Source organism: Blastopirellula marina (genome assembly GCF_002967765.1).
In the GTDB taxonomy this organism is placed as follows: Bacteria; Planctomycetota; Planctomycetia; order Pirellulales; family Pirellulaceae; genus Bremerella; species Bremerella marina_A.
Map to the genome: position 1 here is coordinate 1 of NZ_PUHY01000015.1, position 115,343 is coordinate 115,343.

The 115,343-nt window shown below is 53.7% G+C and carries 94 protein-coding genes and 2 tRNA genes (1 of these 96 running past the window's edge); 42 read left to right on the forward strand and 54 right to left on the reverse strand.

All coding sequences use genetic code 11. The features are described from left to right. Window positions 1-240: 240 nt before the first annotated feature. Window positions 241-882 (forward strand): suppressor of fused domain protein, encoded by a 642-nt coding sequence (locus C5Y83_RS24525; protein WP_105332454.1) that lies wholly within the window; start codon window positions 241-243, stop codon window positions 880-882. Here the strand turns inward: C5Y83_RS24525 and C5Y83_RS24530 are convergent. Next, window positions 843-1,118 (reverse strand): hypothetical protein, encoded by a 276-nt coding sequence (locus C5Y83_RS24530; RefSeq protein WP_146117912.1) that lies wholly within the window; start codon window positions 1,116-1,118, stop codon window positions 843-845. The genes C5Y83_RS24525 and C5Y83_RS24530 overlap by 40 nt on opposite strands. Window positions 1,119-1,237: 119 nt before the next feature. Between C5Y83_RS24530 and C5Y83_RS24535 the strand changes: the two genes are divergently transcribed. Then, on the forward strand, window positions 1,238-1,531 hold the full coding sequence (locus C5Y83_RS24535; RefSeq protein WP_105332456.1) for a hypothetical protein: 294 nt from the start codon (window positions 1,238-1,240) through the stop codon (window positions 1,529-1,531). Window positions 1,532-1,600: 69 nt separating this feature from the next. Here the strand turns inward: C5Y83_RS24535 and C5Y83_RS24540 are convergent. Both C5Y83_RS24540 and C5Y83_RS24545 read right to left on the reverse strand, forming a co-directional pair. Further along, window positions 1,601-1,686: transfer RNA gene (locus C5Y83_RS24540), tRNA-Leu, on the reverse strand. Between the two features lie 94 nt (window positions 1,687-1,780). Next, complete coding sequence (locus tag C5Y83_RS24545; RefSeq protein ID WP_158262503.1) at window positions 1,781-3,370, reverse strand: PP2C family protein-serine/threonine phosphatase; 1,590 nt, start codon at window positions 3,368-3,370, stop codon at window positions 1,781-1,783. 344 nt (window positions 3,371-3,714) lie between these two features. Here C5Y83_RS24545 and C5Y83_RS29500 point away from each other — a divergent pair, with 344 nt between their 5' ends. Then, entirely contained in the window at window positions 3,715-4,215 is a 501-nt protein-coding gene (locus tag C5Y83_RS29500; RefSeq protein ID WP_105332458.1) for a hypothetical protein, read from the forward strand. Window positions 4,216-4,240: 25 nt separating this feature from the next. Here the strand turns inward: C5Y83_RS29500 and C5Y83_RS24555 are convergent, their stop codons facing one another. The 3 genes from C5Y83_RS24555 to C5Y83_RS24565 form a co-directional block, all read right to left on the reverse strand. Further along, window positions 4,241-5,647 (reverse strand): NAD(P)(+) transhydrogenase (Re/Si-specific) subunit beta, encoded by a 1,407-nt coding sequence (locus tag C5Y83_RS24555; RefSeq protein ID WP_105332459.1) that lies wholly within the window; start codon window positions 5,645-5,647, stop codon window positions 4,241-4,243. A gap of 82 nt (window positions 5,648-5,729) precedes the next feature. Then, window positions 5,730-6,047, reverse strand: coding sequence for an NAD(P) transhydrogenase subunit alpha (locus C5Y83_RS30210; RefSeq protein ID WP_105333039.1), 318 nt, complete (start codon window positions 6,045-6,047; stop codon window positions 5,730-5,732). A gap of 181 nt (window positions 6,048-6,228) precedes the next feature. Next, complete coding sequence (locus C5Y83_RS24565) at window positions 6,229-7,446, reverse strand: NAD(P) transhydrogenase subunit alpha (RefSeq protein WP_105332460.1); 1,218 nt, start codon at window positions 7,444-7,446, stop codon at window positions 6,229-6,231. 537 nt (window positions 7,447-7,983) lie between these two features. Here C5Y83_RS24565 and rplM point away from each other — a divergent pair. The 3 genes from rplM to C5Y83_RS24580 all read left to right on the forward strand — a co-directional run bounded on the left by rplM (window position 7,984) and on the right by C5Y83_RS24580 (window position 9,639). Continuing rightward, window positions 7,984-8,445, forward strand: coding sequence for a 50S ribosomal protein L13 (gene rplM, locus C5Y83_RS24570; protein WP_105332461.1), 462 nt, complete (start codon window positions 7,984-7,986; stop codon window positions 8,443-8,445). Window positions 8,446-8,542: 97 nt separating this feature from the next. Continuing rightward, window positions 8,543-9,049 carry a 30S ribosomal protein S9 gene (gene rpsI, locus C5Y83_RS24575; protein ID WP_105332462.1) on the forward strand — a complete coding sequence of 169 codons (507 nt, stop codon included), beginning with the start codon at window positions 8,543-8,545 and terminating at the stop codon, window positions 9,047-9,049. A gap of 137 nt (window positions 9,050-9,186) precedes the next feature. Further along, window positions 9,187-9,639 (forward strand): hypothetical protein, encoded by a 453-nt coding sequence (locus C5Y83_RS24580; RefSeq protein ID WP_146117915.1) that lies wholly within the window; start codon window positions 9,187-9,189, stop codon window positions 9,637-9,639. A 22-nt stretch (window positions 9,640-9,661) separates the two neighbouring features. On the opposite strand, the gene C5Y83_RS24585 is transcribed toward C5Y83_RS24580, so the two are convergent. From C5Y83_RS24585 to C5Y83_RS24600, 4 genes are all read right to left on the reverse strand, one after another. After that, the gene (locus tag C5Y83_RS24585; RefSeq protein ID WP_105332464.1) at window positions 9,662-10,729 is read right to left on the reverse strand and encodes an ATP-binding protein; all 1,068 of its coding nucleotides are present in this window, start codon (window positions 10,727-10,729) and stop codon (window positions 9,662-9,664) included. Then, window positions 10,726-11,367, reverse strand: a complete 642-nt coding sequence (gene tmk / locus C5Y83_RS24590; protein ID WP_105332465.1) for a dTMP kinase — start codon at window positions 11,365-11,367, stop codon at window positions 10,726-10,728. Before tmk ends, C5Y83_RS24585 begins: the two co-directional genes overlap by 4 nt. A gap of 99 nt (window positions 11,368-11,466) precedes the next feature. Next, the gene (locus C5Y83_RS24595; RefSeq protein WP_105332466.1) at window positions 11,467-12,438 is read right to left on the reverse strand and encodes a helix-turn-helix transcriptional regulator; all 972 of its coding nucleotides are present in this window, start codon (window positions 12,436-12,438) and stop codon (window positions 11,467-11,469) included. Continuing rightward, entirely contained in the window at window positions 12,365-14,656 is a 2,292-nt protein-coding gene (locus C5Y83_RS24600; protein WP_158262504.1) for a TolC family protein, read from the reverse strand. Before C5Y83_RS24600 ends, C5Y83_RS24595 begins: the two co-directional genes overlap by 74 nt. 416 nt (window positions 14,657-15,072) lie before the next feature. Between C5Y83_RS24600 and C5Y83_RS24605 the strand changes: the two genes are divergently transcribed. Continuing rightward, on the forward strand, window positions 15,073-15,357 hold the full coding sequence (locus tag C5Y83_RS24605; protein WP_105332468.1) for a hypothetical protein: 285 nt from the start codon (window positions 15,073-15,075) through the stop codon (window positions 15,355-15,357). A gap of 75 nt (window positions 15,358-15,432) precedes the next feature. Here the strand turns inward: C5Y83_RS24605 and C5Y83_RS24610 are convergent, their stop codons facing one another. Both C5Y83_RS24610 and C5Y83_RS24615 read right to left on the reverse strand, forming a co-directional pair. Continuing rightward, complete coding sequence (locus tag C5Y83_RS24610; RefSeq protein WP_105332469.1) at window positions 15,433-15,921, reverse strand: ferritin-like domain-containing protein; 489 nt, start codon at window positions 15,919-15,921, stop codon at window positions 15,433-15,435. A gap of 185 nt (window positions 15,922-16,106) precedes the next feature. After that, the gene (locus C5Y83_RS24615) at window positions 16,107-18,920 is read right to left on the reverse strand and encodes a hypothetical protein (RefSeq protein ID WP_105332470.1); all 2,814 of its coding nucleotides are present in this window, start codon (window positions 18,918-18,920) and stop codon (window positions 16,107-16,109) included. 482 nt (window positions 18,921-19,402) lie between these two features. Between C5Y83_RS24615 and pilM the strand changes: the two genes are divergently transcribed. From pilM to C5Y83_RS24650, 6 genes are all read left to right on the forward strand, one after another. After that, window positions 19,403-21,751: a pilus assembly protein PilM gene (pilM, locus tag C5Y83_RS24620; RefSeq protein ID WP_105332471.1), complete on the forward strand. Its 2,349-nt coding sequence runs from the start codon at window positions 19,403-19,405 to the stop codon at window positions 21,749-21,751. Between the two features lie 3 nt (window positions 21,752-21,754). Further along, a complete protein-coding gene (locus C5Y83_RS29670; protein ID WP_199195161.1) occupies window positions 21,755-23,482 on the forward strand; it encodes a hypothetical protein in 1,728 nt (575 codons plus the stop codon). 62 nt (window positions 23,483-23,544) lie between these two features. Continuing rightward, the gene (locus C5Y83_RS29675; RefSeq protein ID WP_199195128.1) at window positions 23,545-25,836 is read left to right on the forward strand and encodes a hypothetical protein; all 2,292 of its coding nucleotides are present in this window, start codon (window positions 23,545-23,547) and stop codon (window positions 25,834-25,836) included. Between the two features lie 385 nt (window positions 25,837-26,221). Then, the gene (locus C5Y83_RS24640; RefSeq protein WP_105332472.1) at window positions 26,222-30,337 is read left to right on the forward strand and encodes a general secretion pathway protein GspD; all 4,116 of its coding nucleotides are present in this window, start codon (window positions 26,222-26,224) and stop codon (window positions 30,335-30,337) included. 189 nt (window positions 30,338-30,526) lie between these two features. Further along, entirely contained in the window at window positions 30,527-31,003 is a 477-nt protein-coding gene (locus C5Y83_RS24645) for a DUF423 domain-containing protein (RefSeq protein ID WP_105332473.1), read from the forward strand. Window positions 31,004-31,078: 75 nt separating this feature from the next. Further along, on the forward strand, window positions 31,079-32,365 hold the full coding sequence (locus C5Y83_RS24650; RefSeq protein ID WP_105332474.1) for an AI-2E family transporter: 1,287 nt from the start codon (window positions 31,079-31,081) through the stop codon (window positions 32,363-32,365). Window positions 32,366-32,519: 154 nt separating this feature from the next. On the opposite strand, the gene C5Y83_RS24655 is transcribed toward C5Y83_RS24650, so the two are convergent. The 3 genes from C5Y83_RS24655 to C5Y83_RS24665 all read right to left on the reverse strand — a co-directional run bounded on the left by C5Y83_RS24655 (window position 32,520) and on the right by C5Y83_RS24665 (window position 34,583). Further along, window positions 32,520-32,714 (reverse strand): hypothetical protein, encoded by a 195-nt coding sequence (locus tag C5Y83_RS24655; RefSeq protein WP_105332475.1) that lies wholly within the window; start codon window positions 32,712-32,714, stop codon window positions 32,520-32,522. Between the two features lie 439 nt (window positions 32,715-33,153). Continuing rightward, window positions 33,154-34,296 carry a cysteine desulfurase family protein gene (locus tag C5Y83_RS24660; RefSeq protein ID WP_105332476.1) on the reverse strand — a complete coding sequence of 381 codons (1,143 nt, stop codon included), beginning with the start codon at window positions 34,294-34,296 and terminating at the stop codon, window positions 33,154-33,156. Then, window positions 34,296-34,583 (reverse strand): hypothetical protein, encoded by a 288-nt coding sequence (locus C5Y83_RS24665; RefSeq protein ID WP_146117916.1) that lies wholly within the window; start codon window positions 34,581-34,583, stop codon window positions 34,296-34,298. Before C5Y83_RS24665 ends, C5Y83_RS24660 begins: the two co-directional genes overlap by 1 nt. A 273-nt stretch (window positions 34,584-34,856) precedes the next feature. Here C5Y83_RS24665 and C5Y83_RS29680 point away from each other — a divergent pair, with 273 nt between their 5' ends. After that, window positions 34,857-35,858 carry a DUF1559 domain-containing protein gene (locus C5Y83_RS29680; protein WP_105332478.1) on the forward strand — a complete coding sequence of 334 codons (1,002 nt, stop codon included), beginning with the start codon at window positions 34,857-34,859 and terminating at the stop codon, window positions 35,856-35,858. A gap of 166 nt (window positions 35,859-36,024) precedes the next feature. Further along, window positions 36,025-36,468, forward strand: a complete 444-nt coding sequence (gene tadA / locus C5Y83_RS24675) for a tRNA adenosine(34) deaminase TadA (RefSeq protein ID WP_105333040.1) — start codon at window positions 36,025-36,027, stop codon at window positions 36,466-36,468. A gap of 20 nt (window positions 36,469-36,488) precedes the next feature. Here tadA and C5Y83_RS24680 read toward each other — a convergent pair whose 3' ends face one another. From C5Y83_RS24680 to C5Y83_RS24690, 3 genes are all read right to left on the reverse strand, one after another. Beyond that, window positions 36,489-37,976: an FHA domain-containing protein gene (locus C5Y83_RS24680; RefSeq protein ID WP_105332479.1), complete on the reverse strand. Its 1,488-nt coding sequence runs from the start codon at window positions 37,974-37,976 to the stop codon at window positions 36,489-36,491. A gap of 171 nt (window positions 37,977-38,147) precedes the next feature. Next, window positions 38,148-39,599, reverse strand: coding sequence for an NADH:flavin oxidoreductase (locus tag C5Y83_RS24685; RefSeq protein ID WP_105332480.1), 1,452 nt, complete (start codon window positions 39,597-39,599; stop codon window positions 38,148-38,150). Between the two features lie 6 nt (window positions 39,600-39,605). Further along, complete coding sequence (locus C5Y83_RS24690) at window positions 39,606-41,906, reverse strand: ATP-dependent helicase (RefSeq protein WP_105332481.1); 2,301 nt, start codon at window positions 41,904-41,906, stop codon at window positions 39,606-39,608. A 256-nt stretch (window positions 41,907-42,162) separates the two neighbouring features. Between C5Y83_RS24690 and C5Y83_RS24695 the strand changes: the two genes are divergently transcribed. Beyond that, entirely contained in the window at window positions 42,163-42,447 is a 285-nt protein-coding gene (locus C5Y83_RS24695) for a DNA-directed RNA polymerase subunit alpha C-terminal domain-containing protein (protein WP_105332482.1), read from the forward strand. A gap of 41 nt (window positions 42,448-42,488) precedes the next feature. Here the strand turns inward: C5Y83_RS24695 and C5Y83_RS24700 are convergent, their stop codons facing one another. Next, complete coding sequence (locus C5Y83_RS24700; protein ID WP_105332483.1) at window positions 42,489-43,748, reverse strand: PQQ-binding-like beta-propeller repeat protein; 1,260 nt, start codon at window positions 43,746-43,748, stop codon at window positions 42,489-42,491. Window positions 43,749-43,919: 171 nt separating this feature from the next. On the opposite strand from C5Y83_RS24700, the gene C5Y83_RS24705 reads away from it, so the two are divergent. The 5 genes from C5Y83_RS24705 (at window position 43,920) to polX (ending at window position 49,528) form a co-directional block, all read left to right on the forward strand. Further along, window positions 43,920-45,233: a hypothetical protein gene (locus tag C5Y83_RS24705; protein ID WP_105332484.1), complete on the forward strand. Its 1,314-nt coding sequence runs from the start codon at window positions 43,920-43,922 to the stop codon at window positions 45,231-45,233. Beyond that, a complete protein-coding gene (locus C5Y83_RS24710; RefSeq protein WP_105332485.1) occupies window positions 45,230-45,670 on the forward strand; it encodes a hypothetical protein in 441 nt (146 codons plus the stop codon). Before C5Y83_RS24705 ends, C5Y83_RS24710 begins: the two co-directional genes overlap by 4 nt. Next, window positions 45,657-46,274: a hypothetical protein gene (locus C5Y83_RS24715; protein WP_105332486.1), complete on the forward strand. Its 618-nt coding sequence runs from the start codon at window positions 45,657-45,659 to the stop codon at window positions 46,272-46,274. The genes C5Y83_RS24710 and C5Y83_RS24715 overlap by 14 nt, the downstream gene beginning before the upstream one ends. Before the next feature lie 233 nt (window positions 46,275-46,507). Further along, complete coding sequence (locus tag C5Y83_RS24720) at window positions 46,508-47,653, forward strand: hypothetical protein (RefSeq protein WP_105332487.1); 1,146 nt, start codon at window positions 46,508-46,510, stop codon at window positions 47,651-47,653. Between the two features lie 144 nt (window positions 47,654-47,797). Beyond that, a complete protein-coding gene (gene polX, locus C5Y83_RS24725; RefSeq protein ID WP_105332488.1) occupies window positions 47,798-49,528 on the forward strand; it encodes a DNA polymerase/3'-5' exonuclease PolX in 1,731 nt (576 codons plus the stop codon). A gap of 10 nt (window positions 49,529-49,538) precedes the next feature. On the opposite strand, the gene C5Y83_RS24730 is transcribed toward polX, so the two are convergent. The 7 genes from C5Y83_RS24730 to C5Y83_RS24765 all read right to left on the reverse strand — a co-directional run bounded on the left by C5Y83_RS24730 (window position 49,539) and on the right by C5Y83_RS24765 (window position 56,392). Continuing rightward, window positions 49,539-50,447: a sugar phosphate isomerase/epimerase family protein gene (locus C5Y83_RS24730; RefSeq protein WP_105332489.1), complete on the reverse strand. Its 909-nt coding sequence runs from the start codon at window positions 50,445-50,447 to the stop codon at window positions 49,539-49,541. Window positions 50,448-50,490: 43 nt separating this feature from the next. Continuing rightward, window positions 50,491-51,483, reverse strand: coding sequence for an HTTM domain-containing protein (locus C5Y83_RS24735; protein ID WP_105332490.1), 993 nt, complete (start codon window positions 51,481-51,483; stop codon window positions 50,491-50,493). Window positions 51,484-51,500: 17 nt separating this feature from the next. Next, window positions 51,501-52,169 (reverse strand): hypothetical protein, encoded by a 669-nt coding sequence (locus C5Y83_RS24740; RefSeq protein WP_105332491.1) that lies wholly within the window; start codon window positions 52,167-52,169, stop codon window positions 51,501-51,503. A gap of 269 nt (window positions 52,170-52,438) precedes the next feature. Next, on the reverse strand, window positions 52,439-52,900 hold the full coding sequence (locus C5Y83_RS24750) for a hypothetical protein (protein ID WP_105332493.1): 462 nt from the start codon (window positions 52,898-52,900) through the stop codon (window positions 52,439-52,441). A 441-nt stretch (window positions 52,901-53,341) separates the two neighbouring features. Next, window positions 53,342-53,983: a hypothetical protein gene (locus C5Y83_RS24755; RefSeq protein ID WP_105332494.1), complete on the reverse strand. Its 642-nt coding sequence runs from the start codon at window positions 53,981-53,983 to the stop codon at window positions 53,342-53,344. A 130-nt stretch (window positions 53,984-54,113) separates the two neighbouring features. Continuing rightward, a complete protein-coding gene (locus tag C5Y83_RS24760; protein ID WP_105333041.1) occupies window positions 54,114-55,613 on the reverse strand; it encodes a hypothetical protein in 1,500 nt (499 codons plus the stop codon). A 236-nt stretch (window positions 55,614-55,849) separates the two neighbouring features. Continuing rightward, entirely contained in the window at window positions 55,850-56,392 is a 543-nt protein-coding gene (locus C5Y83_RS24765) for a hypothetical protein (RefSeq protein ID WP_105332495.1), read from the reverse strand. A 259-nt stretch (window positions 56,393-56,651) separates the two neighbouring features. Here C5Y83_RS24765 and C5Y83_RS24770 point away from each other — a divergent pair, with 259 nt between their 5' ends. Beyond that, window positions 56,652-57,197 (forward strand): ATP-dependent Clp protease proteolytic subunit, encoded by a 546-nt coding sequence (locus tag C5Y83_RS24770; protein ID WP_105332496.1) that lies wholly within the window; start codon window positions 56,652-56,654, stop codon window positions 57,195-57,197. Window positions 57,198-57,260: 63 nt separating this feature from the next. After that, window positions 57,261-58,580: a hypothetical protein gene (locus C5Y83_RS24775; RefSeq protein WP_146117917.1), complete on the forward strand. Its 1,320-nt coding sequence runs from the start codon at window positions 57,261-57,263 to the stop codon at window positions 58,578-58,580. Here the strand turns inward: C5Y83_RS24775 and C5Y83_RS24780 are convergent. Beyond that, window positions 58,577-59,551, reverse strand: coding sequence for a cytochrome c (locus C5Y83_RS24780; RefSeq protein WP_105332498.1), 975 nt, complete (start codon window positions 59,549-59,551; stop codon window positions 58,577-58,579). The genes C5Y83_RS24775 and C5Y83_RS24780 overlap by 4 nt on opposite strands. A 110-nt stretch (window positions 59,552-59,661) precedes the next feature. Between C5Y83_RS24780 and C5Y83_RS24785 the strand changes: the two genes are divergently transcribed. After that, entirely contained in the window at window positions 59,662-60,753 is a 1,092-nt protein-coding gene (locus C5Y83_RS24785) for an FAD:protein FMN transferase (protein WP_105332499.1), read from the forward strand. On the opposite strand, the gene C5Y83_RS24790 is transcribed toward C5Y83_RS24785, so the two are convergent. Together C5Y83_RS24790 and C5Y83_RS29210 are read right to left on the reverse strand one after the other, a co-directional pair. After that, window positions 60,750-62,501: a DUF1598 domain-containing protein gene (locus C5Y83_RS24790; RefSeq protein ID WP_105332500.1), complete on the reverse strand. Its 1,752-nt coding sequence runs from the start codon at window positions 62,499-62,501 to the stop codon at window positions 60,750-60,752. The two genes, C5Y83_RS24785 and C5Y83_RS24790, sit on opposite strands and share 4 nt — an antisense overlap. A gap of 227 nt (window positions 62,502-62,728) precedes the next feature. Continuing rightward, window positions 62,729-63,208, reverse strand: a complete 480-nt coding sequence (locus tag C5Y83_RS29210) for a hypothetical protein (RefSeq protein WP_146117918.1) — start codon at window positions 63,206-63,208, stop codon at window positions 62,729-62,731. Window positions 63,209-63,633: 425 nt separating this feature from the next. Here C5Y83_RS29210 and C5Y83_RS24800 point away from each other — a divergent pair, with 425 nt between their 5' ends. The 3 genes from C5Y83_RS24800 to C5Y83_RS24810 all read left to right on the forward strand — a co-directional run bounded on the left by C5Y83_RS24800 (window position 63,634) and on the right by C5Y83_RS24810 (window position 66,231). Then, window positions 63,634-63,963, forward strand: a complete 330-nt coding sequence (locus C5Y83_RS24800) for an Hpt domain-containing protein (protein ID WP_105332502.1) — start codon at window positions 63,634-63,636, stop codon at window positions 63,961-63,963. 95 nt (window positions 63,964-64,058) lie between these two features. Beyond that, window positions 64,059-65,291 carry a lactate racemase domain-containing protein gene (locus tag C5Y83_RS24805; RefSeq protein WP_105332503.1) on the forward strand — a complete coding sequence of 411 codons (1,233 nt, stop codon included), beginning with the start codon at window positions 64,059-64,061 and terminating at the stop codon, window positions 65,289-65,291. A gap of 22 nt (window positions 65,292-65,313) precedes the next feature. Further along, window positions 65,314-66,231, forward strand: a complete 918-nt coding sequence (locus tag C5Y83_RS24810) for a YgfZ/GcvT domain-containing protein (RefSeq protein WP_158262505.1) — start codon at window positions 65,314-65,316, stop codon at window positions 66,229-66,231. A 5-nt stretch (window positions 66,232-66,236) separates the two neighbouring features. Here the strand turns inward: C5Y83_RS24810 and C5Y83_RS24815 are convergent, their stop codons facing one another. Then, window positions 66,237-67,910 carry an HD domain-containing phosphohydrolase gene (locus C5Y83_RS24815; protein ID WP_233207355.1) on the reverse strand — a complete coding sequence of 558 codons (1,674 nt, stop codon included), beginning with the start codon at window positions 67,908-67,910 and terminating at the stop codon, window positions 66,237-66,239. A 371-nt stretch (window positions 67,911-68,281) separates the two neighbouring features. Between C5Y83_RS24815 and C5Y83_RS24820 the strand changes: the two genes are divergently transcribed. Next, window positions 68,282-69,298: an SDR family oxidoreductase gene (locus C5Y83_RS24820; RefSeq protein WP_105332505.1), complete on the forward strand. Its 1,017-nt coding sequence runs from the start codon at window positions 68,282-68,284 to the stop codon at window positions 69,296-69,298. A gap of 47 nt (window positions 69,299-69,345) precedes the next feature. Here C5Y83_RS24820 and C5Y83_RS24825 read toward each other — a convergent pair whose 3' ends face one another. The 3 genes from C5Y83_RS24825 to C5Y83_RS24835 form a co-directional block, all read right to left on the reverse strand. Beyond that, the gene (locus C5Y83_RS24825) at window positions 69,346-70,473 is read right to left on the reverse strand and encodes an aminopeptidase (protein ID WP_105332506.1); all 1,128 of its coding nucleotides are present in this window, start codon (window positions 70,471-70,473) and stop codon (window positions 69,346-69,348) included. Window positions 70,474-70,555: 82 nt separating this feature from the next. Then, window positions 70,556-70,936 (reverse strand): hypothetical protein, encoded by a 381-nt coding sequence (locus tag C5Y83_RS24830; protein WP_105332507.1) that lies wholly within the window; start codon window positions 70,934-70,936, stop codon window positions 70,556-70,558. Between the two features lie 141 nt (window positions 70,937-71,077). Continuing rightward, window positions 71,078-71,500, reverse strand: coding sequence for a hypothetical protein (locus C5Y83_RS24835; protein WP_146117919.1), 423 nt, complete (start codon window positions 71,498-71,500; stop codon window positions 71,078-71,080). 412 nt (window positions 71,501-71,912) lie between these two features. Between C5Y83_RS24835 and C5Y83_RS24840 the strand changes: the two genes are divergently transcribed. The 4 genes from C5Y83_RS24840 (at window position 71,913) to C5Y83_RS24855 (ending at window position 76,240) form a co-directional block, all read left to right on the forward strand. Then, complete coding sequence (locus C5Y83_RS24840; RefSeq protein ID WP_146117920.1) at window positions 71,913-72,806, forward strand: hypothetical protein; 894 nt, start codon at window positions 71,913-71,915, stop codon at window positions 72,804-72,806. Window positions 72,807-72,844: 38 nt separating this feature from the next. Beyond that, window positions 72,845-74,071 (forward strand): formylglycine-generating enzyme family protein, encoded by a 1,227-nt coding sequence (locus C5Y83_RS24845; RefSeq protein WP_105332510.1) that lies wholly within the window; start codon window positions 72,845-72,847, stop codon window positions 74,069-74,071. Next, complete coding sequence (locus tag C5Y83_RS24850; protein WP_105332511.1) at window positions 74,068-74,976, forward strand: TRAFAC clade GTPase domain-containing protein; 909 nt, start codon at window positions 74,068-74,070, stop codon at window positions 74,974-74,976. The genes C5Y83_RS24845 and C5Y83_RS24850 overlap by 4 nt, the downstream gene beginning before the upstream one ends. A gap of 64 nt (window positions 74,977-75,040) precedes the next feature. Continuing rightward, window positions 75,041-76,240: a hypothetical protein gene (locus C5Y83_RS24855; RefSeq protein ID WP_105332512.1), complete on the forward strand. Its 1,200-nt coding sequence runs from the start codon at window positions 75,041-75,043 to the stop codon at window positions 76,238-76,240. Between the two features lie 20 nt (window positions 76,241-76,260). On the opposite strand, the gene fliM is transcribed toward C5Y83_RS24855, so the two are convergent. The 14 genes from fliM to C5Y83_RS24925 form a co-directional block, all read right to left on the reverse strand. After that, on the reverse strand, window positions 76,261-77,295 hold the full coding sequence (fliM, locus tag C5Y83_RS24860; protein ID WP_105332513.1) for a flagellar motor switch protein FliM: 1,035 nt from the start codon (window positions 77,293-77,295) through the stop codon (window positions 76,261-76,263). A 51-nt stretch (window positions 77,296-77,346) separates the two neighbouring features. After that, a complete protein-coding gene (locus C5Y83_RS24865; protein WP_105332514.1) occupies window positions 77,347-78,621 on the reverse strand; it encodes a glutamate-5-semialdehyde dehydrogenase in 1,275 nt (424 codons plus the stop codon). Between the two features lie 220 nt (window positions 78,622-78,841). Beyond that, the gene (locus C5Y83_RS24870) at window positions 78,842-79,399 is read right to left on the reverse strand and encodes a hypothetical protein (protein ID WP_146117921.1); all 558 of its coding nucleotides are present in this window, start codon (window positions 79,397-79,399) and stop codon (window positions 78,842-78,844) included. An 11-nt stretch (window positions 79,400-79,410) separates the two neighbouring features. Further along, window positions 79,411-80,337: a dihydropteroate synthase gene (folP, locus tag C5Y83_RS24875; RefSeq protein ID WP_105332516.1), complete on the reverse strand. Its 927-nt coding sequence runs from the start codon at window positions 80,335-80,337 to the stop codon at window positions 79,411-79,413. Window positions 80,338-80,379: 42 nt separating this feature from the next. After that, window positions 80,380-80,931: an LPS assembly lipoprotein LptE gene (gene lptE, locus C5Y83_RS24880; protein WP_105332517.1), complete on the reverse strand. Its 552-nt coding sequence runs from the start codon at window positions 80,929-80,931 to the stop codon at window positions 80,380-80,382. Between the two features lie 24 nt (window positions 80,932-80,955). Beyond that, the gene (locus tag C5Y83_RS24885; RefSeq protein WP_105332518.1) at window positions 80,956-82,230 is read right to left on the reverse strand and encodes a tetratricopeptide repeat protein; all 1,275 of its coding nucleotides are present in this window, start codon (window positions 82,228-82,230) and stop codon (window positions 80,956-80,958) included. A gap of 38 nt (window positions 82,231-82,268) precedes the next feature. Next, the gene (gene recO / locus C5Y83_RS24890) at window positions 82,269-83,021 is read right to left on the reverse strand and encodes a DNA repair protein RecO (protein WP_105332519.1); all 753 of its coding nucleotides are present in this window, start codon (window positions 83,019-83,021) and stop codon (window positions 82,269-82,271) included. Between the two features lie 88 nt (window positions 83,022-83,109). Then, window positions 83,110-84,405 carry a hemolysin family protein gene (locus C5Y83_RS24895; protein WP_105332520.1) on the reverse strand — a complete coding sequence of 432 codons (1,296 nt, stop codon included), beginning with the start codon at window positions 84,403-84,405 and terminating at the stop codon, window positions 83,110-83,112. A 3-nt stretch (window positions 84,406-84,408) separates the two neighbouring features. Then, window positions 84,409-84,891, reverse strand: a complete 483-nt coding sequence (gene ybeY / locus C5Y83_RS24900; protein WP_105332521.1) for an rRNA maturation RNase YbeY — start codon at window positions 84,889-84,891, stop codon at window positions 84,409-84,411. A gap of 10 nt (window positions 84,892-84,901) precedes the next feature. Beyond that, on the reverse strand, window positions 84,902-87,007 hold the full coding sequence (locus tag C5Y83_RS24905; protein WP_158262506.1) for an HD family phosphohydrolase: 2,106 nt from the start codon (window positions 87,005-87,007) through the stop codon (window positions 84,902-84,904). A gap of 183 nt (window positions 87,008-87,190) precedes the next feature. Beyond that, on the reverse strand, window positions 87,191-88,156 hold the full coding sequence (locus C5Y83_RS24910; protein ID WP_105332523.1) for a PhoH family protein: 966 nt from the start codon (window positions 88,154-88,156) through the stop codon (window positions 87,191-87,193). Window positions 88,157-88,328: 172 nt separating this feature from the next. After that, window positions 88,329-89,246, reverse strand: a complete 918-nt coding sequence (locus tag C5Y83_RS24915) for a phosphatidate cytidylyltransferase (protein WP_105332524.1) — start codon at window positions 89,244-89,246, stop codon at window positions 88,329-88,331. Beyond that, the gene (locus C5Y83_RS24920) at window positions 89,228-90,022 is read right to left on the reverse strand and encodes an isoprenyl transferase (RefSeq protein WP_105333043.1); all 795 of its coding nucleotides are present in this window, start codon (window positions 90,020-90,022) and stop codon (window positions 89,228-89,230) included. The genes C5Y83_RS24915 and C5Y83_RS24920 overlap by 19 nt, the downstream gene beginning before the upstream one ends. A 166-nt stretch (window positions 90,023-90,188) precedes the next feature. After that, on the reverse strand, window positions 90,189-91,499 hold the full coding sequence (locus tag C5Y83_RS24925; RefSeq protein WP_199195129.1) for an adenylosuccinate synthase: 1,311 nt from the start codon (window positions 91,497-91,499) through the stop codon (window positions 90,189-90,191). Between the two features lie 227 nt (window positions 91,500-91,726). Here C5Y83_RS24925 and C5Y83_RS24930 point away from each other — a divergent pair, with 227 nt between their 5' ends. The 3 genes from C5Y83_RS24930 (at window position 91,727) to C5Y83_RS24940 (ending at window position 98,183) form a co-directional block, all read left to right on the forward strand. Continuing rightward, window positions 91,727-93,331, forward strand: a complete 1,605-nt coding sequence (locus tag C5Y83_RS24930; protein ID WP_105332525.1) for a C25 family cysteine peptidase — start codon at window positions 91,727-91,729, stop codon at window positions 93,329-93,331. Window positions 93,332-93,563: 232 nt separating this feature from the next. Next, entirely contained in the window at window positions 93,564-96,656 is a 3,093-nt protein-coding gene (locus C5Y83_RS24935; protein WP_105332526.1) for a PSD1 and planctomycete cytochrome C domain-containing protein, read from the forward strand. 63 nt (window positions 96,657-96,719) lie between these two features. Next, window positions 96,720-98,183 (forward strand): DUF1501 domain-containing protein, encoded by a 1,464-nt coding sequence (locus C5Y83_RS24940; RefSeq protein ID WP_105332527.1) that lies wholly within the window; start codon window positions 96,720-96,722, stop codon window positions 98,181-98,183. A gap of 174 nt (window positions 98,184-98,357) precedes the next feature. On the opposite strand, the gene C5Y83_RS24945 is transcribed toward C5Y83_RS24940, so the two are convergent. After that, window positions 98,358-99,638 (reverse strand): hypothetical protein, encoded by a 1,281-nt coding sequence (locus C5Y83_RS24945; protein WP_105332528.1) that lies wholly within the window; start codon window positions 99,636-99,638, stop codon window positions 98,358-98,360. Window positions 99,639-100,012: 374 nt separating this feature from the next. Between C5Y83_RS24945 and C5Y83_RS24950 the strand changes: the two genes are divergently transcribed. Beyond that, window positions 100,013-100,753 (forward strand): alpha/beta hydrolase family esterase, encoded by a 741-nt coding sequence (locus tag C5Y83_RS24950; RefSeq protein ID WP_158262507.1) that lies wholly within the window; start codon window positions 100,013-100,015, stop codon window positions 100,751-100,753. Here C5Y83_RS24950 and C5Y83_RS24955 read toward each other — a convergent pair. Beyond that, window positions 100,731-101,507: a VOC family protein gene (locus tag C5Y83_RS24955; RefSeq protein ID WP_105332530.1), complete on the reverse strand. Its 777-nt coding sequence runs from the start codon at window positions 101,505-101,507 to the stop codon at window positions 100,731-100,733. The two genes, C5Y83_RS24950 and C5Y83_RS24955, sit on opposite strands and share 23 nt — an antisense overlap. A gap of 142 nt (window positions 101,508-101,649) precedes the next feature. Between C5Y83_RS24955 and C5Y83_RS24960 the strand changes: the two genes are divergently transcribed. Both C5Y83_RS24960 and C5Y83_RS24965 read left to right on the forward strand, forming a co-directional pair. Beyond that, on the forward strand, window positions 101,650-102,141 hold the full coding sequence (locus tag C5Y83_RS24960; protein WP_105332531.1) for a peptidylprolyl isomerase: 492 nt from the start codon (window positions 101,650-101,652) through the stop codon (window positions 102,139-102,141). A 151-nt stretch (window positions 102,142-102,292) separates the two neighbouring features. Then, complete coding sequence (locus C5Y83_RS24965) at window positions 102,293-104,134, forward strand: UbiD family decarboxylase (RefSeq protein WP_105332532.1); 1,842 nt, start codon at window positions 102,293-102,295, stop codon at window positions 104,132-104,134. 87 nt (window positions 104,135-104,221) lie between these two features. On the opposite strand, the gene C5Y83_RS24970 is transcribed toward C5Y83_RS24965, so the two are convergent. Next, entirely contained in the window at window positions 104,222-105,373 is a 1,152-nt protein-coding gene (locus C5Y83_RS24970) for an FG-GAP repeat domain-containing protein (RefSeq protein ID WP_105332533.1), read from the reverse strand. A gap of 52 nt (window positions 105,374-105,425) precedes the next feature. Further along, window positions 105,426-105,689 (reverse strand): MoaD/ThiS family protein, encoded by a 264-nt coding sequence (locus tag C5Y83_RS24975; RefSeq protein ID WP_105332534.1) that lies wholly within the window; start codon window positions 105,687-105,689, stop codon window positions 105,426-105,428. Between the two features lie 139 nt (window positions 105,690-105,828). Here C5Y83_RS24975 and C5Y83_RS24980 point away from each other — a divergent pair, with 139 nt between their 5' ends. The 4 genes from C5Y83_RS24980 (at window position 105,829) to C5Y83_RS24995 (ending at window position 112,566) form a co-directional block, all read left to right on the forward strand. After that, window positions 105,829-107,238 (forward strand): sensor histidine kinase, encoded by a 1,410-nt coding sequence (locus tag C5Y83_RS24980; RefSeq protein WP_105332535.1) that lies wholly within the window; start codon window positions 105,829-105,831, stop codon window positions 107,236-107,238. Between the two features lie 6 nt (window positions 107,239-107,244). Then, window positions 107,245-108,666, forward strand: a complete 1,422-nt coding sequence (locus C5Y83_RS24985; RefSeq protein ID WP_105332536.1) for a sigma-54-dependent transcriptional regulator — start codon at window positions 107,245-107,247, stop codon at window positions 108,664-108,666. Between the two features lie 127 nt (window positions 108,667-108,793). Then, window positions 108,794-111,442, forward strand: a complete 2,649-nt coding sequence (locus C5Y83_RS24990; RefSeq protein WP_158262508.1) for a M1 family aminopeptidase — start codon at window positions 108,794-108,796, stop codon at window positions 111,440-111,442. 62 nt (window positions 111,443-111,504) lie between these two features. Then, complete coding sequence (locus C5Y83_RS24995) at window positions 111,505-112,566, forward strand: isoaspartyl peptidase/L-asparaginase family protein (protein WP_105332538.1); 1,062 nt, start codon at window positions 111,505-111,507, stop codon at window positions 112,564-112,566. Between the two features lie 80 nt (window positions 112,567-112,646). On the opposite strand, the gene C5Y83_RS25000 is transcribed toward C5Y83_RS24995, so the two are convergent. From C5Y83_RS25000 to C5Y83_RS25010, 3 genes are all read right to left on the reverse strand, one after another. Then, complete coding sequence (locus C5Y83_RS25000) at window positions 112,647-113,744, reverse strand: transporter (protein WP_233207356.1); 1,098 nt, start codon at window positions 113,742-113,744, stop codon at window positions 112,647-112,649. A gap of 513 nt (window positions 113,745-114,257) precedes the next feature. Continuing rightward, window positions 114,258-114,330 (reverse strand) — tRNA-Ala (locus tag C5Y83_RS25005). Window positions 114,331-114,409: 79 nt separating this feature from the next. After that, a protein-coding gene (locus C5Y83_RS25010; RefSeq protein WP_105332539.1) for an ABC transporter substrate-binding protein crosses the window boundary here: on the reverse strand, window positions 114,410-115,343 show its 3' portion. 491 nt of this gene lie beyond the right edge of the window; only the last 934 of its 1,425 coding nucleotides appear in the window; its start codon lies off the right edge, out of view; it ends in the stop codon at window positions 114,410-114,412.

The window sequence follows — 115,343 nt, forward strand, 5'->3', positions numbered from 1 at the left end:
ACTTTAGGTTCAAGTGGTTTTCACGAACCCAAGAACCCAAAGTGGGACATCCACCAATCACTCAAGCAAGTCACTACCTTATTTATATAAAAGCCTCTCAGGTCTTATGATCTGAGAGGCTTTTTTTTATGCGCGTGTCAGTGTCATGAACGGACGATTGTTGCTTGCGTCCATCGCTCAGCTCACTTAACCTTTCGACATTCGTAAATAGACAGGCAAGCAAATGTTCTGGGGTGTCACATGGCGGAAAGTGATGGCGAAGCAGTTGAAGAGTGGGATGAAAAAAAGTCCGCAATTATGCAGGAGCTTCTCGGTCCTGAGCATGACATGGTCATGCATTCGATGATCCCGTATGCAATTGGTGGATCGCTCGATCTTTACTATTATCCCAGTGGCATTCCAGGAACGGCGATCGCCACGAAGGAATGCTGCGAACTGCCGGGAAAAGGATCGAAAAACGCGGTGTTCGATTCATACGAACTGGTCATGTTCACCAAGCAAGTGCTAGCTATCGAACAGGCCCAAGACGAAAGCACACCGTTTGGGAAAGTCCATTCAAAGATTAATGCTGTCCTCAATTGCATGGCCCCCTATAGCGCCGAGGCATGCCTAAATCCTGGCGAAACTTGTGAGTTTCCTGCAGACATGGAAGTGGTTGGGGGTAAGTGTTTGATATTCGATAGCTATGGAAATCCCCCAAAGCGAAAAAAGTTGTTCGGGTTGCTTGGGGAAGTAGCGCCATTCGGATTGTTGGTTGTGATTGAAGTGTTTCGCTCAGAAATGGAGTTTGCTCGCCGAAAAGGTGGGGCTGTGTTGCTTGAAAAACTTAAAGAAGCCGGCCACTACCCGTACTCCGATCTAAATCGCCAGCCGGTGGCATGACCGCCGAGCAGGGCATACACACGAGTAAGTTGCCAATAGCCAACCGATCGATGCTGATTGGTGACATCATCCCGTTGTGTCCGATGCCAAAGGGAGGCTGCGGCGGAAGAGAGCATCTGAATTTCTTCTTCCGGCGTCCGATCCGGTTTGTCGATCAGCTCCCAGGCCAGGTTGAACGCGCTCGTGGAAAACTGGCGATGGGTAAGTTGCATGTCGAGCGAAGGAGACTCGTTCATAACGATCAGGCCAACAGATGGGAAGGTGAAGGGATAAAGTCTTTTTCCTGTTCTCCGTCCGATTCGCCTGTAACTATTTGATGGCTGAATTTTAGGATTCACCGTGTTAGAATGAGATCTTGTTTCTCGACGTTCCTGTTTTCTGCTCGGCACAACCAATCATGGCTGACTTCAAGCTTCCACCGCTTAAAAAAACGAAGAAGGGGCAGGCTCCGAAGTTTTCCGATTCCGGTCCGTTGACCAAGAGTATGGTGAAACAGGTCGAGTCCTACCTGCCCATCATTCTGACCCGCTTGAAAGCAGGCCAAGACTTCGAGAAGATCGCTCGCGACATTGCTTCCCATGCTGGAGTTCAGCCAGATCAGATCGCGAAATATGTGCAAGCGGTAATTCGAGCCGGAGCATCGGCTTAAGAAGGATCTCGCCGCCAGCGCATGAAAAAGGGTTTACGACTTAATAAGTACGCAAACCCTTATCAAAAGTGGGCCCGACTGGAGTCGAACCAGCACGTCCTAAAGCGGACACTAGGCCCTCAACCTAGCGCGTCTGCCAATTCCGCCACGAGCCCACAATATTGGCATCTGATCAAGCAAAACAGTCTACGTGAAACCCTTGAAAGGTCAAGTGGGGGACACTGCATCCCCCAGGGAAGTTCGCGCTGCTCAGTGATCGTTTTTCCGTTTCACGAGAACGAGTGTTTTGTCCGCATGAATCCCGCTCGTTACCGAATTTAGGCGTTCCTGCACGGCCCGCATGATCCGGTCGGTTGGCAAATCCATGTGCCGAACCACCAGATCGCAGAATTTGGCCTGCCAGTTCTGGCCGTCCAGTTCCTGTAGCGTTTCTGAAAGGCCTGACGAGAATAAAGCCAACGTTTCCCCAGGTTGTAGCATCGCCGTGGCCAGCTGCGGTTCTATCTCAGGGCCACTTCCTAGCGGCCACGAAGGATTCCAAAGCGGTTTCACCGAATTGTGTTTGAAGGCGAAGCCTTGCACGTGACCACACGATCCGGCTTCCATTGTGCCGAGCATCGGATCGAAAATTGCGTAGGCTAACGAGGCAAAGTGATCGCCTGCCGAGGCTTCCCAGAAGGTGCGGTTCACGCGGTCGAGCATCATCTCGGCGGTATGTGCGATCCGGCAGTTGGCTTTGACGGCGGTAGCCAGGCTCGTCGATGTCATCACGGCATCGAAGTTATCGTCCATGGCATCGCCCACGAAAATCGCCAACTTGCCATCTTCGATCACCGCCCAGTCATGGAAGTCTCCTCCCATTTCGTTACCTTGCTGAGTCCAGGCCGAAACATCCCAGCCGTCGACCAGCGGCTTCACATTCGGAAGCTGAGCCTTTTGACGATCGGCAATCTGGTTCTTTTGGCGAACCAACTTCTGCGTCGTACGGCGTTCGGAGATGAGTTGATCTCGTTCGAGGTCGACTGCAATTTTGCCAGCGATGATTTCCAGCAGGTTGGTTTCGCGTTGGGTGAAGTCACGCGAAGTCTGGGAAAAAACCCACATCGTGCCCAGCGGTGTTGTTGAGGTGGAAATCGGAATGCATACGGCCGATGGGGCATCTTCTGGACAAGGCCAGTGCGGTAGCAGCTTGGTATCTTCCAGTACAACGGCGTTGCCCGACAACGCTTCCAGGTCTGCTAAGCTACCTTCCAAGGGACGTGGAGGATCGAGTAAACGTCCTTCTGGCAGGTTGTGCGTCGCCCGAAGTTTTAATTGGCTGGTTGCGTCGTCCAGGACATAAAGCCCCGCGGCGTCAGCACCAGTGACTTCGACGGCCGAGGCCAGGGCGGTCTCGAGACGATCGGCCACATGCTCTACGGATGGATTCGCAATGACTGGAATGTGCGTGGCCAGTTCCGCTTCTTGCTTGCGGAGCGTGACTCGTAAACGGTCGATTTCGGCCAACAGAAATTCAAGCCCACCGGCGACACCACCAAGGCTTTCCAGTACGACGGCATCGTCTTTGTCTTTAGCTTTCGGTGCCTGTTCGGCGGCCGCGTGCAATTCGATGCGTGCGGTTTTGCCGCCCCGTGTCACGTGATGCTGTGACATCCGCTTCCCCTTGTTCGATGAACGTTCTTCGCGAAGCGCCAAGCGAAAGCCCGTTAAGTCGGCCATGGCCTGGGAGATTTGTGTCAGCCCAGGATAGGCTTCCTGCTTCTCGGTTTCGCTAACAGGGGACTCTTCGCGATGGACTCGCAAATAATCGGGAATCTGTCGGGGCATAGATTTGGCCACGTACTGAAGTTTTCTTGAGCTATGCTTCGTCCGTGACCATCGACTACGAAAGGCTCTCGGCAAATCCAATTGCCAGAACATCTCGTCGGAGCGGCATCCTTCGCCGCCTGTAGTTGGAATCGTCACGCTAGCCGTTACACATTAGCTAGTCTTGCTAGTTTCTCGGACTCCCGTTCCGATCATGCCTCCTGCGCAGGCGATGCGGCTTACGCGGTCAAAAGGTATACAGCCGTTTTTCTGATCTTTTTCGGAAAGGCGTAAATCGCGGTGACCTAACGTGTCCTTTCGGTAGCTGAACATCAGAACAGTGCTCTTGCGAATTCCTCTTTTTTGGGAGATAAGCCATGTTCTGGCATTACACAACCGGACGTCATATCGATGCCATTTTCAACCAAGGTGTTCTTCAATCGCATGTTGCCTCTTGGGCTCAAGGTGGCTTGCCGGCAGTTTGGTTTTCGACGAACGATGCCTGGGAGCCATCGGCCAATTGTGCGGTTCACCGTGCCACCACGCGGCACCGCTTGCTTGGGACGCGTGAGATGACCGAGCTCCTATGCGACGGCCTATTCCGTATCTCGGTGAAGCCGAGTGTAGGCGTTGTGACGTGGGGACAGTACTGCGAAGAAAGCCGCCTCACCAATCGCTGTGTTGAAGCTTGTCGGCGTGTTGCGGCGATTGAAGGATCGCATCCTGGACGTTGGTTGGCCTGCATGGGGGAAGTCCCCGCTGACGAGTGGCTAAGCGTCGAACGCTGGTACGGCAATCAATGGGGTGTGATTGAAGGAATGGAAGAGATCTTGCCACTTTGGGAAGAAGAAGATTTCTTGTTATCTGCCGCTGGATAACAAGATGGTTTGGTCCCGATCGAGACTACATCTCTTTCACGGCGTTCACAATATCGAGTACCGCTTTCTTGCCATCAGAGAAGAACATCAGTGTATTCTCGGCAGCGAATAGCGGGTTAGGTATTTTCGCGAAACCTGGACTAAGGCTCCGTTTGATCACGATCACGGTGCGTGCCTTATCGACTTCGATGATTGGCATGCCCGAGATGGGGCTGTTGGGATCGGTGTTAGCCAATGGGTTTACCACATCATTGGCACCAATCACGATGGCCACATCGACTTGGCCCATGGTTGGGTTGATTTCATCCATTTCCTTGAGCTGATCGTACGGAACATCCGCTTCGGCCAGCAACACGTTCATATGCCCCGGCATTCGTCCAGCAACCGGGTGAATGGCGTACTCGATTTCAATTCCTTTATCTCGCAGAAGGTTGGCCAAGTCACGTACGGCGTGCTGGGCCTGAGCGACAGCAAGTCCATAGCCAGGAACAAAGACAACACGTTGCGCCGTATCGAGAATCATTGCGATGTCTTCTGCCGATGTGGACCGGACATTCGCGTAGATTTCCTCGTCGGAACCGGCTGGGCCGCTGCTTGCCTGCATGGTGCCGAACAAAACGTTGACCAGCGAGCGATTCATCGCTTTGCACATGATTTGCGTCAGGATGACTCCCGAGGCCCCCACCAGCGAGCCAGAAATAATCAGCACGTTGTTGTCGATCACAAAACCGGTTGCGGCTGCCGCGAGACCGGAATAGCTGTTAAGCAGGGCAATCACCACCGGCATATCCGCCCCACCGATTGGCATTACCAGGGTAAATCCAAGGATTGTGGCCAGCACAAAGATCGCCAGATAGGGCCAGCCAACCCCGGCCGTGGTCATTACGATCAACATGAGGATCGCAGCGACCGCGATCAGGCCATTGATCGCTTGAGGATAAGCAATGGGCAATGGCCGCTCGAAGAGGTCGATTTCCTGTAGCTTTCCAAACGCAACCAACGATCCCCAGAAGGTAACGGTGCCGATCAAGCCAGAGAGCCCCGTCGCCAGCTTCACATCAGGTGTTGCAGTCGCATCGGTCATGCCTACCAGTTCCGCTCCGGCAACGAATACAGACGCACCACCCCCGAGACCATTAAACAAGGCAACCAGTTGCGGCATTTGCGTCATCTCGACTTTGATTGCCATGGTGGCGCCGATCGCACCTCCGATCGCCAGGCCGATGCCGATCATGAGCCAGCCAGGCCAACTTGCGTTGCCGTTGGCGATAATCAAATAGGCAGTGACCAAAACGGACAGCAACATGGCGACGCTGCTGATCAAGTTACCGCGCACGGCACTACGCGGATGGGCCATCATCTTGAGGCCGACAATGAACAGAACCGCAGCGACTAGATACGCAAGGTTGACGATGATATGGGAGTCGAGCACGATTGCTCCTTCTTGTTGCTTACTTTCGTCCTCGGTGGCACGGCTTTGCCCTTGAGCCGCGGTACTCGATCTCGCAAATCTCTTACCGCTTCGGTTTAAACATCGACAGCATCCGATTGGTGACCATGTAACCTCCGACCACGTTGACGGTGGCAAGGATAATCGCGAGAAAACCTAACATCGAAGCGAACCAGTTTTCCCCCAATGCAGTCGCCAACAATGCCCCGACGATCGAGATCCCTGAGATCGCATTCGAGCCAGACATCAGTGGCGTATGCAGCGTCGGGGGGACTTTGGTGATGATTTCAAATCCGACGAAAACTGCCAGGACGAAGATCGTGAGACTTGCTACTAACGCGGTCCACTTGGTGTATTTCTGTGGCGCAGAGTCACTTGCCATCGATTGAGCTGCGTCCTTAGAATCAGTGGGTTCGATTTCTTCCGGTTGGTTCACTTCGGCCTTAATTTTAGGAGTTTTTGAGTCGTCGACTGCGGTTTTCTCCTCTTTCGTTTCCTGAGCCGACACGAGGTCGACACCCAAACTTCCCACGCAAGAGACGCACAGCAACAGTATCAATAGGTTACGCATCCGTCGATTTCTCCTGTTTGTCTTCGCTGGGGTTATCGCCTGGGGAAGGGGAGAGGGGAGGCAAGTCCATCATGCTGCGGAGTCGAGCATTGACAATTTCACCTCCCTGGGCGGCGATGGTGCCAGCCACGATTTCGTCGTCCATGTTCACGTGAAGCTGCTTATCTTTCACCATGTTCAACAGAAACTTTGTGATGTTGTTGGAGAACATCTGACTGGCGTGATTAGGGATTTCGGCCGGAAGATTCGTCGGACCAAAAATCGTGATGCCGTCTAAGTCGACCCGTTCGTCCGCCAAGCTGGGTTCGATATTTCCACCTCGTTCGGCAGCGAGATCGATAGCGATACTTCCCGGGGCCATCCGTTTGATGCCTTCGGTAGTGATCAGCAGAGGTGACTTACGCCCAGGAATCGCAGCCGTGGTAATGACGACGTCATTTTCAGAGCAGACTTCGCCCATGTATTCGCGTTGTTTCTGGTAGAACTCTTCGCCGAGATCTTTGGCGTAGCCCCCTTTGTCCTGCGCCTCGGTTGCCGCGAGCTGAAATTGAGCCGATTTGGCCCCGAGGCTTTCAATTTGCTCCGTCGCTTCCGGGCGAACATCATATGCGGTGACCACGGCGCCTAGCCGCTTGGCAGTCGCAATCGCTTGCAGACCAGCAACCCCAGCTCCAATCACAAAGACTTTGGCCGGCGAAAGCGTTCCCGCAGCGGTCATCAACAGCGGGTACATCTTTGGCAAATTCACCGCGGCTAGAAGGACCGAGCGATAGCCGGCGATTGTTGCTTGAGATGATAGGACGTCCATGCTTTGGGCACGCGTGATTCGCGGGATCATCTCTAACGCAAAGAGGTTCACCTTCCGATCGGCTACTTCCTGCAAGGCTGCTAGGTTACCGAGCGGATCCCACATCCCTACCACAATTTGGTCCGGCTTCATCCATTGGAGATCTTGCTTGCCTGCCTCCGGATTGGTTCCGTAGCCGCGAACTTGAAATAAGATGTCGGATCTCTCGAACGCTTCCTGACGAGACTCGACCAATTGAGCCCCTTTTTCAAGGTAGAACTGGTCAGGGAAGCCCGCAGCGGTCCCTGCTCCCTTCTCAATGAGAACGGTCGCTCCAACCTTGGCCAAGTTCGGAATTGAGGCGGGCACCAAGGCAACCCGTTTTTCGCCGGGGAAGTTTTCGCGCACGACGCCAACAATCATGATTGGCCTTTCCTGGGAGAACTCGGAGGGTGTCTATCGTAGGATCCGTCTGCTTTCACGACGATTGGTTCCCTTTCGGTAACTGATCGACGTGTGGCTTTCCGCGAGGCGCGAATGTCAAGGAAAATTGTCCCATACGTAATATTCCTTGTGAAGACGCGTCGTCGGATCGTTTGGCCAATTGGTAATCTGCTCAGGAAGACTTTGCGGAGTAAGTCGTTACCTGCGCGAAGTGATAAGGAAGCGGACTGCTTGTCGGGACACGGCGTTTCGCTTTAAATCAATCCGGTTTGGCTGGAGGGAATCAAGTAAGTTCGCATTCCCCCGGACATGGCTCCAATTTCTAGGATTGGACCCTTGTGAGGTTTCCACCCTCGCGGTAAGATACGTGTTTCTAATTTCCCCCAGCATGCCGACAGGGTATGTAAAACCTTGCGGGGACTTAGGTTACGAAAGCCACGCGGTTTTTGTGGTTCAAGCTTCTTCAGCGGTAAGCAGGAGGCCGGCTTGAGCCCCAGCAGTGAAATTAACAGAACGATGACGACCAAAACTTTCTCAGCCAAACCTGGACAAGTCGAGCAGAAATGGTGGCTCGTCGACGGCGAAGATCAAATCGTCGGGCGTTTGGCCAGCGACATCGCCGTGCGTCTGATGGGCAAGCATCGCCCCACCTACACCCCGCACGTCGACACCGGCGACTTCGTCATTGTCGTCAACGCCGAAAAGGTGAAGTTCAGCGGCACGAAATGGGAACAGAAGCGTTACACCTGGTACACCGGTTATACGCGTCAGCGGAGCGAATCGGCCGCGGAACGTTTGGAATCGCATCCAGACGAAATTCTGCGTGAAGCCGTTCGCCGCATGCTTCCTAAAAACAAGCTTGCCACGAAGATGCTTAATAAGCTGAAGATCTTCGTTGGTCCCGATCACACTCATCAGGCCCAAAATCCAGAAAAGCTGGAAGGCCTGGGACAGGTTCGCCAGAAGAAACGTGACTAGTTCTGCTAGTTGCGATCGTGGCGGTCGCGATTGGATGAATCGCGATCCTGTTTCTGATTTCTCCCCGAACATTTCTGGTCAATAGAGTTAGCAAGTTATGTCGACTGCGGATCCTCAAAGCGAAGACGTGCAAGAAGAAGTTGCCGTAGAAACTACCACTACCACGGAAGTGGCTGAGCCGGCGCCGGTTAAGCACGTTAAGAAGACCGACCCTAAAACGGGTGAACATCTGGGCACTGGACGCCGTAAGTCGAGCGTCGCTCGTGTCCGAATCAAGCCAGGTTCCGGTAAGATTGCGATCAACGATCGTGAACTGAGCGAGTACTTTCCGCACGAGCAGGACCAGAACGCTGTCATGGCTCCGCTTCGCGATAGCGGATACGACAGCAAGGTCGATGTCCGTATTCTGGTCACCGGTGGTGGTCCAACCGGACAGTCGGGTGCCTGCCGGATGGGCTTGGGTCGTGCCTTGCTGAGCATGGATCCTGAAGTTGGTCACCAGTTGAAAGACAACGGTCACCTGACCCGCGATAGCCGTATGAAGGAACGTAAGAAGTACGGTCTGCACGGTGCCCGTCGCGGTACACAGTTCTCGAAGCGTTAATCGCCGAGACGACAATTCGATCATCGAAAAGAGCCTGGTCTACGGACGAGGCTCTTTTTGCGTGCGCAGTGTTTATTCGTTGCTCTTATTCGGGAGGTGCTGCACAGATGGCCAGTTGGGTATGCGACGACTCTTCTATGGATTTACGTGTAGGCAGAGACCAGCGGCAGCCAAGTTGGTATGCGTTTACTTTGTTGGAGCTGCCTTACACGCATCCTGGTGAGTTGTTTGATTATCGAATTGTTACGCCTCCGATCCCTCCCTATGTGGCAGATGACGAAGAGGAATCAACGCTTCAAACCTGTCCGCAGTGTCAGCGTCTTATTCGTGTTTGTGACGCTGGCTTGTCTTACTGCACGAATTGTTTTGGCTTGCTTTGTGTGACCGATGCCTGGGAGATTTTGCAGGTGAAGCCTCATCCGCTCCAATGTCCTGGATGTTTTGGGGAATTGGAGGAAGGGGATTACGAGACCTGGGATGACGGTTACTTGTGCTGCCACCTTTGTGGCGGTCTCTTTGCGGGAAGCGATGCCGAGCCTGATGGCGTTCAGATGGTCGTGCCTGGTAAGGAAGAGTTTTGGCCGGCTTAAGGAGTCAGAATTTGCCGAAGGGTTAGAAGGTCTCGATATAGCCAAGTCGAGCAGCCATGGCCAAGTCATCCAACCAGCTTTCGACCAGGGTGGCGATATTCGCGTTGGCGTCCAGCTGGATTTCGGCTTCCGCACATCGTTGCAGACAAGCAGCGGCTCCATCGAGGCCGGCAGGAATTGCCATGACGGCTGCACGGAGGGCGGGGTCTTGCGAGGCGTCCAGTGTGGCGGCCTGCGCCAAAGGAACCAACTGATTTCGATAGTAGTCGGCGGCCAGCTCGATCAGGTGAGATAATGCCTCGCGTTTCTTCGGGGCATCGTCTCCCATTTTTTGAAGATAGTCTGCGACGTCTTTGGCGAGCTGAACACTATGAAAGTCGCGTTTGGCCAGGCTGCTTAGTACGACCTCCGCGATACCCTGCAGGCCTTCATCGCGAAGTTGATCGGCACGAGCCAGACTTCCTTTGCTTTGCTTGGCCAGTTTTTCCGCTGCTGCTTCATCAGCGACCCATTCCAGTTCGAGGAGTAGCTTCTTCACGATATCGTCCGACAGCGGGGCGAATCGTAGGATCTGGCAGCGAGAGCGAATGGTTGGAAGCTGTCGCTGTTCGCTCTGGCTAATCAAGATGATCACGCTGTCCGCGGGTGGTTCTTCCAGCGTTTTCAGCAGGCAGTTCGCCCCTTCCTGATTTAGGTCGTCCGCATCATCCAGGATGGCGACCTTACGCTGACCACGGAACGGACGCATCGCAATATCGTGGCAGAGACCTGCCTCCATGCGATGTTGTCCATCGCCAATCAGCAGTTCGACAGGAATTCGGGTTTTATCTTTGGGGCGAGAAACGGTGAGCAAGTCGGGGTGCGTCAGGGCGTCGACCTGTTTGCAATCTTCACAGTTACCGCAAGGACGCATGTGATACGGCGGGACGTTTTGGCAAAGAAGCGTTTTGGCCAGCATGAGGGCGAATTTTCGTTTGCCGATCGAAGCGGGGCCAACAAACAAAAACGTACTCGCCAGACGATTCTTGCTGAGGGCGGTAGCGAACATTTCACGGATTCGATCGTGCCCCAGAATGTCGTCCCAATTCATCGAGCCATCTCCTCCAGTCGTTGGATCACCGCCTCGCGGATGGCCGTTTGGATCGTTTCAATTGGCTGTGCTGCATCGACTACCGCAACGTGCGGATAGACCTCGGCTTCCTTCAGAAAACCTTCCCGAACCCGATGCATGAACGCTACCCCTTTGGCTTCCATGCGATCAAGGTTTTTACCTAATCGGGGGAACGCCACGTCTTCGGGCAAATCGAGAAGGATGGTCAAATCAGGCATCACGTGATCGACTGCGACCTTGCCCACGCCGCGGACATCTTCCAAATCGAGCCCAGACGCATAGCCCTGGTAAGCAATATTCGCCAGTAAGTAACGATCGCAGAGCACGGTCTTTCCGGCTGCAATTGCCGGACGAACGACGTCGTCCACTAGTTGTGCTCGAGCTGCCATATACAGCAGCATTTCGGTGCGTGGATGAAGATCGAGTTCTTTACGATGCAGTAGCAAATCTCGCACGCGTTCTCCGGCTTCGGTGGTGCCAGGGTCGCGACATAAGACCACATCGTGCCCTTGCTCGCTGAGCCATTCGGTCAGCAAGTCACGTTGCGTCGATTTACCAGCCCCATCGATTCCATCGAACGAAAGGAATAATGGGCGAACTGCGTTGGAATTGGTCATGCCTCGGATTGTAAGGGAGGCAGGACGACCGGCAAAGGATAGTACAGAAGAATCGGATGCAGGGCCCCATAATGGCGGAAGCAACCTACGCCAAGGAATCTAGGCACCGTAGTTCTCAAGGATCTTGCGGGCATGATCGGCGATCAGCTGTCTTAACGATTGTGGCTGTATGACTTTGGCTCGACTTCCGTAACCAAGAATCCACCAGCTGATTTCTCGAATGCCCGAGACAGTCACTTCGTAGTCGATACTGCCGTCATCATTCCAATGGATTTGTTGTGTCTTGTGCCACTGTACTTCGGCCACGTTCTGAGCGACCAGCGGATCGAATCGCACGATGATTTGTTGATCGGGGCCTGGCTCAGGAATCATATGCCAGGCGTTGCGCAGGAATCGATCAACCTGGAAGTTTTGCGGGATTTCAAACGTGTCGTCGAGGGTGGTGATCTGCTCGATGCGATTGACTTTAAATGTCCGCACAGCACGATGAATCGAACTCCGACCGATCACGTACCAACTGTGTCGACTGAACAGCAGTTTGTACGGCGATAGCTTCGTCTGAATCACGTCCCCATCGAAGATGCTGCGATATTGGATTCGCACATTGTGGCGATGGCCTGAGGCGTCGACGAGCGTTTGATAAGCGGACTGGGCTTCTTCCGGTTGATTGACGGGATTGAGTTTAATCTCGACGGAGTTCGAGATTTCTCGCAGTTGCCGCTTCATATGTTCTGGCAAGCTGTTCTCGAGCTTGGTGGCTGCCCGTCGAGCGGAAGAATAATACGGCAAGCCAGTGCCGTCTCCCAGTTCATGACAAAGCACCATGACCGAGAGTGCTTCCTCTGAACTCAAGTTCGTGGGAGCCAGGAAATAGGTTTCTGGAATATGGAACCTGCCCCCTTCTGCATCGAAAGCGAGCGGCACGCCGGCCGCTCGCAATGTTTCTAGATCTCGAAAGATGGTGCGCCGGCTAACACCGCACGCATCGGCCATTGAATTAACGTTTTGCGGCCTGCCACCCTGAAGCAGTTGCAGCAGTTTTAGCAGGCGTTGGATTTTGGCCAGATTCATGCGATGCCGACTCGATGACGCGTCGCGAAGCAGGTTTGGCAGCCGATAGCGGCTGCGGCGTGCTCTTCGATCCGCGGACTTCAGAAACCAATTTGGTTAGCCCTAGTTTATTCCAATCGAGTTCCGATTTCGATTGGGGCGAACTGCTGGCCATTTGGGTCTTGGCTGGCGGCTCTAGGCTTACAGCGTCGAGTGAGGTTGGCATCTTGGCGGGCGTAGGGATTTCTTCCCCGTCTTCCGAGATAGTGCCTTCTTCGATGATCGTACCTTCGTCCGTGTAACCGTAGCCGGTCGAACCTTGAGGGACGGCTCCTCGGCTGATGACGGCAGGGCGAGTGTAACCGTAGTCCATGTAGTGGCTGGCCGAGCGACGTCGGGCATGGCCTTGAGCGTCGAAGTAAGCCTTTTCTGGCCATGGTCCTTCTGCCAGGAATACTCCGTTGTAGTCGAGCAGCGTACCCTTTCGCATATGAACGTCTTTGATTGCGATGTTATACCCAACCAAAGATTGGAAGTAAGCGATCTGGGCGTCACTGCGGCGGCGTTGAGCGTCCAGCAGCAAGTCGAGTGTGACGGTACCGGTGTCGTAGGCGGCCTGAACCGAGTCGACTTCGCGGTCGGCGGCAATCAAACGGTTAAGGTTCGATTGGACCAGGCTGTAGTTCGAGTCGAGGTCACGGATGGTATCGGTCAGAAGATGTGAGACTTCCAACTCCATATCTTCCATCACGGCTTTGGCTCTGGCGATTTGGAGTTGAACATTACGTACACCGGCCAGTTCCTGGCGGAAGCCAATCGGCATCGAGAACTGAGCACCCAAGGTATATTCCTGGTAGTCGCCCTCGGTTAACACGTCCCAGGCCTTGCTACCGACTTGGTTAAAGTTCCGGCCTGATCGATTCCCACTGATCAACTCGTCACCCAAGCCGAGGAAGCGGTACAAGCCCACCACGTCCAACTGGGGGAGCAACTGATTACGAGCGGTGATCAACTCGACTTCACGTTGCTTGATTCGCCAGCTTTGACGACGAAGTTCCGGACTGCGGGCCATTGCTTCATTGTGAATCTCGAACCAATCAAATTGCACCCAAGCATCGGTTGGTTCAGAAGCAGGTCGAACCAAACGTCCATCGGTCGCTGCCAAGCCCATGAAGTAACGCAGGCTACCTTCCGCTTTGTATAGATCTCGCAGAGCACTTTCGGTACGGCTGCGGAATTCGAAGTATTGCTGTCTAGCTTGAGCTTCCTTTTCCGCTTCACCCCCTTCGGCACCGTTGGTCATCAGCGAGTGAACGCGACGCCAGGTAACCAGGGCACTATCACGACCGGTCTTGGCTGCTTCCAAGTTGTGGTAAGCAAAGTAGAGTTGCCAGTAAGCTTCTTCTACGTCGCTGACCAGGTTGCGGATATTGGTCTCGAAGTCAGCCAAGCTAACGTCTTCGCGGATTCGAGCAAGCATCACATTCACGCGATTGACCTGGACGCCGCTGCCTCGCAACAGAGGATGGCGAGCTTCCATTTCCACGTTGGCCAACCACGAGCTTGGATAGATCAAGCTGGTTCGGTTGTTGTAGTCGTAGGTATTGTTTTGTCGCAACGACCACTGAGTACCGGTGGCGGCCTTCTTGGTCAATTCAACGTTGCCGGTGAACAGGTTCTGGCCAAACTGAGCGACGAAGAACGGGTTGCCCGTTTGAAAGTTTTGTGGGCGGTCGACTCGGTCCCAGTTGAAGTTGGCGTTCAACTGAGCATCGAACTCGGACAAGGCTGCTTCGACACCGAACTGTGGGTCGGTCGAGACCAACGCCGGATCGTAGATTGTTGGAACAGCGTCGTTACGCGTCGTCAGCGAAGTAGGGATCGCATCCGAGGTAAGCGTAGTGCCGGGGATCACACGGAATACGGCATTACCACCCGCGGTACGAATCGCTTTGCTGTTCTTGAGAGAATTGGCGACCGCTTCCTCGAGGGTTAGGTTCCAAATCTTCGATTCATCCATCTCGAATGGATCGGAGATCGTGAACGGAGCCTCTGCGTTCTCTACCTCGGAAAGGCGATGGTGATCGACATCGGCGTATTCGATATCGGTCGCCTTATCCAGATAGAGGCTCAAATCACCCGACTCTTTGAAGTAAAACGGCTGAGTCGGTTGGCAACCCGTAAAGATCGTGGTGCCAATGAGCACAAGCATCCAGGCTTGATGGAACTGGGTTTTCATGGGATACCGAGTCCTGATTTGTTCCATGCGCGTCCGTGCGCACTTCACTTCGGAGGAAGTAAGTCTCTGCTAGTAAACATGACGGCTATTTCAACCGTGCCATGTCGTATCGAATGTTTCTCGGCCCCCCCGAGGCTGAATCTTCTCACCCCGGCACGCAGGCGCACCGACATGAGAAAACTCAGCACTACTGGTATCGTCGAGCTAATCGTCAAACTTTGAGAAAACTGTGTGATCCGCAAAGTTTTACTTCTTGATGGCAGCAGTGCTGGCGGTTTCTTCTCGGTTGAGGGCTTTCGCTGTTCATGGATTGCGGCAAGATAGATGTTGCAAACGCTGCAGAAACAACGAGTTGTGTCGCGAGTATGCGATCGGAAGAGAATACCAGCGTACATGCTCGGTCGATGGGGTGATTAATGGAAACCGCCGAACAATTAGTCCAGCACGCCAGCGAGCTGTTGGAGATCTTGGAGACCGGGGCGCCATTTTCTCCGGACGATCTCGCTGATTTGGTTCAACACGTCGAGCTGTTTTGCGACCACTTCCCCCCGGGTGAGGAGGTTCCGCGTAAGGTATCGCGCTTGCTCACGGAGTTGGTGCCAGCACTCGATGCGGTGAGCCAAAACTACGAAGGGGAACCAGCCGAGCGGATTCAAGAGACTGCTTCAACGCTGTTTGTCATCATGCTCGAGAAGTTGTAAAGAAATAAAATGCCCACGGACTTTCCAACGAAAATCCGTGGGCAAGCATGATGGTCAGATTGATTTGCCGTCCGATTAGGCCATCGCGGTGACATTAATCTTACGCGAGAGCTTCGTCAGCTTCTTATCGGCAGACTCTTCGTCGTTGAGGTTTTGGCCGAGTAGATCTTTCGCCTTGCTGTAGCCAAGCGCCTTGGCCCAAGTGCAGAGCGTCCCGTATGTGGCGATTTCGTAATGCTCGACCTTTTGAGCCAGGGCAATAAGGAAGGCGTCCATCACCTCGGGATCGGCTTCTTCCTTCATGGTCTCTTGAGCTTCTTCGATCAGTCCTGCCATCGCCTCACATTTCTTGGCACGGGCTGCCTTGCCAGTTTCCTCGAAGGCTTGTTCAGCTCGTTTGACATGCTCTTCCGTTTCTGCCAAATGGTCGCGGAATGCTTGGGCGAGATCTTCCTTGGAGGCCTTTTTTGCCATCTTGGGCAAAGCCTTCAACAGTTGCTTTTCAGCATGATAGATATCACGAAGTTCGTCGTAGAATGCGTCGGCTAGGTCTCGCATGGCCATGGTGGTTTCCTCCTTGGCGTTGAGTGATGGGACTAAGTATCTCTTTTTCTCCATCACCCAATGAATGCAAGCACTATGCCAATTACGCATTGCCGGCGGAACGACCGATTATGGCTTAGCAAGTTGATAGCACGACATCCAACGCGCTAGCACGACTGCCAACTTCCGCCTCGCGTAACAGGCTATTAAGCCCACTCAACATCCAGCGGATACCACTGTCCTGGGGCGAGCTGGAAATGGATGCGATCCTTATCGACTTCGCAGCGGCTGATCCGCTTGCCATTGAAGTCGCAGAGGTGTGCTTCCTTCACGCGGTGTAGACAACGGATAGAACCCTTGGCTGGGCGGCCTTCAGTTTCCAGGATTTTGGTCGTAAAACCGGTCACTTCACCGTTGTCGTTCGTACGGGATGCGAGCGAAGTAAACATGACATTCTTGGCATCGACATGAAACAGCCACGACGATTTGCCAGCTGCTGGCATCGGGGCCATCTCGAAGGTTGGCTGCGGCTGATAGAGAAAGTCACGGGCAGCCGGCAATGAATAGGGAAGATCGAGGCCAATACCCAGGCGGAACTTCCGCTGCGATTCGCCGTGAGGAATCAAAATCGAATCGAGCATGTGGCCATGGTTCCGCAGGTGATAAGGTATGCCGCCCGTTAATAAGGTCGCTTTCCCGTGCGAGGATTCGATCTCAACGTAATTCGAAGCTTCGATTCGTCGGCCTGAGCAGCGCGTTCGCACCCACTGTACGTCATGATAGGTAAGAGCTGACTCGTCACCCCAGGCGAGGCGACAGCAGTAATGCGAATCCCAAGGCAAGGATTTTGGATCGACTTTGGGTTGAATTTCGATGTCAATCTCTAGCACCCGCGAGTCGCGCCACAAGCGATAGACCTGCTTAAAGTTGGCCATTACTTCGTTGTCTTCGCCGACCAAAGTCCCGGAAGTGCGAATCTCACCCATGGCAGCAGTGCTCGTATTGGGATCGATTTGCGTGACAACCATGCGGCTGTAAATCGCGCTCGCGTCGGGCCCGAGGTGATGTTCCCCGGCCGCTGGCTTCTTGCCAGGCATCCGCAACGAAAGCTGTTGAGAGAGACGGTTGCCTCGTGTGCGGTAATCGTAAACCGACTTGATTCCACCGGTCTCTGGATGAATGTGAACTTCCATGAACTCGTTACGCAGTACATTGCCGTCAAGCAACGTCTTCTGCCGAGTGGAGCCACTTTGTGGTGAGCCAGCGATCCAAGCGTAGCCAGTCCCAGGGACTTCGATGGCTGCCAGTTTCCGTGAACTGTCATGGGCTGCGACAATCAGAGGCTTATCACCGGCTGGAAGATCTTTGAGTTCTGGAAGGGTGAGACCGCGATTTCGCACGGAGTTTAACGTGTTAAAGGAAAGGTAGGCTCGCTCTGGCGATTGATCACTTCGAGGTAAGGCCTTCACAACTTCGTGCTGCGTGGCGAGCACCATTTTCTCGTCAGCTTCCGTATGGTCTTGTCCAGGATTCGCCGGATCTTGGATTGATCGAGAAGCGTTGGCTTCCGTACCCGGATTGGCCTGACCAGAGATCAGTTCCGCCAGCGAATGTAATTTGCTGGCAACTTCGACTTGGGCGTTATGATGTTCCCGCGCGACGTGTTGCGAAACAGGGCCTTCCTGACGACGAACGATCGATTGCTTCAGCCACGGTGTCCGATAGTCTTCTGGCTTGAAATTGCCATGATAGGTCGCGGTGTCCGTTTCCTCGAAATAATGCTCGACCGTGACGAACTCGCCCAGGCAATTGCCGTAGCGAGCGATCGTCTTCAGGTCTTCGTACCATGGTGAGGTGATCTGCGGCCAGTGAGCAAAGGCGAGCGTTGCGACGTGCTCGCCATCCATCGCCTCGCCCAGTTTGGAAAAGAGAGAGAGAAAAGTCTCTGGCTTGGTTGCATCGAGCGGGAACTTCGCCAGCGTGTCAATCGTCGATCCGTCGACGCCCTCCCAGCGGGCCTTTCCTTGATTGCTGACCGGCAAGCGGCCTTCGTCGAGTGTTGCGTGAATGGCACCAAGGTAGCCAAGCCCGCGTAAAACTTGCGGAAGGAAAGCGGTCATACCGAAACGACGGCGGCCGAAAACGCGTGGCGCGACGCCAAAGGCGGCTTCGTATGCGGCATGTCCATCATGGAAGTTTTGTAGTAATGCTTCGGGGTCGAGGAGGTTGAGCGGCCCCTCGACCAGTTCGCCCCCGACAAGTCCCAAGGTCTTCGCTTCTCGTTTTTCGACGATGGCCTGCGCGAGCAAAGGGTGCTCGCTGGCAATCTTTTGGGCGAGCGTGCCCGAGACCCACAGATTGGTCGGAATCTGGGATTGGACTTCTGCTAGCAGTTCATCGCCTAACGTCGTCTCAGCCACCAGTGTGAAATCGAGCAGGCTGGCATCGACGGAATAGTACTGATTCCGCTCTTCCATCAACACGTCGAAGCAAGCTTGTAACGCGGCTTGAGCCTCTTCTTGGTTGCCTGCCATAGCGGCCTGAGCTGCCTCGACCGTTTTGTTTTCGAAGTAGATTTCGTCCAAGCTACTCGAGTAACGCATCTGCCGGGTCAGTAGCTCGACTTGTAGATAGCAGTAACCTAATGCGTAGAAATCGGCTGCCATCTCCGTTGCGACCGGATTAACGTCCGAGACGGCTGCTAGCAGCTTTGTGGTAATCTCGACGCGATCAGTCAGGTTTTTAACCAGCGTCGCGCCTGCTTCCTTCGCCCGCTGAGTAAATCCAGCCGGGAGCTCTGATTTGCAAATCGAGGGGATCAGTAATGCTAGTCCCTCCAGATTTTCGGGGGGTGTGTCAACGCGGTGCCATTGCGGCTTCTTACCAGCGGCGGCCAAAAAGGCGGGATGCCACATGGCCGTCCAGTTAGCAAGCAGGCTTTGGGCCTCATCCCCGGTATGGTACGTGGGGAAATCTTCAAAGCTATGGCAGGGAAGCAGAATCGCGATTTCCTGAATCATCGTCCGGAAAGCCTGGGAAAGATGGGGAGGGAAATGAACGCAAGTAATTACTAATTAAAAGGTTATAGGGTATACTAGAGAAGCGTTCGAGGACCAGTGTCGACCTCAATAAATGTGCGACACATGCGGAAAAACCCCAGCCGAGGGGTGCGTAGCCAAAGTGATCGTGTCTGAAACGTTCCGTGAAACTCCGGAAAGACCGGTTCTATCTTGTTGCGAGATACTGGTTTACATAAAACGCTGGAAATTGCATTTTCGTTGACATTCCGGAGAAGTTCGCACTAGAATGAAATCGTTGCCCAAAAGGTAAAGGAATACGTAATACCTTCTGGGCGATACACCCTTCTCCTAAATTTGCTTGTCTTAACCTGCGATCTGCGGAGCGTACCTTTTACTAGGTGCCGAATTCGGGATTGAGTCCTGTCTACGGTCGAATAAAGTGGTGCGAGACGAATCGCGTACGATCGCTGTGAGGAACAGAGATGGCTGTTGGTAAAGCCGTGTGGGGCATCGACATTGGTCAAAGCGCTGTCAAAGCCTTGAAATGTCGGATGCACGAAGACGGATTCTGGATGGTTGCCGAGGCGTTCGATTACATCGAATACCCAAGTCCTTTAAACCAAGCCGGTGCTGGTTCTGAAGGTCTGGTGAAGGATGCGCTGCGGGAATTTCTCTCTCGTAATGACATTCGAAATGATACCGTCAGTATTTCCGTTCCTGGTCAGGCTGGTTTAGCTCGTTTCTTCAAGGCCCCGCCGGTTGAAGCGAAGCGAATCGCCGACATTGTGAAATACGAAGCGAAACAACAAATCCCGTTCCCGTTGGAAGACGTGATCTGGGATTACCAGCCGATGCCAGGTTCGCACGAAGAAGAAGGCATCTCGCTGGAGACCGAAATCGGTATCTTCGCAATGAAGCGGGATCAGATCTTCCGCTCGCTGCAGCCGTATCTCGATACCGGCATCGATGTTGACTTCGTCCAGCTATCGCCGATCTGTCTGTACAACTTCGTTTCCAACGATCAGCTGACGATCAACCCGCTTAAGGAAGAGTACGATCCCGCCAACCAGCCGGAATCGTACGTGATTGTCTCGATGGGTACCGAGACGACCGACTTGGTAATTACGAACGGATTCCGCGTCTGGCAGCGTAGTTTGCCGATCGGCGGTAACCACTTTACCAAGCAGCTAACCAAAGAATTGAAGCTGACCTTCGCCAAGGCAGAGCACCTCAAACGACACGCCTCGGAAGCGGAAAACGCGAAGCTCGTATTCCAGGCGATGCGTCCTGTGTTCAACGACCTGGTAACCGAAATCCAACGTTCGATCGGTTTCTTCCAGACTTTGGATCGTAAGGCCAAGATTTCCCGAATCATTCCGATCGGTAACGGTATGAAACTGCCAGGTTTGATCCCTTATCTGGGTAAAAACCTCGGCTACGACGTGGTTGAACTCGACGGCTACCAGAAGTTGACCGGAACCGAAGTGACCTCGTCGCCGACCTTCCGCGAGAATATGCTGTCGTTCGCAACCTGTTACGGGCTATGTCTGCAGGGACTACAAAAGTCGGCTCTGCGAACCAACCTGTTGCCGCAAGAGATTCTTGTTGATCGTCTGGTGCGACAAAAGAAGCCATGGGCTGTGGCGGCTGTCGCAGCCTTGTTGGCCGCCTGTGCCCTTAACTTTGGCTTCCATTGGCGTGCCTACAACGCCGCTCACAATCCCGAATTTGACAAGGGATTGAGTGCCATCAGTACCGTTTCGACAAAGAGCTCAAGCTTTACCTCGGCGGATACCTCGGCGCTCTCGGAAAAAGAAAATCTCGAGATGATTGGCCGCTATGTGGTCGGCAACGAAGAGAATCGCCGTCTATGGCCTGAGCTAATGAAGGCCATTACTACGGCGCTTCCCGTTGATCCGGACGTTCCGCCTGGTCAGGTTTCTAAGAAACCGATGGACCAGCGTCCTGACTTAGAAATCTTCACGATCGAATCACAGTACTATCCCGATCTTTCTCTGTGGTACACCGATGCGGTGAAGCAGAAGTACGCGGCCACACTCGAAAATCGTAAGGCGATTGAACGCCGTGAAAGCGAAGGAGAAGAAGCTTCTCCACCGATCGACGAGAAGATCGCGGCTGAGGAAGCCGAAGAGGCGAAGACTGCCGAAGCTGCAGATCCATCCGAGGTTGCCGAAGGTGGTGAGCCTGCGGTGGATCCAGCTGACGCACAACTGACTGCCGCAGAAGCCGAAGCGAACGTTGAATTGGATGAGTCAGAAGTCGACCCGGAAGATGAACTCGCAGGCCCCACTGCTGAAGAAAGTGGCTGGATCATCGAGTTGACGGGACGTCACTTCCACAACAGTAAGAGTGCCCGTGATAACGCTGGTGCCCAATATGTGCGTAACACATTGATCGACCAGCTCGATCGCGGTTTTGTCGAATTGATCAACGACAATAATGAGCCAGAGCTCGTCTCGATGAAGGAATTGGGGATTTCCCACCCGATCATCGCCGTCGACAAGGTGCCACAGGAGATTCAATTCCCGAATCCCGACTATGAACCACCGGCAGGTGGCCTCAGCGGCGAAGGAGGGTACGACATGTATTCTGGCGGAGGCGCTGGAATGCGAAACCCAATGGGAACTGACGACGAGCCTCCGGTTCCGGCAACGATTCCCCTGAAGATGTACGTGTTCAAGGTTCAGTTTTGCTGGCGAGAGACACCTCTCTCGAAACGAGAAGAGGCACGACTAGCTGCAGAACAAGCTGCCGCCGAAGAAGCGGAAGCCAATGCTCCTCTCACCGAAGACGCGGAAACGGAGAACTAACCCATGGATCAGTTAAGGCCCATTATTGCTGGACTGAAGAAGTACTACTTCTGGGTTTGCACTGGCATCATCCTGCTGGTTGCGATCGGGGGTTGGTACATGTCGGTTGTTGGGATCGACGAAATCACCGAAGCGAAAGAAAATGAGATCAAGACTGGTCTGAATAACGCGACCACGATTGCTAACACGCAGAATCATCCCAACGCTCAGTACGAAACTGGGATGGGCAAATGGTTGACGAAGTATCGCGAAGATATTGAGCAAGCCTGGAAAGCAAAGTGGGATGCCCAACGCAAACTGTTGAAGTGGCCCACCGAGCTGAACGTTGGCGGAAAGAACTTCGAAGACGAGATCAACGGGATCCTTTTGGATCCGGCCACGGGTGGACGACGTCCGATCGAAGCCTTGAACGATGAAGAAATGAAAGAGTTACGCGTTCAATCTCGTGAACTCTATCGTGACTACATTAAAGAAGAACTGCCCAAGTTGGCCGAGATTATCGGCGCCCATTGGACGCCCAGCGCGAACGGTGGTTACGGGGGCGGGGGCGGCTACGGTGGTGGTGGCTACGGTGGCGGCGGTGATTCATTCGGCATCGGAGGCGACAGCTTCGGTGGTGCTGAGAATTTCGGGATTTCCGGTGCAGGTGGTGGCGGCGAGTACGGCGGTCCAATGGGTGGTGCTTCGAACGATCCGAACGCTGCCCCTAAGAAGCCCGCGCTCGTTCGCTGGAGTTCAGCTAATCAGGGTGCCATTCAAGCCAAGAGTTTTGAATGGTCCGGTCAGGCTAATAACACGCCGACCACCAAGGAAGTTCTTTACGCTCAGGAAAATCTCTGGGTTTTGGAAAACCTGATGAAGATCATCGCCAAGACGAACGGCGAAATCTCCAGTCCTCACCAGGCCACGATTAAACAGATCGTTTCGATTGAATTCGGACGAGATGTGATGCCCATTCGTTCCCGCGTTACCGTTCCTCGCTTGGCGACCGGAATGGGCGAAGGTGGCGAATACGGCATGGGTGGTGAGAGCGGCTACATGGACGATCCCATGATGATGGGTGGTGAAGGTGGCTACGGCATGGACGACCCGTCGATGATGGGTGAAGGTGGTTACGGAATGGATGGGGGTATGGGCGAAGGTGGTACCGTTCAGCTCAGCCCCGGTGAGTACCGCTATGTCGACAAAGACTACAAAAAGCTTTCCATCGAGGAACTTCAATCGGCGACTACGGCACCAACCTCGGAAAACTACTACCTGACCGTGGCGAAACGCTTGCCGGTCCGAATGAAAGTAGTGATGGACCAGCGTGAGATCGACAAGTTGTTGGTCGAGTGCGGTAATGCGGACCTCATGGTCGAAGTTCGCCAAGTCCGCGTGAACGCGACCGACACCAACGCCGGCGGTTATGGCGGTGGAGGTGGCTACGGTGGCGGTGGCGGCGAATACGGCGCCATGGATGCTGGCGGGGGCGGTTACGAAGATGAATTTGGCGGCGGCATGGCTGGCGGTGGTTACGGTGGCGGCTACGGCGGCGAAGGTGGACCAGGCGGCCAGAACAGTCAGCAGAACGAAAAGATCTTTGATGTTCCTGTCGAAATCTACGGGATCATCTACATCTATAACCCAGTCAACAAGGCATTGTTGTGGCCGGATGGAAGCCAACCGGTCGACGAGGAAGAGCCGGCGACCGAATCGGCCAGCTTGATGCCACCAGCGGATCGGCGATAGTCGCAGCAAATCCCTCATCATTCAACGCAAAGGCGTTTAACGGAAAATAAGGACAATCCACGATGAAAAAGCTGGATCTACAAGACCGCGGAATCAAAACAAAATTGATTCTGCACGTCGAGAAGCTGGTTTTCGGATTAGCGATCGTCCTGGTTGCGGTATTCATCTACTTTGGTACCCAACAGGACACAATCCAAACCGAGCCGCAACAGCTTGAACAAGCCGCTAAGCGTGCGGACGAAAACATCAAGGTTTCGACTTGGGAAAAGGTAGAAGGGGAACGCTGGAAAGCTCCTGAATACCAAACGGCTGCGGCCCGCGCAAGCAAGCCGATTCCGCTGAATCCTTATGAAACCCCTTCCAGCTTGAAGGTGCGACACAAGGAAAGCGTCGAAAAACGTTCCGACCCAGCCTTGCTGACGGTCACCAATATCCAGTTGAAGCCAGGCTTCGCACCGATCGCGATGATGAGCAATCAACGTATGGGTGGTACCGGCTATGGTGGCGGTGGTTATGAATCGGAAGCAATGCCAACCGGCGGCGGTTACCCAGGTGGCGGCGGCGGTGGTTATCCGATGGGCTACGGTGGCGGCGGTTACGACATGTACGGTGGTGAAATGGGAATGGGGCCCGATCCAGATGCTCCTCCCGTTCTCACACCAGAACAGCAGAAAGAGCTGGGCCCAGCGAAAGCGGGTGCTGGCAGCAAGATTGAAGGCAAGTACTTCATCTCGGTCATGGCCCTGGTGCCGTTGAAGAAGCAGTTGGATCTTTACAACGCCTCTTTCAAGGATCGAGCGAACTACATCGAAGCTCGTGACTATCCACGCTACGTTTACTTTGCCGTTGAACGTCGTGAACAAGCGGTCGATGGACAGTGGAGCGAATGGACCAAACCGGTCAACGTGAACGCCGAACGGCTCATGGCTCAAACTCGCTGGGCATTCCGTCCGGATGAAGTGATTCCGCCGGAATACATGGATCCGGTTCTGACCTTCCCGATTCCTCCAATCCTGCTCTTTGACCCCTCGGAATGGGCTCGCCACTCCGAAATTCCCAAGTACGAACCAAAGAGCATGTACGGCGGTCCAGAAGAGGACATGGTGGGTGAAGAGTTTGACCCGCTCATGGGACAGGAAATCAGCGATAACCCCGGCGAGATTCCATTCTCTGGCGGTAACATGATGGGCGGTGATTACGGTGGAGGCTATGGTACCGGCGGATATGGTGGCCCAGGTGGCTACGGTACCGGCGGGTACGGCGGCCCAGGTGGTTACCAAGGTCAGATGATCAACGGCCGTATGGTGATCACACCTCCAGAAGGAATGATCCAAAAGCCCAGTGGCACCGGTGGAGCCGGTGGTTATGAAGGCGGCGGCGCTTCCTACCCAGGTGGTGGCGGCGGTGGTTATGAAGGGGGCGGATATACCGGTGGCAACTCGATGTTCGACGCCGAGAATAAGATGTTCCGCTTCTTTGATACTACGGTCCAGCCGAATAAGACCTACCAGTATCGTATTCAGTTGTGGCTGGAAGATCCTAACATGCCAGAACAAATCCAACAGATTCCGCCAGCGCGGGCTTTGGAAAGTGGCGTGATCGCTCGTGTTCAACCAGAACGTGACAAGATCTCGAAGGCCATGAACCAGAACCGTGGTGGTGCTGGTGGTTACGAAGGCGGCATGATGAACAGCACCAACCAGCGTCCTGTTCACGAATTCTGGCGAAAGACAGAATTCAGCGAGCCGAGCCCGGCTTGTCGCGTGCCGTCGAGTGCGGACGTTCTGACCGGCAGCATCGACTCTGGCCGAACGGTCACGCACCGAGATGATCGCAACAAGGTCCTGCGTAACGCTGATCCTTCGGCGAAAATCTTGGCGATGAAGTGGGATCCGAAAGAGGATGTCAAAGCCATGGTGACGAAGGAAATCAAGAGCGTCTCGCGTGGTTCTGCAGTTGAGTACAAGGGAGACTTGTGGGTCCTCGACCCGGCAACTTATCAGTTTAAGAAGCCATGGCCGGTGGATACCGAAGAGAAGAACCCTGAGTACGTTTTAAAAACGGGCTACACGGTTCTCGATATTCGTGGTGGACAAGACACCGCCGGACGGTTTACCGACGAGAAAAACGAGAAACTGAAAATCCCGGGCGAGATTCTCGTGATGGATGACTCGGGACACATTCACATCAAGTCAGAACTGGACGAGGAGAAGAAGTTCGCCAAGTTCAATTTCGAGAAGCCTGAGGTGAAGCGTAAGAGCAGCAATGAAATGAATGAATACGACATGGGTGGTTCCTACGAAGATTACGGTGGTGGCGGCGGACGTCGCGGCCGTGGTCGAGGTGGCCCGTAAGCATCGATTCATCATTTACGCTGTGCCAACACTGAAAGACGCTCGCAAAATTGCGGGCGTCTTTTTTTTGTGAGGTTCCCCCAAATCTCTATTGAGCCACTACGGCCTTCTCGGTACTTTACCGCCCGGCGATTTTGCGCTCATGCACATGGAATTACGTGCTAGCAGCGTATCCGGACGGAAATTCAAAAAAACTTGCGCCTGTCGCGAAAGCGGCCTTGACCCAATTTTTGCCAACCGGTATTTAACCGCCTCACCTAGAAATGCAAGGATGCAGATTCACCAATGCGCGTGATGCGTGGGGACTTTCTGCGAGGAGTTTTACCTCGTCAGAAACAGATCCCAATCGGTAACGTGTCATCGTGGGGGGAAGGATAGGAACACCATGAATCATTCTCGGTCGATCCCGATGTACACGGATCGCAGGCTGCCACAAGTTCAGACAAGGAGAGTCGCGTTGAATTTGGCCACGCGTGTGCTAACCGTCGGTCTCGCCGCCGTCGTGTTAATTGGCACTGGGAAAGGGGTCGTCGCAAATCCGTTGACCGAGATCCAACTCGTCACGTCAATGTCGGCGACAGGTCAACAACAGGGATCACTGCTAGAGAAGCGGAAGCAAGGCGAATTGCTTCAGCAAGCTCGAGCTGCCATGCAGCTAGGTGAACTCGAAAAGGCTGAAGCACTCATCGAACGTTCCAAAGCGTTCAATGTTCCAGCTTCTTCTGCTTACAGCGAAGATGACACGCCGGAAAAGGCGACCAAGGCCCTGATGGAACTCAAGGCCGTGAAGTCGAACCCGGACTACCTTGGCCAAAAGCTCATGGGGCAATCGCCTGACATGTCGCAGCAAATGGCTTCGGAAGCTCTGGCTCGCGGAAAGGCTGCTTTGGACAGCGGTCAACGCGGGGCGGCGATGAACTACTATGAGCTGGCCTTGAAGCATGGCGGTCCCGACTTCCGGGGCAGTCAGTATTCTGTCGCAGCATTCCGCCGCGATCTGGAACAAGCGGGCTTGCAGACTTCCATCGGTAACGATGGTCCTGCTAACCCAGCCATGGCTCGTCTGCCACAAGTCAACGAACCGGCGGCACCTGCCACCACCAACAATCCTTACTCGGCTGCCGTCAACCCGCAAGGGAATGCTGATACGGCTCGACGCATGTTGTTGCAGGCTCGTATGGAACTGGCCAAGGGCAACGTCGCCCTGGCAGAAAAGTTGGTTGGTCAGGTCAAAGCCCTTGGTTTGGTCTACCCGGCTCACCAAGACTCGCCTGACAATGTCGACTACCTGATTCGCAAGCTGAATCAGATTGCTGCCAGCCCGGTTGGTCCTCAGTCGGCCTTCCAGTACGGCGAAGCACTCTTGCACCAGGCAGAAGGTCTGATGCTGTACGGCCAATATGACATTGCCGAACAGATGACTCGCCAGGTCGATTCGATGCACCTCGACTTCACCCGCGCACGTGTTTCCCCTCAGCGATTACTGACCGAGATTAGCCGACGTCGCAGTGGTGATAATGCTAACCCGATGGTCAGCCCAAGCGTGCCTCAAGCAGTTGCTGGTGACGCTCGCGCGAAAGAACAAGCCATCTTGGTTCAAGCGAAGACCGCTCTCGATCGTGGTGATGTTGGCACTGCCGAAGCCTTCGCAAAGCAAGCTGCATCGATCGGTAACGGCAATTACCAATCGGGCGACCTTCGCCCAGACTTGCTGTTGCTAGAAATCGCCCGTGCGAAAGCATCCAGCCCGATCCGTCATGCTGGTGCTACACAAGACATGGGTGGTGTTGGCTTCCCGGTCGCTCAGGGGATCTACAATCCAGAAAGTGACGACACTCGCAACATGCCGGCTTCCGCTCAAGGTGGAGCAACCGGTGAAGCTGGTATTCGCTACCTGCACGAAGGGGAACAAGCCCTCGTTGCTGGTGACAAAGTGAAAGCCCGCAAGTTGTTCGAGGAAGCTTGGAAGTACGAAAATCAACTCGATCCGAATTCGCGTCAACGTCTGCAAGACTTCCTGCAACGTCAGACTAACCCGGTTACCTCCGGTGTTGCTCAGACAAGCGGGCCTTCCCCACTTGGCGAAGTGGATGCTCGTCAGCAAGTCTTGCTTCAGCAGATGATCGCAGAGGTCACTCGCGAACAGTCCAAGGCAGATGCCCTACGAGAGTTCAGCCCGAAGGAAGGCTTGGAGAAGCTGACGATCGTTCGCGTCACGGTCGAACAATCGTCGATCGATGCCGTGGCCAAGAAGCAACTGCTCGCTCGTGTTGATCGTAGTATCGAATCGCTCGAAAACTACATCGATATGAATAAGTCGCAGATTGAACTAGACGAACGTAACGCTGCGATCGACGCTCAGATCAAGAACGAACGCGACCTGCACTTGGAAGTCAACAACAAGTTGGCCGAGATGGTCGAGCAGTTCAACGAACTGATGGAACAGCAGCGTTGGCAAGAAGCCGAAGTCATTGCCCGCCAAGCTCGCGAAATGGATCCTCAGAATCCAGTCGTCGAAACCTTGGTATGGAAATCGAAGTTTGCTCGCCGATTCGCCCAGATCAACGCGATGAAGGACGATAAGGAGCAAGGCTTCTGGCAAGCTATGCACAATAGCGACCTCGCTTCGATTCCGTTCGACGACAACAATCCCTACCAATTTGGCCATACCGCCAAGGGATGGGAAGACATGACGATCGCTCGACAAAAGGCCCTCATGGAGCAGTCGCAACTGTCCGAGGACGAAGTCGAGATTCGTAAGGCTCTTAAGACCAAGGTCGATGTCAAGTTCGAGCGTCAATCGCTTCAGAGCGTGATGGAAACCCTGGGTAACATGGCTGGTATCAACGTGCAGTTGGATCCTCGCGGCCTCCAGGCTGAAGGGGTGACCTACGACACAGAAATCACCATCAGCATGCAACAAGCTGTCCGTCTGGAAAGTGCGTTGAATCATATCCTTGAACCGCTGCGTTTGAGCTACGTGATTCGTGACGAAGCGTTGGTCATCACCAGCGAATCGTTCCGCAGCCGCAACGTCTACCAGAAGGTTTACAGTGTCGCGGACTTGGTTCTGCCAATTCCGAACTTTGTGCCTAGCTACAACATGGGTCTGCCAGGTGCGATCAAAGCGGCTTACGAAAGCCAAGGTCTCACCGGTGGTGGTTCCGCGATTCCAGGTGGCGGTAGCCCCGCTCCGCTTTTCGCTCAGAATCAGGACATGACCAACCCGAACGTTCTCGCTCAGGTTCCTCAAGGATTTATTCCTGGCTTGGGTGGAAGCGGCCAGACGGTCTCCGGCCAGCCGCAAGGCAACATGGGCTTCGGTCCAGGTAACGGCATCGGTGGTGGACCAGGTGGTTTCGGTGGTGGCGTTCAGCCTGACTTTGACTCGCTGATCGAACTGATCACGACCACGGTCGAACCAGATTCGTGGGAAGAACTTGGCGGTCCGGGCTCGGTCGCTCCGTTCGCTACGAACCTTAGCTTGGTTGTCAGCCAGACTCAAGAAGTGCATGATCGCTTGGCCGACTTGTTGGCTCAGCTGCGTCGTCTGCAAGATCTTCAGGTGACCATCGAAGTTCGCTTCATTACCTTGAACGACAACTTCTTTGAACGTATCGGTGTCGACTTCGACTTCGACATCGCCGACAACACCGACGGTAACCTTTCGGGTGACCCGAGCGTGACGATCGGTTGGGACGGCACGGCGCCAACTTCCGACTTGGACCTGCAGTTCATGCAGCAAACCTTCGGAAATACGCTGCCTGCGATCGGTGGTCTGACCGGTTCGGCCGGTGCAACCTTCGGGTTCGCGATGCTGTCCGACATCGAAACTTACTTCTTTGTCAATGCTGCCCAAGGTGACTTGCGATCGAACGTGATGCAGGCTCCGAAGGTGACCTTGTTCAACGGTCAAACGGCCTTCGTCTCGGATACCACGCAAACGCCATTCGTGACGAGTGTGGTTCCGGTTGTGGGGGACTTTGCCGCTGCTCAACAGCCGGTCATCGTGGTGCTCAACGAAGGTACGTCGCTCAGCGTCCAAGCGGTTGTCTCGCCTGACCGTCGCTTCGTCCGCTTGACCTTGGTTCCGTTTTTTAGCCGAATCGGCGATGTCCAAGAGTTCACCTTCGAGGGATCGACCACGACTCGATCGGACTCGACGGTTGAAAACCCAGACTCCGCTGACGGTGGTACGACGACCGACAACACCGAAGACGTTCAAACCGGCACGACGATTCAGTTGCCTCAGTTCTCCTTCGTCACCGTGAGCACGACTGTGAGTGTGCCAGACGGTGGTACGGTGCTCTTGGGTGGTATTAAGCGTCTAAGCGAAGAACGCCGCGAACGAGGTATTCCGGTGTTCAGCAAGCTGCCGTACATCAACCGATTGTTCCGCAACGTGGGTATCGGTCGCGAAACCCAAAGCCTCATGATGATGGTCACGCCTCGTATCATCATCCAAGAGGAAGAAGAAGCTCGCCTCGGTTTCACCCCGTAAGCGAACTTTCGGTTAACTCGATTATGACCTCCTGCCGCCGTGAAATGTCTTCGGACTTTCACGGCGGTACTTTTTTGCGCGTCGGTCACTTATCGCGTACAATGGAAGATGTAGTCTGGCAAATTGCCAGCCTGATCGTCGGCCCAAGCCGCTTCCCTGCTTCATGAATCACAGTTTGAAGGATGCCACGTGGCCAAGTTTGTATTGTTTCTCGGCGTGTTGTTTGCCATGACGGCGGTGGCTGCAGGGGCGATGGAGCACGCTGTCCGCGGAATGATTATTCGTGATACGACCGAAGGAGAAGCTGCGCCCAAAGCTTCCGAAGAACTTTCCGATCCTGCCCCCAACGCCGAGGCAGCCAAACGGCTTGCCCAGTACGAGACAGGCGTTCGTTATCACATGTATCACGGACTAGCGATGATCGGCCTGGGTGTGGTCATGGCTATCTCGGCTCGCGGGCAAGTCCTGGGGCTGATTGCCGCACTTGTGATGGTGGTCGGTGTGAAGCTATTCAGTGGGACGCTTTATCTGATATCCGCTTTCGGAATGGCAGAACTGACGATGTTGGTGCCAATTGGCGGTAGTTTGCTGTTGTTGGGATGGTTGCTATTTCTAGGTGTTGTCTTGTTATTCGATCCGCTAGTCGACAAAGAAGATCTGGACTAGTAACGATCCGAGAACCCTCCGACAATCCGAGTTGTCGTCTTGCTGTCTTGAACGAACGTCAAAGTTAGGTCCTCTATGAGTCGAATTGCCAAGCTGGAACGGGAACTTCGCGGACAGACCATTTGCCAGGCGATCTTGGTGGGTGGCTTTGCACTTGTCGCCCTTACGCTTTTGCGACCTGTGCTGCTGCCGTTCGTGCTATCGATTTTCATTGTCAGCGGCTTGACGCCGGTTCTCTCAGGGATCGAGTCTCGATTTTCAACGACGCGGTTGGTTGCTGTGGTGATCGCTTCGGTTGTTGGGCTTGCTCTTGTTTTTCTACTTTGGTCGATCTTGTGGGTTTCGGTTGCCCAACTAGCAGACGAAAGCCCAAAGTATCTGGAGCGAATTCGCGCGACAGCCACATACGTGCAAGATACGATGCAGAAGATGTCGGACAGCATCACGAACGCGCTGGGGACGGCTAATAGTTCTGAGACGAGTAAAACTTCCGAAACCAAAGAAGAGGGAGCAAACGTCGCGGAAGCGGCTCAGCCGGATGCTGTCGAAGCAGAAAAGATCGTGGAAGCGGACAACGATAACTCTTCTACGAATTCAGATCAAACGGCTGACAAATCCAACGATGCGCAGCCCAATGGCAATCCCCTTAGTCGCCAGTTGGGGAGTCAGGTCACGAAGTTGTTTGAGTGGGCCTTGGCTGGAATTCGAGATGCCACAATTGAAGTGGTGACTTCGGGAACGATGGTGGTGATCTTCGTCTTCTTCCTGTTGTTAGGGAGTTCTCAGGCGATTCCAGGGAATGAAACATGGCGGGAGATCGACTCCAAAATCCGCGAATACATTGTCACGAAAACGCTCATCTCATTTTTTACCGGTATCGCGTTCGCGTTTTCACTTTGGCTGTTCGGTATTCCACTCGCCATCGTGTTTGGACTGATGGCCTTTCTGTTTAACTTCATTCCGAACATCGGACCAATTTTGGCGTGCTTGTTGCCACTGCCATTGATCATTTTCCACCCTGAATTGAGTGTCTTTGAGATGGTTTTGGCGATCACGGTCTCATCAGCCGTTCAGATTGTCAGTGGCAACGTCGTCGAGCCGCGAATGATGGGAGATTCGTTCGATGTTCACCCTATCGCCATTCTGCTGGCGTTAATGTTCTGGGGGCTCATCTGGGGCATCGTCGGCATGTTTCTCGCCGTACCGATGACCGCGATCATGAAGATCTTGTTCGCGAAGTTCAAAATGACGAAGCCTCTCGCCGACTTACTGGCGGGCCGATTCGATAGCGAAAGCTTTCGGAATTTCTATTTCGGAGAAGGGGACGAGTCGCAAGAGCCTAAACCGGAGGCTTCGAATTAAAAAAAGGCACCCTCTGTATCGAAGGTGCCGTTAGCAAAATCATTGGGAGGGTCGCCGCTAGAACAAGTTCGGCAGCGAATTCACCCAAGGATCTCTTGTTGGCGAAGCGACCAATGCTTAGATCAAATCGATCCTGACGAAAGACGTCGGTGGCTTATTCGTCGTTTTCCATGCGATAGGCGATCTCGTCGTCCGTGTGAAGTTCGGATTCACACTTCTCGCAAATGGTCGCGTTGTCATCTTGTTCGAGTCCTCGGACTACGTTGTCGCAGTGAGCGCAACGATACATCCGTTTGAAGCAAATCGAATTGCTGTTCACCAGGAAACCGTCGTGGGGAATGACGATCATGACTTGGGCCTCACTTGAATAACTGGCAATTAGGAAAGAATGAATATCATGCCCAGGCTGAAGCGCGGGTTACCTGGTTATGACGCAAAATCGAAAAAGGTATCTTGATATATCGCTATAGAGTACGTGAAAGATCCGGTCCAAAACAGGAACGAAACCAGAACGGTGTCATTGAAGTCATTGCCAGTTAACGTCTTACATGAATCAGGAAAGATCAAAATTCGTTAATATGGATTATGATCGAATCACCAATGAGGTGGATTCGCAACACCACCTGCCCCGGCAATTCAAGGGGACTGTAATTCATTCGCGATGATCGAATGTTTACGGCGTATAGCTAGATCGGTGTACGCCTGAAAATCACAAAGAGTGATTTCGCGAGTAAGCGATAAAAGGAACGGCAACGCCTTCATCAGGAGTTCATGATGAAGATTGCGGATTAGTGCTTCAAAGATTCCCAAGCATGAATCAGCAACTCGGCAGCTCGATTCACTTCTTCTTCCGAGGTGTACCAGCCAACGCTGAGGCGGATGGTTCCTTGTCGGTCCTGGGTTGGGACGTTCATCGCAGCGAGAACGGGCGAACAGTTCTTTCCCGCCACCGTATCGCTGGCGGACGTCGCGGCACATAGCTCGGGTACGCGTCGCAGCATCTCTTGTCCGGAAACACCAGGAAAGTTGATGCAGAGTGTGTTCGGCAAACGTTCTGCTTTTGCTCCGTGGACGACGACTCGATCCGGGATCGCATGGGTCAGCTTCTGCGTCAGCAACTTCGTCAGGCCTGTCAGTTTCTCATCGGCAGCATCAATGCTGCGTCCGACCAAATTGGCCGCTTTGCCCATGCCAACCCAAGCCATGACATTCTCAGCCCCGGCACGCAAAGAATGTTCAGCCCCTCCGCCATGAATGATTGGCTGAATAGGCGTTCCTTCTCGAAGATACAGTGCCGCTCCCCCTTTGGGGCCATAAAACTTATGAGCCGAGATACTGAGCAGATCGACACCCAACTGTCGTGGATTTACATGAATTTTGCCGGCGGCTTGGCAAGCATCAGTGTGGAATAGAATCTCGCGTTCGCGGCAGAGATTTGAAAGCTGCCGAAGGGGCTGGAGTACGCCTGTCTCGTCGTTGGCCAACATGATTGAAACCAGCTTTGTCGTCGGGCGAATCGCATCGAGCAGGGCATCCGGATGAACAATTCCGTAGCGATCCACCGGGACAACGGTCACGTCGCAGCCCATCTTCTGGCAATAGCTTGCCGAGCCAACCACCGCTGGATGCTCGATCGCCGAGATCACCATGTGGCAAGGGGTTCGCTGTGCGAGATGCTCCGCCATGGCCCCCTTGATCCCTAGATTGCAGCTCTCGGTGCCGGTGGCGCAAAAGATGACTTCGTCGGAAGTGACATTTAACAAATGTGCGACCTGACCGCGTGCGTCCTCCAAAGCTTCGTCAATCGCTCGGCTGGCGGCGTACATACCGTCAGGACATGCGAAAAACTCCGCCATAAACGGGAGCATGGCCTCCTGAACGCTAGGTGCGATAGGAGTTGTCGCGTTGTAATCGAGGAAGATTGACTTCATCAGACCTTTGGAAGCGATCCTTTAAAGCCGAATTCTGTGTAGGCTTTGGGAAGGACAATCGCCGTTATCTTGATATAGCTGATCGAGCGAAATGGGATAATCGCCTGGCGGGCACCAATTGCATCCGGCGTTTGTCGCTGAACAACCATCAGGTTGTCGTCGTAAACAAAGCCCACAAAAGGAATTGACTCATTTAGCTCGGTCATAATAACCCCTTTTTGGGGCATATCCTTGGGCCATCGCTCAAGGAGGTCGAGCCAGAGGTTCTTCTCAGTGCTGTCTGTCATCGTTTATGAACTTGGAATGAGGAATGCCAGGGGGTGGGTATCAGCATCTCCAAAATTCGGCGTGAGACCGACTAGCAGTCCAACAAAGTTCCCTTAGCCTGCGAATCCCAATCCCTTGTCGAAACAGGCAAAACCGTTACGAATAGAGGGGTTGCGGCCTGGGCTGGAATACAAAACGCTCGACAATTACCGCGAAATCGGTGATAATCAACACTGGCCATGCACCGCAAAAAGCTTTTCTTGAGACTTCTCCGCAATTAAGGATTTCTGGATATGACTAACCGCCGTCTTGGCTTCACGCTGGTGGAATTGCTGGTTGTGATCGCCATTATTGGAATCTTGGCCGGCCTACTTTTGCCAGCCGTACAAATGGCGAGAGAGTCCGCCCGACGCACGCAGTGTACGAACAATCTGAAGCAGATTGGTTTGGCGGTGACGAGCAAAGCGACCAATCATCCCCGTAACGAGATGCCAGCTCATATGTCTTGGAGTAAGAATCCAAGCCTCAGTCACGCGTCGTTCGTTCCTTACGGGGTTGTCGGCTGGGTTGTGCCCATGCTTGCCGAAATCGAACGCGGTGACCTGAACGACTTGTACAAAGATGGTGCGGGTACTCCCTACAATCCTGCCGTGCTGGATGGGGTTAAGATCAACGTCTTGATTTGCCCAAGCGATCCGCTTGATCCGACGGAAGTAAACCCGGTTAGTTACAATCCTAACGGTGGTTTCCTCAACGGCGACGCCGGTGGTTCTCCACTCGATCTCGCCGCGAATGGTGCTTGGAGCGACGCTTCTAATCTGACTGGTCAAAATGAGCTCGCCGTAAACTTCGGTAAGTTCAAGGATGGGACGAGCAACACGATTCTGATGACTGAACGTGTTCGCGAACCCTCGTTCGCACCAGGTGCTACGGTTACAAAGTGGAATGTTGTCGAACCGATCGACGGTACTCATCTGGACGAAATCCAGTCGGCAATGTTGTGGAACGACACGTTCGTCTCGACAGCTCCGCTTTCTGCCGGTGGTTTGAACACACTGGTCGGTGGCGTTTACTTGCCATCCAGCTACCATGGCAACTCGATCGTGGTTGCATTCGTGGATGGTTCTGTAAAGCAAATCGACACTTCGATCGCCCAAAACGTTTACGGTCGTTTGCTTACCAGCAGCGGACTCAAGGCTCGTCTGCGTGGTGGTTCGACGCCTTACTTCGCCAATGGCAATACCACGAATGGCGGATGGCAAGCTGCGATCCTGAGTGCCGACGATATTCCTTAAGCGTGAGAGCCAGGGTCGCCTTCGGCTCAGTTTTCGGTACATTCAAAGACATCCTTCTCGCAACTGGGAAGGATGTCTTTTTCTTTTTGCCTGTGGGAAAATCGAATTAGTGAACGAGTCTGAATTATTCGAGCAATTTGAACTCCCTGATTTGCACCAATTGTACATGCAGATGGCGCTGCAGCAGGCCGAGCAAGCCGCCCGCGAGGATGAAGTCCCGGTTGGTGCCGTGATTGTGCGGGAAGGGAGTGTCATCGCGGCCGCTTACAATCAACGCGAAATGCTCCGTGATCCGACTGCCCACGCCGAGATGATCGCGATCACCCAGGCCGCCGAGGCAGTGGGCGGATGGCGACTGGAAAACTGCATGCTGTACGTGACGCTTGAACCGTGTCCGATGTGTGCTGGGGCAATTCTTCAGGCTCGGATTCCGGTCGTCGTCTATGGTGCCCTCGATCCCAAGGCAGGAGCTGTTGATTCGCTGTATCACATGCTAAATGACAATCGCCTGAACCATCGATGTCAGGTTGTACCCGGAATTCTGCAGGAACGCTGCGGTCAGATCCTGACCGACTTCTTTAAGCAAAGAAGGGCCGAAGGTAAGAAATAGCCGTCCGTCAACAAACGAAACTACTCGGCTTGAAATTCATCCTGGTCGAGTAGGGGCGATGGACGCGACGGCAAATAGCCGAGGCGATTCAACTCAGAGATAAAGTCGCTTGTGCAGAGCATTCGCCAACGGCGGGCATCCGGGTGCTGGATGAAAACCGCTTCGATGTGAGGTAACTGTTGGGCAACTTGGTCTGGCGATTCGCAAAGCCAACGGACCCAATCACCGACATGGCCAAACCCGGATCGAGAGTGACCGTTCTGAATGTATTGGGAAACGATTGGGGCAAGATGAGCTAACGCTTCTTCGTGACCGACGCTCGGAAACAGAAATGCCAAGGCATCTTTACCCCATTCCACACGCAATGGTTCCACGACCCTCTCGATGTCTGCCAATCGCAGAACTTTGACGGCATCTGGATCGCACGGATAGGTGGTTTGAGCGGCCTGTTCCCATTCTTGGGAAGCAATTTCTGTCCCATCCACCAAGACGCCGATATCACGATGCCGTGCTAATCGACGCAACAGTTCGACGGGCATCGGTTCAATACCAATTGCGTCCACTAGATGATACTCTGGACCGACTTCCTTCGCGTAAAACGTGGCAAACTTGCGGCGTACCAGATCCTCAAACGCCCAGGTTCGCAGCGGTGCATCTGGAGCGTCTTGTCCCCCTTCGATGGTGACTCGAAACTCGGTCTTGCCGGCGCAAAACTTGTCTCCAGAATAGATCGTCGCGTAAGGGATGCTCACGTCGTTTAAGCGGACCCCATTTTGGCTCTGAAGATCACGTAGACGGCAACGCGTTTCCTCGCAATCGAGCGCGAAATGCACGCCTGAGATGGAGGCATCACCCACGATGGTGACATCTGCCATCTGGTTTCGACCAACAATCACGGTTTGACCTGGGTTGAGCCAAATCTGTCGGGCTCCCGAAGCGTCGTCGAATGCAACGCTCAGACGTCCAACCTTCGAACTCGAAACCGATTCTAAGTCACTGGAAGAGCCCGTCTTGTCAATGCTGGATGAGATTGCATTTGCCAAGTCGGTAAACTCTTGCGGGAGTTCATTCGTCGATTCCATATTGGCGGGATCAACAGGAATTGCGGTTGGGCCATATCCTGGCTTCACACCAACTTTCTGGCCATCTTTTTCTCGTAGACGTTGAACCTCGGGATACATCAGCGGATCAATCACCGTCGTGTGAATTTCCCCTTCGAATCGAACGACGAATTCGGAGTTGCCTGCACGAATCGTATCACGATCGTATAGCTCGACTAAGTTGACTCGAATCCCGTTAACGAACGTTCCGTTCGTGCTGTTCAAGTCACGGAGCCGGCAGCGATTCTTGTCGCAGAGAATTGCAAAATGAAGACCTGACATCGCGTGATCATGGGCGATCGTCAGGTCGGCATTGGCTTGTCGGCCTACACGAAACATTGAGCCCTGTTCCGCCGAGATAATCTCGCCCTTGGCAGGCCCTTCTTGAACGGTCAAAAGCGCACGCATCGCTTGTACGAAGTTCCTGTAAATCGAGTCAGTGTCAGGAGGAGAGTCTCCTGCTGCCCTGAGTATACAGCCCCCAAAAAAGAAGGGCACCTCCCGATCAAGATTCGAGGTTATTTTTTCATGCGCGTCAGGCGTTCTCGCGAAACATTGGTTCTGTTTTCGCGTGTCGGTCTAGGGAGTTGCCGCCTTCGCTTCTTTAAGCTGTTGTGCTTCGGGTAGCACTTTATAGAAGGGATCAAGCGGATAGCAACCTGAGATAAGCCCTTTTCGCGGACCAGAAGTGCAATCGCTGAAGGTCCGGCAAATCTTCTTCCGCGGCATTGCTCCTTCTTCCAGCGTAGCCTGCGGAAGTTCGGGCAATGAAAGTACCATGCGTCCTAATCCGACACTATCGACCCAGCCTTCGCGAACGACCGCTTGGGCAACATGCGGAACATACTCTTGGAGATAAGTATATCCAGTGCCGATCATCGCCATGTTGGGGACAGCCTTCTTGCAGTCTCGGACCGCTTCGATTTGACGGACCACACCGACCAAGGGATCTTCTGGCGGTGGATAGCCATCGGTTGGAGGGAAGATGGCAGGACGCTGGATATGCGGGTTGTAATAGGGGCTTCCCGCTGAAAGATTTACGGCGAACACCCCTGCCGCTTCCAGCAGACGCAGCAATTGAATCGGCTCACTTAAATCCATTCGCTCGGGATTATCTTGATCGACGCCGAAACCGAACTCATAAGGAAGCATCCCTTGGTAATCGATCGGTTCCCCTGCTTCCAGGCCAGCGTGAAAGGGAATCAAATCGAAGATGCTCAGCCGCACGCCGATCAACAGGCCGGGACATTCCTGCTTCACGCGTCGAATGATCGTTGTCAGCAGGCGGGTACGCCCCTCGAAATCACCGCCATACTTACCTGGGCGATGGCGAGCACTAAGGAACTCGTGCAGAAGATAGCCGTGACAACACTTGATGTCGACAAAGTGAAATCCGAGTTGCTGGGCAATCTTGGACGAGGTGACATACTTCTCGATCAACTCATCCAACTGTTCGTCAGTCCAAACCGCCGAGTCGTCGTCCGGATCGATTCCAACACGTGCATCCAGTACCGGATGGTGATAGGCAATTCTTGGCTCAGCGACATGCTTCTGATTCGGTCGGCAATAACGCCCTGAGTGCGTCAGCTGTAATCCGACCATCAAGTCGGAAGGATCGCTGATCTCGGCACGATGCGTGTTGATCAGCGCATCGAACAGCTTTTCTAGTCCAAAGCGATTGGCTTCGGTACCGAGTGTTTGATTGGGATTTGCCCGACCATCTTCTTGGACGGCGGCTGCTTCGCCTCCCCAGATCCACTTGGCGCCGCTGCGACCGAAATTCTCCCAGCGGCGAATCGTGTACTCGCTAGGTGATCCATCGGGATTCGCATCCCATCCTTCCATGGGATGAATGCACCAGCGGTTGCCCATCGTAAAGCCACCAGCGGTCAGCGGCTCAGCCATTGGCGAACCTTGCTCGCGCGTGAGAATCGAATCGTCACACGGAAGTTCAAGACCAAGTTCCGCGAGTCGCTCTCGAAACGTGTCGACGGTTTTCAGCTGGGCAACTTTGATGTAGCGACTACTCATGAGTTTCTAACTAGTGGCAGCAGGACGAAGTTCGGAAAAGGCGAGCACAAACTTCTTGGTCTCTTGCTCGCCGGTCAGGAATTTGACCGTCGCCGTTCGTTTCGCGCCTTCACCACTCATTGCGATGATCTTGCCCAATCCGTAAGTCGGATGGAGCACGGCCATTGATTGATGAAAACGGTCCGGATCAGACTTGGGACGCGAGGATTGTGGCCCTTTCACCATATCTGCGGCGGTCATCAGCATTTTAGTGTAAGACGACCCACTCTCGCTTGGCGACTCACCCGAAAAATCGCCCGATTCGCCAATTTGGCTGAAATCATCCTCGGGGATCTCGTGGACGTCGTCCCAGTCTTGCCCAGGTGAAACGACGGGCTGATTAAGCTGGGCTTGAAAGTCCATCTCTTCGCGGGGGAGTTCAAACAGAAAGTTGCTCGGCACGGTCATTTGCCGTCGGCCGCGGAAATCTCGCTGATTGGCCGTGCTGATCTCAAGTTCTTCCTGAGCTCGCGTAATTCCGACGAAAAGCAGTCGCCGTTCTTCTTCCAACTGGGCTTCCGAATCCTTGGATCGCTCGTGCGGCAAGAGCCCCTGTTCAACGGCAACGATAAAGACCCACGGAAACTCCAGCCCTTTGGCGGCATGCAAGGTCATTAACGTGACACGATCGAGCTCGGTGTCGAACTCGTCCGTTTCGTTGACCAAGGCCTTGTCTTCCAGGTACTGTTCCAGCGTGCCATCTTCCGGATGTTGGAAGTCGAACTCACGAGCCGAAGAGAGAAGCTCTTCGATGTTTTCCAAGCGGGATTGATCCTCTTCGTCGTCGGAGTCTTCGTATTGGGCCCTGTAACCACTTTCATTGAGGATGGCCCCCAGGATCTCTTCCACTGGCTCATTGATCTTCAGTGAGATTCGATCGAACAGGGCAACAAATTTGGCGACGGCGACTGCTGCTCGCTTACTCAGCGATTCGATCATGCCAGCTTCCCGGGCGGCATCCATCATCGAGATACCGTTATCCAGCGCATGAACTTGCAGCTTCAACAGTGTCGACTTGCCAATGCCGCGGGTCGGTGTGTTGACGATTCGCGAGAACGCCACATCATCACGTGGGTTGTTCATCAACATGGCATACGCCAAGACATCCTTGATCTCTTTGCGGTGATAAAACTCGACACCGCTGACGATCATGTAAGGAAGTCCTTGCTGACGCAACGCCTCTTCGTAAGCTCGAGACAGGGCATTCACTCGATAGAAGATGGCGAAATCACGCGGTCGCCGCTTTCCTTGAGCAACTTGAGCAGCAATCCGCAAGGCAATCGCCTGGGCTTCTTCATGGCTCGTAACGTAGGTCAGCATGCGAACTGGCTGGCCGGCTGGCAGTTCGGTGAACAGCGACTTCTTCTTTCGCCGTTTGTTGTGACCAATCAAATGATCTGCCACTGCCAAGATGTTGGGCGTGCTACGGAAGTTTTGTTCCAGCCGCACAACGTTGACTTGCTTGAAGTCTTTCTCGAAGTCGAGAATGTTGTTCAAGTTGGCCCCACGCCAGCCGTAGATCGATTGATCAGGATCTCCTGTCACACCTAAGTTGGGGAACTGCTGGGAAAGAGATCGAACCAACAAGTATTGGACGAGGTTCGTGTCTTGGTATTCGTCGACCAGGATGTAACGAAAACGTTCGTCGAGGGCGGCACGCAGTTCCTCGTTTTCCTGCAGCATCTGGGCGACCAGCATCAGCATGTCGTCAAAGTCGACCGCGTTCGCCGCGCGAAGTTGTCGTTGATACTCTGGGTAGACGTCCTGCACGATCGAGCTGATTGCACTTGCCGAGTTGGCTTCGTAGCGATCGGGCAGGATCATGTTGTTCTTTGCCCAGCTAATCGCGCGGGCAACTTTCTCGGGCGTTGCATGTGACGTCGAGATTTCTTCAGTCTGCAACGCTCGCTTCAAAATTTGCAACGAGTCGGACGTATCGTAGATCGTGTAATTCGATTCGAGTCCGACTAGATTGGAGTAGTTTCTTAGCAGCCGCGCACAGAAACGGTGGAACGTGCTAATCCAAACAGTGCTCTGCGGAGCCAACCGTTCGACGCGGGAACGCATCTCTTCCGCGGCCTTGTTGGTGAACGTTAACGCCACGATTTGCGAGGAGTAGACGCCACTGCGAAGCATGTTGGCGATGCGGTGTGTCACGACACGGGTCTTACCACTTCCTGGTCCCGCGAGAACTAATAACGGGCCATCGACATGAGCAACAGCTTGCTGCTGAGCTTGCGTGAGGCCATCGAGCAAAGGATCGGTCATCCATCAACCTGTGGAGGAGAACGCTAGCAGCATTCGTGAAAGCATTGCTAGCACCATTGTAGGTAGTTTCCGTAAATTTTTCCGAAACTGGTATTCAATTCTAAAGAAATGAGTATAGTTATTCCCACTGCAACGCGAGACCCTCACTGACCCGTTTCCTACTCGTAAGATTTGAGGTGACGACCGTTGCAAAACAAGGTGGCTCTAGGGATGGGCCACGTCACAATTTTTTTATCTTGCGACAGGGAGGGAACCCATGCCACGAATTCCTCTGAATTCAGCTGACCAACAACATGATGATCTGTTGGCTAAGTTGGAAATGAGTACTGCGGAAATCGGTTTGACCGTTCGCACTACCAATTGCCTTGAGGAAAAGGGCATCTTCACCGTTCGCGATTTGTTGAATTGCACACCAGCCGATTTGTTGAGCATCTCCAACTTCGGCGAAAAGACCCTCGACGAGGTCTACGCGGCGCTGGAAGGCGTCGGGTTCTATCGTCACACCCGCCAACTTGCCCGTGCAACGGCTGCCGCCGTTTAGCATGTTGGCAGGCCCCGGGTTCCCTCGATCAGGTCGATCGGCTACTTGGCGCCAACCTGATAACAGCGAACCGGTCCACCGCGCTGGCCGGTCTCGCGGACAAGCAGCATACCACCGCTCAGGGCGGGCAAGGCCCGCACGATGTCTTTGCCCGCCTGGAAGCGGCTGATCTCTTCAAACTTCTTCGGATCTGGTTTGAACAAGATTGCGACTCCATCGTGAGTGACCGCGATCAGTTTCCCATCGGCGTAAATCAGGTGGGATGTCCCCGGTCCCACCTCAGACCACATCACTTTGCCGGTCGCCAGTTCGACACAGCGAAGTTCGGCCCGCCCTAAATCTTCTCGGCCGTGAATCCCGTACAGGTAATCGCCGACAATCACCGGTGTGTTGTATTGGCTGGATAGTGTGTCATCGTTTTCCCAAATCGGCTTGAATTGTGTTTTCTCCAATTCAACAAGCTTGGCTCCAACCCCGTAGCTGGCGGTGACGAACAGTTTGTTGCCGGACACAAGTGGTGTCGCCGCATTCACGGTGGGCCCTCGTTGACCAAAAGGAAAACCATAGAGGATTCGTCCAGTGAAAGGATCGAGCAAGATCGTCTGGAACCGCGTAACAAACACAGCATACGGGCGGTCGGCAATCTTAGCCATTGTGGGTGATGCATAGCTGGCGGCATCGTTGCCCGCCCGCCAGGCGAACTCGCCGTCTTTCAAGGTCACCGCTACGACGGCAGCATTGTCTCGTCCGCCAACGTTCGTCAGGACAAGCTTGTCGTAAACAATGGGCGTGCTGCCGAATCCAAAATAGCCGTCCTGAGCGCCAAACTGCCGAGCCAAGTCGACTTCCCACCGCAGCTTGCCCGTTTCTTTGTTGATGCTGCGCAACTGGCCTGCCGCACCGAAGACGATCACGGAGTCATCGGTGACGACCGGGGTACAGCGAGGGCCGTCGTCCGGATTGACCGAAGCTCGATAGGAAGCAGCCATGTCGCATGTCCACTTGCGTTCACCAGTTTTGAGGTCGACGGCATCAAGCAATTCAGAGCTTGATTGGCGATGGAAAAGGTAAACCACGCCATCTTCCACGGCCGGACCCGCATATCCAGAACCAAGGTCACGCCGCCAAACCTGCTTCGGGCCATCTTCTGGCCACTTATCCATCAGCTTTTCGTTTTCCGCATGTCCGTTACGATTGGGGCCAAGGATTTGAGGCCAGTCGCCAGCCTGGGTGGTGTGGACCCATGTGACGGTAACCAGTAACGCGGCCAACGGTTTCCAAAAGAATCGGCGGTGAATCATGAGAGAATCCTGACGTGTATCGGTGCCGCAGGGGGGCGAATCAAGTTATATTTAGCATGGTATCGCGCAGACTAGGTTCGATCCAATGACTAGGCATCGGGCGGTTTGAGGTTGGGAGGACTCCCTCCACGCGGCGACACGAGAAGATTTCGGCCGAAGAATAGACCATTTATGCCACGCTGGTTTCGCATTTGGGAGAAAAAACGGGGTTCGCGCCGTACGGTTTCGCGTGTCGTAGCCACGGTTGGCGAGACCTTCTTTTTCTCTGCGCTCTTCTTTTTTGGCGTGATTTTCACGGCGATGGCGGGGGCTTCCACTTGGTTGGAAACCTGGCCGATTCGCTCGATGTTCCCGGAAGTCGCCTATGTGAAAGGGGAGGGGATCATTCAAGAGATCCGCGTGGTGGAGGTGGGATCGGATGACTATCCCCGCTTCAAACCAGAAGCATTGGTTTTGATTGAACTTCCTGAAAGGAACTATCTGCGCTGGACGCTTCGTCGCAATGAGATCACGTTCGCTACCGAAGAAGAGGCTTGGCAGCGATTGGATGGCTATAAACCAGGTTGGATTTATCCTGCTTGGCACGATCCCGATCGTCCTGCCCAAAGCATCGTTTTGGAACGCACACCTGCTTACGGACTGTGGGTGATCTTTCTAGTGCTGATCTCCTTTATTGTGATTGGCGGAATCGGGCTGATTTATACCTTGCTGCTCATGGGGACGTCGGTCGAACGTCGAGCGGCCATGGCGAAGAAAGCAAAAACGCTAGAGCTTCTTCGCGAATCGATGCCTGCGGCCACCTTTCCCTCGATTCCCAACGACGCCAATCTGACGAACAGTCCTGGCGTGCGATTGGCGTTTCGGCTGCCGATTGAAGTTTCGCCCGGTTGGTGGCTGTTGGCAACGTTGATCTTCAGCCTCCTATGGAGCGGTATGGCGGCGGTGTTCTTTATTGCTGCATTGGGCAAGCATTTGGCTGGCAACCCAGATTGGCTCCTATCGATCGTAGCGTTGCCGACCACTGCGATAGCCCTGGCTGCGATCTATCAGTTTTTGCGCGAAGTAACTAACCAGACGCGTGTGGGACCGACAGGTTTGGAAATCTCGAACCATCCCTTGTATCCTGGGAAGGAGTACCGAGTTTTCGTAACTCAGGCCGGGAAGATGAAAGTCAAGCAGCTGCGTATCACACTGATCTGCGAAGAGGCGGCGACGTTTCTGCAGGGTACTGATGTCCGGAGTGAGACGAAGCGGGTTTTTGAAGAGGAAGTCGCGGTCGCCCGAGGCTTTGAGATCAAGCCTGGTATGCCGTTCGAGGCGGACTATCAATTGAAGGTTCCTGAAGGATCGATGCACAGCTTCAAATCGGATCACAATGCGATTCACTGGAAGCTGGTGGTGCAGATCAATGCGGATCACTCGACGCGACTGAGCCGAAGCTTTCCTATCGTCGTCTACCCGGCGGAGGTAGAATTGGTGCGATGAATCTTCCGCCCAAAATCCAAATTACACTCGATCGACCTAGTCGGGCTTACCTGCCCGACGAGGAGTTGATTGCCAGCTTCGAGATCAGCGGTATCTCGCCTTCCGAAGTTCAGGCCATCGAAGCGTCGGTGTTGTGGTACACCGAAGGGACCGGCGAAGAAGATCTGGCGATGCACGATTTCCGCCGCCTGCTTCCCATTGATCGCAACGATGCTGACCTGACGAGGCGTCGTCGGTTCCAAACCCGTCTGCCACGTAGTCCGCTTTCGTACCAAGGACTGATCGTCAAGATCCGTTGGGCGATTCGCGTCCGCGTGTTCATGCAGCAAGGTAAGGAATACATGGAGGAGGTTCCATTCCGATTAGGTGAACTGGAACCCGTTGTGCCGATGGCGGCCAAGTCGTCTGCTAGGAAGCGGGCCGATGATGCAGCGTAACCCGTTTTCAACCTGCTTCACACGCCCAGGAAGTATCTCTTTTCGATTTACGGAAGGCAACTCGGTCGAGTCGCTCTGTCATCAATTGGCCAAGCCGAGGGCCCAAGGAGCGATCGTTGGCCCGCATGGCAGCGGCAAGTCGACGCTTCTCGAGATGTTGTCGTCTAGCTGGTCATCAGTTGGCTTAATCGAGCAACGTGTCCGGCTGACAGCATCTCGCAAACGAGAAAATATTCCCTGGGAGATGCTGGGCGATGGTAGCTTGCTGGTCATTGATGGCTTTGAACAGCTATCGTGGGGCCAGCAGCGCTGGGTTCGATTCTATTGTTGGCGAATGGGTTTGCGATTGCTGGTGACCTGCCACGTGAATTGTGGCGTCCCGGTCTTGCTGCGAACGGAAGCCAGTTGGCCGTTGGCGTTGGAATTAGCAAGTCAGCTTCTTGCCTGCGATGCAACAAGTTACGAAAACGAGCTACACGCGATTTGGCTGGAAGATCCTGGCAACATCCGCGACTTCTTTTTCCGGTTGTATCATTGGTGCGAGTCGCATGGGTTGTATCGATTGGAACATGCCGACTCTCCCTGGCAATCGTTATCTGTCTGACAAACATTCGCTAGTCAGTAAACCTTTCGCAGCAGAGATTCTTTTGCCAATGCGTACTCGTGCCCTTGGGGAGGGGCAAAGTTGGGGAAATCAGTATGATTTTTCCTGTTCTGGCTCAAGGCTGTGATCTATCCTTCACCGTCCAGTATTACACGCGCGGCACAGGAAGCCCGTTTTTGATAGTTCGATGGATCGACGACTGATGCGTTTTCAACCGGAAGGATCATTCCCGGATGACTGCTTCGCCGATCAAAACCGTATTCACCCTGCTTGTTTGCAGCTTGATGGTGCTCAACAATCCTGGCGCTGCCCAGGCTTGTTGGCTGACCGACTGGCTGTGGGGTAACAACACCGAAGCGTATCCCGTTCAACCGCCGGTGATTACGACTAATTATCCGGTTTACCCAACCACGGTTGGCTACGCGCCGGCGCAAGGAGCCTGCCAACCTTCGGTGGTGGGATCTTACCCTGGCACGACCGTTGGCTACACACCGATGAATTACGAATCGCAGTACCAGCAAGTGCCGGTTACTGTCTATCGCCCAACGACCGTCTATCAACCAACAACGGGCGGTGTTCCGGCGGTTGGATACCAGGGATGCACAACGTCGCGTTACCAAGTGCAACGTATTCCTGCTTGCGGATATGCCCCAACTGCTCAGTCAAGCTGTGGTTGCTCCTCCGCTGGCTATAACGTGCCGTCCGCCACGATGCCTGGAACGACCATTCAGCAAGGTCAGCCGAGCGAATGGGTTCCACGTGATCAGGTTCCTGCAGGCGGTTATCAACAGCAAGCTCCCGTTCAAGTTCCAGCTCCACCATCCTCGGTTCCTCCGGCAGGAAGCACCTATGGCGGTGGATCGAGTTACACACAACCTCCGACACAGCAGTCGTTGGGGCCACAACCAGGTTCGCGTTATGGGACCGAACAGCCGATGTCGCCAGCCGACACTCAGCCGGCGTTGCGTCCAGGATACGAAGAGCAAGGCGTGCAGTTGAACGGCTCGATGAGTGCTCCCCGAGTTAGTCCAAGTCCAAGTGCCCCGATCTCGCGATACGTGCCACCTTCGGTGACCAGCCAACGTCCGGCAGCCACGACCGTGACTCCATCGTCTTCGTCGAATTCGACTCCGGTTACGAATCCATGGCAGGGCGCTCCCGTGAACCCGATTCCTGATCCGCAGTTCTCGAATACGGAATCGAGCCGCGAAGCACCACGTTTGCTTGATCCCCGTGACAAGACCGCGGGCCTCGATTCGAGTAGCTTGATCGTGCCGGTTGGCTACCAAATGGAAACTCAGCCACCGCAGCGAACCTATCGCCCGCCAACCGCTTCAATTCAAACCGACGCCAACGGCTGGTATTCGCCGGGCAAATAGCCCAAACACCAACCGCCATGATCCAAACAATCAGGGGACCGAATACGGTCCCTTTTTTTATGCGCGACAAGGGGAGTTGATGGAAGCGATTTCTAGCGGCTACGCTTAAAGGCGTCACCCTTTGTCAAGGAAGTTACTATCGCTATGAACAATGCTCAAATCGCCGCTAAGTTTGAACTGTTGGCGGATCTATTGGAATTTCAAGGAGCGAACTCATTTCGCGTGCGAGCTTATCGCAACGCCGCGCGAACGATCGAAGGGTTGTCGCAGCAAATTAGCGATATCTTGGACGATGAAAGTCAGAAACTGACCGACCTGGACGGAATCGGTAAAGACTTGGCGGAGAAGTGCCAGGTGTTGGTCGAGAAGGGGGAACTGCCGCAACTGGATGAGTTGCAGAAGAAGATTCCGCAATCGGTTCTCGCGATGCTACGAATCCCCGGACTTGGTCCGAAGAAGGCAGCGGTTATCTACAAAGAGTTGAAGATCGCCACGCTGGAAGAATTGAAGCAAGCGTGTCTCGATGAACGTGTGCGCGAACTCAAAGGATTCGGTGCAAAAACCGAGCAGACTATCCTCAACGGAATTGATCTTGCTGCTACCGCAGAGCAGCGAACCTACTGGGCCACGGCCGACAAGTTGGTTCAGCGACTGCGAGAACACCTGAAAGATGTGAAAGGTGTCGAGAAGTTGGAGTTCGCCGGAAGCTATCGTCGCGGCAAAGAAACGGTCGGCGATATCGATATCCTCGTAACGGCCAAGTCGCCAACCGCCGCAATGGATCGCTTGGGCGAGTTCTCCGAACTAAATGAAGTTATCGCTCGTGGGGACACGAAAATGTCGATCCGTTTGGAAAACAATATGCAGGTCGACCTTCGCGTTGTGCCAGCGAAGAGTTACGGCGCAGCGCTGCAGTACTTCACGGGATCCAAGGAGCACAACGTCAAAGTTCGCGGCATCGCCAAGCAGCATGGCTTAAAGATCAACGAATATGGTGTCTTCCGGATGGAAGACGGTGGAACCGAAACCTACGTTGCCGGTAAGACGGAAGAAGACGTCTACAAAGCGTTAGACTTGCCATGGTTTCCGCCAGAACTCCGTGAGAACCGTGATGTGATAAAACTCGCCGAGAGCGGCTTGCCAGAGTTGATTACCGTCGAGGATATTGTGGGGGATATGCACATGCATACCGACGCGACCGACGGGAAAAACACCTTAGAAGAAATGGTCGAAGCAGCGATCGCCCGAGGTTATCAGTACGTGGCGATTACCGATCACTCGAAGCGGGTCAGCATGGCGAACGGCCTGGATGCCGATCGACTGCTCGAACAGTGGAAAGCAATCGATAAGCTGAACAAGAAGCTCGATGGGCAGATCTTGATTCTGAAAGGACTGGAATGCGACATCCTCGAAAAGGGAGGCATGGATTTGCCGGATCAGGTGTTGGAACAAGGGGACTGGATCATTGCCAGCGTTCACTACGGTCAGAACCAACCTAAGCAGCAAATCACCGACCGAATTGTAGGTGCTCTGGAGAACCCTAATATCTGCATCGTTGCGCACCCGACCGGCAGGCTGATCAATCGCCGCGAAGCTTATGAAGTCGATCTTGAAACAGTCTTTCAGTGCGCTAAAGAGAATAAGAAGTTCGTCGAGCTGAATGCCAATCCGATGCGGCTCGATCTAAACGAGATTCAGTGCAACGCGGCTAAAGAGCGGGGTATCCCGATCGGCATTAATAGCGATGCCCATAACATCGAGGGATTCAACGTGATGAAGTATGGCATCAAGCAGGCACGTCGCGGCGGACTGACCAAGGCCGACGTTGTTAATACGCGGCCTTGGAAGGATATTCAGAAGATGTTGGGAAGATAGCCAACATCACCTAAGCCATGGCTTCGCGAAGCTGTTCGACGAATTTGGGGCATTCTTCGCGTGGATCGCCTGCTTCTTCGTACTCGAGAACAACGAAGCCACGGTAATTGGCTTCTTTCAGGATGTTAAACACCCGCTTGAAGTCGGTCGGGACTTTTTTCTTGTCCGGCCCAGAGACCACGACCTTTATCTGAGCATTGATGGCGTAGGGAGCGACCTGAGCCAATTCGCCATAGATGTCGTCGCTATGGAAGTTTCCTGAGTCGAGGTTCACGCCGAACCACTCGCTATCCACGTCGTGAACAATCTTCAGTAGACCTTCCGCCGTAGCTGTTGGTCCGCCGTGATTTTCCAAGGCGAGAAAGACACCATGCTGGCCAGCGTATTGGCATACTTCATTCAGACCTTCGACCATCAATCGATGCGTTTCTTCCACGCTCGATCCTTTCTTCTGATGGCCTGCAAAGACGCGAATAACGGGAGCATTCAGCTTCGCGGCATGCTCGATCCAAGCTTTGGTTAAGGCGATTTGTTGATCGCGAGCTTCCCCAGGCGGATGGCCGAAATCGTTACCGATTGCGGTTCCTGAAACGCTAAGCCCTTGGCGGAACGCATGCGCTTTGAGGCCATAAAGGTATTCCGCCGTGGGATCGGCTGGAAAGTAGTACGATGTTAATTCCGTGCCGTCTAATTGCATCTTGGCACAGTCGTCGATGAACGTTTCAAGCGTGACGCCTGACTTAGAATCTTTTAGTAAATTGCGGTAGCTGTAAGCGGCCAGGCTGAGTTTGAATTTGGGGGCCGTGCGATGGGTGATCGGCTCGGAAGCGACTGCTGACCCGGTAAGGAGACTTCCGGCCGCCAGACCTGACGTGGCGGCTAGCCAAGATCGACGATTGAGATGCGCATTGGTTGGCATGGAGGAATCTCCGAGAAAGTGAGAGTGTGGATAGTGGGTGGGGCTAAACGCCAACTCCGGCTGGCTGAGTGGCTTTATCGGATTCGCGATCGACGTCGGAAGCTACTTCGGAATCCGATTTCAGCACTTCCAGCGGCGCGAACGCCAGGCTCAAGCCAATCATCAGGATAGCAAATACCCAGTGCCCGGTAACTAATCCCAGTGCAAGCCAATGGAAGGCAGCCAGAATGGACAAGAGCGGACGCAGAATGCGGACCCAAATCAAGAGTCCGAAGACGAGCTCGAATAGAACGATCCAATGCGTCCAGGCAAACACGATGGTCGACATGCCGTTGTTACGAAGGAAAGTTAAGTCAATCAGCCGACTATCGGGTTGAGCAATCAACCACCACATCGCTTCGCCGTTCCACCAGACCGGGTTGCCGAGCTTGGCGGTGCCCATCATCAAGTAGAACATCGACACATGGATTTGTACCAAACGCACCGCCAAATGCGCCATGAACGAATCAGGCACTTCGGCTACGGACTTGCGATCACGAAGCCACGCGTCGACCGAGAAGTACGCCCCACATGGTGCCAGGCATAAATACAGCATCACTGGGCAGAGCAGGGGCTCGACCAATCCCGTCAGCATTGGTGCGCGTTCGGCATAGGAAAGAACGAAGACGGTTGCGACAACCGCGGCGATGCGCGTTTGAAAACCGACCGTAAAAAGGAGAATCGAAATCAGTCCAATCGTGTGAAGCACGTAAAGGGACAGCTGTGAGTTGGCAAAGTAAAAGACAGACCAATACAGAACTTGATTCGCAGGATCATCAGCACCGGTCAGACGCATGGTTCGTCCATACGGCAGGACGCCACCATCGGAGAACCAAATCGCCAATTCCGAAGTGAACGAAAACGCATAGATCAGGGCGACAACGCCAGCGACGATGCGCAGCATGCTGACCGTTCGTGGACTGTCCTTCTGAAACCAGAAATTGTTCCAGCCGCCGCCGATCGATTCCGAAAGTCGATTGAAGTAGGTGCCAAGCACGCTTGCGATTCCTGTGGTTACTGAACGGGGGCGACATGCTCGGTCGCCATCTCTTTGATGTGCTCGATTGCGCCGAGTTCATCTACCCACACTTGAGCGCGATAGATGACATCTTCGTACGAAGCGTCGCGCGGATCATCGGAAAACTGTTGTCCTTCGATGTGCAGATCCATTGGCTGCGGACGCCGACGAATGCATTGGATCGCAACTTTTCGTTGCCCGGTGAGGCGGATGAAATATTGCCCGATCCCTTTGGTGATTTCGGCGGGAATTGTGTCGTCACTTACTTCCGCTTGAACGGCAACGATCTTGGCCAGACGCTGGTAGCGATACGGATCGCTGAGGCCCGATCCCAGCATCGGACCCGGGACTTGGTAGGTCTTGGTTTCTCCCTCTGGCGTTGTTGCTTCGATGCGGAAGAAGTGCTCGTAGTCAGACGATTGACCTGTATAGAGGGCATATGGAGATGACCGTACGCCGAGATTCAGGGGCTCGGTGAAGAGCTCAAAGAACCTCAGTAGCTTCTCTTGGACAGGCGACGAGTGGCGGCCACCCAGTGAACTGGAGACAACGACCCACATGCCGAATAAGTAGATGAACAAAACCAGCGAGACAATCCCACGCGAGGTAGGACTAAGGACAGCGTCGGTCGAGGGGCCGGGGCGTGTGTCTTTTTTGGACGACATCCGAGAGCAATTCCAGGTGGGAGATGATTGAGGCTGAACGTTCGATTGTAATTCGCCGAGGTCTTGGATCGAATGTTTTCTCGCTTGGCGATTGCGATTTCGACTTTAGGTTCGCAAAATAAAAAAGACCCGGCATTCCGAAAGAGGAAAACCGGGTCTTTTGCGATTCCGCTGAAAGGGGCGGGCAACAGGGCGAATCCCGCCGCAGCTTCCAGGCAAACTCCTCATGCGACCGCAGGCCGGGCCAGCATCGAGAAGCTGTACGGAAATTAGGCTTCAGCCGGAGGAGCCGGAGGAGTGGCTTCTTCCGAAGGGGAAGCTTCTGGTGCAGCTGCTTCAGGAGCGGCACAGGTTGGTTCCGGAGCAGCACAGGTTGGCTCAGGAGCACAGCAAGTTGGTTCCGGAGCGCAGCAGGTCGGCTCTGGAGCACAGCAAGTTGGTTCAGGAGCACAGCAGCTACGGCGAGCCTTCAAGCGAGCGAACAGGCCACCGCAATGCTTCTTCCGGCCACAGCAGGAAGGTTCTGGAGCACAGCAGGTTGGCTCTGGAGCACAACAAGCAGGTTCTGGAGCACAGCAGGAAGCCTTGCGAGCGAACAGGCCGCCACAGTGCTTACCACCAAAACAACCATGGCAACCGAAACCGGCGTCAGCTTGACGTTCGCCGCCGATCAGGGCCATACCAACGACCGCGAAAAAGATCGCGATACCGAGAGTGAAAACACGATTCATTTGAGAATCCTCCAAACTTCACTATCTGAAGTGCAAGGGAGTAAAACACGAAGACGCCGTCCGACGTGATCCCCCGACCACGACGGCACAACGTCGGAGGACTTTTCCAGTGCCTTGTTAGGATCACCGGGAATCCCGCGAATTACCTCAGCTTACCCTGTTGTAAAACTGTAGTGATTACGCGGAATTTATGCGTTGCATAGCATAGGCCGTAAAATTACCAGTCTTCCAAGCTAAGTCAAGCAGTGAGGCGGGTATTTAGAGTGTTTAGAGAAGATTTTCCGTTTTCAGGATTTCTTGCTACGCACCGATCTCTTGACGTCAAAAGCGATTCGGTTATCCGCCGAGAAGAGGTCAGAACCACAAAAAAAGCCCACCATTTATGCGGTTCGTCGCACCGATGGTGGGCTTTGCGTGCTTTTTAGTGCCGTTATGGTAAGATTAGCGGCTGAGCGGTGAAGAATGCGAGGCGGGCATCACTTGAGCGCTTCCTGCCGACGCGGAACCCCGCCGGGTCAGTTCAAGCTCGGCTCGTTGCTGCTGAGCCAGCATGTCCAGCGGGTCTTCAAAATTCATTACCAGGGGAGTTTCTCCGGAAAATAATTCCGTCGCCATGCCGGCAACCGCCCAACCAAGGGGCTCTTTCCGCAAGATCCAGACGATTTCGTACGTTTGGCGACGCCCAGCATCGTCGACGTCGGTCCAATTCGATTCAACGTGAGCGATATCACGGGTATCGGTGGTGTAGATGGTCTGACCAACCACGAACTGGGCCGTACGGCTACCAGGTGGATGAACGACCATGTCGTGCTTCGCCGTTTCTGTGCGAGCTTTGTTGGTCAACAGGCGACTGGTCGTGGTTTCGTCCCCTTCGCGAAGCGAGGTAAGGAACAACTCGACAACGGTCTTAGGGTTCTGGGCTGCCTGTTGGACGTGGTCGCCGATCTTTTCAACGACGATGGTTTCTTCGTCGGGTTGCCCCGGCGAGTCGTTGTTGGCGGTGGATGTTGGATCGTTCGACTGATTGCATCCGAAGAAAACGATCGCGATCAGCAATAGCCAAGCGTGCTTGCTTCCCTGCATGACGCACTATTCCTTAGTCAAAATTAAACGCCGGAATGGCAACGTTTTGCCCCGGCTGAATTCCAATAGCTCGGGGCAACTCTCGCAAAACGGCCAGATATTGTCAACATCGATTTTGAGAGACGTGTTCTTAGCCAGCACCAAGGCCGCGATCGAACGCGTCTTGCTCGCGCAAATAGACGGCCAACGTCGACTCAAACGTTTGGCTGCTGATTTTGTAACTTGGGTCCTGATCGGTGTAGTTGTTGCAGTGGGCAACGAGCAGACGATACAGGAACTTGAAGAGGTGCCGCGGCACACGTAGTGATCGAAATGCGTCGAACAGACGCTGCTTGCTGATCCCTTCGTCGAACAAGTCTTGGACCGAGGGAGCCTCGCCGTTGGAGACCGCTTGGATGCGGGCACTGGCCACGTCGTAAAGGGCCTCGCTAGTCCATTGCAGCGAAGGAATCATGTTTTGTTTATCGAGGCGAGCACGCTGATAGAATTCTTTATTCTCACGTTCGACGAATTGCTGTAACTCGATCGGAAGCAGCAGTTTGACGCCAATTCCAGACTGTTTCAGGAACTTATTGTCCAGCATCGGCCACAAGAGCAGACGCATCAATTCGGGAGAACCGTTGATCAGGTGCGGTTCGTCAACGCGATCGACGATCACGATGATCCCAGTAATGCCCATCGAGCGAAGGATACCGGAGAACTTATTCAACATCGCGTAACGATCATCGGTACGTGGATGCATCGGCAGCGGCTGTGAAGAGAGATCCGTGATGGTGAAGTCCATCAGCGTCTTCGCCAGTGGAATTCGCTCGTGGTTCCCTACCTTCACGTTCTTGTAGATCCGATGGGCTTTCCACAAGGCTCGCGCCGCTTTCACCACCCACGGCGTCCAGCCGGCAATAAATGCCAGAAGATAAAGCCACCACGGTCCGATTAGTGATCCGCGACTGGCCAAAAGCGAGATAATCACCGCAACCAACGCGACCGAAACGCCGACACCGATCGTAAATGCACCATAAGGAGCGAACGACCAAACTCCGAGCTTCTTTCGCAAGTTAGCCCAGCGCGACTTGAAGGTTTCTGTCGTTGATTCGTCGTAACAAGCGGCTAGTAGCAGCAAGTCGCGTGCTTGGTTGGCATCCAGCTTGGAAAGGTTGGCATCGGTGATGTCGCAACCAGGGGTGGCCATGCTGTTACGCGTGCCAAGGATGCGGTCGATCAAACTGGTCACACCAATCATCAAAATGGAATCCATGTGATCCCATAGCATCCAGCGTTTCAGGGTGCGGTCTGGGCGACGGGCACGCCCCATTTGATGTTCGCGGAATCGATCGAGGTATGGATTGAAATCGTCATACTCGATCACATAGACCTGTTGGGTCGGATTTTGCTGATTGAAGCGGGCGATGTGCTCGATGATTTGCAATCGCATCGCCGTTTTACCGGCCCCTTTTTCACCAAATACGATTGACGTAGAGGGCTCTTGAGGGTCGCCGAAAACCTTTTGCCAGGCAGGGTGATAGGTCGTGTCGATGCAGCCACTTTTGAAGACGGTATCGGTCTGGGCATCCTCCACGGCGAAGGGGTTCGATTGGATGCCATAGTGCTCGAGAAACTGATGAATCTTCATAGGTGCTTGCGTCGGGGAAGAATCGTCAAAATCGGAATTATCGGCGACGTCCCGATAATCGATCGAGTTTCCGCCGTCCACGCTTCTTTAATATAGCCCTGGGGTTAGGACAGGACGATCAGGGTAATCATTTCCATTGCCAAGAAGCAAACTGGTCAATTACCGCGCAGCAAAAAGGGAGGCGAAATCAGGGAATCGCCTCCCTTGTTTTGCATTTACTGGTAGCTTGTTGGTGGTTACTTCACCTTCAGGCTGTTCACCATCTTGGTGAACTTTTCCTTGTTTTCATTGATTGTGTCGGACGGTCCGTAGAACTTCAGGAAGTAGTCGCCCAGCTTATCGGTGGTGATGATGGCACCTAAAACGGTGTAATCTTTCTTGATCTCGGCAGGAGCGAATGGACCACGTTGATCTTTGAAATCGCCTTTTAATTCCACGATGTGGACCTTCATGCCGGCTACTTTCTCTTCCTTAACGTCATCGGCGGTCAACTTGGTGAATTGACCTTTCCAGCGAGCAACGTTCGCATCGACGCCACCGCCGGCGCCCATCAAAGTGGCTCGACCTGCTGTAGCACCTTCTTCTTTGGCCGGAGCCGAGAATTCGTGATCAATGATGCGAACCTTCGGCTGCACGGTCTTCCAGCCTTCGGGCACGGTCATCTCGAAGTGGCCTTCGCCAAACGAAATGGTTGTTGGTTCCTTCTCTTCAGCAGCGAAGACAGAAAACGAGGTCAAAAGAACCAAGCCAAGACAGAGCGGCGCGAATTGTTTCAACATAGAAAGCTCCTGCTTTATGGGCGAAATGAGGTAGGTCGTTCTGCTTCATGATACCCCAAAAAACGGGCAATTCACCCATACTGGACCGGCTCGGGTACCAACTTGTGAGAAATCGCGCAAATCAAATTGGCCAGGAGGGTTAAGCTGGGAAGGTTATCGGATGTTGTAGATCCCTTACTGGGGTTGGTGAATGGGGTATCATGAAACCGAAGTGGACCGACTCAACGGCATCTTTTTTGAGAATAACGCGAGAACATCTATGACGAAGAAATCGTCACCGGCGAAATCGTCCTCAGGCGAGCAAGACGAGGAATCGCCGTTAGAGATTGTTATTTCGGGCGAATTTGGTGAGTCGTGCACCGAGATCTACGAGAAGCTGTTGGAAGTGCCACCGGAAGGGGAGTGTACGCTTTATTTCGATTCACCTGGCGGAAGTTCCTACGCAGCGATCGGCTTGGTAAGTCTGATTCGGCTCCGCAAGATTCAGGCAACCGGAATCGTGATCGGGGAATGTTCTTCTGCGGCAATCTGGCCGTTTGCTGCGTGTAAGAAGCGATACGTTACCCCCTGGAGCGTGATGCTGTTTCATCCCATGCGATGGCAAAGCGACGAAAACATTCCCGTTACCGAGGCGGCCGAATGGGTTCGGCACTACCATCATTTGAACTCCGAAATGGATTCAATGTTGGCGAGCCTTTTTCAAACCCAGTCAGAAATCATCGCTCAGTGGACGCATCCTGGCCGATTTGTGACCGGTGCCGAACTAGCCGCGACTGGTCTGGCCGAGTTAATCGAGCTTTTCTGATCGGCGGTTAACGTATTACGATACGACCATACCTATCGGACTACCTACCTGGACGTAATGCCCATGGCCCGTGTTGTCTTTCTGTTAAACATTGTCTGTTTGTTGCTGGCGATTGCGGGCTGCGAAGAGAAGTCGGTTTCTGATCCCTACGGATTGAACGTTACGCCGGCTGACTTCGGTGAGTTGAAACTCTCTGAAACGGTCAACGATCCGAGAATCAAAAACGAACTCGATCGATTGAAAGCGAACGGCGGACTTCCAAAGCAACTCGCCGCTGAATATCGACAGCGAACCGATGATGTTTCCACCGCTTTGACGGCACGCTTCTTCGACGGGACCGATCCCGACTACATTGATGAACAACTCGCTAAGAGCGGACATTGGTGGAATCCAAAAGCCCCTGGGCGAGAGCTACTGATCAACACGCAAGGTGAAGATTATCTGCGGAAGTGGGACGCCCAGCGTGTCGAAGGTCGAAAATCGTTGATCCAGCCAGATGTTCGCTATCCGTACCACATCGAACAGGGTTATCTCGCCGATCCGACTTGGACGGGAATGATGCATTGCCTGGCTCGAGCCGAATTGCTTGAGGCAGCCCGACAGGCGAAAGACAACAACGTAGACGAAGCGGTAACGGCTGTTGCTTATGCGATTGCCTACGGCGATCAATTGAATCAAGTTCCGCTGTTGGCAGCACGGAACACAGCCGCGGAGATCCGAGAGGAATCTTTCGTCACGCTTCGAGCGTTGCTTTTGCATCCCAAGTTTGAAAAGGGAAACCTGCGGACATTGGAAACGGTGCTTGAGCAATCGTTGCGTGCTTGGCCGGATGACACAGAGCTTTGGAGGGCAGATCGCGCTTGCGGGCTGCACTTTTTAGAAATGATTCGCGCCGGTCATCTTGCTTCCCTGTTAACCCGCGAAGAGTACGATGCGATGATGGCGAGTGGTGAATTAGCGAAGCTCTCCGTGCAGATTGCCAAAGGCCTGGCAACGGATCAGGCATTCTACCTGGAATCGATGAAGAAGATCGTCGATGCTGGAAAAGAGCCGTACTACGCGCGAGTCGAAATGCTGAATTCCATTTCCGACGCGTTGAATCAAGCGCGGAACTCGGGTGGCTACCCGATTGTTTCTGGTGACTTCCTGCTTAGTGGGATGCACGCCCAACAGGCAGATTTAGCGAAAGATAAGCTTCGGTTGACCACTTGGCTTACCGCAATTCAGATCGCCAATGGGCACGCACCAGAAAAGATGCCGCTCAGCGAGTTCTCAGGCAAGCCGATCGAGGTTCGCGAAGAACCGACACAAGTGGTGGCCAGTTTTGCCGGCGCCCCTGGCGAGATCCCTGACCTTGTCGTTCCTAAACTTACCGAGAATTAACGGTAGCTTTCGTGACAGGCACTGCAGGCCTGACCGACATCACCGGCCGCTTTACGGGCCGCGTCCGCGTTATTATCTTTTACCGCTTGCACGACGGCGAGAGCCGCATCTTGCATTTGCTGGCAGTAACCCACATAGTCTTCGTCGTCGTAGTATTCGAAGCCTTCCTTCTGCATTGCATGACCGATTGCTGCGATGATTTCAGCCTCGTGAAGAATGTCTTCGATGTTGGATTGAAATTCACTTTCGTTTGCGGTCATCTTTTTTACGCGCTGATCGAAAGCGATTTCCAGACGCTGCATAAGAGGCGGACGATCGGCGATCGCGTCCCAGGTCGCCTGCGGATCGGCCTCGGGACCATCTGGCACCGGAATTGATGTGCCGCGGACTAATTCCTCCAGATCACGCGAACGGCTCTTGGCTTCCTTGAAGGAATTGTCCGTTCCGACTTTCGAATTAAAACCCGCTCGTGCGAACAGGTCGCGAGCTACCAAGGCGTCTTCTTTCCAGCGGACATCGCCGTTGTACTTTGAGATAATCGCGAACAGCATAGCCAGCTCGGTGTAATCACGACGAGCATCTTCGAAGCCACCGCCATTAAACTTGCGAACATTCTGGACGGTGTCCAGCAACTGCGAATTTAATCGCTTCACTTCGTCTTGAATTGTCGTTGGGGAGATGATTTTGGCCCATTCAGACGAACCACCGGCATTATTCGGGGCAGGTGTTCCTCCACCACCCATGGAACCAGGGCTTCCACCGGTAGGGGCTTGGGTATTTTCGCTGAGTGCTGCCGGGCGTTCGCCTTGTAAGGCTTCCGCAAACACGTCTTTAAAGAAAATGATACTGGTGGTCGCTTCGTCGAAGGTGCGATGTTTGGCGCGTGGCTGAGCATCTTGGGCTCGTGCGGCGGAACTGGCCATGCAAATACCAAGAATACTAAAAGCGATTACCAGACCCATTTGTCGCATTGATGTTGTCTCCTGACGTGAACGGTTCACAATTAGTATAACCCTCAAGTTGTTTCAGGGACAGAATTTCGCACTCGCACTGCCAAACCCCCGAGCGCTAGGATTTAGTCGTGACGTCTGAAGAGGAAAAACGGACCAGCCGCCGAAATTTTCTACGAGGAAAGCTGGCTTCGCCACCCGATACCGAAGCAGTGGAAGGGGCTTCAAACGAAGCAACTTCGGCTGAGACTCGACCAGATGGGGCTTACCTGGTCCAGCTGGCTCGGCAAGCGATGGCCTGTCAGTTTGAAGTGTATTTGAACGCCGCTGGCCCAGGGACAGAGGCGGAAGGGGCCGTCGCGGCTCTCGACCTTGTGAACGACCTGGAACAACAGCTTTCCGCCTATCGTCCCGAGAGCGAGATTTGCCAACTGGCGAGAACGGCTTACTTGGGACCGGTCGTGGTTGAGCCGAGACTCTTTCAGTTGCTCGAGTTGTCGCTTCAACTGCATCGCGATACCCATGGCGCGTTCGATATAACCGCCGGCCCGTTAACGAAAGTGTGGGGCTTCTTCGATCGCGAGGGGAAAGTGCCCCAAGAGGACGACTTGGTCGAAGCAATGCGACTCGTTGGAAGTAACCAGATCGAATTGGATTCGGATAAGCGAACCCTTCGATTGGCGAAAGAAGGTGTCGAGCTGAACCTGGGAAGCATCGGCAAAGGGTACGCGCTCGATCGATGTCAGGAAGTGCTCCTCGACTGGGATGTGGAGGACTTCTTGATTCATGGAGGAACGAGCAGCGTGTTGGCTCACGGAGAGCGTCGTGATGGCGCTCGCCAAGATGGATGGGAAGTCGGTGTGCCAGATCCACTTCGACCCGATCGCCGGATCGGAACCGTTTATCTGAAAAACGAGTCTCTAGGAACTTCAGGAGCGGCGTTCCAGGCTTTCTTTCATCAAGGGAAGAAATACGGTCATGTGCTCGATCCACGCAGTGGCCGCCCGTCGACCAAAGTCCTCTCGTCGACAGTCATTTCGCCGACTGCCGCATTAGCGGATGCGCTCGCGACTGCGTGTTATGTCATGGGACCGGAAGAAACCGAGGCGTTCTTAGAAAGCTACCCCAATGTGTCGGTGCTGTTAGTGGTAGAAGGTAAACGGCGTGGTTCGGTCGAAACGATCATGCTTGGTGGCATGTCCGAACGTTTGCTCCGCGTTTAGTCCCACCACCAGCCGTGATGTTCGATGGTCTGCGGTACACGGCTTTCAACGCGATTGGCGGACATAAGTCCGTAGCTATCGACAACGATGTTCTCATCCTTCACAAACTTCGAGGCATCGAAGCTCACGCCGCCACTCACGCCGGCAATGATGTGCTTACGATCGATGACTCGCATGTTCATGATCGACTCGACATCTTTCGGGGCAGGGGAGGTCTCAACCGTGTATCCACCCTTGGGAGAAAAGTGCGTGATGCTCCAATTCGCTTGATCGGCGAGACGCTCTTTCTCGATTAGCGAACAGACGATCGCTAGATCAAAGATGTTTTTCATCTCGGCATAGATCGGGTACTTTGTGGAAAGTGCATCATAGTGCTGCGTGAAATTCCGAGCGAACGTGGCGTTTAGCGTACTGGCGGTGTTGGTGTGGATTCGTCCACCTTGAGCGTCCAGCATTTCGTTCTCGCAAAGCACCTGAACTCCAGGTCCCTGCAACTCGAATGCATTCTTTTCCTGCGTCGCATTGATCGCTTGGTAGTTTTGCGTAAACCACCACCGTAGAACGTCCATCGGTGGAGCGCTGCCACCTGGCGGAATGGTTACCATTTCCAAATAGCTGGGAACACCGGCCGTGCCATCTTCGAGACCCATGCCGATCCGCTTCATGTGGTAGTCGGCTTCCACGATGATTTGGCCCACGTGGGTATCGGGATCGATTCCGTGAACGTCGATATCTTGCTTGCCAACGGCATCGCGAAGTCCTTCCAGCCAAGCATCCCGTTGTCGTGGATGCAGGGGTTTGGCCGAAGTCGCGTTAAGATACTCTTGTGCGTTTTTCAGACCGTCTTGTCTTGGCACGATCGCACAACCAAAGCGTCCTTTATCCGTGATGGCGTTTCGTAGCAGGACGACAAAGTCATCAAGCTGCAGTACTGGATGTGTAGTAACTTGATTGACGACACGGCCTTCAGGGTTTTGCTGCCAAGGACCCGCGGGACCTGCGATAACGATCTCGCCTTCTTCGGGATAAACGAGAACGTATTTGATCTCGTAGATCCCGGCCATGTTCAGCATCTCGTCGGTTGGCGGTTTCCCCAGTGCCCAACGAAGCTGTGCTTCTTTCTCGAGTCGAGTAAGCGAAACTTTTCTGAGCGAGGACGTCGCCGATACATCACGATTTAGCGATGCGATCTTCGAGGCATCGTGGACGCTCGATAAAAGCGAGTTGTTCGATAGCTTCGTGACGCGTTGCAGCGTTCCTTGCGAGTCGACATAAACACCGGTGGCAAAGGGAGCGATTGAGCCAGGACCGCCCAGGTCTTCCCAGCTATCAGGTTCAACCGTCGTGGTGATCAACTCAATCAGCGAATCGAAGTCGGGCTGCACACCACCCCCACGCGGGGATATCGGTTCCGACCGGGCCGCTGAAGCTTCGGTTAGCAGTTGCGAACGGGTGTTGTCGTCCTCGATGTAGGAAGCGGTTTCGACCGAGGAGCGTACGAGTCCGTACCGTAATTGAGCCCGTGCGATCGTTGCGTGGGCATCGTCACGCTGCGCGTTGGTTTCGAGATGCTTGATCTCGTCGAACGCCCGTGTAAATTCGCCGTGGAGGCTGAATGAATTGATTTTTCCGATCGGATCTTGCTGCGGAGACGGATCTTCGCCCAGGGCGGTTGCTGGATGGATCGAGGTGAAAAGCAAAGCGAACACGACGTTCGCCACAATCCCTGCCCGGATAAGGGTGAGCATGGGAGGGGTCTCCAAGTGATCGAGATCTCTAGTTCCGTGAGTAGACTATTAGGTTCTCTTCTTGCCGAGATAAGGTCAAGCAATTAGTGATCACTAGGGGAAAATCGCCCTAAAATTTCTCATTTCGGAGCGATCAAGAAATAAAAACAGCCAGAGTCCGGTTAGGAAATTCTCTGGCTGTTTTCGGTATTTTACCGAACTAGCGACCGAGGCCGCACCAGTTTCGACTAGCCGCAGCAGGTCGGTTCTGGAGCACAGCAGGTCGGTTCTGGCATGCAGCACGAAGGCTTGCAGCAGCTACGCAGCTTGTGCTTCAGGTGGTGGAACAAGCCACACTTCTTGGCACAAGGATCGCAGCACGATGGCTCTGGAGCACAGCAGGTTGGCTCAGGAGCACAGCAAGTCGGTTCCGGAGCGCAGCAAGTTGGCTCAGGAGCACAGCAGGTCGGTTCTGGTGCACAGCACGAAGGCTTGCAGCAGCTACGCAGCTTGTGCTTCAGGTGGTGGAACAAACCACACTTCTTGGCACAAGGATCGCAGCACGATGGCTCAGGAGCACAGCAGGTCGGCTCAGGAGCACAACAGGAAGGTTCAGGTGCACAGCCACAGCCGTGCGAGAAGCCGAACATACCGGCTTCAGCGGTGGAGGCAGCGGCGAAGATCAGACCGACAACCAACATCGCAGGGAAAGCAAAACGGGCATTCATCGAGAGGACTCCAACTTGACTTAACATTAACCACCAGAAAAAAAACAAACTCTCACCACGACCTCGATTACGATGCCCAGGGGAACAAATCCTGGATTTCGCGCTCTTGGTTGGGCGAGTGACTTTCCTTGGTAAGGAACTATCACTCGCTATCGACTACCCAAATCGGAACCCTCTAGCAAAATGCCTAAATTGTCTAGTCGGAGTATCTTTCCAGTTCCGGTCGTATCGGATCGACCGGATCTGCTACCACTGCCGTCATACAGTGCGGCAAATACGGAGCGTTAGCCACGTCGTGCGTACCATTCGAAACCCATTGTTAAGTAGGAATTTGCATGTCAGGGGGGATGATTCCCCCGTGACCGCTGGTTGAAAGAGTCAAATGAGCTAAGAGAAAGCTCAGCCTTTGTTTAGGGGCACGTTCGATGACGATTACTGATCGCCAAGCACTGATTTACTCTGACTTCGGAGACGACGAGGACTTGGCAGAACTGGTTGAGATGTTTGTGGACGAGATTCCCGATCGCGTTCAATCCATGTTAGATGCAGCGGAAGCCTCGGACTGGGAACAGCTTGGCCGGATCGCCCACCAAATGAAGGGTGCCGCAGGAAGCTATGGATACGGCGAAGTGACGAACGTTGCTGCCGTTCTCGAGCATGCTTGCCGTAACAATGCCTCGGCGGAAACGATTCAGCGAGCCCTACAGGAATTGGTGACCATGTGCTTGCGGATGCGGGCTGGCACGCCTGACTAGGCGGATCGCTGCTATCGCGTCCCGTTGACCGGCCGTCCCATGAATACCTATCATTCGGGAATCGAAACAACGTTTCTCGAATGACTTAGGTATCGATGTCCATTGCGACCCCCTTCGGCGACAACGCTCGATCCACCTGCGATATTGATCCGCAGATGGTCCTCGCCAATCTCCAAGCGGACTATCCTGCTGCTCAAGATCCTCAGCAGGCAATTCTTGACGCGCTAACGAATCCTGTCGGATACCCCGACCTGGCCCATGCATCCGTACCCGGCGATGTGGTCTTATTCGTCTTTGGAAAGGATGTCGGCGACTATCTGCCCACCGTCTCGGCGATCGTTTCGTACGCCCAATTTGCAGAGATGAACGATCGCACGTTTCAATTCCTGCTCCCACACGAGACCTTAAGTCCTGTTGTCGAGCAGTTGAAACAGGCCATCACCCCGCTAGGAGAATCGTCTGAAGTTATTGTGCATCAGCCGCAAGATCAAAAAGCCAATGCGTTTTTGACTTCAACTCAGGACAATCACGCGATCATTCTGAATCGCCATCTGTGCGATGCCGACTTGGTGGTTCCGATCGATGTGGCACGAAGCCATGAAGGATTTGGTTATTTCGGACCGTTCTCCTCCGTGTTTCCGACCTACTCGGATATCGATACGCAAAAGCGATGGCACTCACCGCTCTTTGTCACCCGCAAGCAGCGCATGAAGCGTCGGATTGCTGAGGTAGAGGAGATTCGCCAACTGTTGGGGATTGTTTACAACTGTTTGTTGGTGCCGGCTCGGGGTGGCGGATTTGCAGCGGTCATCTTTGGTGAAGCTGGGCATGTCGAAACGGAAGCAAACCTGCAACTCCAGCAACATTGGCAGCCGCACGTGCCTAACATGGCAGGGGTCGTCATCGCTTTGATCACCGGCGGCCAAGCAGGACAGACTTGGGAAAACGCTGCCCGAGCGCTGGCCAATGTCGAACATCTGGTCCGCCCCGATGGGGCAATCATCCTAGCGACCGAGATTCGTCAACGGCCGGGCGTCGCGATGTCGCAAATGGCAGAATCATTAGAATTCACCGACTTTGAGTCGCAGATGCGGAAGTCACGTCACGAAGACGCCGCGATCGCACTCCAGTTCGCGCGAACGTTAGCTCAGTGTAAGGTCTACATCCGCACCTCATTGCCGGAAGCGGTCATGGACGATCTCGATATGATTCCAGTTCAATCGGACGAAGAGTGCCGTAAGATCTGCGAGCACTATCAAGACGTCGTCGTTGTGCATGACGCCCAGAACATGTCGGTCCGCGTGGCGGATTCGACGGTCTCTTCGTAAACCTCTGCCCAGCCAAGTATTGATGTCTGACCATTGTGCCCAATTATCGTGGACCGCTTCGCCGTTTTCAACGTGGATCGAAATCAGCGGTCCAAGTCATCTGCGATTCATTCAAGGTCTGTGCACGAATGATGTTGTCGTGCTGGAATCAGGGAGCGGCTGCGAAGCATTTTTCCCAACGGTTCAGGGGAAGATTCTTGCGCATGGGTTTGTTTATAAGTCGGACGATCGGCTTGAGTTTCTAGGTCTTGGCGATCAATCGCCAGGTTTATTGCCTCACTTGCAGAAGTATTCGATGATCGAAGACGTCGAAGTTAACGATCGGAGTACTCAGGGAAACGCGATCTTTGTGTGGGGCGAGGGACTTGAGGCTTGCCTCCAAGAACTCCTCGGAAGCGAAGTTACATTGGGAACCTCGCAACACGGCACGATCACGTGGGAAGGGGCAACACTCCGCCTCTTCCGTATATCCGTCGTTGGCAAACCTTCGGTTGAAATCCGCGGCGAGCAAGCAGAAGCATTCGGCACGCGCTTATCCGAATGTGGCGCTACCAGCGTCGGCATCGAAGTGTTTCAGCGAGATCGAATTGTGAATCGCTTTCCATGGCATGGCGTCGACATATCTGCGGAACACTTAGCCCAGGAAGCGAATCGAGATGACTTGGCGATCAGTTTCAAGAAGGGATGTTACTTGGGACAGGAGACGATTGCCCGTATCGACGCTCTCGGACATGTGAACAAGAAGTTGGTCGCTGTTCAACTGCCCAAGCAGGTGGAAGAACTACCGCTTGCAATCAAGGTCGAGGAGAAAGAAGTCGGCCAAGTCGTGTCCGCTGCAGAGCTTGATGGACAAACACGCGGACTCGCAATGATCCGACGAAGCCACAATGCTGCGGGCACGAAGATCGAGTGCGAGTTGGGAACAGTCGAGGTCCTGTAGCCTGACTAGGAGGTTGCGTTTGTGAGGTCGAATCCGAGTTCGGCCCGTTCTTCACGCACGATGGAGTCGATGTCTTTTCGAGCTGCAAAGAATGCGGCCACCACTTCGGGGTCCCACTGGGTGCCGGATCCCTCTTGGAAAATTTTGTCGACACGCTCGGCGGGCATGCCCTTACGATAGGGACGATCGCTCGACATGGCATCGTAGGAGTCGGCTACGGCCGCGATGCGGGCCATCAATGGAATCGATTCGCCGGCAAGACCGTGTGGGTAGCCATTGCCGTCCCACTGCTCGTGATGATGCAACACGACTGGGAGAACATCTTCCAGTTGTTTCAGACCAGCCAGAATGTTGTAGCCCAACTCTGGGTGCAGCTTGATATGCTCGTACTCTTCATCGGTCAGCCGCCCTGGTTTGCGGAGGACGCTGTCGTCGATGCCAATCTTGCCGACATCGTGTAATAGTCCGGCCATGTACATCAAGTTCAAGTCGCGTTCGTCCATGCCGAGTTCTTTGGCCAAACGAACACCCAAACGAGCAACTCGATCGCTATGACCGCAGGTATACGGGTCTTTCGCGTCGATGGCAGAGGTCATTGCTCGGACCACACTAGTGACGAATTCGGATTGCCGACGATAGAGTTCAATATTGCCGCTGTGAATGCCAAGGATTGTTCCAACGCTACTCAGCAGACTGGCCTCGACGGTACCGAAACCTTTGTCTTCATTGTGATTGAATGCGAATAGCCAACCGAAGACATTTTCGCCTTCGATGAGCGGCACTGCGATAATTTGTCGTATCGCAGGAAAGGGCCAATCCGGACGTTCGGTGATCCGTTGATTGGCGACAAAGGCCGATCGCTTTTGATTCAGATTCAAATACTGAATCAATTGACTCAGCATCGTTGTGTCTGCTGGGCATTCGCCTGCGGTCAGTTGCGGTGAAGCGTAAGCCGTGCTGGCAAGATCATTCGAGTTTTTCTTGACGCCCGGTTGCTGGAACAGAATCGAGAGACCACGGCATGGAATCACTTCCAATAGCCAGTTCAAAGCCAGGTCGCCAAGCTGTGAGTCACTGCTTGAGATTCGCAGGTTTTGGGTCAGGCCGTAGAGTAGGCTGATTTCTTCATAGGTGGAGGACAGGCTGTCAGAGACCTTATCAATCTCCTCAGTCAGACGGACAATTTCTGTCTCTGCACCTATCTTGCCGACTACGACTGCGGCCATGCGTTCTAAGGCTGGGATCGTCCATTCGGCTTGGTTGTTATACCAGTGCTTTGCTTCTTCTGGCGAGCTGCCAATCAACTTGCCGACCTGTGAGAAGTCGACTGCAGCGTTAGAAGATGTCGCTAAGCGGAAAGGTGCACTGGCGATTAAATCTTGGGCACCGTCGCGTAACGGTAAACTAAGTAGTGCGCAGCCGTTTTCTTCAGCAACGATTGTCGCGGTACCTTCCCGCACGATTCCGGGGCTTAGGCTGGCTAAGAGATCCTCGTCGCCATCATGATGACCATCGGCGGAAATTAAGAGCTCGCCCGAGTTGCCATCGCGCAGGCAAAACGAGACGCCAAAGTAGTTCCGCAATTCCGTGCTCAACTGCTTCAAGCGGTGACGTACAGCCGGCACAAACGTACCAACGGCATTCCCGGTAAGCGACATTGAGGCGGGTGGCAACGACATACGAACAAATCCTGACAGCGTAACTGGACAAACGTTGGATGTTGGCAAGACATCGTTCAAATGTAGGTCACTCTGAGGAGCTTGGCTCCTCGCCGACGCATGAGCGTTATCTCTAGTTGTCGGCTACGGTTTCGAGAGTACTTGTGCATTGCGCCTGTCACATCGACGTTCTCTTACGGAACCCCATATCAGGGCTATCGGATTTTACGAAAACTCCTAATATGCGGATGTCTATCCCGAGCGAACTCGTTCATGCGAGGGGGTGAGAGAATCGATATCAGGGGGTATCGATGCATGTATCGGAAACCCGCGAATAGGAATCCCCCTGAATAAGCTGTTTCCTTTTTTGCGCATTAAAATCCCATTTGGCCATGTCTTTACGTTTACCTTTGTTGATAACGGGCGTGCCCGGAGTGCCTGGATACAACGCCTTGTTCCACTTCGGCCATAAATTCCCAGGACAAGTCGTTGGTTTGCGTCCCACCGACAACTGGCGTCTAGAAGGGGATCATGTTGTTGCATGCGACATGGAAGATGTCGATTCTCTGAAGCGATTGTTTGATGAACACCAATTTGGATCGGTGCTTCATTGTGCGGGAAGCTGTGCCCTGAAGTCGTGCGAGCTTGACCCTGCCATGGCCTGGCGAATCAATCTCGAAGGTACGCGGAATCTGTTGCATATCCTTGAAGGTACTGACACACGGCTAGTTCATTTGTCGATTGACCTCGTTTTCAGCGGCATCGGCGAAGGAGACATGCTCGAGACCGACAGCACCGACCCGGTCACGGTTTACGGCAAGACCATGGCCGCAGCGGAAAGCTTAGTCTCGTTGATGCGTCCCGATGCAACGATCTTGCGAATCTCGCTGCCAATGGGTGTCAGCTTCAACGGACATGCCGGGGCGATCGACTGGATTCAATCTCGCTTTAAGAAGCAGCGTCCGGCTACGCTTTACTTTGACGAAGTGCGTACCCCAACCTATACGGACTGCATGAATCTGGCGTTTGAAGAGATACTGTCTCGACCGCTACCAGGGATTTATCATGCCGGCGGACCAACCAGTTTGAGCCTTTACGAGATCGCCCAGATCGTGAATCGTGTCGGCGGATATGACCCAGACCTTTTGATGGGATGCATGCGAATTGAGGCGGGCCCAATTCCGCCTCGGGCCGGGAATGTATCGATGAACTCGGCCAAGTTAGTCGAGCATCTTGGCTTCGAGCCGTTTCATTCCTGGCCGTACGATTTGCGATATATCCCGACCGATCGCGAGTGGCATTACGATCGCTCGGCCGAAGAAGAGGGCAGTCCGGAATTGTTAGAGCGAATCCTGTACTGCAATCCGCTTCGCGAAAACGAAATCATACGGCCTCCCTTTGTTCGCTAGGGAGGCCGTATTCTGACGCGATTAGGGTAGTCGCCAACCAACTGCCACTACGTCAGTGGTTGCGGGAATTCCGGATTCAAGAATCGTCCATTCTCGCTGATCACTTCGCCGTCGGCCAAGATTTGACCACCACTTCGCAAGTCGCACACCATGTCCCAATGCAGACCAGATTCGTTCGTACCGCCTGATTCGGGATATGCGGCACCAACGGCGGCATGGAAGGTTCCGCCTATCTTTTCATCGAACAGCGTATTCTTCGTGTATTGCTGGATCGCGTAGTTTGTGCCGATCGCAATTTCACCGAGGATACGGGCACCGGCGTCTTGATCGAGCATAGCGATGAGGAACTCTTCCCCTTTATTCGCTTTCGCATCGACGACCCGACCATCCTTAAAGGTTAGTTCAATGCCGTCTGACTCTCGACCGCCATGAACGGCCGGAAAGCTGTACTTAACGATCCCCTGCGTGGCCGTTTCGATCGGCCCAGTGAAGACTTCACCATCAGGGAAGTTCTCGTGCCCGTCGCAGTTGATCCACTTGCGTCCTTCGATGCCCAGTGTCAGGTCAGTACCTTGCGGAGTGACGAACCGCAATTCTTTCTTCGTCATAAGGAAATCAGCTAACTTCTGCTGGCTGATGCTTAGCTTCTTCCAAATTGCTACTGGATCTGGCTCGTGCAGAAATCCAGATCGGAAAACGAAATCCTCGTACTCCGACAGCGACATTTCGGCGTCTTGCGCAGAGGATTCACAGGGGAATTGCGTACCGACCCAATTCAACGAGCCATCGGCGGCACGGCCGAGGAACTTCTTGAAATAGGTCTTCCGCGACTGACTCAGTAGCGAGCTTCGTTGCGGCGGAATGGAGGAGAGGGCTTTTGTGTTCTTCTGCCCCCAAAGACCGATGGAACAGTCAATCGTATCGACTGCATGCAACAAGAGCGGGTTCTCGAACAGCAACTGTTCGTCGGAGCCATCTTCGAGCAAGATTCGCTTGCATTCGTCGGGAATGACGCTGACTTCGGCGTGAGCTCCAGCCCGAATGACTTCACGGTAGATGGCGATCACTAACGGTTCCGAAACGGTCGGTCCTGTGATACGCACCAATTGGCCAGGCTTCACTTTTCCAGAGTACTTCACCAAAACCTGGGCCAGCTTTTCGTAGCGAGGATCCATTGAGACCGTTACCTTTCCGAGGTCATAACAAAGATGTGAGTGCGACGGTGGGGCGGCGCGAAAAGAGGATTTCGTCGGACTCTCACCGACGCGACATTAAGAAAACAAGCAAGGCCCACGGCATCATAGCGATCGCCACCGCAGCTATTTGAAGCGACTTTGGTGCTCGACGTTTTCGTCGAGACTGAACGATCGGCGTCAGGAGTCCGCCGACGCTTCCTGTGACAACCGCGGTGAAGAGGAGAAGATCCGAGAATGCCAGAAGCGTATCTCTGGGACCGCCTGCCAATTGCCATGCGGCAACCGAGAACCACATCAACAATACACCGATGACAAATACCAGAGTCGCAAAGATGCAGAGACTCCAAAAGATTGTCAACGATTCAATCGCTTGCGACTCGCCCGGAGGTGCATGAGCCTCTGGGCGGGCCAGCTTTTTCTGACTGCGCCGCTTTTTGGACACGATGAGTTCCGAACTGCACAAATGGGGAGGTGAATTAGTTCTCCCCAAGTATGTCGCTGCCAGCTAATTTGGTCAACAAGTTGCCCTCAGCAGGGCAGGGTTCAATTAGCTGAGCCAACTCATCGTCGGTGCGACGGATTATTAAAGTCCATAGTAATGGACGTCAATCTTGCCGCAGTCCTTGAAGACCATTTTGATCTTGAAACCACAGCACCATTCGTATTCGACGATACCACGCTTGAACAAACCGCATCGGCTGGTGATGCAAGGAATGCCTTCGCAGCAGGAAGGAAGACAAACGGGCACATCGACATAACAGTTACAGCGAGGATCGGTCACCTGCAGAATGGCTTCGGTCGGCGGGCCGCAAGCGCAAGGGCATGCCTTTTTGACGAACAAGCGATGCGTCTTGTACCGGAAACAAGGTTCGTAGCAGCATGGTTTTGGTGGTACGGGAGCGCAGCACGTGGGCTCTACCGACTTCGCAGCTTGCGAAGAGCTGGCGGATGCCAACAGGACCACAGCGGCGAAAAAGACCGGTAGCGTCCTAGTGAATTTCATCATGATGGCAAACTCCTGATTGCAATTAGGCGAGATGGCGAAATCCTTCCGCACGCGATGCGATCGTGTATTCAAGCGAACGCGAACATCATCTTCCAGCCTAACATCTCTCGCTGCCTGAGCAACTGGGGACTCTGCATCGACTTTGTCAGAGGAAAATTGCGAAATCACATTTATCTACCGCACTAGTAGCAGTTTCATCATTTTCGGCGGATTCTTTTGCCTGAGGGGTGGTTTCGACCTACGTTTTCAATGGTGGTTGCTGAACCAGCATTGCCACCCTCCTCATAGACAGCGGGAAACGAGCGTTTTCCCATTTGGAACTTTTCCGACTTGGCCCAGTTTTCGGGCAACTTTTTCCAGAGTGACCTATGGCCGAGTTCCCTCCAGGTGATAGGCGGAAGGCAGGGTTGACGTGAATGCTCACGCAATGGCTCCCGTGATGAGCCCCGACTACACGCCGCTCGATCAAGCGCTTAGCCAACTCCGTCATCACAACGGAGAACTGGAGAAGTTTATTGATGGGCTGCTCAACGAGATTGCCAACCTGGGCCAAGACGTCGAGTCGCGCGCAAATGAATTGATGAAGGCGCGGCGTCAACTCGATCATACGGCTCAGACTTCACTTCACCTGAGTGAAGAGAATCAGCGTCTCAATCAACTCATCGAGCAACATAATGAAGCGATCGCACAGGCAAATGCTGAAATTGCGCAGCTTCAACAGCAAGTATCGGAAGCGAAAGCGGCCGTACCATCCATTCAAAACGACCCCGCGGACCAGCAGCGGATTGCAGAACTGGAGCAGCAATTGAGTGCTGCCCGTTCCGATTCCGGCGGCGACGCCGAACTTTTAACCCAAGTCGAGCAGCTTCGCCGCGAATTGGCAGCAACCAAGTTAGAACTTCTCAAGCGGGACCAAGCCGAGGCAGAAGAATCGGACAACGATGATTTTGATTCTCTCAAGCAGCGTAATGAAGTGCTCGAAGGGGAACTCCATCAGGTTCGTGGGCATGCCATGCGTTTGACTGAAACGATCGATCAACAACGCAAGGAAATGAACCAGCAGAAGTCCTCGTGGACAGAAGAAATGCAGGCCATGCGATCGTTACTGGAACGCCGCATGACGCCAGCTACGACGCAGACCCAGTCATTCGCAGATACCTCGGTGATCAGTGATACGGCGACGGTGACACGGGATGAACTCGAGATTCGAGCGAACAACAACAATACCGTAGTTGATTCCGTTATGGCGCAATTCGCCAAGCTACAGCGCGACGTGAACAAGCGTCGCAACCAGCAGCGTAGCTAGGACCCTTTTCCACAAAGTCATCATTCAGGACTCATTCGATGAAACGCTATGTAGTAGGGGGAGTTGGCGTAGCTGGCCTGGTAGTACTAGGAGGGCTGGCCTGGCTTTTCAACAGCCTTGTCTTGGCCTGGGCCACAACGCTTTTCGTGGTCGCCCTCATTGCCGGAACCGCGTTCTACCGCAAGTTCCGCCAGAGATTTGCTACATCTTCGAGCCACACTACCTCTCATTCGACTGCCACAAAACCTGCGGTTGAATCCCACGCTACGGATGATGTTGACCCAGGCGTCGATGACTCGCAAGACTTGGCCGAATTGATGCTGAAGCAGGGGCGTTACACGCTTCTTCTTCGTCCACAGATCGCCGAAAGCATTCCATCGCAGGTGTTGACCCGTGCTCAGCAAATGTTGGATGACGAAATGACATTGGTTCCCAGCGGCGAAACTATCGTCGGTAAGGGAATGAATGATTCCGCCGATCTGCCCGAGCATCTGGATGGTCGCGTTGTCCATGTCGAGGGTTTCTACCTCGATCGTTACCAGGTCACCAACGATCAATTTCAACGTTTCGTGGATGCTGGTGGTTACGAACAACTAGCATTATGGGATCCTGAAATCGTTCCGGCTATTCTCGAATTCGTTGACTCGACCGGAATCAGTGGTCCTCGTTACTGGAAGAATGGAACGTATCTCTCCGGCCAAGCCAACCATCCCGTAGTCGGTGTTTGTTGGTACGAAGCGGCCGCGTACGCACGTTGGGTCGGTAAACGTCTGCCAACTGATCCAGAGTGGGTCAAGTCTGGCAGTTGGCCAGTACCGCTGCCAGGCGCACGACCGATTCAGCGCAAGTTCCCCTGGGGGGAAGCGTTCGATCAGAATAAGACGAACCTATGGGGAAGTGGCCGCGGAGGTACGGCACCCGTGGACGAGTTCACCGATGGAATGAGTGTCGGTGGTGCCCATCAATTGATTGGTAACGTTTGGGAATGGACCTCAAGCCGATTCGGTGCCTGGCAATCGGGGGCCAATCCTCTTGTTCTCGACGCTTCGATGCGAAGCGTGCGTGGTGGTGCTTTCGATACCTACTTCGAGGCCCAGGCTTCTTGTGATTTTCAAAGCGGCGATAAAGCCGTGGCCCGGAAGCGGAACATCGGGTTCCGCTGTGCAATCGGGCTGTGTGATCTGATTCCAGACGAATCGATGCAAGCCGAGGAGACTCCGGCCCAGGTCGAAACTCATGAAGAATTTGCTGAGGTGACCCAATGACCAAGCGTGTCCTCGTCCCGATGGAATCGTACCGTCTTGCCGAAGCTGCGGTACCATTGTCGTGCTATATCTGTGGTGTCGACAATAGCTACAGTACCGAGTTATGTCGACACTGTGCTGCCCCGCTGGCTCTTTCCCACCAGGCCAGGACCCAGGGCGTTCGTCCGCAGATGTTGGCTGTGCTGGGCACCGCGGCTGCCGGCAAGACGGTTTACCTTGGCATGTTGTTGGACATGCTGACTCGGCAGAATGGTCGGGTGCAGGTTCTCGCACGAGGAGCGTTCTCGATCACTCTTCAACAGCGAACGATGATGGCACTCGCACAGTGTCAGTTCCCCGAAAAGACTCCGAACGAGCCTGATCGCTGGAACTGGGTACACTGCCAGGCCAAGATCAATAACAAGAAGCAGCCGATGGAATTGATCATGCCTGACATGGCGGGCGAGGCGATCTTAGAAGAGATTGATCACCCCAATGCCTATCCGGCGATTCACTCCTTCCTGGATAAATGCTCGGCAGTAATTCTGCTGGCCGATACCGATCGGATCGAGCGAGGCGGCGCGGAACAAAATTACTTCCTGATGAAGCTGATCACGTATCTCAGTGAGCAGGATGGACGTCGCAATAAAGGTAAGAAGTCGACACGTCCGGTCGCGATTGTGTTCTCCAAGGCTGATCGGTGTGAACCATGCTTCGACAATCCAGAGTTGTATGCCAAAGAGAAGACTCCCAATCTCTGGCAACAAGTTCAGCAGCGATTTGTGAACTACGGGTTCTTTGCTTCAGGGGTCGCCGGCTCCGTCGGCTTCCGCGAAGAACGAGGCGAAGGTCCGATGGCCGTACCACTGCGGATCGAGCCGCGCGGCATCGTAGAACCGTTTGAATGGCTTGTCCGAAAAGTATAAATCGGTGATACCTGTGGCTCCTCTAACTCCGAAGACTCTGCAAGCATCGAAATCACAAGTATCCATGCCGGCAGGGACCGTTCCTGTCGAGCAAGCGATTTTCACGTCGGCCCAGACGATGAACAAAGATGGATACCAGCTCGTGGCTTGGAGCCCGGGGATCAGCGCCGAGGACGCACGTGTCCTGGCTGTATGGGGTCCGGCACATGACTCGATGATTGCCGACGATCCTTCCGACGTGAGCTTGAACTTTCATCCACTTCGGGATGGGAAAGTTTGCATCTCCCGAACGATGCTGGGCTCGGCTGAGTATAGTGGCCGAGGTGGACGCCAGGTTTATACGCACTGCTTCGTGCTGAATAAGGCAAGCTTCGCTCGCTTTCATAACGACCCCTTTCGTGTGCTTTCTGCGGCCCTAGCAATTCACGACTTGCGTCCAGGCCCCGAGCTGCCGACCGATTTGCCGACGATGATGATGCTTCCGTCGGGGCCGCCCGTTGAACCTGGGCTGATTCGCTTCTTCGATTCGCCAACGCAACAGCAAACGATGGTCACTTGGTTTCACCTCGCGCTAACCTCGAAGAAACTGTTGTTTACCGGTAACTATAACGACCGCTACCTTTCGGTATTTTTCAACTTGCTGCCCGTCTCGATTCGACCGCTATTTCCGTTTTCGACGCGCCTGCGCTATTCGCCACGTCGTGAATTTCGCTTGATTGGACTGGCAAACGATACTGAGGAACAGAAGAAGGCCGCGCGGCAGGAAGGGTGCACGGTCTTTGCGTTCGACTCGCCTGCACGCACGCCAGAACTATCGCGACATCCATGGGCAACTTGGGTTCAAGTTGCGTTGTGCCAACGTGAGCCCGATATTGCGGCAAAGCTGATTGGGGAATTGCCGTTATCGACGCGTTTGGAAGATCTGCCGTCAATTGGAAACCGACTTCGGGTGACATTATCGGGTCAACGGCGGAAGGAGGCAGATGCATCCCCCGCGGTCTCCTTGCCGCCCGTTGCCCTGGAGCGTGATACGGATCGCGAAGAACTTTTGCGATTGGTAGAACGTTCACTCGATGGCGATGTGTCCGCGCTCGAGCGTCTCAGCTCGGCTTGGGGTTGTCCGGAAGACTCGCGGATGGAATCACTAAGGGAAGATTGCGCGAAGCATTTTGTTTCTCTCTCACGCAAGCGACAAGGGACAGGGGATAGTCGATCGTCAATGGCCCTCGAAATCCTCAGCTTGATCTTAAGAACATCGCCATAGGGGACAACGCTCGTGAAGACCTATTTTTGTTGAGGCGGCTTTTTGCGTTCGAAGCTTCGTTCAATTTGAATAGCTTTCCGACCCTTGTACGCTCCTGCGAATGCTTGAAATGCTGGAGTGCCGTTCACATTAACCTGAAGCGGCGTGCGTGAGTCCTTCTCGGTCGTGATCACATCGCCAACACGCAAGTCGAGAAGCTCTTCCATCGTGATTGTGGTGTTGGCCAAAATTACATCGAGATTGACGTGAGCTTTGTCGATGTGATCCCCAATCGCAGCCCGCGACTGGGGTGTTGCCTCAGTGCTTCCGTAGGAAAACCACGTGTTAGCGGTCAGCTTATGACTGATTCGTTCGATCGAGTTGAACGGAATGCAAAGGTTGATCATGCCGCGTACGTCACCGATCGCCAGTTCAAAACTGACGAGCACAACCACTTCGTTTGGCGGCACGATTTGAACTAGTTGTGGATTGCTTTCCACACGCACAACTTTTAAGTCAAGTGGAAGGACGTTTTCCCAGGCTTCTTTGAGTTCGATCAAAAACAGGTCCGAAATTCGCGAGACCAGCGTTAGTTCGATTTCTGTCAGCGGACGCCGCGACGCGGGCGTGCTCTCTTTGCCGCCGCCCAGCAGACGATCGATGATTGGATAGAGGATCGACGGATTGATGTCGAGAATCAGATTGCCTTCTAGCGGCTCAGCAACCAAGAGGTTAAAGCAGCTGGGATTCTCAAGGCTGAAAACGAATTCGCTGTACGTGAGCTGATCGACGCTTGTTAGTTTGACTTCGACAATCGAACGCAGAAGCGCGGATAGAGCGGCTCCGAAGTTTCGGCTGAATCCCTCGTGCATCGACTGCAAGGCCCGCATTTGGTCTTTGCCGACCCGCTCGGGACGTTTGAAGTCGTAGGGCGTGATCTTCTCACGAGTGCGCGGAGCGTGGCTGGCTTGCGGATCAGGCGAAACGGCAGCGGCCGGCTTCGACGGTTCGTTGCCCGTCTCCATCGCGTTCAGCAGGCTTTCGACTTCAGCCTGGCTCAGTACGTTGTCAGCCATGAATCACTCCCTTGATTCACACGTCCTCGATGCATGATGTCGGATTACGTTCTAGCTACGAACGTGACCTTCGCCCATGACGATGTATTTGTAGCTGGTCAATGCTTCGATCCCGCAAGGACCGCGAGCATGGAATTTGTCAGTGCTGATACCAATCTCGGCACCGAGACCGAACTCTCCTCCGTCATTGAAGCGAGTACTCGCATTGACCATGACAGCCGAGCTGTCGACCTGGGCCGTGAACTTGCGGCTGGCGGTCAAGTTTTCAGTGACGATCGACTCGGTGTGTTTCGAGCTGTAACGATTGATATGAGCGATTGCTTCGTCGATGTCTTGGACAACCTTCACCGAAATAATCGGCCCCAGGTATTCTTCGCCAAAGTCTTGTTCCGTTGCTGGTACGGCTGACTTCACGATCTGGCAGGTCGCCTCGTCGCCGCGCATTTCGACTTCCTTCGCTGCGAAGGCTTTCGCCATCATCGGAAGGAACTTATCAGCGATTGCCGCATGAACGACCAGCGATTCAGCTGCGTTGCAGACACCGTAGCGATGGCATTTACTGTTGACCGTGATTTGAACTGCCATTTCCAGGTCGGCTGCCTGGTCGACGTACACATGGCAGTTTCCGTCAAAGTGCTTGATTACCGGCATGGTGGCTTCCGCACTTACGCGACGGATGAGGCCTTCACCTCCACGAGGAATCGCGACGTCGATAAACTGGTTGAGTTTCAGGAAATGTCCGACTGCGGCACGATCGGTAGTTGAAACCAACTGCATCGCATCTCTGGGGATACCAAATTCAGCCGCCTTTTCCTGCAAGATGTGAACGATCGCCTGCGACGAGTGAATCGCCTCCTTGCCGCCTCGCAAGATCACCGCGTTGCCACTCTTCACGCAGATCGCAGCTGCGTCTGCCGTAACGTTCGGACGAGACTCGTAGATGAAGAAGACAACACCAAGTGGTACGCGAATTTTTTGGATTGATAGTCCATTCGGACGTACGGTCGAATCGATTGTTTCGCCAATTGGATCAGGGAACATGGCGATTTGTTCGAGGGCCGACGCAATCCCTTCCACACGATCGTCAGTCAAACGTAATCGATCGATCTGAGCATCTGTCAGGCCATATTCAGGGGCGTTGGCTATGTCCTTAGCATTCGCTTCAGCAATCGCTTCGATGCTTTCACGCAACGCCGCGGCGGAAGCTTTCAGCCAATCATTCTTCGCCTGACCCGAAACGGTTGCCAGTATACGCGAGGCCGCTTGGGCCTTTTCGGCCGTCTGATGACAGTAAGTCGTTAAATCTAGTTCGTCCGCAATCGCCATTTTCAAACCCTGAGAAGCTGTTCGTCCAACAAAGGATTATCCCTGGAATGGGACATCGGGTCAATGCGAAAGGTTCGCTGCAGACGACAGTGTTGGATTTTGTAAGGCCTGTGGCAGCAATGACTTATGGTGTGCTGCTGCCCCATGGCGGGATGGCTTCAAGTATAAGAGAGCAATAAGAAGTCGATCCGCTGGATACGTTTTGCATCAAGTGAACCGCTTAAGCTTCCGTTGTTTCAAGCGGTTTGATCAGAAAGCGACGAATGTTGTGAGTCAGATGCCCAGCGGCGACCAATGCGAAGAAGCCGAGGCATCCCGTCCATCCGAGAGGGATAAACACATCGTTGCTAGGTTGGGCCAGGTAGAGATTGTACAGAAAGATCAGCGGCGTAATGACCGATAATAGAACGCTCAGTGGCAAGCCAAATACGTAAAGTGTGTAAACGCCTCGTCCCGTCGGCGCCCAGTACGTGATGGTTCCAAAGGTAATGCCGATGATGAAGCCAATCACAATGCCGTAAATACCTGCAGCAGCGCAGTACATTCCAAGTGGCGTAAGCATCTGAGGAGAAATCCGATCAGGTGCGATAATGAAAACCGTCAGCGAGAAGCAAACTGCCATTACGGCGACGAAATAAGCACCGAAGAGCAATACACCTGACACCGTCGACAGGCCGATCCAGCGCCCCATGCTTTTCGTTTGATGCAAGGGACCACTGTAAGCAGCAACCTCCTCAATCTCGGGACTGGCGAACGGATTGGAAGGTAGGTCGGACATACTGACCATTATTAGCGAATTGGATCGTCAGGCAACTCCATCGCGACGCCGTCGATTCCGCCTGTGGAAACAAACGCTTCCAGGGCTTCCATATTCGCCCTAACATCATGAACCCGAATGATTTGCACACCAAGACGAGCCAGAGTTAGGCTTGCCCCCACCGTGGCTAACGTGCGGTCCATGTCTTTATCGCCGAGTGTCTTAGCTAAGAAGCCTTTTCGGGAATGCCCAACTAAGATCGGACAGCCTAGCGTGTGGAATTCGTCACACTTAGCCATCAGATCGAAATTGTGCTGGTGACTTTTGCCGAAACCGATTCCTGGGTCGAGGCATATCTTCGTACGATCGATTCCGGCATAACGGAGTTGGCGGTAGCGTGCTTGAAGGTAGTCGAAGATATCGAGCACGACGTCGTCATATTGCGGATCGTCCTGCATTGTTTGCGGAGTGCCTTGCATGTGCATCGCACATACGCCCGCTCCTGATTCCACAGCGAGCGGGACCATTTCCGGGTCGGCTTCCAAACCGCTAATGTCATTGATGATTTCCACCCCGGCAGCGATCGCTTCCTTCGCAACGGCGGCCTTGGTGGTATCAATGGAAAGGGGGACATGAACCGCGTTTTGAATTGCCTCGACAATCGGCAAGACGCGACGCAGCTCTTCGTCTGTAGAAACCGACTGCGAGTAAGGACGTGTGCTTTCACCGCCAATGTCGATGATCGAAGCTCCATCGGCTTCCATCTGCAATGCTTGATCAATCGCCGCGTTTTGATCCATCCACTTTCCCCCATCTGAGAAGCTGTCGGGGGTTATGTTCAGAATGCCCATCAGTTTCGGAAGTCGATCAAACCGAAGCTTTCTGGTTCGTAGATTCCAACCGATGGCACGATACGGGTAGCGTTCGGCCAAGGTGGTGCTATGCGGGATCGATTTCATGGATGTAGTCTACCAAGGTAAGGGATTTTGCTGATCCCAGATTCACCAAGGAGCCTGCATATTCTGGACAACTTGCTTGGCGAAGGCATCGATTGCCTCTTGCTGGGCGGTGACCATAGATTGACCAGCTTCTGGGTACAGCACTCCCTGGGCGGTTAGGGTATCGGTACGCAGCACGGAAGCCAAGCTCAAGGTTGCCGGTTGGCGAATTAGCTGGCCACGCTGATCGATCCATTCGTATTGGATCTGAAGATCTTCTCGCAAAATTCTCGGGTCGTCGAGTGGGTTCGTTCCTTGAACGAATTTATCATCCCGAACAATAGTACCTCGCAAAACACTATCGGCCATCTGAGCATCGGCAATTCGATAGGGCGTGGTGTCTTGAATCTCCCTAATAATGCTTTCTGTCAATCGCTCTCCCAGATCGCGTCGGAAACTTTCCGACTTAAAAATGGGGACGTGGACAGTATGAATGTCCGGACGATAAAGATTGCGATTGCCAAACTGATAATGCACGCACCCGGTCATGCTTGCCGCAACACAGCTGGCAGCAGCGAACAAGAAGAAGCGACGATTGACTTGCTGGTCAGACATTAGGCATTGGCAGTAGGAGTAATATTAACGACGATCGGTTTCGCGATCTGGCTGCGTTGCGATGTTTTCGATCGGCGTGGCTGAAGCCTGAGGCAAATCCTTGCGGCGGTCGAGCCAGCTGTAAAGAAATTCTCCAGGCGGAGTTGGCGAATCAGGTCGCCCCTCGAGTTCGGCCAGGCGATCCTTAGCAGTCGTGGCCATGTTAGATGAAGGGAACTGCTGAACAATTTTCTTGTAATAGTGTCGGGCACCAGCGTAATCGCTCCGCTGGTCATAGAACGAAGCCATGTACCAGAGACGCTGAGCTTTGGCTGCCCGAATGTCGTAATCGAGCTTCTCGACCACTTCAATATTTTCTTGGGTCTTATCCGGGAACTGTCGCTTCATACGTGTTAGTAGTTTCTCGGCGTCTTCCAGTGGTTTACCGTCGTAAGCTGGCCCTTGATAGACTTTCATCTTGGTGACCACGCCCAGGTAGTGGGCGTTGAACTGATGTTCGCTGGTGGGGAAGTTTTGACGAAGGTCGGTATAGAAACGATCGGCTGTTTCAAAATTTGCTTCGCGGAAATGAGCGTTTGCTGCAGCGAGCGTGGCGTCGTCGGCCAGATCACCGGTTGGATCGTCCAAGCGAATTAGGTCAAACAGTTTGATCGCGTTGCCAAAACTATCGAACGTTGGCATCTGTTCGTCGGTAAAGTTTGGCTGCATTGCCCAGGGACGATCTTTGGTATAGCGATCCAACCAATACCGAGCTAACTTGAAGCGACGCACGTCGATCACGTCGAGGTGCTTGGTATTGGGATGCTTCTTGATCAGATTGTCGTATTGTCGGGTTGCATCGGCATAGTGATCGATGAAGAAGAAACACTCCCCGGCGTACATAAGCGAGTCTTCTTCGATCGCAGTGCCCGGCTGATAAAGAGCAGCGCGTTGGAAATAACCGGCTGCTTCCAGCATTTTCTTTTCTCGAGCAGCTCCTTCGACTTCCAAGCCTTCTTCGTAAAGGGCTTCCCCCTTGGCGAACAACTGCTTGGCAAGCGACTTGTTTTGGCCGTTATGACCGGTGACTTCCAAGGCTCGCTGTCCTACCCCAGTCGGATCCCACCACGAGCGATCTGAGGATGGTGGTGCTTCGTCAGGAGATTGTCCCCGTTGGACTTCCTCTTCGTAGCTGACTTGCGAGACGGGACTGAATGAGGTTGGAGGTGGCGTTGGATCTTGTTGGCCGAAGCTCATGCAGCCCACAGCTGGTAAAGCCGAGAGAATGCAGATGGTGAGAATCGAAGTTGTTTTCATCATCGCGGACTTCCTTGCCCTATGCGTTTTCCAACCTGAGTTCAGATCGAGAGAATCCGCAGGAATTCTCGTAATCTGGGCGTCTTACCCAGGGTATGGCTCAAATATCGATTGACGAGTGCCCGGACTTCCATGGCCAGGCGAGGTGGAATTTCAGTTGTCTTCCAACGCTCGTCTTCTGCGGCATAAATCGAAAGCAACTTCAACGAGTCGACCGCCACATCGATGACTTGACGATGACCGCTACGTGCGCGCTTCGAAAGTACGCCACCGGCGAGTAGTCCGAATGGAGTACGCCCGCTATCGGCGATTGGTTCACCTGTTTCGACACATTGGGTCAACTCAGGTAATTGGCCGAGGTAGCGAAGCAGCATCATTTCGAACCGCAACACCAAAGGAGCAACCTCGTGCAGATCATTCAGCTGGGAAAGTACCCGGTTGGCTAAACGAAACAACTCCGGGAAGGGGTCCGAGCGATCGGTCATCTCGGCTAACAACTCAGCCACATAGTAGCCAGCGTATAGATGATCGACGCTTTTTTGCCCACCACGAAATCGCCGTTCGACCTTTGCTTCGGTCAGCAAGTCGAGGCTGTCGCTTTTTTTGTGGAGGAAGACTATTCGACTTACGGTCAAAACGTCAAGAGCAGACTCGAATGGGCTTTTCGGACGCTTGCATCCTTTGGCCAAGGCAGTGATTTTGCCAAAATCCTCGGTAAACAGCGTGACGACCGACGAGGTCTCGCTGAAGTCGACGGTGCGAATCACGATTGCTAGCGTCTTTTCCGCCGACATGAAATAAAGCTTTTAAGATGAAAGATTCCGCCGATATCACTGCATGCATCTTCGGCGATGATACCGCGAGCGGAAGATCGTTCAAAGATCAGGCCGTTTGGGCCTTGTTCTGTTTCGTGCGAGTGAGACGCAATTGATGAATGCGACGACGATCGGCAGCGACCACCTGAATCGTCACTTCGCCGACTTGCAGAGACTCGCCAGGTTTCGGAATTCGTCGCATCATATGGATGACCAGCCCGCCAATGGTGTCGTAGTCATCTTCGTCGGGAAGTTCCATGCTGAGAACTTCATTGATGTCTTCGACATGCGCCTTTCCAGTGACATCTGCTTCCTCATCGGAGATTTGGATGATGCCGTTATCCGTCTCGTCGAGATCATGTTCGTCAACGATTTCGCCCACGATTTCTTCGAGAACGTCTTCGATCGTGACCAGGCCGGTTACCGCATGGTATTCATCGACAACCAGAGCCAAGTGGGTTCGCTTGCGGAGAAAGTACTTCAGCAGTTCGCTCACGGTCATGCTTTGAGGAACGTGGATTACCGGACGAGCGAGTTCGATCAGTGTCTTGCGGGTCGACTCTGGACGGGCCAGTTCTGGAAGAAGGTCTTTCACATACAACAGACCAGCGAAGTTGTCGCGTGTTCCATCCCAAATTGGAATACGCGTGCGACCAGTCTTCGAGATGAATTCGACCGTCTCCCACCAGGAAGTGGTCGCGGCTAACGAATCAATATCGGAACGGGGCGTCATGATGCTGACCGTTTCGGTATCGTCGAGGTCCATTACCCCTTCGATCATTTCCCGCGCGTCTTCTTCAATGTGACCTTCACGAATGGCTTCGGTCACGATCGTACGGATTTCTTCTTCGAATTCTTCTTCTTCGTCGGTCGGTTCATCCTCGATACCGGCGGCTCGTTTCATCACGCCCCCGATCAAATGTACACCGAAGGTCACTGGGTAAAAGATCGTGGCGACCGACGACCAAAGGGGCCAAGTGTAGTAGATGTAAGCAGGACCAAAATGCTCGGCAACCGCCCAGGGAAGCCAGACCATGGTGACCATCAAGACGAAAGTCACGCCCACGACGTCACCGATGAAGGTCGTCGTGTCGAGAATCGTTTCGGCCCGTGAGCCAAGTAGCCAAGCCTGACTGGAAATCAAGAAAATCGCGAGGCTTAAAACTTGCAACGCTTGAGCGGCCAGCGCCGCCATTTCATGGCGTTCGTGAATCGTGCCAAAAAGCTGCGGGCGGTCTTTCTTCTCACAGTACTCTTCCAAATCATGCCATAGCATGTCAGGCAGAATTGTGGCGGCAATTGAAGTGAGGATGAGGACCAGCAAACCAGACGTGGCCAACCAGATGAATAGCGTCGGTCCCATCGGTTATGAAGCTCCTTGGTTGGGCGTACCTGACGCAGTGGCTTGGCCGTCGTACTCGATGCCCAACTGCTGAAGGTAATGTTGTTCGAGACGTCGCATTTCTAGGCGATCGCTATCTTCGTGATCGTCGTAACCTGCCAAGTGAAGGCAGCCATGCACGACGTACAACGTCATTTCTTCGTCGACGGTCCAGGCATGCTGCCGGGCTTCCTCGGCTGCGTATTGCGCACTGATCATGATCTCACCGGAAAGGAAGTCACCTTCATGGTCCATGGGAAAGGTGATCACATCGGTCGGGTAGTCGTGCTGCAAGAAACGTATGTTGAAGTCATGGATTTCCGTATTGTCGACCACAGCGATCCCTACTTCGCCGCGTGCGAAGCCTTCGCCAGAGAACACCGCCTGGACGGCTTGTTGGAAGAGTTCGCCAGGGATTTTGAATTCCGTTTGGCGGTTGGTGATTACGATTTCGTACGGGGGGGACATCCGTCTCGCTTTAGGCTGGCTGCGAACTTGGGTATTTGACACGACCATGATACACGGCCGTCAGGCTTTTCGTCACGCTGGTTTGAATTTGACGGAGCTCTTGCAGCGTGAGCCCACATTCGTCGAATTGGCCGTCGAGAAGCCGTTTCATTGACAACTCCTCCACTAATGCCTCAATACGGGCGGAGGTTGGCTCAACCAGGGTACGGCAGGCACTTTCGACCGCATCGCAAATCATCAACACGGCCGCTTCCTTGGTTTGTGGTTTTGGCCCAGGATAGCGATAGATCGCTTCGTCGACCTCGCGTTCGTCTGGATTCGCTTCGACCTTAGCACTGGCCACACGGTAGAAGTATTCCACCAGCGTCGTCCCGTGATGCTGCTCGATGAAATCAATGATCGCCCGCGGCAATCGGTTTTGACGTGCCAAATCGGCGCCATCTTTCACGTGGGCAATGATCACCAGCGTGCTGATTGCCGGATTTAAACCGTCGTGCCGGTTGTCGGAAGCGTTCTGATTCTCCACGAAGTACTCTGGCTTGAGCATCTTGCCGATGTCGTGGAAATAAGCCCCCACGCGGACGAGCAATCCATTGGCGCGAATCGAATCCGCAGCCGACTCTGCGATTGAGGCAACGGTGATCGAATGGTTATAGGTACCAGGGGCGCGCTGAGCGAGTTTCTGTAGCAGCGGATGGGCGGCATCGCCGAGCTCGAGCAAGCTGATATCGGTTAGAATTCCATACGCTTTCTCGACGAATGGCAATAGAACAGTCATCAGGATTCCAGCGGCCACGGCGTAAGCACCTTGCCAGGCGGCTGACTCAAGCAGTGTGAGCGTCGCTGGTTGGCCGGCGACGATACTTACCCCGTAATTTGTTGCGAACGCCACCACACCAGCCCAAAGGCCAACGAATAGCAACTTATTTCGGCTGCGGATTCTAGTCATCGAAAGGGTCGCGGCACTGCAGGTGGCGGCAACCGTGACAAAGCTAACCAGGCTGGAACCGCTCGTGAGCACGATTGCCAAGCTCACGCAGGCCGTCACCAAGAGGGCGAACTCTTGTTGGTAGACAATCGAGACTGTCATCGCCAAGATCATGACGACCATCACTTCCGCTTGCCAGCGATCGTCAAACCAGTATCCAAAGGCGATCGTCATGCAGGTCGGAACCAGAAAGAGTAAATACTCGTTGAGGTCCCTCAAGATTCGCGGACATTTGACGACCAGGTAAATCGCACATAACGCTCCCAGGGCGTAATACATTCCGAGGATCGCTAGCGAGTAAATCGTTTTGGAAAAGAAGCTCCGCTGATCGCAGTAGGCCTGATGTTCGCGACGGAGTAAGGCCAGTTCCTGCCCGTTTAACGGTGCCCCAGCCGGAACCACGGCATCTTTGGTGGAGTAGATGTGTTGCACCTTCTCAACAGCCGCAACTGCTTTTTCACGTTCGACTGTCGTCGCAGCGCGATCGAAAGTAAGCGTTCCAGGCAGGTTCTTCTCGACCCAGAAGTCGACAGCTTCGACTAGGAAGGTGATGTCTTCGCCTTTGGCAAGCTTTTCCAGTTCGTTCTTCAGTGGGCGGCGAAGTTTCTCAAGGACTTGAGCTCGAAGAACATCGTTCAGCGAGATGATCTGCTGATTCGTATTGGGACCGACCGTGATCACGATGATACTGGCAGCTTGTCCTTCTTTTTGTTCGACTTGATCTGGGGACATAATCCCTCGCGATGCGAACGGGCGTAATGCTTCTTCAACGCTTTGTTGAAATGCGTTGAGCATGCCTTCGCGCTGAAAGAGTTCTTTCAAGCGAGTGAACTGTTGTTGGCGTTCCATCGGATCGGCCGGAGCCACGTTCTCATCCGCAATGGGAAAGAACTCGTTCCACAGACGTTCTACCTCAGCGTCAAACTGTTTCGCTTGGGTCAGCTGGTTGATGATCGTTTGCAACCGCGTTCGCATTTGTTCTAAGCGAGTCGGATCGTTCACGTAAACCGACATCGCTGCGTTTTCGGCGTCACGTTGGGCCTTAGCAGTGGCGAGATCGTCGTCGACTGAAAATTGAACACGTGGATGGATCTCGGCCGGCGGAACGTAGCCTTGCCGATATTGCATCGGCGGATTCCACGCGCCAGTGACGAGCCACAAAGCGACTGCCGCAAAGAGGGCGCAAGCCAGATAAAGAAGTTTATCGGGATGCGATAACTCAGATACGAATCGTCGGAAGGTTCCGGGAGGAAGTTCTAACGATTGAACTCGCTTACCGCGTTTTCTTGGTTTACCGGGAGGGGCCATGGCTTACAGGGGGGCTTCCGAACTGGACTCGTTGTCTGAGCCTGATTCGTAGGCGTCCACAATCTTTTGGACCAGCGGGTGACGCTGGATATCCGCGTTGGTTAACTCGACTCGGCAAATACCATCAATGTTTCGTAGGCGGTATAACGCATCGGCCAAACCGCTTTTCACTCGGGGCGGAAGATCGTTCTGGGTGATGTCACCACTAATGACCATCCGCGAATCCTTGCCCATGCGTGTCAGGAACATCTTCATCTGGGCAGTGGTCGTGTTCTGAGCTTCGTCCAAAATGATGAAAGCATTCTTTAACGTACGACCGCGCATGAAAGCCAACGGAACCACCTCAATCACATCGGTGGCCATATACTGCGTGATGAGATTCGGCTCCATCATTTCGGTCAACGAATCGAGCATCGGTCGCAGGTAAGGATTGATCTTTTCATACAACGTTCCCGGCAAAAAGCCAAGCTGTTCGCCAGCTTCGACGGCGGGACGTACCAAAACGATCTTTCCGATTCGATTTTCCAATAGTGCTTCGACGGCCATCGCGACGGCTAGGTAGGTCTTACCCGTACCAGCCGGACCCAAGGCAAACACCATGTTGTGATCGCGAATGGCCTCAACATATTTCTCTTGGCCGGGCGTTCGAGGTTTGACACTACTTCCCTTTTGGAAAGTCGCGATCGGGATCGTGCGTCGTGGGACCGGTTCGCCTGCGACCTCTGCCAACGCTTCGTCCAGGTCTTCCTTGTGAAGGGCGCCGTTGCGTTCGATGCGATGGCGCAAGTCTTCCACCACTCGGATCGCTTTCGCCACGGCACGTTCTTCGCCAGAGATGCTGACGCGCTCGTCGCGATGGGTAATCGTGACGTTCAACGAGTCACGGATACGACGCAAGTGCTGGTCACGGCTGCCGAATAGTTGCAGGACCGACGGATGGTCCAAAAATTTGATCGTCGCTTCGTACATTGATTGGGCAAAATCCCCGTAAGGAAGAATTCCTACGTCAAAATATAGACAATGTTTTGTGTGGGGGAATCATCAATGTGGTGCGAAGAGTTGTAACATTATGCCATGTATGCAGTTAGGTGTTTTGGGGAATCGGACGCGTGATCGGTCGATTCCCTACAATCTTCCTACCTTAACGTCCTGGACCAATGATTCCGATTTCCCAGCACATCAGCGCGACCGGGGCGCCAAGTAGCATCGAGTCGAGAACATCCAGGATTCCACCCAGGCCGATGAGCCACGTGCTGGAGTCTTTTGTCTCCATGTCTCGTTTGAACATCGATTCGGCAAGATCGCCAACCATGCCGGCAGGCGAGACCAAAAGGGCGAAAAGTAGCCAGCCCAAAGGAATCGACTCAACTGGGCTGCCCAACATCCAGGGGCCGACCCATTGAAACATCACGTAGCTTCCCAGGCAGGACGCGGCTAAACCACCGAGCGTTCCTTCCAGCGTCTTGCCGGGACTTAGACGAGGGACAAGTTTGGTGCGTCCGAAGTTCGAACCAATGAAGTAAGCTCCGATATCCGAGATCTTCACCACCACGATCATCGACAACAAAGCGAGCATGCCGTAAGCGTTCGCATCCGGGATATCTTGCACCACGACGCGCAGGCGGGTGACAAAGCTGATCAAGCCGCCGACGTAAAAGATCGCGAAGATGGTCAGCCCCAGGTGAATCATTGAATGCCCCGGTTTTTCGTACCGGCGCATTTCACCAACGATCGCCAAGATTGCGCCCAATGCGAGTGCAAACAGCGTCCACTGAGCTTGATCGGTTTGATCAGGGACGTTTGACAGCGGCCACCACATCGGGATGCCAGCTGCCATGACGACCAAAAATGTCCCCATGTGGCACGACCATCCAATCGGGTGAAGCTGTTTCGCTCGCAGTAAGTTGAGAACTTCTTCCGCAGCCATGACGGCTAACAGCATCACCAGCGGAAAGAGCCAGATTCCAGGGCGACCGAAGTTGTAGTAGAAGTCGAGCCAGCTAAGTCCGCAAAGAGGCAGAATGATGGCGAACGCTCCAATCAGTCGCCACTTGAGCACGCGTCCCCTCCTGAGGGCCCACTCTTGCTGAGGCCGCCAAACCTTCGGTCACGAGAGGCAAAGTTGTAGATCGCGTCTTGCAAGGTTTCCTCGCGGAATTCCGGCCAGCAAAGATCCGTTACCCACAGTTCCGAGTAGCTGATCTGCCACAGCAGAAAGTTGCTGATCCGCATTTCGCCAGCGGTACGAATCATTAGATCGGGATCTGGCATACCGCGAGTGTAAAGATGCTCGGCAATTGTCTCTTCGGTAATGTCTTCCGATTTGAGGCGACCTTCTTTGACCCCTTCCGCAATGCATCGTACGGCGTCGACCATTTCAGCTCGACCGCCGTAATTAATGGCTAAACAGAGGGTGGTCCCGGTGTTGGCGGCACTCATCTCGATGGTCTTGTCCATCTCGCGCTGGACTTGTTCCGGGATTCCATCTCGACGACCGATGATCTGGACACGAACATTTTGCTTCATGATCGTTGCGCGTTCTTCGATCATGTATTGTTCGAGCAGGTGCATGAGGAAGTCGAGCTCGTGCTGCGGGCGCTTCCAGTTTTCGCTCGACAAGCAGTAAAGCGTCAGCTGACGGATTTTCCGTCGCGCGCACTCTTCGACGGTGCGACGAACGGAACTGACGCCCCGACGGTGGCCTTCGATACGTGGAAGTCCTTGCCGCTGTGCCCACCGTCCATTGCCATCCATGATCACCGCGATGTGTTCCGGATAACGTTCGCGCGGCAGGTCTTCGATCGGATGTCGCTCTGTGGTTGCGGCTTTTGTCACTTCGAAGGATCGGGCCAAAGGGACGGATTGAATCGGGACTTACGTGTAGCGCCCTATTATGGCCTTATTCCCGGGGGCATTTCAACGCGGGAATTTCCGCGTCAGCGATTCCCAGGAAAAGCTAATGCTACGTTCGCACCGGCTGGTGATGCCGAAATGCTCAAACTTACGTCGTGGCCAATTTCAGGACATCCGATGTGAAGATTGTTTGCTTGCGATCGGGACCAACCGAAACTACGCCGACCGGAAAGCCGACCAATTCTTCGATTCGACGAACGTAAGCCAGGGCATTTTCGGGAAGGTCTTCCATCGATCGAGCACCGGTAATCTCGTCCTTCCAACCGGGAAGGGTCTCGTAAACCGGTTTGACGTTGCGGATATCGTCGACGTGCGACGGGAAGCGTGTGATTTTTTCGCCGTTCAATTCGTACGCAACACAGATCTTCAGTTCGTCGAAGGTCGACAGCACATCGAGCATCATCAGCGAAAGAACATCGATCCCGCTCACCCGGGCAGTGTAGCGAACGGCAACGGCATCGAACCAGCCCGTGCGGCGTGGACGTCCCGTGGTGGTGCCGAATTCGTTACCCCGCTGGCGGATTTTTTCGCCCGTTTCGTCATGTAGCTCAGTGGGGAAAGGGCCACCACCAACGCGGGTGCTGTACGCCTTCGCTACGCCAATGACTTGATCGATGTGCTTGGCTGGAACACCGGCACCAGCCGAGGCACCAACGCCGGAGCTGTTGCTGCTGGTAACAAACGGGTACGTGCCATGGTCCACATCAAGCAGAGCGCCTTGGGCACCCTCGAAAAGAATCGTCTTTTGATCGTCGACGGCGTTGAGAAGCAAGTCAGTCGAGTCGCAAACGTAAGGACGCAATCGTTCGGCATAGGCCGCGAATTCGTCGTAAATCTTGGCGGCGTCCAGTGGTTCGAAGGCGCCGTCTTCATACATACTAGCGATTGTGCGATTTTTCTTATCGCAAATCATAAAGACTTTGTCTTTGAAATTGGGGCGGAGCATATCCCCCAAGCGGATTGCATACGATCGGCCGACCTTATCGCGGTAGCATGGGCCAATGCCACGTAAGGTGGTGCCAATGTTCTCACCGTCGGCCGTCCCTTGGTTCATGGCGCGATCTTCAGCAATATGCCAAGGGAAGATGATGTGCGAGCGATCACTGAGGCGGAGGTTATCAATCGGAACCCCTCGATCGGTGAGGCCATCCATTTCGCCTAGTAGGATCGGCGGATTAATAACTACCCCGGCAGTGATCACGTTGAGCACTTCACTGCGAAGAATCCCACTGGGAATGTGGTGCAGCTTATAGACGTTTTCGCCGTCAACCACGGTGTGGCCGGCGTTTGCACCGCCTAAAAAGCGGGCCACGATGTCGTGGTGTTGCGTCAAAAGATCGACGAGTTTCCCTTTGGCCTCGTCACCCCACTGCAAACCAATAACACACGAACCAGCCACAAACTCTCTCCAGTGATAGCAATTAATTCCAGACGAACCCACCTAGTGTAGCGCGAAGCGGGGGAAGTGGTCAACGAGGCGGCAGTGTTGCGGAGGTCCATTCTGGGGGAATTCGGCTTCATTGGCCCGCCACAAACCGATACACTCCGCAATAGCCGAGACTTTTCGCGTTCTTACGCGAATAATGCAAGCTGCCTGAAGACTTTCCGCCTTACTTGGTTTGTGCGATGACAACCATTTTCCTGATGGCCATGATGATGGCCGCCCCCGATACACCCACGCCCCAGGCTTACGATACGGTTGTGGTCTGTCCCCAGCCCTACGTCGAGGCGATGCGACCCTGGTTCGAGTATCGAACCAAGCAAGGTCATAGAGTTGGGGTAGTTACGGATACGTCATCCAAGAAGAAAATCCGCGAGACCATTCGCCAAGCCGCCGAAAAAGGCGAGCTTAAGCAAGTGCTCCTGGTGGGGGATGTGATCGCTGACGGTTCTCAGGAAGTGGGTGTGCCGGTTCATTACCAGAAAGCGGTGGTTAACGTGCTTTTTGGCTCCGAACCGGAGATTCCCACCGACAATTACTACGCTGATCTCGACGACGATAACATTCCCGATGTTGCGATCGGCAGGTTCTCGGTCAGTAACGAAGAAGAGTTGAAGGGGATCGTTGCCAAGACGCTAGAGTACGAAACCAACATCAAATCGGGCGATTGGCGGCGCCGGTTGCACTTCGTGGCTGGACTGGGTGGTTTCGGCACCGTGGTCGATACGATGTTAGAGTCGGCTACCAAGAAGTTTTTGACCGACGAGATTCCTGCCCATTTCGAGACCGTCGTCGCGCAAGGAAGCTGGCAAAGTCCTTACTGTCCCGATCCACGAGAATTCCGCGACGAGGTTGTGCGGCAACTCAATGACGGCGGACTTTTCTGGGTTTACATGGGGCATGGTCACGTCGAGCATCTCGATTATGTGCGAGTCCCGAACGACGCGTTTCCGATACTATCTACCGACGATGCGGCTGCCCTGCGAAATGAATCGTCGCATCCGATCGCTATCTTTCTGTCGTGTTATACGGGAGCAATCGACGCCCGAAGTGCCTGCCTGGCAGAGCTTTTACATCGCAGCGAAGGTGGCCCGGTTGCCGTTTATGCAGGATCACGCGTTACTATGCCTTACGCGATGAGCGTGATGGGAACAGAAATGTTGCAGCAGTACTTTAAGGAGAAGCAGCCCACACTGGGGCAATTGATTCTGCAGGCCAAGCGGGAATCGATACGTCAGGGCGGGAAGACAGGCAATCGCAAAATGCTCGATACCATGGCCCAGTTAATAAGCCCGAAGCCGAAGCTCCTAAAAGAAGAGCGGATTGAGCACTTAGCCCTCTTCAACTTACTGGGTGATCCGCTGCTGCGATTGCCCCATGCTTCTCCTGTCGAGATCACCGCACCCAACACAGCCGCGCCAGGCGAAACCATCGAAATCGCTGGCCGAACAGAAATGCCCGGCAAAGTTCATTTGGAACTGGTTTGCCGCCGCGATGGCTTTGTCGCTACCTTGCCCAAACGTCTGGAATACGACGGTCGGCACGACCAACTGACCGGTTACAACGAAACCTTTCGGGCTGCGAACGATCGAGCCTGGCAAGTGGTTGACCTAACGGCAATCGACGGCGAGTTCCGTACCGAGCTGCAAATCCCTGAGACGTGCCAAGGTCCCTGTCATGTACGGGTGTGGGTCGAAGGTGTCTCGCAAGTCGGGTTAGGCTCGCAGGATATCGAGATTAAGCGCCTTCCCCCCAAGGAAGAGCCTCTCGCCAATTCGGTGGCAAAATAATGTTCTATGTCGCTAGGTTTCTTTTCTCTCATCCGCTGATTTCCCGCGGTGGTCTCGATTTCATCCCATTATCGAGCGGAAAGGCTTGATCGATGGTGTAGAATGTGGGTAGAGTGAAATTGCAAATCGGGCAAGCTGTTGCTTGATTTCGCTGACAGACCGTTGTGGAGGACCCGCAACGCCACTCTCCTGCCTGATCTCACCATTCCCGCCCCACGATTGGGATTTTTCAATGAAATCGTTGCTCACGCACGGCATCCAATGGGTGGCCGCTGGTGCCACGTTCGCTTGCTTGCTGATTTCCGCTCCAACGACTTTCGCGGATGATACAGACAAAATCGACTTCAATCGTGATATTCGTCCGCTTCTATCCGATCGCTGCTACTCATGTCATGGACCGGACGAAAACCATCGTGAAGGGGGTGTCCGGTTTGACGTCCCAGAAAGTGCGCTCGCAGAGGCCGACTCGGGTGAATTCCCCATCGTCCCTGGCAAGCCGGGCGAGAGTGAACTGATTGCACGGATCTCAACCAAAGACGAATCGATTCAGATGCCGCCACCCGAGTCGAACAAATCACTCACGGCGGAAGAGACCGAGAAGCTTCGCAAATGGATCGAACAAGGTGCCAAGTTCGAGAAGCATTGGTCCTTCAATGTTCCCCAAAAGTCGGAGCCCCCAGAAGTTAGTTTGCCCGGTTGGAACGAAACCGAGATCGATAAGTTTCTTGGCGCTCGCATTGAAAAAGAAAAGCTTCAGCCTGGTCCGCCAGCCGACAAGCTAACGCTCATTCGTCGCGTGACGTTCGTCCTGACAGGGTTGCCGCCAACCCAGGAAGAGGTTGACGCTTTCCTGGCGGACGAATCTCCCGACGCTTACGAAAAGCTGGTCGATCGCTTGTTGGCTTCGCCTCACTATGGCGAGCACATGGCTCGCTACTGGCTCGATGCCGCTCGATACGCGGACACGCACGGGTTGCACTTAGACAACTACCGCGAGATGTGGATGTATCGCGATTGGGTTATCGATGCGTTCAATGAGAACAAACCGTACGACGTCTTTCTGACCGAACAACTGGCCGGCGACTTGCTGCCGAATCCATCTTGGGAGCAACAGGTTGCATCTGGCTTCAATCGCTGCAATGTCACAACCAATGAAGGTGGTTCGATCAAAGCAGAAGTGAAAATGCGGAATGTGAACGATCGCGTTGTGACCACTGGGACCGTTTTCATGGGACTAACCATGGATTGCACGCGTTGCCACGATCACAAATACGATCCGCTGAAACAAAAAGACTTCTACGCGATGTACGGATTCTTCAACAGCATGAATGGGAATCCGATGGATGGGAACAACAAAGCCCATCCCCCGACAATTTACTCGAAAGAGGCCGTAGAACAGATCGCTGCCCTAGATCAACAAATTCGCCAGAAGCAAGACGAAATTCGAACGACGTTGGCCAAAATCGACTATCAAGATCCAGGCCCAGGCGTGGACAATCCTGAGATCGATCCCGAAGAAATTGTGTGGATCGAAGATGGTGTCCCTGGCAAAGCGGAAGTCAGCGGTGACTACGGGTGGGTGACCGCACCCGAGCCTGTGTTCAGCGGCGAAAAGTCTGCTAAGCGAACCGTGACCGGCAATCAGCAATGCTACTTCGTCAATTCGGATCAGCCCATTACTGTGTTCAAAGGGGATACGCTGTTCGCCTACGTTTACATCGATCCTAAAAACCCGACCAAAGAGATCATGTTCCAGTGGAACGACGGCGATTGGGATCAACGGGCCTATTGGGGCGAAGACAAGATCGCCTACGGAACGAATGGCAAAACGAAGCACCGTATTGGTGACCTGCCAGAAGCAGGCAAGTGGGCACGCTTGGAAGTGCCTATCGCGAAAGTCGGTCTGGGAGAAGGTGCTAAGATAAATGGTTGGGCATTCACTCAGTTCGACGGCACCGTCCACTGGGACAAGGCCGGAATGGTGACCAAGTATGGCAAAAAGCCGCAGTTCAAGTCGCTAAAGGACTGGATCGATTTTGCCACCAAGTCGCCGGGGGCTCTCGATCCGGCAAACAAGCAGATCACAGAGATCTTGAAGAAGGCAGCCGATCAGCGATCGGAAGGGGAGTTCAAACAACTTCAAAACTACTTCCTGGAGTTCGTCTGCCAAGACACGCAGGAAACCTTCAACAAACTGCGGGCTGAACTGAAGGGAATGTCGGACAAACAAAACGAGATCCGCAATTCGGCGCCGACGACTCTAGTTTACATTGAAGCGGATAAGCCAGTTCCTTCGCATATTCTGAATCGAGGCGAATACGACCAATTGGGCGAGGAAGTGGCTCGCGATGTTCCTGGCTTCCTGCCACCGATGACCGAAGAGATGCCGAAGGATCGCCTAGGCCTCGCAATGTGGCTGACCGATGCCTCGCACCCACTAACAGCGCGTGTCGCTGTGAATCGCTTATGGCAGCACGTTTTCGGGGTCGGATTGGTGAAAACCTCCGAAGATTTCGGTTCTCAAGGAAGTGTCCCTTCGCATCCGAAACTGCTGGATAACCTTGCGGTGGAATTTCGGGAGAACGGTTGGGACATGAAGAATTTGATGAAACGCATGGTCATGTCCACCGCGTATCAACAGTCCTCGGCGGTTACGCCAGAGCTTGTGAAGAAGGATCCCGAGAATCGCCTGCTCGCCCGTGGACCTCGTCACCGGTTGGATGCCGAGATGCTACGTGATCAAGCCCTCGCACTCAGCGGGTTATTGGTCGACAAGCAAGGCGGTCCATCGGTGAAACCACCTCAACCGGACGGTTTGTGGAAAGCGGTCGGTTACTCCGGCAGCAATACCGTGAACTTCAAGGCGGATGAAGGGGACGAAAAAGTTCACCGACGCACGTTGTACACATTCATCAAGCGAACGGCACTCGCGCCGCAGATGAGTACCTTTGACGCCCCGAATCGCGAGTCGTGCACGGTTCGTCGCGAACGTACCAACACGCCACTTCAAGCACTGCTTCTATTGAACGACCCGCAATACATGGAAGCAGCCGTCGCGATGGCTCGTCGAGCGATGGATGAAGGAGGAGCCGATCCAATCTCTAAGGTTGATTTCCTGACATCGCTTTGCCTGATGAACCCCGGCAACGAGGTTCAAAAGAAGGAACTGGAATCGCTTTACTTCGATAGTTTGACCTACTTCCAGCAGCATCCGGAAGCTGCCGCCAAACTGGTTGGGCAATCCGAGGTTCCAGCGGAATTGGCGGCCTGGGCAATGGTTTGCAACGCAATCCTGAACTTGGACGAAGTTATCTCGCAACGTTAGTTCACTTTCTGACCACCCGAAGTGAACTAGCGATTTTATAAAGTCTGCAGAACGGACCGAATCATGGATCCTCGTAACGAATACATCGATGCCATTACCCGCCGACATTTCTTCCAAAAGGGAGCGTTGGGCCTAGGGGCTGCAGCGTTGGCTTCGATGACCGACCTGCCGGCGGAAGCGGCGAAGCTTCCCAGCTCCGGTATTGGTGGTCTGCCGAATCTGCCCCACTTCGCGCCGAAGGCCAAGCGAGCGATTTACTTGTTTGCCGCTGGTGCACCATGCCAAATGGACTTGTTTGATCACAAGCCGAAGATGGTCGATTGGTACGATAAAGATCTTCCTGAATCAGTTCGTCAGGGTCAACGACTCACCACGATGACATCAGGTCAAAGTCGCTTCCCGATTGCCCCATCAAAGTTCAAATTCTCGCCGTATGGCGAAAACGGAACCATGATTAGCGAATTGATTCCTTATCATGGGAAGATGATCGATGACATCGCGCTGGTCAAATCGGTGCATACCGAAGCCATCAATCACGATCCGGCGATTACTTACATCTGCACAGGTAACCAGTTGCCAGGACGCCCCAGTCTTGGATCATGGTTAAGTTACGGTCTCGGTTCGATGAACTCGAATCTGCCGACTTTCGTCGTCATGACACCGAACTGGAGTTCCCGTCGCGACGCTCAGGCCTTGTACAATCGCCTGTGGGGAGCCGGCTTCCTGCCGTCAAAGCATTCTGGGGTCTCGCTGCGAAAGAGCGGTGATCCTATTCTGTTTCTCTCGAATCCGGAGGGTATCGATTCCTCGCTCCGTCGGCGAATGCTCGATAGTGTCTCGAAAATCAATCAAGAGACTTACCGGCTTTCAGGCGATCCCGAAACTCAGTCTCGTATTTCCCAATACGAAATGGCGTTCCGCATGCAATCGTCCGTGCCGGAACTGGTTGACTTGAAACAGGAAACACAGCATACGCTGGACATGTACGGACCGGAGGTCGGTAAGCCGGGCACCTTCGCTGCGAGCTGTCTGCTGGCACGCCGAATGGTTGAAAGAGATGTTCGCTTTGTTCAAATCTTCCACCGCGGTTGGGATCAGCACGGCAACGTGGCGAATGATCTACCTGCCCAGGCTAAAGACGTTGATCAACCCGCTTGGGCTCTAATCCAAGATTTGAAGATGCGTGGCATGTTGGACGACACGCTGGTCGTCTTTGGTGGTGAGTTTGGCCGGACCATCTACAGCCAGGGTGGACTCTCGAAAGAGAATTACGGTCGCGACCACCATCCGCGTTGCTTCTCGGTTTGGATGGCCGGCGGCGGGATCAAGCCGGGGATAGTTCATGGCGAGACGGATGATTTCAGCTACAACATCGTGAAAGATCCAGTTCATATCTCCGATCTGAATGCCACGATTCTGCATTGTCTCGGGATTGATCATCGGAAGCTGTCGGTTCCGTTCCAAGGGCTCGATGTCCGACTGACCGGTGTAGAAGATCGAAGTCCGGTCAAAGAATTGCTCGTGTAGTGCGTTCGACCGAAGATTTCAATTCGGTCGAAGCCGCCGACGATTTTTCTTAGAAAACTTCGCTTGCCAGAAGAGGAGAGCCACGGTTTGCCACGGGTGGCCAGCAAGTTTTCTATTGTTTGAGCCACGGTTCGTCGGCGGCTCAGGCACTCAGGGGGCGATACACTCGCCGAACTATTTGGCTCGGCTAATGTAAACCGGAATCTCGAACCTGCGTTCCGGTTGGACCATCGACTTGGCACGATCGCGGACGCTGACCAACTCACCCTTAGTTTCCGGTGCAGTCAACTTCTGGAATCGGGTTGCCAACTGTTCGACAGCCGGTTGCATCAGGATAATCTCTGCCAATTGAGCCCGCAGGTCGGCCGAGCTTCCTAGGACAGCGCCCATCGTCTTGTTGAGTCCAGTCACCAGGTCGACGTTTTCGACCAAGCTGGGCACACACTCATCAAGGCGAACGACTTGCTGCTGGATGTCGTCGATCTTCTTCAGGTTCTTCTGAGCGGCCGAGATCTTCGTTTCCTGTGAATTGATATAGTCAACCAACCAAGCCATCTCGTCCATGTTCTTGGAAGCAGCCGAAGTTTGTTTGTAAACGTTGTTCAACTGCGAGTTTAGACGAATTGCTTCGTAAGATAGTTCGGTCGCGGCGTCCAAGGTATCGGCCAGCTTTTTGACCTGCAGGTCCATCGACTGCTGATCCTTGAGCATGTGCTGTACATTGCTCAAAACTAGCTGTGACGATTCGGTATCGATGGCCAGTTCCTGGACGCGATCTTGGTGCGAAGCGAGCGAGTCGATTGCTCGATCGGTGGCATCCGCTTGAGCGGCCAAGTCACAGATGGCGTCTTGCAGCTTCCACTGTGAGTTAACGGTCTCGGTCAATTCAGGCATAACGCATTGCTGGTTAATGAGTTGCTGCTGAATCAATTCGATGGAAGCGAGGGCGTCCTGGGCCATGTAGACCTGTGGCCCGCTGTTCTTCAAACGATTGGCCAACTCTTCCAACTGTCGAACGCGTCCCTCGGCGACCGCCAGTTTGGCGTTAGCATAGGTGAGGTTCGATTCCATCTTGGCCATCTTTTCGGCAGCCTTATCGATCGAGTCGAGCTTGCCAGCCAAGCGGGCGATTTCGTCGTTTAGCCGTTCGGTTTGCTGAATCGTTTGGCCTGCTTTGTAAAGCATGCCACTTTGCAGTTCGAGGCGCCCGAGAAGCGAGTTCGTACGATTCGAGGCGTCTTTGAATCCGGTCAGCTGATTGAGAGGGTGGTGGGTCGCTTTCACGTCTCGTTCGACAGCGGCCAATTGTTCGCGAAGATCTTGTTGCAGCCAGAACTGCGAGACAGCGACGCCGACGGCGATTCCCATCACGAGACAGAATCCGCCAATGATGCTCGGGTTGTGCGAAGCCCAACCGTAATCGGCATCGTCCAGGTAACGATCATTGATAGGCATATGAAACTCCTCCGTGTGTTGATTGCAATGTCCGTGCTCCTCGTGAGCATTTATGTTATCGAGAGACATTGCCTCCTCGGAAAAGTCATCCCGAATCGATTCCCGAATGTTTACCGGTGGCCTGCACCAATCACCCAAATAACCGACACAGCCTGAACGGTATGTTAAGAGCAAAAGAAACTCTTTACTTAGCGGGAAAAGTCGCCCTTTCGAGCCTGTGTGTGGTACTTGCCAATCGCGCCAATCGGAACAATCGCCAAGGCTTCTCTGGTCTTCCAGGGGTAGATGACCCATCCTTGGGGAAACTGGTTATTTCGCGGTCAGAAGTTGGTCATTCTGGTCAATCGTTAATACGGAAATGGTCTCGCTCCCTCATGCTTTTCCGAATAATTCCAACGAGAATCTGCTGCGTCGCATTTCTGCTTTTCGCGGGCGGTTGCTACTTAGAGCCAGATGTCGAAGTTCGGACCGAGCAAGTAAAGGTCGGCGAAGTCGATCGAACATACCGCTTGGTAATTCCCAATGACCTGGCGGAGAACGCTCCGGTGGTAATCGCCTGGCACGGATTCGGCGATTCGGCGGAAAGTATGGCACATTACTCACAGCTAGATCGTTTGGCGGAGCGTTATCATTTCCTGCTCGTCTATCCGGAGGTGGAGAAATTTGGGTGGCGATTCCCGCGAACGGATATGCTGAATCCGAACGGCGATGCTGATGTGGCTTTCTTCGACGCGATTCGAAACGACCTACCGCGTTACGCTTCGATCAACATGAATCGCATTTATGTCGTTGGTATGTCAGAAGGTGCCACGTTCACACAGTGGTTAACCACTGAGAGGGCACGTGATATCGCGGCAGTTGTTGCCCACTCTGGCGGGCCACCAAAGGTTGTCGACAAGTCAAAATTCGAGCGACCTATCTTGTTGATCGTGGGGACCGAAGATCTGGGACATGACACGATGCGAGAAGCAGCGACCCAGTATCACGCCGCAGGCGTCGATGTCGAGTTTCGCTCTGTCCCAGGCTTGGGACATGCTTGGTCAACAAGAAACAACGAAGCGATCTGGACTTTCCTATCTAAGTATCAGCTACCTAGGTCGACTGAGTCAGAATAATACTTCGGCCATCCGGATCTCTGACAATCGCCTGCAGTCCCCAGGGCATCGACTCGGGCTCCCGGACAATGAGAGCATCTTGTGTACGAAGCTGTTCAACAAGACCTCCGACATCCTGACAACGAAAGCCGAGACCTGTCGACGAGTTGACCTGGTCAGCCGACCGCGCAGGATAAATCTCCATTACGAAGTCATCGATGGTTGTACTGAAGTGTTCGGGCCCTTTTCCGTGACGTTCGAGGATGAATGAAAGCCCCAGCAATTCATAAAATCGGCACAATCGGTCAAGATCTTGGCTTCGCACGACAACGAGATTGGGCACCGCGTGGATATTGGCAAGCTCTGGTCTCAACTGAGACAAATCCGAAAGGAGGCCAGGCGATAGATCGCAGGGTCCCATTTCGGCGACACGAAGCAACGTTTCTTTCAGAAGAAGTCCTTCGATCGAAGCAAGGGCTGCGGCGACGATGCCTGGTGAGCGACTCATGCCGGCGCTACATGCGACCGTTACCGGACGCTTGGCTTTGATTAGATTGGCCAGGGCGTTGATTGCGGTTTCGAGAACTGCCGGATCGTTACCTTCTCCATCGATAAGAGGGATTCGGAGGTAGACGATGTCCCTGGGATACGCGATTGGTTTTTCTTCCATGGCTAAGTCGACAATCGCAGTGGTACCCGTATTCAGGACGGCTCGAATGTCGCGGACTTGAAGTGCGTTTGCAATCCACAATCGGTCAGGAATGATAATCCGCATAACTGATTCCTTCTTCCATTATCTACGGTTGTACTCCTCTTTCGGGGAGGGCGAGATTGAGCGTCGTGTCGACTAAAGGTATGCTGGAAAGCGTTCCCCCCTGTTTTATTGGGTCCTTACGGCAATTGCCTGGGAAGAATTCATGAAAGTCGCCAAAAACACCGTCGTCTCGATTGCTTACACCTTGAAAGATGCTGACGGTAACGTGTTGGATACGGCCGATGCAGATGCGCCCCTGGCGTATTTACATGGCTTTGGCAATCTAATCGCTGGAATGGAAAAGGCTCTCGACGATCGCGATCTGGGCGAATCGTTTGAAGTGGTGATTCCCCCGGAAGAAGCCTACGGTAACTTCGACGACGATTTGGTTTGGGAGCTCGATAAGGACCAGTTCGGTGAACTGGGGGACGTCGAGATCGGAACCCAATTTGTTCTGGAAACCGAAGACGATCAAGTCCTGGTCACCGTCGCCGAAATCAAGGACGACGTGGTGATTGTCGATGGCAATCACGAATTGGCCGACGAGACACTCTATTTCGAGATCTCGGTAGTTGATGTCCGCGAGGCGACGCCAGAAGAAATCGAGCATGGTCATGCTCACGGTCCTGGTGCTCACGAACACGACCACGACTAACCGCTGATCGACTCGCAAGCAGCTTTCGCGCCTGGTTACGTTCCGCTATTGATTTCGGGTAACCTGAGGAGGATGGTCTGCGCTGATCATCCTTCAATTTCTATTGCACATGTCACCTTCTGGTTCGCGGAGCGAACCTGCGAGATCAATCATGGGGTATCGTAACCTGCGAGCGTGCGTCGACGATTTACGACGCAACGGTCACCTGATCGTTTGGGAAGACGAGGTCGACGCACACCTCGAAATGGCTGAGATTCAGCGGCGTGTTTACGCAAACGGTGGTCCGGCAATTCTATTCACCGGTGTTAAAGACTGTCGTTTCCCCATGTTGGGGAATCTGTTCGGTTCGTTGGAACGTGCTCGTTTCATCTTTCGCGATACCCTGGAAACCGTTCGGCGATTGATCGAACTGAAGATCGATCCGAATCAACTCTTGAAGGCGCCGTTTCGATATACTTCGGCACCCTTCGGTGCGCTGCGAATGTTGCCCAAGCGAGTAAGCAATGGTCCCATCTTCGCGAACGAAGCCAATCTGACCGACTTACCGAAGTTGGTCTCCTGGCCGGACGATGGGGGGCCATACGTCACCTTGCCCCAGGTCTATACCGAGCATCCCAGTCAAGGTGGACTCTCGAATTCCAATTTGGGGATGTATCGTGTTCAACTGGCCGGTAATGACTTCAACCCACTTAGCGAAGTAGGGCTGCATTATCAGATTCACCGTGGCATCGGGGTTCATCATGCCGCAGCAATCGCCAGAGGCGAGCCTCTCAAAGTAAATATCTTCGTCGGTGGAAACCCGGCGATGACATTGGCCGCTGTGATGCCACTTCCGGAAGGTCTATCCGAACTTGGTTTCGCCGGGGCTTTAGCTGGACACCGGATTGCGATGGCGACAAGCAAGACTTCTCTTCCCGTGTACGCGGAAGCTGATTTTTGTATCAGTGGCACCATCCAAGCTGGTGAAGAAAAGCCCGAGGGTCCATTCGGAGACCACCTAGGGTATTACAGCCTGAAACACTTATTCCCAACCATGCGAGTGGAAAAAGTTTTTCATCGCGACGGAGCGATCTGGCCTTTCACCGTGGTTGGTCGGCCGCCACAAGAGGATACGACCTTTGGGCAACTGATTCATGAAATCACCGGCCCGGTGATTCCCACCGTCCTTCCTGGTATCAAGGAAGTGCACGCGGTTGATGCGGCCGGGGTGCATCCGCTCTTGTTAGCGATAGGCAGCGAACGCTACGTTCCGTATGAAGAACGTCGTCGGCCTAAAGAATTGATGACACAAGCTTCGGCGATCCTAGGCCAAGGCCAGATGTCCTTAGCCAAGTATCTATGGATCGCTGCGGAACAAGATGATCCGCAACTCGATCTCCATGAAATTGGACCATTCCTCTCGCACATGCTGCGACGCGTAGACTGGCGTCGAGACATTCATTTTCTAACCGAAACGACGATCGATACGTTGGACTACTCCAGTGGTGAGTTCAATCACGGCTCGAAAGCGATCGTTGCTGCGGTCGGAGCGCCGATCCGTGAGTTGCCTACCGAGATTCCGAGCGATTTGAAATTGCCTAGCGGATTTCATTTCCCCAGGGTTGCTCAGCCAGGCGTACTTGTTGTAGGCGGGCCAAAATATAGCTCGGCTCATCGAGAGAACGAGCCGGAAATCGAACGATTTGTCGCTTCGTTTGGAACAAGCGACGTGATCAATGCCTTTCCGTTAGTGATTGTTGTCGACGATAGCTCATTCACAGCGGAGACGCTCAATAATCTATTGTGGGTTACTTTTACTCGCAGTAATCCTGCTGCCGATGTCCATGGTATAGGCAGCTTTATCCGGCAAAAGCATTGGGGCTGCGAAGGATCATTGGTGATCGATGCTCGATTGAAACCCTGGAATGCTCCGCCACTGATCGAAAAACTCACGGTCACGGCTAAGGTCGATGCCTTGGCCGCTCGCGGTGGCCCGCTTGCCAAGTATCTTTAAGCTTAGAATTAGCCAACCGTACAAAAGAAAAGTCGAGAGCATCTGAGACGCTCTCGACTTGTTGGTTCAAGGTTTTGAAGCAGATTTTTAATCCTTCATTGGATTGAACAAGACCTGTGTGCCGTCTTTCCCGGCCACGACAATGTCGATGTCCCCGTCTCCGTCGATGTCGGCAGTTCGAATCTGCAGTCCGATACCGACTTGATCGCGGTTGACGATGTGCTTCGTGAAGTTCGCTTTATCATCGAAGGTATAGTAGGCGACGATCGGCGGTTCCTTGCCGCCTGGGTCGTTGCCGTTGTGTGCACGCACCCGTTTGCCGGTGATCAAGTCATCCTTGCCGTCACCGTCTAGATCCGCCAGATGAAGGCAGTGGGCCTGGCTGAAGGTCTCGTCGATCATCTTCTTCTCGAAGGTCAGCTTACCATCGGCATCCGGCCCCTTGCTGATCCAGGCATAGAGTCCGAAGCCATGTGCCTGACTCGCGATTACATCGTTCTTGCCGTCGCCGTTGACATCGGTCACTAACATGGGGCAGGGTAGTTGTTCATTCCAATCTTGATGGAAGGCCCATTCACCGCTGAATGGCCCATCAGCAGGACCTTCGTACCAACCCTGACCGACAAGCAGGTCGGTTCGCCCGTCGTTGTTGATATCGCCGACAGCAATCCCATGGCCGTTCTGGCTACCAATCTTGAAGGATACCAAGGAGGGTTCCCCCTGATCGTTCTTGGCCATCCGACAAGCAAGCAGTGGGTTCTTCGGATTCCACTGGTTGGTGATCCACTCGTCCTTACCGTCGCCATCGAGGTCGAACATGATGGTCGCTTCGTTCGTGCCCAGTTTGGTATCGATCAGCGTATGTTGTTTCCAGAGGATGCCCTGCGATAGTGCTGGCTCGCCTGGGTTCTCGTACCAATTAACTTGACCCTGAAAGAAGTCACCGGCGATTACGTCGACGCGGCCATCGCCATTCACATCACGAGCAAAATCTCCATTTGAGTGAACATACCCGTTGGCATCTTCGATCAAACGAACAGGTCGTGGCAGCCAGTCACCGTTGCGGTACCAGTTGCGGCCAGCTACGACATCCAGTTTGCCGTCGCCATCGAAGTCAGCAATATCGCATCCTTCGTTGGCGTCGACACCCAGGACTTTCACGGTGAAGTTTTCAGGGGGAGCAGCCAAAAGCGTTTGCGCGGTGGCTACCAGGATTGCGAGACTGAAAAGAGATCGCATGGTTGGGTTTCCTGAGGAGGGAATAGCGAGTGAGGAGAAGTTTGCTTCCTGATTAGCCGCCTCCCAGGGCGGGAAGGAAGTGAACTTCGGTTTGCGGATCTAGGGAGGTTCTGAGATTACGCGAGATGAGGGTACCGTCGAGCGAGATTTGGATCGAAGGCCGCACCGTGTCATTCTCACACAAACGAGTATGGATTCCCGGGAAGCGACGATCAAGCTCATCTATCAATTCACGCAACGTCGTCGCGTCGACTTCGACCTGCGGTTGCTGGTTCGTTAAGTCGCGCCAGGGAGCGGGGATGAAGACAATCGCCACGAATGGGGGACTCCATGGGGTTTGCCGAAGGCAATACGAATAACCTCAGTTTACAATAGAATAGGCCCCAAATGGAAACTGTCTGGGCAGCATTTGCCACGATGGGTGAAATGATAAACGTTCTCGCTGAAAGCCGCCAATGCGCTGGCCATTGATCTATCAAGTAACCTTGCCACTGGCGTTTTGGACGCTCCTAACCGTCTTTGCGCTATCGATGTTCAATCTGTGGTATGCCCAAGTCGAAACCGGGGAGGAAGTCGAGGCTCGTCTGGCGGCCATTACCAAGCAAGTCGCCGAGGTTCGTTTTCCGTTATCGTTGCCGGTGCTCCAGCAAATTCAAGGGCTAACCGGCACGGAGTTAATCGTCACCGATGATCAGGGAATTTTGATTCGGGGGACAACGCCGGTTACTTCCGCAGAACTTCCTGAATTGTTGCGAGAGCCTGGTGTGGGAAGTGTTGATCTCTCGCAGGTTATCGAATTTGATGGCGAGAATTATTTTCACAGTGCCACTCAATCGCGATTCTCTGGATCGGACATGGTTACGGTCCACTTGTTGTATCCAAAAGCTAACTACGATCGTCGCGTGGCCCAGTCGTTCTGGCCGTTGATGTTGTTGGGACTGCTGGCCGTAGCGCCAATGTTGGTGGTGGCATCGATCTTAGCAGCGCGAATTACACGGCCGATTACTCGGCTGCAGAAGCAGGTTGGTCAAATCGCCGAGGGAGTTTTCATAGAGCTTCCACCTGGTAAGACGAACGATGAGTTGAACGACTTGGCTCATGCGATTAATCGCATGTCACATCAATTGGAGTCGTACGAAGTCAAGGTCCGCACGATGGAGCGAGCTCAAGTTCTTGGCCAAATTGGCGCAGGCTTCTCGCATCAAATTCGAAACGCCATGACGGGTGGTCAAATGGCGATTGGCTTACATCGGTTGGATTGCAACATCCCGGATTGCGAAAGTCTGCAAGTTGCTGAGCGGCAGATGAAAATGGTCGAGCACATGGTGCAATCGATGTTGCGGCTGGGGCGAAAACAGGACATTGAACGCGCCGCCATAAACGTTTGGCAATTGATTGAAACTACCGTAGCGATGGTTAGACCGCAGGCTAGTCATCACTCGCTTCCTATTCAGGAAAAAATCACGCTCGCACCAGAAGCGAGCCTTTCAGGCGATTTTGTGCTACTACAAACCTGTTTGATGAATCTGCTGTTAAACGGCATCGAAGCGACTCTCGCTGCCCAGGCTGCGGGCTCGGAGGAAAGGAAAAACGGTACCGAAATCGGTGAATTGGCGATCGAGGCGGCCCCGCATCCCGACGGGAAATCGATTACAATTCGGGTATGCGATGAGGGAATGGGGCCTCCGGCGTCCGTCGCGGATCAACTGTTTGAACCCTTGGTCACTACCAAAAAGGAAGGGACCGGGCTTGGGTTGCCAGTGGTTCGTGAAATTGTGGAACTGCATGGGGGGACGATCAAGTGGTACCGAGTCGATGATAAGACATGCTTTCAAATCACCCTTCCCCGTTCCGAATCTAAATAGATCGCTATGGCAAGCATTCACGTAGTCGACGACGAATCAAGTATCTGTTGGGCGATCGAAAAGCTGGGCACGAAACTCGGTCATGAGGTCCGCGTTGCTTCAACCGCGGAGCATGGGCTCGAGCTTCTCGCGGAGAATCATCCCGACTTAATGTTTCTCGATGTTCGCCTGCCAGGTATGTCTGGACTCGAGGCGTTGCCGAAGGTGAAAAGTATTGCCCCTGAGACACCAGTGGTACTGATTACTGCGTTTGGCGATTTGGAAGTGGCCGTTGAGGCTGTACGTCAGGGAACCTTTGATTATCTCGTTAAGCCATTTTCGATTGAAGACATTCAAACGGTGATCGAACGGGCGCTCGCTCAAAAGTCGAGCGAAGAGGAAGTCCGTCCAGAATCGGTTTCTGCGGAAATGGTCGGTACTTCTCCTGCCATGCAGGAAGTATTCAAACGCATCGCATTGGCCTCTCGTAGCGTTGCGCCGATTGTCATCCAAGGGGAAAGCGGTACCGGTAAAGAACTGGTCGCCCAGGCTGTTCATCGTTATGGCCCGCGTCATGCGTATCCGTTTGTTGCGGTAAATATCGCATCGTTGGCGCCCTCGCTCATTGAGAGCGAATTGTTTGGCCACGTCCGCGGCGCATTCACGCATGCCGTTCAAGAGAAACGCGGCCTATTACAACAGGCCAACGGTGGCACTTTGTTCTTGGATGAGGTCGCAGAGATTCCCTTACCAACCCAGGCCAAGCTACTGAGGGCTTTAGAGCAACGCGAAGTGATTCCTGTGGGTGGTTCTGCGGGAGAAAAAGTTGATTTTCGGGTCGTATGTGCTTCGCACCAAGATTTGTCGGCATGTGTAAAGCAAGGAACGTTCCGCCATGACTTGTTATTTCGCCTAAATACGTTTCGCATCGAGCTTCCGCCACTTCGTGAACGACGCGACGATATTCCTCCGCTGGTGTATCACTTTTTAGAACAGCTCGAAAAGGAATATGGCAAACCTTTGAGAATTTCCCCCTCGGCCATGCAAGAAATGCAGCAGCGGCCATGGTACGGCAATGTTCGGGAATTACGAAATGCCGTCGAACATGCGCAAATTTTGGCTCGCCACGGGCTAATCGAGAAAGAGCATCTACCGGAACCCGTGACCAAAGATTGGTTTTATCGATCGTCGAACGAAGATCAATCGATCGACGAAAGCTTGATTCGCTCGATTGCGGCTTGGACGAAACAAGAGGCATCAAGCCGCACAACCGAGAACTTGTGGGCTAGATTTCAGGCATTGGCAGAAAAAGAGATGCTGCAAGAGCTGCTTGAGCAATGCGACGGGCAGTATTTGGCGATCTCGCGAATCTTGGGAATTCACCGAACTACGGTAAAAAAGAAGTGCGAACAGTACGGCCTGCTTTCCTCAGAGCAACAGGACGAGTAGAGTGGAAACGTACTATTTTGCGTGAAGCACGTGAAATGGGACGTGATTAGGGTTACTATCAACAGACCCCATCTGTCGAAAATCCTTCCCCGCTATGGGGCGTTCTTAATCCATGGGTCGTACCTTCATGAAATCGATTATCGCTTTGGTTTGCTTGGCCGGATCTCTGCTGGCCGCCATGACACTTTCCGCTGTTTCGTTTGCGGAAGAAGCCTTCTGTACATGTCGCTATTGTGAAACCGCCGCGGCCAGGGCTGCCTTCGGCGTCGATCTCGGAAATGATGGTCCGCACTACGCTCCGGTTCGTACGGTCGATGTGCAGCATATCAAGCTCGACATCACGCCTGACTTCAAGAAACGAACGATCGGCGGAACAACGACAATTCGTTTCGTTCCACTTCGCCAGCCGATTGATGTTCTTAAACTTGATGCGGTCGAACTGAATATCACCGACGTGAAAGGTTCCACCCCGATTGCGGAGTTCGAGAATTCCGGCAAGGAAATTACGATTGCTTTCAAAGAACCAATCTCGGTTGGGCAAGAGAGCTGGGTAACCGTCGAGCACAACTGCGAACCAACGGGAGGTTTTTATTTCCGCACCGCCGAAATGGGTTATCCCGAAGAAGATACCCATTGCTGGACCCAAGGCGAATCGCACTATGCACGTCGTTGGTTCCCTTGTTTCGATTACCCGAACGAGAAATCGACGACCGAAGTGATTTGTCATGTTCCGACCGATATGACCGTTATCTCGAACGGCCGGAAGCTTGGCGAAAGTATCGATCCTGAAAAGCAACTCAAGACGGTGCATTGGCTGCAAGACAAGCCGCACGTCAATTACCTGATTTGCGTCGTCGCTGGCTATTTCGACAAGTTGGAAGACTCGGCAGGAGACATTCAGCTGGGCTATTACAGCCAGCCTTCGATTTCGGAGCATGCCGCCAACTCGTTCCAGGATACGGCTTCGATCATGAAGTTCTATCAAAAGGAGATCGGTGTTGCGTATCCTTGGCACAAATACGATCAGGTCACGATCTGGGACTTCATCGCCGGTGGAATGGAAAACACAACGATCACCACGCTGACGAACAACACGATTTTCAGCAAGGAAACAGAAAACATCAAATCGTCCCGTGGGCTCGATGCTCACGAACTGGCGCACCAGTGGTTTGGCGATTATGTGACTTGTGAAGACTGGAGCCATCTCTGGCTCAACGAAGGCTTTGCGACCTACTACACGCACCTTTACGAAGGGGAGAAGTTCGGCCGTGATGCCACGCTATACGGTTTGTATCGTGATGCAACCAATCGCGTTCTGCCGGGTGGAAACAACGACAAACGTCCCATCGTCTGGAAGCGATACACCAATGCTGGTGATCAGTTCGACTACCGAGCTTACCCGAAGGGAAGCTGGGTTTTGCACATGCTACGAAGCCAATTGGGCGAGGACATGTATCGTCAGGCGATCCAAAGCTATTTGAAGGAACACGGTCTGACGACGGTGACCACGCCCGAGTTACAAGCCGCTTTTGAAGAAACGAGCGGACGAACCTTCGATCGCTTTTTCGATCAATGGGTTTACCATGCTCGTCATCCTGACGTGAAAATCCGATATCGCTTCGATCCTAAATTGTCGTTGGCTCACTTTACCGTTGAGCAAACGCAAAAGGTCGATGACGATGTGATGTTGTTTTCTTTCCCCGCGACCTTCGCTCTGAAGTGTGGCGACGAAATGGTCGTTCACACAGAAGACATTACCGAAAAGAAGCAAGACTTTTACATCTCGGTACCAAGCAAGCCAGAGATGGTTCAGTTTGACCCGGAATACACACTGCTGGCCAATATCGATTTCGATAAGCCGGAGGAATTGTGGCTGAGTGAACTAGAGAATTCCGAGCATTGCATCGGTCGAATTCTGGCAATTCAAGCATTGGCCAAGAAGAAGACGAATAAGGGAATCGACGCGATCCAAAAAGCTTTGGAAACGGATTCCTTCTTCGGAGTCAAGGTCGAAGCGGCGAAAGCTCTAAGTAAGATGAATAGCGACGAAGCGCTTGCCGCGCTAGTAAAAACATCAGATCAAGACGACGCTCGCGTCCGATTGGCAATCGCTGATGCGGTCGTTGGTTTTTATCGACCGGAAAGCTTGGACGACATTCTGGGCACCGCCAAAGAAGAAAAGAACCCAGCGATCATCGAAGCGTGGATCAACGGTCTGGCAAAGTACTCGGACGAATCGGTCAGTCAGTATCTGCGTGCTGCCCTGCAACGAGAATCGTTCCGCAACCAAATTGCCGAAGCCGCGGTTACTGCGATGGAGCGAAGCGGTTCGTCGCAGTACGTCCCTGATCTGGCCGAGCAGGTCACTCAGCACTCTGGTAATTATACCGCCCGCGGTTTGGGTAAGGTGCTCCGTGCTTTGGCCAAGTTAAGTGACGGAAAGGAAGAAAAGCTGCAATCGTTGAAGCAAATTGCACCGACACTTAACGATGGTCGGACGGATGTGCAAAAGGCAGCGATTGCTGCACTGGGCGAACTAGGGCTGGAAGAAGCTCGACCAATTCTCCAGGCCTACGCCGATGCGACGAACGACGAGGAACTGTCGAAGGCCGCTTCGAATGCTTTGGCTGAGCTAACCAAGGATAAGTCTCCCCAGCCACGTGAACTGATCGAGCTTCGTAAGCAAATGCAAGAGCTCGAAAAGTCGAACAGCTCGCTCAAAGAAAAGCTGAATGACTTGGAAAAGAAGCTCGAAACGACGGAAACGAAGAAATAGCCTTCGTTTCGTTGTGACGCTTGTTTACACCATGTTTTGCCCTGCCAAGAGAGAAGAGATCCATGTCGACTCGGATTGCCGCTCGGTTGGTTTCGTCGTTATTCATGATCCTGGTGATTTCCTCGGCAACGTTGCATGCCGAGGAAGGGCGTTGGGCGATTGTGTTGCATGGTGGCGCGGGCTTTGTGCCGAAGGATCTGCCTGCCGACCAGGTGAAAGAATACAAGCTGGCACTTGAAAAGGCGCTTTCGACCGGCGAGAAAATCTTGTCGGAAGGGGGAACCGCTCTCGATGCAGTTCAGCAAACCATCACGGTGATGGAGGATGCGACCTGTTTCAACGCGGGACGTGGTGGTGTCTTCAACGAAGCAGGCTACCAGCAACTGGACGCTTCGATCATGGATGGAAGCAACTTGGCGTGCGGCGGTGTTTCAGCTGTCGAGCAAGTCCGTAATCCGATCACGGCAGCCAGAGCCGTGATGGATAAGACGCGGCACGTATTAATCACGGGTAAGGATGCCGATGCTTTCGCCAAGTCGAATGGGCTTGAGATGGTTCCGCGTAGTTACTTCTTCAATGAAGCACGATGGAAGGAACTTACCCGAGCGTTAGAGAAGAGTGGTCGGCCTGTGCCGCCAGAGCCTCCGTACGGTCGTCCCAAGGTCTCTGCGAAGACATCCGATTTCCGCGACTTCGGGTTATCGAAGGGAACCGTGGGCTGTGCGGCCCTAGACAAACAAGGCAATCTTGCCGCAGGAACAAGTACAGGCGGGCTAACCGGTAAAATGGTAGGTCGTGTGGGGGATTCCCCAATCATCGGAGCCGGGACCTATGCCGATAACGCTGGATGTGCCGTCAGTGGAACGGGCATCGGTGAGCAGTACATCCGTCATTCCATTGGATTTCAGGTCAACTTCCGCGTTCGCGAGAACAAACAATCGCTGAAGGAAGCCGTAGATTTCTGCCTTTCTCAGGTGCTCAATCCTGGCGATGGCGGGCTGATCGCCGTCGACTCGCAAGGAAACATCGTGATGCAGACCAGCACCGCAACACTCACCCGCGGGTGGTCGGATTGGAAAGGAAGTCGCGGCGTAGCTATCTGGGATGATCCGCTCGAAGATTAGGCATCGAAACGAATCATCACAAGATAAGATTGCCCCGGCTTTTGATAGAGGCAATCTCGTCGGTTTCGGAGTTTAGCCCGTTACCAAGCCTTCGACCAACTGGCGAATAGTTGGAAGTCAGTCTCTAGCTGTACGCCATCCAGGTCCTGATATACGGGCCGGACAAGTTCAACATTCAAACGGCTTCCGTCACAGAACTGGTAGATACCGCCGAAGCCCAGGTTGAACCAAAAGCCGCCTCGCATGTCGGTTCTTGCGGTGCTGATCATGTTCGGATTGAGCTGGGGATCGCCTGCTCCGCCATAGTTATCGCGCCACAGGCCTTCTGTGCGAAAACTAAGGGAAGCTCGTTCACCAACGCGACGGGCGAACCACCAGTTGAGTTGGTACTCGTTCCCAACATGGTAATTGCGGTAGTTTTCTCCGACTGGCAGATTGGTTTGCAATTGCAAGCCCATGCTGGCCATTTCCCAATATTTCTTGTAGGTAATGCCAGGGCGGAAGTTAAAGGTACCGCTACCCAATTGCATGGGATAAGGCATTTGCGTTTCGGCACCCATTGGGCTGGCCGATGTCGTTGTGCCGTGAATGTTCCCAGTTGGGGCACTCATCCCAAAGTTGAAAATGAGGTCCGAACATTCTGTATCGTATAATAGGACCAAAGCCCCGAATCGTAAGTCCGAAAACCCATCGTTGTAGGTGCTGAACGTCGTTCCGTTACGACGCAGGTGATCCATCGTTAACTCCATCCACATTGGCATGAAGTAAAGCGTAACGTTGTCTGTCGCACCATACATGATGTGCAGCATGTGCATGTTCATGTCCATCCGTGTGGGCGTGGCCATGAATGGAATTCCGGTTACGTCGAGTGCTTCGACGTCGCTGACTTGTTGCGTTCCGTAGCGATTCCCATCCATGAACATCTTTTGGAACTTATACTCGACCATCCATTCACCTTGGTGGTGAACGTGATCTCCCATCAGTCCCGCTGGAGCGTGCGTATCAGGTCGACCTTCCTTGATATCATGATGATCATGGCCGCCATGAGGGGAAGTGAACGGCGCCATCGGAGCGTATAGCTCTTCGTTGGCGTCGTCGGCGATGGGGTGAGCTGAAATCGTTGCTGGCAAACCGACGATTGCGATTGCTGCCAGAGTCCATGATGAAATGCAACGCATTCTTTCAAGAGTCCTTCCTTGGGGTGTCTGCTGATGAGTTTTCGCCATGTCTTGATCCTCTGATGGAGAAATCAATGTAAGAGGCAACTGCGTAAGGTGGGGCGAAAAATGATTCGCGAATTAGTGTCCGCAAAACCGTGTACGTCAAACTCCTTCTGACGTATTTGCAGTAGCCTGTCTGAAAACCCGTAGTCAAACATCGGACCAATCTCGATGCAGATTGAAGCTAGTAATCTGTGTATCGATTATTCCGTCCATGTTCACGACCGCTTAAGCAGAGGCGAATCAAGTGGTAAGAGATAACGAATGCGTCAAGTTGTCTTTTTCTGCAGCTTATCCCGCAACTCGGTAACCCGAGCTATCGTATCCGCTATCGAGAGTACCTGTTTTGGCTGACGCCGCAAGGAAACACATGGCGAATAAAGAGGCACAATGCGTTTGTCGGGAATAGATTCCCAGGCGGCTGTGAATGATCTAAATCACAGCGGAGCAAAATCAAATTGCCTGAAAAAGTGGAGCTGATCGGGATTGAACCGACGACCTCTGCATTGCGAACGCAGCGCTCTCCCAGCTGAGCTACAGCCCCAATATGGTTTTCAATTCTAGGTTGGATTTTCTGGGTCGTCCAGATCTGACTTCGGCGAAAATCATTGTTGCTTGATTGACTAAAACGCCGTCTGGCCAATTCCTTGGCTATTGCGGAAAGCTTTCACGTGGGCTTCTTTCCCATGCTTCTCGGAGATGTCGTCCCAGGTGTCAGATGCCATCTTCAGGGCGTCGTCGGCGGACAACGCATCGGGGCCGATCAGAGACAGCAATGCCTTGCGGAGGGTGTCTTCATATTCGATACAGTTGGCGATTCGGATGTTAGAAAGTGACTGAGGCGATTGCAATTGGTCGATGCTTGCTTTCACGTACTGCCGCAATGCGGCCCCTGGGAGCCCCTTGGGGAGCCAAGCTTGTGCCATAGGTAAGGAGGAAACTCGATACAGGGAGGTTCGCTTCGAGGCAGGAGAAATCAAACTGGAAAGTTCTTTGCCAGTAAGCAGCACCAGCACATCGGCCGCATGAAGTGTTTGTCCAGAAGCGGAAGCAACCGAACCGACCATGCCTGATGTTGAAAGCACCGGGACACTAACCGGCTTGCTCCCGTCTCGCGGAGCCCATTGATTGCCTTGGGTTTGATAAATGTCTGTTGAACCGGGCAGCGGTCCAAATGCGATCGCCTCCGAAACGGTTTCTGGGATCTCGGACGAAGCATTCAACCAACCGATCGCCATGACCGACTTGCCTGCGAGGAACGCTTCGGCGGTAGCTTGCGGATCGAGCGATTGAAGTTCACTAGGAATTGTCTTGGCGGATTGAGCGAGTTCGTCGGCGGCACGCACAAAGCCTGGTGACGTCAATCGCGACTTGCCGCTGGTGAAATCGAAATAAGTTGAAAGGTTCTCGCTATGCTTCACGTACGCCGCACTACGAGCCAGAAAGAGACTCGGGAGATAGGCATCGGCCATCGGTTCGAGTGTCGCCGTCTGCAGGGATTCATCCTTGGTTACCAACTCGCTTGCTTCGATCGCCTCGACGACGGCCGCGTATTCT

Excerpts from the sequence above, each read along its gene's own strand:
- C5Y83_RS24800 (WP_105332502.1), top strand. The coding sequence starts at position 63,634 with ATGACGATTACTGATCGCCAAGCACTGATTTACTCTGACTTCGGAGAC.
- C5Y83_RS24955 (WP_105332530.1), bottom strand. The coding sequence starts at position 101,507 with ATGCGGATTATCATTCCTGACCGATTGTGGATTGCAAACGCACTTCAA.
- C5Y83_RS24655 (WP_105332475.1), bottom strand. The coding sequence starts at position 32,714 with ATGATCGTCATTCCCCACGACGGTTTCCTGGTGAACAGCAATTCGATT.
- C5Y83_RS30210 (WP_105333039.1), bottom strand. The coding sequence starts at position 6,047 with ATGGCAAGTGACTCTGCGCCACAGAAATACACCAAGTGGACCGCGTTA.
- C5Y83_RS24855 (WP_105332512.1), top strand. The coding sequence starts at position 75,041 with ATGCCGGCAGGGACCGTTCCTGTCGAGCAAGCGATTTTCACGTCGGCC.
- C5Y83_RS24650 (WP_105332474.1), top strand. The coding sequence starts at position 31,079 with ATGAGTCGAATTGCCAAGCTGGAACGGGAACTTCGCGGACAGACCATT.
- C5Y83_RS24680 (WP_105332479.1), bottom strand. The coding sequence starts at position 37,976 with ATGCGTGCGCTTTTGACCGTTCAAGAAGGGCCTGCCAAGGGCGAGATT.
- fliM (WP_105332513.1), bottom strand. The coding sequence starts at position 77,295 with ATGGCTGACAACGTACTGAGCCAGGCTGAAGTCGAAAGCCTGCTGAAC.
- C5Y83_RS24750 (WP_105332493.1), bottom strand. The coding sequence starts at position 52,900 with ATGAATCGTGTTTTCACTCTCGGTATCGCGATCTTTTTCGCGGTCGTT.
- rpsI (WP_105332462.1), top strand. The coding sequence starts at position 8,543 with ATGTCGACTGCGGATCCTCAAAGCGAAGACGTGCAAGAAGAAGTTGCC.
- C5Y83_RS24970 (WP_105332533.1), bottom strand. The coding sequence starts at position 105,373 with ATGCGATCTCTTTTCAGTCTCGCAATCCTGGTAGCCACCGCGCAAACG.
- folP (WP_105332516.1), bottom strand. The coding sequence starts at position 80,337 with ATGAAATCGATCCCGCATAGCACCACCTTGGCCGAACGCTACCCGTAT.
- C5Y83_RS24995 (WP_105332538.1), top strand. The coding sequence starts at position 111,505 with ATGTCGACTCGGATTGCCGCTCGGTTGGTTTCGTCGTTATTCATGATC.
- C5Y83_RS24665 (WP_146117916.1), bottom strand. The coding sequence starts at position 34,583 with ATGACAGACAGCACTGAGAAGAACCTCTGGCTCGACCTCCTTGAGCGA.
- tmk (WP_105332465.1), bottom strand. The coding sequence starts at position 11,367 with ATGACCAATTCCAACGCAGTTCGCCCATTATTCCTTTCGTTCGATGGA.
- C5Y83_RS24905 (WP_158262506.1), bottom strand. The coding sequence starts at position 87,007 with ATGCAATATCGGCAAGGCTACGTTCCGCCGGCCGAGATCCATCCACGT.
- C5Y83_RS24815 (WP_233207355.1), bottom strand. The coding sequence starts at position 67,910 with ATGTCGTTGCCACCCGCCTCAATGTCGCTTACCGGGAATGCCGTTGGT.
- C5Y83_RS24820 (WP_105332505.1), top strand. The coding sequence starts at position 68,282 with ATGTCTTTACGTTTACCTTTGTTGATAACGGGCGTGCCCGGAGTGCCT.
- C5Y83_RS24865 (WP_105332514.1), bottom strand. The coding sequence starts at position 78,621 with ATGGCGATTGCGGACGAACTAGATTTAACGACTTACTGTCATCAGACG.
- C5Y83_RS24950 (WP_158262507.1), top strand. The coding sequence starts at position 100,013 with ATGCTTTTCCGAATAATTCCAACGAGAATCTGCTGCGTCGCATTTCTG.
- polX (WP_105332488.1), top strand. The coding sequence starts at position 47,798 with ATGAACAATGCTCAAATCGCCGCTAAGTTTGAACTGTTGGCGGATCTA.
- tadA (WP_105333040.1), top strand. The coding sequence starts at position 36,025 with ATGCAGATGGCGCTGCAGCAGGCCGAGCAAGCCGCCCGCGAGGATGAA.
- C5Y83_RS24810 (WP_158262505.1), top strand. The coding sequence starts at position 65,314 with ATGTCTGACCATTGTGCCCAATTATCGTGGACCGCTTCGCCGTTTTCA.
- C5Y83_RS24705 (WP_105332484.1), top strand. The coding sequence starts at position 43,920 with ATGCCACGCTGGTTTCGCATTTGGGAGAAAAAACGGGGTTCGCGCCGT.
- recO (WP_105332519.1), bottom strand. The coding sequence starts at position 83,021 with ATGTCGGCGGAAAAGACGCTAGCAATCGTGATTCGCACCGTCGACTTC.
- C5Y83_RS24910 (WP_105332523.1), bottom strand. The coding sequence starts at position 88,156 with ATGTACGAAGCGACGATCAAATTTTTGGACCATCCGTCGGTCCTGCAA.
- C5Y83_RS24825 (WP_105332506.1), bottom strand. The coding sequence starts at position 70,473 with ATGGATCCTCGCTACGAAAAGCTGGCCCAGGTTTTGGTGAAGTACTCT.
- C5Y83_RS24990 (WP_158262508.1), top strand. The coding sequence starts at position 108,794 with ATGAAATCGATTATCGCTTTGGTTTGCTTGGCCGGATCTCTGCTGGCC.
- C5Y83_RS24595 (WP_105332466.1), bottom strand. The coding sequence starts at position 12,438 with ATGAATCTGGCCAAAATCCAACGCCTGCTAAAACTGCTGCAACTGCTT.
- C5Y83_RS24760 (WP_105333041.1), bottom strand. The coding sequence starts at position 55,613 with ATGAAGATTCATCAGTTTCTCGAGCACTATGGCATCCAATCGAACCCC.
- C5Y83_RS24740 (WP_105332491.1), bottom strand. The coding sequence starts at position 52,169 with ATGTCGTCCAAAAAAGACACACGCCCCGGCCCCTCGACCGACGCTGTC.
- C5Y83_RS24715 (WP_105332486.1), top strand. The coding sequence starts at position 45,657 with ATGATGCAGCGTAACCCGTTTTCAACCTGCTTCACACGCCCAGGAAGT.
- C5Y83_RS24985 (WP_105332536.1), top strand. The coding sequence starts at position 107,245 with ATGGCAAGCATTCACGTAGTCGACGACGAATCAAGTATCTGTTGGGCG.
- C5Y83_RS24720 (WP_105332487.1), top strand. The coding sequence starts at position 46,508 with ATGACTGCTTCGCCGATCAAAACCGTATTCACCCTGCTTGTTTGCAGC.
- C5Y83_RS24850 (WP_105332511.1), top strand. The coding sequence starts at position 74,068 with ATGACCAAGCGTGTCCTCGTCCCGATGGAATCGTACCGTCTTGCCGAA.
- C5Y83_RS29670 (WP_199195161.1), top strand. The coding sequence starts at position 21,755 with ATGGATCAGTTAAGGCCCATTATTGCTGGACTGAAGAAGTACTACTTC.
- C5Y83_RS24935 (WP_105332526.1), top strand. The coding sequence starts at position 93,564 with ATGAAATCGTTGCTCACGCACGGCATCCAATGGGTGGCCGCTGGTGCC.
- C5Y83_RS29210 (WP_146117918.1), bottom strand. The coding sequence starts at position 63,208 with ATGAATGCCCGTTTTGCTTTCCCTGCGATGTTGGTTGTCGGTCTGATC.
- lptE (WP_105332517.1), bottom strand. The coding sequence starts at position 80,931 with ATGTCTGACCAGCAAGTCAATCGTCGCTTCTTCTTGTTCGCTGCTGCC.
- C5Y83_RS24640 (WP_105332472.1), top strand. The coding sequence starts at position 26,222 with ATGAATCATTCTCGGTCGATCCCGATGTACACGGATCGCAGGCTGCCA.
- C5Y83_RS24870 (WP_146117921.1), bottom strand. The coding sequence starts at position 79,399 with ATGTCCGACCTACCTTCCAATCCGTTCGCCAGTCCCGAGATTGAGGAG.
- rplM (WP_105332461.1), top strand. The coding sequence starts at position 7,984 with ATGACGACCAAAACTTTCTCAGCCAAACCTGGACAAGTCGAGCAGAAA.
- C5Y83_RS24765 (WP_105332495.1), bottom strand. The coding sequence starts at position 56,392 with ATGTTGAAACAATTCGCGCCGCTCTGTCTTGGCTTGGTTCTTTTGACC.
- C5Y83_RS24885 (WP_105332518.1), bottom strand. The coding sequence starts at position 82,230 with ATGATGAAAACAACTTCGATTCTCACCATCTGCATTCTCTCGGCTTTA.
- C5Y83_RS24965 (WP_105332532.1), top strand. The coding sequence starts at position 102,293 with ATGGGGTATCGTAACCTGCGAGCGTGCGTCGACGATTTACGACGCAAC.
- ybeY (WP_105332521.1), bottom strand. The coding sequence starts at position 84,891 with ATGTCCCCCCCGTACGAAATCGTAATCACCAACCGCCAAACGGAATTC.
- C5Y83_RS24930 (WP_105332525.1), top strand. The coding sequence starts at position 91,727 with ATGACAACCATTTTCCTGATGGCCATGATGATGGCCGCCCCCGATACA.
- C5Y83_RS24695 (WP_105332482.1), top strand. The coding sequence starts at position 42,163 with ATGCCACGAATTCCTCTGAATTCAGCTGACCAACAACATGATGATCTG.
- C5Y83_RS24960 (WP_105332531.1), top strand. The coding sequence starts at position 101,650 with ATGAAAGTCGCCAAAAACACCGTCGTCTCGATTGCTTACACCTTGAAA.
- C5Y83_RS24730 (WP_105332489.1), bottom strand. The coding sequence starts at position 50,447 with ATGCCAACCAATGCGCATCTCAATCGTCGATCTTGGCTAGCCGCCACG.
- C5Y83_RS24845 (WP_105332510.1), top strand. The coding sequence starts at position 72,845 with ATGAAACGCTATGTAGTAGGGGGAGTTGGCGTAGCTGGCCTGGTAGTA.
- C5Y83_RS24805 (WP_105332503.1), top strand. The coding sequence starts at position 64,059 with ATGTCCATTGCGACCCCCTTCGGCGACAACGCTCGATCCACCTGCGAT.
- C5Y83_RS24605 (WP_105332468.1), top strand. The coding sequence starts at position 15,073 with ATGGAAACCGCCGAACAATTAGTCCAGCACGCCAGCGAGCTGTTGGAG.
- C5Y83_RS24615 (WP_105332470.1), bottom strand. The coding sequence starts at position 18,920 with ATGATTCAGGAAATCGCGATTCTGCTTCCCTGCCATAGCTTTGAAGAT.
- C5Y83_RS24895 (WP_105332520.1), bottom strand. The coding sequence starts at position 84,405 with ATGGGACCGACGCTATTCATCTGGTTGGCCACGTCTGGTTTGCTGGTC.
- C5Y83_RS24530 (WP_146117912.1), bottom strand. The coding sequence starts at position 1,118 with ATGAACGAGTCTCCTTCGCTCGACATGCAACTTACCCATCGCCAGTTT.
- C5Y83_RS24525 (WP_105332454.1), top strand. The coding sequence starts at position 241 with ATGGCGGAAAGTGATGGCGAAGCAGTTGAAGAGTGGGATGAAAAAAAG.
- C5Y83_RS24700 (WP_105332483.1), bottom strand. The coding sequence starts at position 43,748 with ATGATTCACCGCCGATTCTTTTGGAAACCGTTGGCCGCGTTACTGGTT.
- C5Y83_RS29680 (WP_105332478.1), top strand. The coding sequence starts at position 34,857 with ATGACTAACCGCCGTCTTGGCTTCACGCTGGTGGAATTGCTGGTTGTG.
- C5Y83_RS24690 (WP_105332481.1), bottom strand. The coding sequence starts at position 41,906 with ATGACCGATCCTTTGCTCGATGGCCTCACGCAAGCTCAGCAGCAAGCT.
- C5Y83_RS24660 (WP_105332476.1), bottom strand. The coding sequence starts at position 34,296 with ATGAAGTCAATCTTCCTCGATTACAACGCGACAACTCCTATCGCACCT.
- C5Y83_RS24755 (WP_105332494.1), bottom strand. The coding sequence starts at position 53,983 with ATGCAGGGAAGCAAGCACGCTTGGCTATTGCTGATCGCGATCGTTTTC.
- C5Y83_RS24685 (WP_105332480.1), bottom strand. The coding sequence starts at position 39,599 with ATGAGTAGTCGCTACATCAAAGTTGCCCAGCTGAAAACCGTCGACACG.
- C5Y83_RS29500 (WP_105332458.1), top strand. The coding sequence starts at position 3,715 with ATGTTCTGGCATTACACAACCGGACGTCATATCGATGCCATTTTCAAC.
- C5Y83_RS24980 (WP_105332535.1), top strand. The coding sequence starts at position 105,829 with ATGCGCTGGCCATTGATCTATCAAGTAACCTTGCCACTGGCGTTTTGG.
- pilM (WP_105332471.1), top strand. The coding sequence starts at position 19,403 with ATGGCTGTTGGTAAAGCCGTGTGGGGCATCGACATTGGTCAAAGCGCT.
- C5Y83_RS24600 (WP_158262504.1), bottom strand. The coding sequence starts at position 14,656 with ATGAAAACCCAGTTCCATCAAGCCTGGATGCTTGTGCTCATTGGCACC.
- C5Y83_RS25000 (WP_233207356.1), bottom strand. The coding sequence starts at position 113,744 with ATGCGTTGCATTTCATCATGGACTCTGGCAGCAATCGCAATCGTCGGT.
- C5Y83_RS24835 (WP_146117919.1), bottom strand. The coding sequence starts at position 71,500 with ATGATGAAATTCACTAGGACGCTACCGGTCTTTTTCGCCGCTGTGGTC.
- C5Y83_RS24940 (WP_105332527.1), top strand. The coding sequence starts at position 96,720 with ATGGATCCTCGTAACGAATACATCGATGCCATTACCCGCCGACATTTC.
- C5Y83_RS29675 (WP_199195128.1), top strand. The coding sequence starts at position 23,545 with ATGAAAAAGCTGGATCTACAAGACCGCGGAATCAAAACAAAATTGATT.
- C5Y83_RS24710 (WP_105332485.1), top strand. The coding sequence starts at position 45,230 with ATGAATCTTCCGCCCAAAATCCAAATTACACTCGATCGACCTAGTCGG.
- C5Y83_RS24770 (WP_105332496.1), top strand. The coding sequence starts at position 56,652 with ATGACGAAGAAATCGTCACCGGCGAAATCGTCCTCAGGCGAGCAAGAC.
- C5Y83_RS24585 (WP_105332464.1), bottom strand. The coding sequence starts at position 10,729 with ATGAATTGGGACGACATTCTGGGGCACGATCGAATCCGTGAAATGTTC.
- C5Y83_RS24565 (WP_105332460.1), bottom strand. The coding sequence starts at position 7,446 with ATGATTGTTGGCGTCGTGCGCGAAAACTTCCCCGGCGAAAAACGGGTT.
- C5Y83_RS24610 (WP_105332469.1), bottom strand. The coding sequence starts at position 15,921 with ATGGCCATGCGAGACCTAGCCGACGCATTCTACGACGAACTTCGTGAT.
- C5Y83_RS24780 (WP_105332498.1), bottom strand. The coding sequence starts at position 59,551 with ATGCGACAAATGGGTCTGGTAATCGCTTTTAGTATTCTTGGTATTTGC.
- C5Y83_RS24775 (WP_146117917.1), top strand. The coding sequence starts at position 57,261 with ATGGCCCGTGTTGTCTTTCTGTTAAACATTGTCTGTTTGTTGCTGGCG.
- C5Y83_RS24580 (WP_146117915.1), top strand. The coding sequence starts at position 9,187 with ATGGATTTACGTGTAGGCAGAGACCAGCGGCAGCCAAGTTGGTATGCG.
- C5Y83_RS24945 (WP_105332528.1), bottom strand. The coding sequence starts at position 99,638 with ATGCCTATCAATGATCGTTACCTGGACGATGCCGATTACGGTTGGGCT.
- C5Y83_RS24790 (WP_105332500.1), bottom strand. The coding sequence starts at position 62,501 with ATGCTCACCCTTATCCGGGCAGGGATTGTGGCGAACGTCGTGTTCGCT.